Source organism: Methanobrevibacter woesei (genome assembly GCF_003111605.1).
GTDB lineage: Archaea > Methanobacteriota > Methanobacteria > Methanobacteriales > Methanobacteriaceae > Methanocatella > Methanocatella woesei.
The window spans coordinates 57672-173014 of record NZ_MZGU01000003.1; the positions used below are offsets into that span (position 1 = coordinate 57672).

Genomic DNA, 115343 nt, shown 5'->3' on the forward strand with positions numbered 1-115343 from the left:
CTTTTTTAGGTAATTCAATGTCCAATAAAACATAATCTCCAATTGCAGCAATATTCTCATAGGAAACTTCAACAGTCTCTTTAGAAAAGATTCCGCTTTTAAGAGAGATTACGATTTTATCAAAAGCTCCTTCTTCAGGGTCAAATTCCAAATCGTTGATTTCACCCACTTCAACAGCATTTTTATCTAAAACTGCTGCTCCTAAAAATTCTTTAATACGCATTATTTCACCTTATTTAAATTAATATCCCCTCTAAAGAATATTAACACCATAAACAGTAAATATTATAATGACTTTTATATATAAAATTAACTATTAAAAAATAAAATGGGTGAAATACATGGAAAAAGCTTGTCGAATACTGATTGAAGACATTAAAAGCGGAAAAATATCAACTAGAAGAGAGTTGGAAGTTGAAAAAAGACAGCTTTGTAGAGATTTAAAACTAACAAAATTTATGAGCAACTCCAATATTTTAGAATATGCTACACCTGAAGAAAAAGAGATTGTATCAGGCATTCTAAAGAAAAAGCCAACAAGAACACTTTCTGGAGTAGCTATAGTAGCTGTAATGTGTCATCCCCATAATTGTCCTCATGGAAGATGTTTTTACTGTCCAGCAAGTGATGTAGCTCCTCCAAGTTATACTGGTGAAGAACCTGCAGCTTTAAGAGGAAGAATGTTTGAGTTTCACCCATATGTTCAAACTTTTAACCGGTTAAAACAGCTAAAGAAAATTGGACACCCTATTGATAAAGTAGAATTAATTATAATGGGAGGAACCTTCCCTTCAAGAGATTTATGTTATCAAGAATGGTTTGTTTCACAATGCCTAAAAGCAATGGTTGATTTTGGATTAATTCTTGAAAAAGAAACTAATTCTGATTATGACATGGATCCAATTAAAATCAAAACCTATGAAGAAGGTATTTTAAAGACTTATGAACCTTCAAACTATGTTTTAATTGATGATGTTCAAAAAGCAAATGAAATATCCAAAGTAAGATGTGTTGGAATGACCTTTGAAACACGCCCCGACTTCTGTAAAGAAGAACATGTTAATAGAATGTTAAAAATGGGAGTTACAAGGGTGGAACTTGGTGTTCAAACCTTATACGATGATATTTACAAGAAAATCAAAAGAGGCCATACCTTACAAGATACAATTGATGCCAACAGAATTTTAAGGGATTCTGCAATTAAAGTAGCTATGCATATGATGCCTGGATTATTTTTAAGCCCTGAAGAAGATTTAAAAATGTTTAAAAAATTATTTAGTGATGATAATTTTAAACCAGACATGCTTAAAATATACCCTTGCCTTGTAACTAAAGGTAGTGAATTATATGATCTGTGGAAAGAAGGCAAATATGAACCATATAACGATGAAGAAGCCGTAGAATTAATTGTTAAAATTAAGGAAATTCTTCCAAAATGGGTTAGAACAATGCGTATTCAAAGAGATATTCCTTCAACCTTAATTGATGCAGGTGTTCAAAAATCAAATCTTGGAGAATTAGTTTACAACAGGTTAGATGAAGAAAATATTAATTGTAAATGTATCCGTTGTCGTGAAATAGGACATAAAAAAACAACTAACAATTACACAATTGATGATTATCAGCTATTTAAAGAATCATATAAAGCTTGTGAAGGTGAAGAAACCTTTATCTCAGTTGAAGATTACAACGAAGAAACAATCGCTGGATTTTTAAGATTAAGAATGCCTTCTTCTAAAGCACATCGTCCTGAAATTGACAAAACCAGTGCTCTTGTTCGTGAATTACATGTTTATGGTAATTTAATACAGATTGGTAAACAAGGCCCATCTGTAGGACAGCATACTGGATTTGGAGAGAAATTATTAAAAGAAGCTGAAAATATAGCTATTGACAATGGAAAAGAAGAAATATCTATAATTAGTGGAATTGGAACAAGAAATTACTACCGTAAATTTGGTTATGAAAGAAAAGGACCCTATATGAGCAAAAAATTAATATAATTAATTAAGAAAACTTTATATATAATTATTCGTATAATTACTAACAATACTTAGGGAACGTGAGTTATATGTATCAAATAAAAAATTCAAAAGAATTAGCAAATGTAATTGAATATACAAATTTAAACAATACTGCAACTGAAGCTGAAATGAAAGAATTTCTTGAAAGAGCAAAGGAATTTGACTTTCGTGCAGTTGTAATAAATCCTACATTTGTACCGCTTGCTAAAGAGGCATTAAAAGATACAAATATAAAAGTAGTTACTGTAATTGGTTTCCCATTAGGATTTGAAAGTACTGAATCAAAAATAGGAGAAGCAAAAGCTGCTATTGACAATGGTGCAGATGAATTAGACATGGTTGTTAATTTAAGCTATGTCAAAGATAAAAAATATGATAAAATCAAAGAAGAAGTCTCTAAAGTTAAGGAATTATTAGGAGACAAAATCTTAAAAGTAATTATTGAAACACAAGCTTTAGAAGACAGCGAAAAAGCAGAAGTTTCAAAAGCTATTGAAGAAGCTGGTGCTGATTATATTAAAACTTCAACAGGATTTGTAAGTGCACCAACAATCTATGAAACAGTAAATGACATCAATATTGTTCAAAGATATGCACCTTCAATTAAAATCAAAGTATCCAGCGGTGCAGACACTTATAAAATAGCTAATCAAATTTTAACAGCTGGTGCTGATACTATTGGAACAACAAATGGGTATCAAATTGTAAAAGATTACCGTAATTTAAGAGAAAATACCCAAGTAACTCCAAAACCAATAACTTTTAGTGATGATGAATAAAAGTTATTCTTCTTTTTTTCTTTTTATTTACCAATTTTAATTTCAATAAAACCTATTTTTATAAATAATCTCTTAATTTAAATCAAAAATAGCTATACAAAATAAATTCAAGAGAATAAATAATATAAAATTAATTTTTAAAAAAGAATCTAAAAAAGAGTATTAACAATGCCGTGGGCCGGACTTGAACCAGCGACATCTAGATCTTCAGTCTAGCGTTCTCCCAACTGAACTACCACGGCAAATGGACCGAACGAGATTCGAACTCGTGATCTCCTCCATGTCAAGGAGGAATCATACCCCTAGACCACCGGTCCTTCACAACAATTTATTATTTGTAAAAACATATATATAAATGTTTTTATTTATTGCCTCAGAACCAAAACTAGAGGAACTAAAAAAATAATAAAAATTGACCAAAAATGGCCAATAGAATTAAAACATACTGTAAAAAACTTATTTGATAGCTAATTTGATATCTTCAGCTTTTACAGTTTTTCTACCAGTGTGGCGTGCGAAATCTACAGCTTTTTTAGCGATTTCTTCACCTTTTTCTTCTAATGCTTCAGCTAATGCAATTTTTGCATCATCAGAAATTCTTTGTGCTCCAGCATTTTTTAAGATACGACCAACTGGTGCAATTGGTAATTCACTCATTTATTACACCTCCTAGTTAATTAATGGTCCAACATAGTATATAAACCTAACGGTTAAAACCCATTATCTGAGAGTTATAGATAATACATAAACCATATAATAACTGAACTTACCTATTAAAAAATATTAAAGATTATAATAAAAATTAAAGGAAAAAAAATTATTAAAAATATAAATAAAGAACCGTTAAAAAAATATCAAAAATTATATTTTAAAAAAAAGTTATGTATGACTAAATTTTAAAATAAAAAATAATTATCGAATGATAATGTTTTACATAACAACGGTGCCTTTTAAATAAGTAGCTGTTGTTTCTGAAATTTTTATATTAACAAAATCCCCTAAATTAACATCATCAACAACAATAGGCAAATAAGAATCAGATTTAGCTATAAATCCACCTTTTGAGCCTTTTTCAACAACCACTGCTTTTTGGATGGAACCCAACAATTCCTCATTCTCCTTTTTTGTAATTTCCACTTTAAAATCAGACAAGAATTTAGATCTTTTTTTCATGACCTCATGAGGAACTTCTTTAAGTGAAGAAGAAATTGCACCTTTCCTATGTTGATATTTAGATAAATGAATTAAACTAGGTTTGACCTCATTAAGCAAATCACAAGTTAATTTAAAATCATCATCAGTTTCTGTAGGATAACCAACAATAATATCAGTAGCTAATGTCAAATTAGGAATCGCCTGTTTAAATTTATTTACAATATCTTTGTACTCTTCTACAGTATGCAATCTATTCATTTCTTTTAAAACTTTATCACTACCACTTTGAACAGGTAAATGAATGAAATTAAATACCTTAGGATGTTTAAATGCATCAATTGTTCCATCAAGATCGCGTAAAAGATTTCTAGGATGCATCATTCCAACACGAACACGGAAATCTCCTTCTAAATTAGCCACTTCTTCAATTAAATCAGATAATTTTTCACCAGTGTCCAAACCAAATGAAGCAGTATCTTGAGCAGTTAATTGAATTTCAACTGCACCATTATCAATAGCTAATTGAGCTTCTTTTTTAATATCTTCAATAGGGTAGCTATTTAGGGAACCTCTTGCAAAACGAGTACAGCAGAAGGTGCATACACCAGTACAACCTTCGCAGATTTGGATAATATGAACATAAGGATTATTTTTAACTTTAGAAAGTCCTACCTTACTATCTTTTGTAAAACCATGTTCCCTTACAATATTTCCATTACATGCTCCTTTAACAACATCAGCAACATGATTTAATTTATGCGGACCAATCCAACAACAATCAGGACCAACTTTTTCAAGTTTTTCACCATCAATTTCTACCATGCAGCCCCCAACAATCACTTTCTTATCAGGAAACTCTTTTTGTAGTTTTTGAATCCTGTAGGTTACTTTATTCTCGGTTGGTAGTTTTACATAGCAAGTATTAACAATGATGGCATCAGCATCTTCTATATTATCTGTTAAATCAATACCATTATCCTTCAATAAACCTGCCATGATTTGAGAATCAGCCTGATTATAAGTACATCCATATGTTTCTATAAATACTTTCATATTATCTTAACTTTTCTTTACAATGTATTTAGTCAAATCATAATCATAGTTATTAAGTTTAATAGGCTTAGAGTAGACTCTTTTAATAACAGAAGCCTTTGCAAAACCAGAAGTAGTTTTTCTTTCATTAGTTTTAATAACATGAATTTTAACAATGCGATTATCTATTTTAACTATATCTTCAGTAGCTATTTCAAAATCCCTATCTAAATCAAGTTTATATGAATCAACTTTTCCATGTAAATCAACAGAAAAACCAATACGTGCCGGAATTTCAACAGATGAAGCCCAAATAGTTTTAATATCTTCAATTAATGCTTTTTCAACCCTTTTTGCATTAGTTTCAATACTGGTAACTTCAACCTGACCTAATTCAGAGATAAGAACATCCCCAACTTCTAATTCATCATTAGGTGATAAATCAATGGTTGATTTGATAGATTGATCTTGTTCACTAATAATAATTCTATATGGTTTAGGTTTTTTAGCTGAAAAAGTATCCCTAAACACATGTTGGCAGTCATTACATCTTAATAATAACTCTTCAGTAAATTTCTTTTTTGTAGATTTTTGTTTTGAATTTAAAATCTCAACATCATCAGAACCGCAAATAGGACATTCCATTTTCATTACGCCCCCATAAAAAAATTAACCCTTTTCTTTTAAATAATGGTTAACAACACCACCATCATTAAGAATATCAAGCATGAAATCCTTAAAAGGTTCAAAAGTTACAGACTCCCCAGTAGTTTCATTAACTAAACTACCTTCAGATAAATCGATACTTATAATATCTCCATCTTTTGCTTCAATATCACTAATAATTACTGGAAGGCCAATGTTAATTGCATTCCTATAAAAAATTCTACCAAAAGATTTAGCAACAATTGCATCTACACCTGCTGTTTTAATAGCTACAGGAGCCTGTTCTCTTGAAGACCCACAGCCAAAATTCTCATCAGCAACAATTATATCTCCCTTTTGAACATTCTTTGTAAAATCTGGACGTTCAGTTTCAAGAACATGTTTAGCAAGATCTTCAGGATTAAAAGTCCTTAAATATCTTCCAGGAATAATAACATCAGTATCAATATTTTTATCAAAAGTCCATGTTTTTCCTTTAATTTTATCCATAAATATCCCTTCACTAATAAAAATTATAAATCTATGATTTTGTGTTTAATTATTGAATCAAATGATATTAAACTCTAATTTTAAATCAATATTTATTTTTTCAGATTAAACCTAATATTTCCTATAACACAATAAAGAATACAATTAAAATTAATTATATTTGAATGTGACTTGAATTATTAGAGCATACAATCTAATTATATTCTATTTTCAATTATACCTATCAAACATCCCTAAAGATAGAATATCCATTTGATTCAACTTCGTTAATCATAGATTATTTGAATTTTAGTCTTTACTGCTTTTAAGAGGAGTTGAAAACATTTCTTCAACAGATTCTCTATACATTGAATTCATAGTACAGAATGGGATAATTCTTCCATCTGGAGTTGCATAATGAATAACACATTTTTTAACTCTATCTTCATCAAAGTTAAAGGCATCCATAAAGTGCATACATGAAATAAGCATTGCATCTTTAGAGAAATCTCCTAAAGCATCATAAGACCTTTTAGTGAAGACATTTAATAAAATTCTTGAAATGTTTAAGTCTTCAGGTTTTTCACTTTTATCGATTAATTTAGGGAAATCTTTTGCAGCTCTAGCTAATACCCTTTTACTAATTCCAAATCCACCATTTTCAATCCTATCTGAGTAATTATTTAATAATTCAAATAATTTTTCAACATCTAAGAAACGAGTAATTGGAATTAATTTATTTAAAGTATTTTCATCCCCATCCTCTTCAATAAATACATAAGTACCTACACCACAATGTTGATGACAATTTAAGGTTACACTTGGATCTTCCCCTTCCATTGCACCAATAAATCTAGAAACAGATTCAACAGCTGAAGGAGAATAAAAATCAGTTGTTTTTACATCCCCATAAGTTTGTTCTTCAACTAATTGGAGGAAATCAGGAATTGTAACTCTTTGTTCTTCCACTTGGTCAGTTGGAGTTCTTCCAGAGAAAGATACTGGTTGGAAGTTTACACCATAAATAATATCTCTATTATCAAATGCAAACTTGATAATATCTCCTACTTGATGGTCATTAATACCTTTAACTAATGTTGGTACAAGAACAACCCCTAATCCTGCTTTCCTACAGTTTTCAATAGCTTTTTTCTTTTGATCAAGTAAATCTTTACCTCTACTTGCAATATATGGTTCTGGTGTTACACCATCAAATGATAAATAAACAGTGTTAAGACCTGCTTCTTTTAATTGTTTAGGAAGTTCTTCTTTTCTAGCTAATCTTAAACCATTAGTAGCTATTTGAACATGAGTAAATCCTTCTTCTTTAGCCATTGCAACAAGTTCTACAAGATCTTTACGTACTGTAGGTTCACCACCAGCATATTGAATAGCTGGAGTTGGATGAGGTTTTAAATTTCTTAAATTTCTAAGCATGTCACGTATTTCATCTTGTGTTGGCTCATATAACCTACCAGATGCTGCAGCATTAGCAAAACAAATTGGACATTTTAAATTACATCTATTAGTAACATCAATTAATCCTAATACTGTAGAAGTCTCATGGTTTTCACAAAGTCCACAGTCATTTGGACAGCCAAAAGAACCTTGAACCATAGGATTTTCAACAGAACGAATTGATGGTTCATATTTATTTGCACGATTGTATAAATCAGCACTAGACCAATATGTATTTACAAACTCACCATGCTCATCACAAGTTTTTTTAATTAGAATTTTTCCATCTTCTTCATAAACTTCAGCATCAAGTGGTTTTGAACATACTGGACATAGGCTTTTAGTCATTTTAATACTCAAAAAATCACCTTAATTAAATCTGAAAAAATAAAATCAATAATAATATTATAATATTATTATATATCTTAATAATTTATTATTATAATTCATATTTATACTTTGTTAAAAAATAAAGTTGTTTAATACTATAAGTTTAATAATTATATTGTATATAATTAATATTAATTAGAAATTAAGAGGGAAAGAATGGTAGAGACAATTTATTTACCCATTGCAGTCTTAATTACAACACTTTACTTTTTATTACCTGCCTATTTATCCAATAGTAGCGGATTGATATTCGGTGGAGGCATTCCTGTTGATTTTGGAAAAACTGATAAAAATGGCGTTAGATTAATAGGCGATGGCTGTACCTGGAGAGGATTAATAGCAGGAGCAATTGTGGGAACTCTTGTTGGCGCCATTCAAGGATATTTCGGACCATATTTACTGGAAAACTTTGGAGAATATATTCTTACCCCTATCTGTAGTAACTTACATGAAGGAATACTTGTAGGATTCCTATTAGGTTTTGGAGCATTATTAGGTGATGCAATAGGAAGTTATATAAAAAGAAGAATTGGAATCCAACGTGGAAGACCTGCTCCGATTTTAGATCAATTAGATTTTATTATTATGGGATTAATCCTTGTATTGCCTATAATACATTTAAGCTTAGATTTTATAATCCTTTCATGTATTTTAACATTGATTATCCATTTACTAGCTAATACAATAGCTTATCTAATAGGAATAAAAGATGTATGGTATTAAAACCATAACAAAACTTTTTTTAATTTAAATATTTATTCATCATAACTGCAGTACCTACAGCAGGAGCTACAACACATTCTTCATCAGTTAAAATATCACCCATTGATTTAACTTCCAAACCAAGACTTTCTGCAGCTTTAGCATCTAAAATATCTTTTCCAAGCCCTGTTGTTATAACTAAATTCAATCCTTGTTTTTCAGATACCTGTTTAAGGCCATCAGCAATCTGTTTTACCTGTTCTTTATGAATAAACTTAGAAATTTCAACAACATCATCAGTAGAAATTGAATCTAAATCAGCACATAAAACTCTTGAAATTCTTCTCATACATTCAATTTTAGATTTACCTTCACCATCAAAGGTGTCACAAATATAATCTTTTTCATCAATTAAATCTAAAACTCTGTAAACATCAGCAGTCTGTGCAAATAACTCTGAAGCAACCCTATACTCTTTTCCATTTAATTCTACTTTATCTAAAAAACTAGCTAAGTTTGTTCTTAAAGTTCCGGTGTAGACAAGTTCACCAGTTGCAAGTCTTTCAAAATCAGAATTACCAATTGCACATTGTTTTCCATCTTTAATTGGAATAATATCAGTAGTTGTACTTCCAGTATCAATGAAAATACAATTTTCAGCTATTAAAGTAGCTATTTCACAGGTAGCAATCCAATTAGCAGCTGCTGCCTGAAGAGGATCTTTTTTTAAGTCCTCACTAGACAATACTCCTTTTAGAGTAATATAACCTACAGGACAATCAAAGAGCTCATCACATTTATTAACAACATCAAGAACCCCCTCTTTTTTAGTTACATATGCATCTACAAGTTCAGCTGTCATTGAGATACCAACAGCATCAATATCTTCAAAAGGACATATGTTTTCAATTAATTCCTTTAAAACACTAGCTAAATCATCATTATTGCTCCACATTGGAAGATATGCATAATCCACTTCAATATTTTTAATTTCACCATCTTCAAAATCAATAATAGCTAAATCAGTATTTGCTCCACCAATATCAAAACCTGCTACTTTCATTATAAATTACTCCTTATCAACATCAATTATTAAATTATTACCACTTTTTTTAAATACAACTGAACCTTCAAGAGAAATATCTTTTTCTATATCCCCAATAGCTATTTCACCATCTATTAATTTAATAATAGCTGATGCAATATTAAAATTAGTTATTTTTTGAATTCCCACATAAGGTGTTGTAAATCTAGAATTAATTTCAAGTAAATAAACTGGGAAATATCCATCATCACTTATACGTAAATCCACACCAACAAAACCTTTTAAACCATCAACATATTTTACAGCTTTAACTGCAGTATCAAATGCTTCTTTTTCAAATTCAGATTTAAAAGGAGACTGACCTCCAATATAAGTTCCCTTTTCATTTCTTATTTCAATAAATTGCTTATTTAGACATATTGGAATTACATTTTCCCCATCACAAATTAAACTAACACTTACATCAATCCCTTCAATATATTCCTGAACCAATATCCTGGAACCTGGCGGAAAAATCTTTTCTAAATCATAAGATAAATCATTAATATCTTCAATAATCTTTATATTTTCACAGTCAACACCAGTAACTGGTTTTATAATTATCTTAAGTTGGGTTAAGGGATCTTCAGCCTGCCATTTTTTATATAAATTAGTGAGGGCTCTTTTCCAATAACCTTTAGGATCGATTTTGAATTTAAATGTTCTTGGTTGAGGAACCACACCATACAACTCTTCAAAAAGCTCATATTTGTCAGAAGTTACATAACAAGCCTCAGCTGAAGAAGTGTAAAGTTTAACATTATTATCTTCAAGTATTTTAGTAAACTTATACAAATTGTTGTCATTTTCAGCAGCAATGAAAATAGCTCTTTTAAATTGTGCTGCATTTTCTAAAAGCCAATTTTCTAAAGGTTCATTGATTAAAATCGGAGATACATTTTCATAATCATTGACTAAATCTTTATAGGTTTCATTAATAACTAAATGAACTTCTTCATCTTTTAAATCATCCAATAAAGAAAAGATTAAAGCTTCTGCTTCAGAGATAATGCACTGATCTTTTTCACCAGAAGCTGTAAAATATTCAAATGCTAAAATAGGCTCACTGGAAGCAATCATAAGTAATCATCATGCCTTTTAAGTTTAATTCACTAGCTGGAAACTTCATAACTCCATTATCATATATCATATGAATTAATGATTGATTTTCTTTTTCAAAGTCTTCAACAGTAATATCTTCATCAATTAAAGCCATTTTTCTATTAAATGATGACATTATATCTTCTGGAGATTCTATTTTTAATAGTCCTTTATTATAGTAATCTTCAATAGCATCAAGAGTTAAAATAGAAGAGTTCCCATCACCATAAGGATTTTTAGCATTTCTCATATTATTTGCAAATTCTTCATCTTCAAGAATCTTACGTGCATTTTCCAGGATAACTTCTTTATCAGAACCTACCAAAATATTACCTCCAGCAGTAACAGTTTCTGGACGTTCTGTATTATATCTTAAAGTTAATGCAGGTACATTTAAAGTAATAGCTTCTTCTTGAAGACCTCCGGAATCAGTTAAGATTAAAGTAGACATTGAAGTTAATAATAAAAAGTCCAAATATCCTAAAGGCTTTATAATATGGACATGTTCTAAACTGTTTAACTTATCAAAGAGTCCAAAGTTTTCCAAAGTCTTTTTAGTTCTTGGATGGATAGGGAAAATAATATTCATATCATTTAGCTCTTCTAAAGCTCCAATAATTCCTTTTAACCTATGTTCATCATCTACATTTTCAGCCCTATGCATTGTTAAGGTTAAAATATTGTCCATATTTTCAATATCTAGATTAGCTAATGATTCTTCTTCAATTCCTCTTTTTTTAGCTATTTCTAAATGTCTGAAACATGCATCTACAACAGTATTTCCAGTTATAAATAATTTTTTATGAGAAATATTCTCTGCAAGCAAATTAATTGCTGATTCTTCTGTTGGAACAAAATACATTAATGAACAGACATCAGCAGCCATCCTATTAATTTCTTCAGGCATTGTCATGTCAAAAGAACGTAATCCTGCTTCAACATGTCCAACTGGAATATGTAATTTAGAAGCAACAAGAGCTCCTGCAAGTACTGCATTTGTATCTCCTTGAACAAGAACAATATCAGGTTTTTCATCAATCATAACTTCTTCAATACCCTGCATCATTAATCCAGTTTGTTTTCCATGAGATCCAGAACCCACATGAATATTATAATCTGGAGCAGGAATTTCCAAGTCTTTAAAGAAATTATCAGACATTTCCTTATCATAATGTTGACCAGTATGAAGAAGAACTAAGTCAATACCTCTTTTTCCAATTTCATCAATAATTGGCGCCATTTTAATAATTTCTGGCCTAGTTCCAAGTACAATAGCTATTTTCATTTTTATCACTAACTAAATATATTGTATAAATACCTTTTAAATTTTTATAAAAATTATTTCATTAGTAAAAATGGAATTTACACCTAAGCAATATTTTAAATAAATATTTTAAAAATAGGGAAAAAATAGAACTAGAAAAGTATTAATTTCCTTTTAAATCTTTCAAGCTTTTAATCATTGATTCACGAATTGCATACTTCTTTTGCAAGTCACATAAGCTGTCTGTTAAATCTCTTGTAAATCTCTCACAGGCATACTGATCATATTGGAATTTAACACCATCATATTCAACATTCATTAAAATTAAATAATCTGGTTCTAAAACTTTAATATTGGCTCTTGGTGCACCTTCAGGAGGATTTAAAAGTTTATTAACTTCTTCAATTTCCATTTTTCCAATAGCTACATCAACAAAAACTCTCATCATTTTACGAACCATATTCCATAAAAAGCTTTCACCATAAATATCTACAAAAATTGGAGTTAAAGGTTCATGTAAATTTGGAAAATCCTTTTTATGATAATCTTCGAGAGTAGGTTGACTTATTTTAATATCTGCTATTGTTCTAGTTGTTGTTTTTTGAAATCTTTTTGTAAAATTAGTAAAATTATGAGTTCCTTTAAATACTTCTGCAACTTCATTTAATTTATCAATATCTAAATCATCTCTAAATAATAAATAACGATATTGCCTCATTTCTGCATAACGTGGCTTGAAACCAAAACGAACAGGAGCTTTAGCTAAAATTTGGATATCATCAGGTAAACTATTATTAATTTCATTAACTCTTACTTCTTTTTCACTTTGAAAACTAATTACATTTCCTAAACTATGAACACCAGCATCAGTTCTTCCAGCTATTCTGAATCTAGATTTCTTTAAATCATCAATGTAGTCTAATTTACGTAGATGGTAGATTAATTCTTCCTCTACGGTTCTTAAATCTGGCTGTCTTTGAAATCCATGAAAATTAGTTCCAATATATCCAATTTTTAAAGCTGTTCTCTTCATATTACTTATATTATTAATTTCAGGATAAAAAGCTATTGTAAAAATCAAGCATAATGGGAACAACTATTAAATAATTTAAAATAAAAAATTATTTAGTCATACCTAAATTAAAGGTGAAATAATGAAGGATGAAATTATCAAAGACATGCTTGATTCATATTATTTTGGTGAAAAAGTAAAACTAAAAAAAGAAGATTTAAAAACAACCTACGAACTTTCTTTGAAAACAGGACATGGCACAATGACCTGTTATGATATATTTGAAGGCATTAGCTTAATTTATAATGATTTTCATGCATTTGATTGTGAAGAATTTTTATGCGAAAAAAAAGTATCCAACACATTAATTGAGATTAATCACTGTAATAAAGGAAGATTTGAATGCGAATTAGAACCAGGAATGTTAAATTATTTAGGAGAAGGTGACTTAGTAGCTAGTTTTGCATACCATCAAAAACAGATATCCTCATTTACATTGGGTTATTACGAGGGCTTAGAGTTACTAATTGACATTCCAAAGGCAGAAAAATCAATTAGCAACTTCCTTAATGAAGAAATAAAATTTAACTACCTGTATGAGTTAATTAAAGAAAATAATGGAATAGCCATCTTTAGATCAAATAAAGAAATAGACCACGTTATTAGCGAGCTATATAATGTTGATGAAAGGATAAAAATGAGCTATTTTAAATTAAAATGTGTCGAACTATTATTATTCCTTAAAATAACTAACTTAGAAAGAAATAAATCCATATCTAAAAATGGGTTTTCCTTAAAACATGTAAATACAATAAAGATGATAAAAGATGAATTAACAGAAAACTTGAATAAAGATTTAACATTAAATGAACTTTCAAAAAAATATAATATAAGTAAAACAACAATAAAAACATGCTTTAAAGCAATATATGGAAAACCTCTTTTTAAATGGAGAAAAGAGTATAGACTACAACATGCAGAAGAATTATTAAAAAATACTGATTTTAAAATTGCAGAAATAGCAAATAAGGTAGGATATAAAAATTCAAGTAAATTTACTGCAGCTTTTAAAGATTATTCAGGATTTACACCATCCGAATATAGAACCTTAAAAAAATATTGACTTTTTGGATTAATTTGCCTTTTTGGTTCGATTATATTTATATAGAGAGTATAATAAACAAAATTATTAGACAAAAGATTATATCTAACTTGTATAATTATTCTTTTTTCTTTTCTGATAAAATAAACAAATATTATTAGTTTTTTATTGAATTTAAAAAGAATGTCCTTTCTGCACATACATTAGATTTTTAGGTATGCCTAAATTATTAATTGAGAGAAAGATGACTTTAGATTAAAAAAAAGAGCAGAAAATAAAGATGCAATAATAGATACGATTTTTTATCTTATTTAAACCTAAAAAGGTGATATTAATGGAAATAAATAAAAATGAAAATAAATTTTTTACATTACTAAATTTTTCAGGTAGCTATAAAATATTTACAATAATTGGATGTATTTTATCAGCTATTAGTGCTATTTTTTTATTAATTCCTTTTATATACATTTGGAAATTCATTGAAGCATTATTCATCGTATTTCCAAATTTTTCTCAAGCACAAAATTTAGAATATTATGCATTTATGGCCATTCTATTTGCAGTTCTGGGAATAATAATTAATTTTATAGGTTTAATGTGCACTCATGTTTCTGCATTTAGAAATGAAAGAAATATGAAATATAAAACAATGAAACATATCTTAACTTTACCATTAGGATATTTTCAAAAGAATACAAGTGGAAGTTTAAGAAAAAGAATTGATTACAGTACATCAACAACAGAAGGATTTTTAGCTCATCAATTACCGGATTTAACAGGAGCTATTGTAACACCAATTGCATTTTTCATAATTTTATTTAGTTTCAACTGGATTTTAGCATTGGTTTCCTTAATTCCAATTATTATCTCATTTATACTTTTAATGACAATGATAAGTGGAGAATCACAAAAATTCATGGTTGACTATCAAAAATCTTTAGAAAAAATGAATAGTGAAGCAGTGGAATATGTTCGTGGAATTCCAGTTACAAAAACATTCCAACAAACCATTTATTCATATAAAAACTTCTACAAATCAATTAGAGATTATAGAAAATTTGTAAGCAGATACACATTTTCCTGGCAATTACCAATGAGTTCTTTTACTGTTTCTGTAAATGGATTCTTTGCTGTACTTATACCTGCAGGAATACTTTTAATTGGATCAATAGCTAACACTGATTTCTTATTAAGCTTCGTATTTTACGTTATTTTAACTCCATTTTGTAGTGTGATGCTAAATAAAGTAATGATGGTAAGTCAAGAATGGTTTATGGCCAGAGAAGCATTAAAAGAAATAGAAAACATTTTAGATGAAAAACCATTATCTGAACCAGTAAATCCACAATCCCCACAGGAATACTCAATAGAATTTGAGGAGGTTTATTTTGATTATGACAAAAGTGAAACTAATGAAAAACACACACTCAATAATATCAACCTTAAAATTAAAGAAGGTGAAACAGTTGCATTAGTTGGACCCTCAGGAGGAGGAAAAACAACAATAGCCTCATTAATACCTAGATTTTGGGATGTAGACAAAGGAAATATAACAATTGGGAATGTAAACATTAAAGATATCTCTCAAAAAGAGTTAATGGAAAAAATTTCCTTTGTATTTCAAGACACTCACTTATTAAAAGATAGTATTTACAACAACATTGCAATGTCTAAAGAAAATGCAACAAGAAAAGAAGTATTGAAAGCTCTTAAACTAGCCCAATGCGAAGATATATTAGAAAGACTTCCTGCAGGAATTAATACAATAATTGGAAAAGAAGGAACCTACTTTTCAGGAGGAGAACAACAACGTATTGCCCTTGCAAGAGCAATTCTCAAGGATGCTCCAATTATCATTTTAGATGAAGCTACAGCACTTGCAGATCCTGAAAATGAATTAAAAATTCAAAAAGCTATTAGTGAAATAACAAAAAATAAAACTGTTTTAATGATAGCTCATAGGTTATCCACTATTAAAAATGTAGATAAAATATTTGTAGTGAATGAAGGTGAAATAATTGAAGAAGGCTCACATTCACAATTAATTGAATCAAATGGAGTTTATGCAGATATGTGGAAGGAATTTAATGAATCTGTGGAATGGAAAGTTAAAAACACTTCAGATGAAAAAAATGGTGATAACAATGATTGATTATTTATCTAAAAAATTTGCATTAACAAGAAATGGTTCAAAAGAATTAATGAAAGGAATGATTTATACAGCTCTTTTAAACATAAGTATAATGATTCCTGTTGGATTATATGTTCTTGTTCTCTATTTATGGATGGAACCCTTAATTACAGGTAAATCATCTGAAATTAATTTATGGATATTTATCATTGCAATTCTCATTGTTCTAGCAGTTATTTTCTTATTTGCATGGAAACAATATCATGCAGTTTATAATACAACATATCGTGAAAGTGAAATTAGAAGAGTGAATCTTGCTGAAAGTCTACGTAAATTACCTTTATCATTTTTTGAAAATAGAGACTTATCAGATCTTACTACCACAATAATGGGAGATTGTACAGACTTAGAACACACTTTCTCACATGCAATTCCACAGCTATTTGGTTCTATTTTATCTGTAGTCATTGTAGCTATTTCTCTATTCTCTATTGATTATAGATTATCTATTGCTCTTTTATGGGTAGTTCCAGTTGCATTTATTATAATATACGCATCTAAAAGCCTACAACAAAAAGGAGGTAAAGACGTAATAGCTAAAACAAGAGCATGTAGTGATGGAATCCAAGAATGTATTGAAACAATGATTGATTTAAAGTCATATAATTATGAAAAAGAATATCTTTACACATTAGATAATAAAATTAAAAATGTGGAAAAATCAAGAATTAAAAGTGAATTAATGGGTGCTGCAGGAGTAGTAACCGGACATATGTTTTTAAAATTAGGGATGCTATCTGTTATGCTTATAGGAGCTTATTTAATAGTTGGCAATAGTGTTTCAATTTTTGCATTTCTATTATTTTTAATTGCATCAGCTATGATTTATACTCCAATTGAAAATTCGTTATTGTTCTTATCTGAGATATTTAACTCTGAAATTAAAATCAAAAGAATGAGAAACATTAATGACCAAGTAATGAAAGGTGGAACAACAGATTACAATCTAAATAGTTATGATTTGAAATTTAGTGATGTTGAATTTAATTATGATAGTTCTGACACTGTACTAAAAAATATTAATTTTACTGCCAAACAGGGAGAAGTTACAGCACTTGTTGGACCTTCAGGATGCGGAAAAAGTACAATTACCAAATTAGCTGCTAAATTTTGGAATCCTACAAAAGGTAAAGTGGAGTTAGGTGGTGTAAATTTATATGATGTAGATTCAGAAAAAATTCTTGAAAATTATGCTATTGTTTTCCAAGATGTAGTTCTATTTAATGACACTATCAAAGCAAATATCAAAATTGGATCAAGAGATGCAACTGATGAAGAAATAAAAGAAGTTGCGAAAATAGCTCGCTGCGATGAATTTATTGAAAAATTACCTGATGGTTATGACACTATTATTGGTGAAAATGGAGCATTACTTTCTGGAGGGCAAAGACAAAGAATTTCAATAGCTAGAGCATTACTTAAAGATGCACCAATCATCCTTTTAGATGAAGCCACTTCCTTTTTAGATGTTGAAAATGAATCTGAAATACAAAAAGCAATTTCTGCTTTAATTAAAAATAAGACTGTTATTGTAATAGCTCATAGAATGCGTACAATTGCAAATGCAGATAAAATAATTGTTTTGGATAAGGGAGCTATTATTGAAGAGGGTTCTCCTAATGAACTTTTAGAAAATAATGGTTTATTTGCTAAAATGGTCAATATTCAAAAGGAAAGTAGTAACTGGAATATTTAACTTTTCTTTTATTTTTTTTAAAATTTTTCAAAATGTAATATAAATTTTACATTATTTAATTAATTAAAAACAATGTTAACTTATTCAGATTTAATATCAATAAGTTAATTACACTATTTTTATGAAAATAACTAATTTAAATAAAAATATTAAAGATTAAACCCAAAATAGCTATTTATTTAAATAAAAACTAATCCAAAACATTTAAATATAATGTAATGTAATTTTTACATATGTAAGAAATAGTTTACATGAACTTATTGAAAGAGATGAGAAAAAATGACTGAATATGTAATTGAAACCTATGACCTTACAAAGAAATTCAAAAAAGAATATGGAGTAAACTCCATAAACATGAAAGTAGAAAGGGGGAAAATCTACGGATTACTTGGAAAAAATGGGGCTGGTAAAACCACAACCATGTCCATGCTTCTAAGTTTATCTAATCCAACATCTGGAGAAATCCACATATTTGGAAAAGATATTAAAAAACATCCAAAAGAGATTTACCCAAGGATTGGTTCTATTTTAGAAACTCCTGGTTTTTATGAAAACCTTACTGGAGAAGAAAACCTAAAAATCTTTACAAAGCTTAGAGGTGTTTACAACAAGAAAAATATAAAATCTGCACTTAAAATGGTTTCACTAGATGGTGAAAAAGATAAAATATTTAAAAAGTACTCTCTTGGAATGAAGCAACGCCTTGCAATAGCTGCATCTATTGTACATAACCCGGATTTATTAATTCTTGATGAACCTATTAATGGTCTTGATCCAATTGGAATAAAAGAAATGAGAAATCTATTTAAAAAATTAGTAGATGAATTCGGCATTACAATACTAATATCTAGCCATATCCTCTCTGAAATTGAACATATAGCTGATGTAATTGCAATAATGGACAATGGTGAATTAATTGAAGAAATAAACATCCAAGAACTTCACAATAAAGCTGATAAGTATATCAATCTTGAAACCTCCGATATAGAAAAATCTATTGAAATACTGGGTGAATGCGGATTGAAGGAAAATATAGATTTTGTAAGAAATTATGATAATCCTAACGCTATTAAATTATTATCTAACTTTGATAATAGAGCTGAAATTGTGAAAGTCTTAGTTTTAAACAAAATTTCTATATTTAGATTAGAATTAATTGAAGAAAGTCTTGAAGATTACTTCACAAATCTTTTAGACACACATGTTTATGTACAGTAGGTGATTAAATGATTACATTTATTGAAACTGAGTTTTTAAAACTAAAAAGATCAAAAATATTTTTTATAACCATCTTAGGAGCATTGTTTGTTCCATTTATGCTAAGTATGGGAATTGCATACCAATTATGGCAATCACCAGATTATATATTTTATTTTAAAGATGGATTCGAAGTAATGAAACAGTTCCTATTTATGTTACTTGGTGTGGAAGTATTTGCAATTGTTAGTGCATATTTATTCGGAAGAGAATATAGTGAAAGAACCTTAAAATCAATACTAACAACCCCTATATCAAAAATAAAATATCTATGCGGTAAATTCCTTATGTTTTTCATATGGACCATTCTCCTCGTATTAATTAGCTACTTTGGACTTATCCTCTTTGGTGAAGTCATAGGAATTAAAGGATTGACTTTCGGCATTTTCTCTGAAACCATAACTAGTTACCTCTACAATGGAGTTCTCCTATTTCTTACAATGACTCCATTTGCATTCTTTGCAATATGGATAAAAAGTTTAGTCCCATCAATGATAGCTGGAGGAGTTGTAACCGTGGGGAATATGATGATTTATGGAAGAGATCTCACCCCTCTTTTCCCTTGGACAGGTTCCTTTGTACTTGCCAATGGTGAATTAAGTCAATATGCATACAGTGAAGCAACAACCTTTGGAATTATTCTTGCAGTATTTATAATTGGCTTTGTATTAAGTTACATCTACCTCTATAAAACCGATACACCATTATAAAATTAAAAGGGTTGCCATAAACCCTTTCCTCTTTTTTTATTAAAATTTAAATTATTAATTTTTTACCTTATTTTAAAAATTATTAATATCTTAAAAAATTCTAAAGTTTTAATTATATTATAAAACATATTTTATTATAATAGAAAATTTTATGATAAAATTTAATATGGGGTTTAAATGTCATTTGAAGAAAATAAGATGTTAATAATGCCTGCTGTTGATATACGAAATGGAAAATGTGTTCAATTAGTTCAAGGAAAACCAGGAAGTGAACAAGTTGTCATTGACAATCCTGAAAAGGTTGCATTATCCTGGCAGGAACAAGGAGCTAAAACAGTTCACATAATTGATTTAGATGGGACAATTGATGGTAAAACTAGCTTACCTACAATTAAAAAAATTGTAAATGAACTATCAGTTCCAGTCCAGTTAGGTGGAGGTATTAGAAGCCTTGAATATGCTAAAGAACTATTGGATTTAGACATTGACAGAGTCATTATTGGAACAATGGGTATTAAACATCCCGAAGTTATCCACGAGTTATCTGAAGAATATGGTTCAGACAGAATAATGATTTCACTAGACAGTAAAGATTCCAAAGTTGTAATAAAAGGCTGGCAAGAAAAAATTGATAAAACCCCTGAAGAATTATCAAATGAATTTAAAGAACATGGTGCTGGAAGTATTCTTTTCACAAATGTAGATGTGGAAGGACTGTTAAATGGTTTTTACACAGAACCTGTCTTAAATCTTGTTAATTCTACTGATTTACCAGTAGTTTACTCTGGAGGAGTAACATCGACAGAAGATTTAGCAAAACTTAATAAAACTGGTGTTAAAGGAGTCGTTATTGGTTCAGCACTTTATAAAAATAAAATTAACTTAAAAGATGCTTTGAAATATGAAGAGGTAGTGGAATAATGAAAAAAGTTATGGCAACAGGAACCTTTGATTTATTGCATCCAGGTCATGGAATATACCTTGAATGTGCAAAACAGTTGGGTGGAGATGATGCTAAACTTTATGTTGTTGTAGCTCGCGATTCCACTGTTAAAAAAAGAAAAAGAGTCCCGATTGTAGATGAAAATCAAAGATTAAAGTTAATTCAAATGTTAAAACCTGTTGATGTTGCAGTTTTAGGAAATGAAAATGGAGATTTCTTTAAGATTGTGGAAGAAATTAACCCGGATATTATAGCTATTGGTCCTGATCAAAACCATGATGTTGAAAAACTTCAAGAAACTGTTAATAAAAGAGGTTTAAAAGCAAAAGTGGAACGTGTAACTTATTATCATCATGCAGAACTTGATAGTAGCTGCAAAATTATTAAAAAAATTAAAAGAACAGATTTTAAAGGTAAAATATTAGATAATTGCGAATAAGGAGGAAATATAATGTATAATATAGCTATTGTAGGAGCAAGCGGATATACAGGTGGAGAATTACTTAGAATGTTATTAAACCACCCGGAAGTTGAAATAACAGACATTACATCAAGACAATATGATGGAGTTGAAGCTCATAAAATACATCCACATATTAGAGACTCAGGACTTGTTTTTAAAGACAAAAAACCATCAGAATTAGATGCAGATGTAGTATTTACTGCAACACCTCATGGAGCATCAATGAAGATAGTTCCAGACTTATTAGAGACTGGTGCTAAAGTTATTGATTTAAGTGGAGATTACAGATACAGAGACACCGCAGTTTATGAAAAATGGTATGGAATTGAACATACAAGTGATGCAGAAGCAGTATATGGTCTTCCTGAAATTTATAGAGAAGAAATTAAAAAAGCAGATTTAGTAGCTAATCCAGGTTGTTTCCCAACTGGAGCTATATTATCCTCTTATCCTTTAGTTAAAAATGATTTAGTAGATAGAATAATTATAGATTCAAAAACAGGAGTTAGTGGAGCTGGTGTCAGTCCTTCTCAAACAACTCATTATCCAAATATTGCAGATAATGTTAATCCTTACAAAATTTCAAACCATAGACACATGTCTGAAATACAGCAAGAATTAAAAGGATTTGAAGGAGTTAAAGTTTCATTTACACCACATTTAGTTCCAGTTATTCGTGGAATTCAAACAACAAGCCACAGCTTCCTTAATAAAGAAAACGAAAATATTACTACTGAAGAATTAAGGAAAATATACAAAAAAGAATATGGTGGAGAATACTTTATTAAATTAATGGATGAAGGAGAAATACCTCATTTAAGTTCTGTTCGTGGTTCTAACTTCGCTCATATTGGAGGATTTGAAATTGATGAAACCGGAAGAGTTATTATGCTATCCACTATTGATAACCTTGTTAAAGGAGCATCTGGACAAGCTATTCACAATATGAATATTATGTTAGGATTAAAAGAATCAATGGGTTTAGAATTTTATGGTCTTCACCCTTAATCTTTATATAAAACATTAATATTATAATATGATAAAAGAAAAGGGGATTTTTCAGATGAAAACATTAATTATTTACTACTCACAAACCAAAAAAACAGCAACTGTTGCTGAAACATTAGCTTTAGAATTAGGTGCAGATTCTATTGAAATAGTAGATAATAAACCAAGGAGTGGATTTAAAAATAGATTAACTTCTTCTTTTGATGCTGTTAGAGAAATAAAAACAGATATAACACCAATGAGGGTCGATGTTAGTGATTATGATATTGTCTACTTTGGAACACCTGTCTGGGCAGGAAAACCAACCCCAGCAATTCTTACAATCATAGACAGATGCGACCTAAGGGCAAAGGATGTAGTTTTATTTGCTACAATGAACAGCAGTGGTGGAGCTGCAAGTGTTGAAAGAATGGCAGAAAAAGTAAAACTTCGTGGAGCACGCGTAATTGAAACTTTTACCTTAAAAACAAAAGGAAAAGATATGGAACAGTTAATGAATGAAACTGAAACCATCATTGAAATATTAGACCTCAATATGTACAGGTGAGGATAATGAGTGACGATAAAAAATCAGAATTAAAAATTAAAGCTATTGAAAATGGAACAGTAATTGATCACATTACAGCAAACAAATCATTGCATATTCTTAAAATCTTGGAACTTCCAAATGATGAAACAAAAAATGTTACAATAGCTATGAATGTATCTTCCTCTGAAATTGGTAGAAAAGATATATTAAAAATTGAAAACAGAGAATTGGATTCATCAGAATTAAATCAAATAGCTTTAATTGCACCTAAAGCTACTATTAACATTATTAGAGATTTTAAACCTGTTAAAAAAGATAAGATTATCCTTCCTAACGAGATAAAATCAATAATTAAATGTACCAATTCAAAATGTATTACAAATAATATTAATGAACCTATTACTCCAAAATTTAAAGTAATAACTAAAAATCCACCTCAAGTTAGGTGTCATTACTGTGAAAAATTAATAAAAACAGAAGATATTGAAAAACAATTTGAATAAATTCTGTTTTTACATTTCCCCTTTTAAATAATCGGCTAATCTTTTAGATAATGCTAATATAGTTAAACTTGGTGGTTTACCTGGAGATTGTGGAATAACACTTGCATCACAGACATATAAACCATCAATATCTGTTTTTAAATTTTTATCCACTACTTCTCCAATAGCTGCAGTTCCTCCAGGATGTGCTCCCCTATAAACTGTTGAAGCTATTGTTTTAGAATCAACTCCTGCTTCTTTTAAAATAAATCCTGCTACAGCAGTACCTTCAGCTAAATATCTAATATCATTTATTGTGTTAATTTTAACAACTTTTCCTTCGCTGTCAATATATCCTTGACATTCATCAGGAGTTTTAACCATTATACTTAAAATATCCTTATCATCAATTGAATCATCATCAATTTTTTCACGAATAAATGAAGAGAAGTGAGGTGATAAAATAAAGTTTTTAACTTCTACAAGTGCATTCATCTGTACTTCACTATTAAAACCAATATCTTTAATTACTCCACCAACAGTAACAAAAGGATCGAAAAATATCTTATTGCCTGCAGATAAACCTGTGTTTCTTAAAATCATTGCAGATGAAACTGCTCCTGCAGATAAAACAATAATATCATCCTCTAGAATGTAAGTTTCACCATCTTTAACATATTCAACTGCTTTAACATTACTATTTTCAGTTAATACTTTAGTAACTTCTGCATTTACAATTAATTCTGCACCTGCATCAACTGCTTTATCAATGAAATCTTTAGAAGACCACTTTGCATCCTTAGGACATCCCAATGCGCACCTACCACATTGAATACATTTTTCTTCTTCCACTGCCTTTGGCATTTTAATTGGATTTAGGCCAAGTTTTTCACTTGCATCTAAAAATAGCTGTGTTCCTCTACCAATATGAGAATCATCCATCTGATGAACATTGATCAAATCTTCAACATAATCAAACTCCGAAGAAATATCAATTCCATATTCTTTTAATTCTTCTTCAAGAGCCCTTACTGTATTTGCCATTGAGACAATTGTTGAACCACCAACACAAGTAGTTTTTAATAAATCAACACCCTCATCAGAGGCATCATAATAATTAAAAGCATTTTTAGAATCATCATAAGGTCCTTTTTCAAGTATAGTTACAGGAATTCCACTAGTAGCCAATTCCATAGCTAATAATCCTCCTCCTGCTCCAGAACCTACAATAACCACCATTTTATCACCTTCATTTCATTAGACATGACTATATTAAAAAATCTATATAAATATTTAGATGTAAATTTAAAAATAGATAAGTCTTTTTTTATAAGATTAATTATAAATATATTGTAAATAACTAAAAATTTTAATTATCATTCAAGGAAAGTGAAAAAATGGAAGAATATATTGACTTATGTGAAAAAGTTATTGAAAAAACTATTCCAAAAGTCGACTATGTTGATATTAGAGCTGGAAAAAGTAATAATTCTAGTATTATAATGAAAGATGGCTCTGTTGATGAAGTTAACACTGGAAACACCTTAGGATTTAGAATAAGGGTTTTAAATAATGGTGCATGGGGTTTTGCATACACAAACGATTATACTAAATTGGAAGAAATTGCAGAAACATCAATTACATTAGCAAATTCACTAAAAGGAGACATTGAATTAGCTCCAAGTGAAATCATTAAAGATAAAGTTGTTAGTGATGTTAAAATACCTTTTTCCGATGTAAGCATTGAAGAAAAAAAGGATATAATGGAAGAAGCAAATAAGGCAGCTAGTTTAGATAAAGTGAACAGTATTACAATTAGCTATTCAGATAGTGAAAATAAAGGTTTATTTATTAATAGTGAAGGTAGTTTAATCCAGACAGATGAAAGTCGTGTTGGAATGTTTTTAAATGCTGCTGCAACTAATGGAGAGGTTATCCAATTTGGACATGGAAGTATTGGTGGAGTTAAAGGATTTGAAGCTATTACAAATGTGGATATTGAAGAATTTTCCCGCAATATTGCACAGAAAGCTATTAGACTATTAGATGCAGAACCTGCCCCTTCTGGAAAATTCCCAATTATTGCAGATAATGAACTAACTGGAGTATTCATTCACGAAGCATTAGGACATGCAGTTGAAGGAGACTTAATATTACAAAATGATTCTATATTAAAAGGAAAAATGAACACCAAAATAGCTTCAGATATTGTAAATATCTACGATGATGCAAGTTTAAAAGATGGATTTGGACATTATGCTTATGATGTTGAAGGTGTTAAAACTAAGAAAAACCAACTTGTTAAAAATGGAGAACTTGTAAGCTTATTAAATTCCAGAGAAACTGCATCAAAACTAGGTATGAAATCATCAGGTAATGCAAGATCACCTTTAAGTGACCAGCCAATTGTAAGAATGAGTAACACTTACCTTGAACCTGGAGACATGAGTTTTGATGAATTAATTGAAGATATTAAAGATGGAATTTATCTCAAAGGTTCTAGAGGCGGACAAGTAGATACCGGAAAAGGAATATTCCAATTTAATGCTGCTGAAGGTTTTATAATTAAAAATGGTGAAGTAACAACACCATTACGAGATGTTTCTTTATCTGGAAACATACTTGAAACCTTAAAACATGTTGATGCAATTGGATCTGACTTTAAATTAAGTGTTGGATTCTGTGGTAAAGATGGTCAAACAGCCCCAGTAGGTGATGGTGGACCACATACAAGAATATTAGATGCATTAGTTGGTGGAAGTAGTTAAATAAGAGGGATTAAAATGATAACAAAAGAAAGTGGACAATATTTATTAGAAATAGCAAAAGAAGCTATTTTAACTTATCTTGATGAAGGAAGAAAAATTGGAATTCCTGAAGACTGTCCAGAAGAATTAAAAGAAAAACTTGGTGTTTTCGTTACACTAAATAAAAATGAAATGTTAAGAGGATGTATTGGATATCCAGAGCCTGTTGAAACAGCTATTCAAGCAACTATCAATGTAGCTATTTCTGCAGCATTTGAAGACCCTAGATTTAACCCTCTTATAAAAGAAGAGTATGATGACATTACACTTGAGGTAACTGTACTTACAAAACCAGAAATATTGGAAGTAGATGACCCTCAGGAGTATTTAGATAAAATAGAAATCGGAAAAGATGGACTAATAATTCAAAAAGGATTTAGCAGAGGTTTACTCCTACCACAAGTAGCAACTGAAAACAATATGAATGTTGAAGAATTTTTAGAGCACACTTGTATGAAAGCAGGAATCAGTTCTGATAGCTGGTTAGATGCAAGTTGTGATGTTTACACTTTCCAAGGCCAAATATTTAAGTAGATGATTAAAATGATGATTCCAACTATACCAACTCCTGATGAGTTACTAGATAAAGGATTTAGAAGAGGAAAAAAGGCAGCAGACCTAATGAGAACACAAAAAATACCAAAACATTTGAAAGGTAAAAAAATTGAAGAAACAAGAGTTGTTACATCTTGTCAAGTAATTAAGGATAAACTTAAATCAATTTTAGATAGTGTTCCTGAAATTGAAGAACTTCCTATGTTTTATCAGGATTATATAGATATTACCGTAGGTGTTGATGATATGAAACAGGCCCTTGGAGCTTTAAATTGGGCTTATGGTATTATTACACAACTTGAAAAAGAATATGGGGCTAAAATACGTAAAAACCCATCTGAAAGAGCTACTTCTTTTCAAAAACAAGCCTATGGCAGACTAGCTTCTGTTGTGAATAAAATTAAAAAAGATTTAGATTTCCTTGATTTTGCAAAAGCTAATTTAAGAAATATGCCAACTATTGATTTTGATGCAACTACCATTGTAATAGCTGGTTTTCCAAATGTAGGAAAATCAACCTTACTTAAACAGCTATCTGGAGCTGATCCTCAGGTAGCTAACTATCCATTTACAACAAAAGGAATTCAAATAGGGCATGTTGAAAGACACTGGAAACATATCCAAATTATAGACACTCCAGGGTTATTAGACAGGCCTGTTTTGGAAATGAATGATATTGAATTAAATGCTATGGTTGCACTTGAACATTTAGCAGATACAATTCTATTTATTTTTGATGCTTCCGAAACATGTGGATTTAGCCTAGAAAGTCAATATAACCTATTAAAACAGATTGAACAGGTATTTAGTGAAATACCAATCATATACCTTTTCAATAAAATGGATATTGTCAAAGATGTTGAAGATCAAGAATATATTAAACCATATGTTGATGAATTCGATGATGCTATCTTTATTTCAGCTATTGATGGTGAAGGAATAGAAAAAATCAGCAAGAAATTTGATACTATTAAAAAGATAGAACGTGAAAGTGAAGATGACTTTTACTAACATTTATATACTTTAATATCATAGTAACTAATACTTATTTCAAAGTGGGAAAAAACTATAAAATAAGAATAAAAAAATAAGGTGAAAAAAATGGCTGAAGAAGATATTATTGAAACAACTGCAAGAGAAAAACAAGCAGAAACTGAAGAAGAAGTAGAAAATGAAACCAGTGAAACTTCTGAAGAAGAAACTGTTAAAGATAAAGAACAAGAAAGAAGAGAAAGACTTGATGAAAAATTAAAACAAGGAAAAGAAATTACTGATAAAATAGCTGAAGACATAACAAGAACCGTAGACTCATTTATCGTAAATATGAAATCTATGCAAAAAAATGTTGACGGTAAAATCAATGATTACAAAAAAACAGCAGTTAACGGTCTTTATGCAGATTTAGTTGAAGATGAAGAAAAATACTACCTTAGAGTATGGGTACCTGGAATCCCTAAAAAAGATATTGAAATAGAAGCAAGTGATAATGAACTTGTTATTGAAGTAGAATTTGATTCATTAGCTGATTCTATTGAAAGTGAAGATAAAAAAGTTATTATTAACGGATTAAAAACTGGTAAATGCACTAAAACAATCCACTTTGAAGAAAACATTGATATTGAAACCATTGATGCTAAAGCAAACAAAGGTGTACTCAATATCATAGTTAACAAAATACAAGCACCAAAACAAAAAGTAAATGTAGAATAAATTAAATCTACATTTTCTTTTTAACTTTTTTTTAAATTTTTAAGATTATATATGAATATTGACTTATCTTCTGTTGGAATGGTGAAAGGCCAGCAATATGAAACAATAATTACCACTGCTGATTCTAATCAGAATAGAAACACTGCCCCCATTGGAGTTATCTGTAGAGGAAAAGACTCCATAATGTGTCGTATTTTTAAAGGAGGTAGAACTTTAGATAATATCATTAATCAGAAAGAATTTACTGTAAATTTAACCTCCAATCCACAGATGTTTACTTCTGCAATCATCAACAATATCCCAGAGGAATATTTAACTGAAAATAATTCCCTAGTAGGTGCAGACAGCTATTTTAAGTGTGAAGTAACTGATTTAATAGAGGCTGTTAAAAAAAGCGACCCGATTAGAAAAAGTGAAGCCATAGTTATTAAAGCTAAAGTTACTGATTTAAAAATAAATAATCCCTGTAAAAAAGCCATTAATCGTGGATTTTTTATGTTGATTGAAACTTTATCTGATTTTACAAGAATTGATTTAGTAGATGTTCCAACACAACAAAAGTATATAGCTAGATTCAAAGAGTGTATGCGAGTAATTAATAAAGTGGGATCTAAAGAAGATAAAAAAGCAATCCATATATTAAAAAATGAATTGATAAAAAAAGGATTTGAAATTTAATCAACAATTAAATCCTTAAAAGAAAATTCATCAACATCAAATAAACCTTTATTTGATATTTTTAATGAAGGAATAACAAGTAAAGCCATAAAAGACATTGTCATAAATGGAGAATCTAATTCACAGTTTAATTTTTTAGCTTCATCAAGTAACTCTTTATATAGTGCACTTACTTCTTCTGCTGATTTATTACTCATTAATCCAGCTACTGGAAGAGGTAATGATTTTTTAAGACCTTCATTAACAACAACCAATCCCCCCTCATTTTCTATGAGTAAATTAACAGCTTCTGCCATTTCAGTTGAGTTGGTTCCAATAACTATAATATTATGTGAATCATGGGAAATTGAAGATGCAATTGCACCATTAGATAAGTTAAATCCAGAAATAAATCCATTAGCTATTGAATTTCCCCCATATCTTTCAACAACAGCTATCTTTAATATATCTCTTTCTAAGTCAGGCTGAATTAGACTATTTTTAACATTTAATACTGCAGTATCATTTTCAGTGAGTAGTTCCCCATTAAAACATTTCACTACATTAACTTCAACACTTTCCCCCTCATAAGTTACATCAAAGTCTTCAGGTGATTTCCTAGAAAGGTCAAATGTATTTTTAAAATTATCTTCAGCTGCATCAAAAAGAACTTTGCCATTATCATAAACTAATTTACCACCAACATAAGTTCTTTTAATATTAAAATCATCAAAGTTGTCTATAACAACAAAATTAGCTTTTCTTCCTTCAGCTATTGCTCCAGAATTAAGATTGTAATGAGAAGCAGGATTAATAGTTACCATTTTAATAGCTTCAATAATATCAATTCCAAAACTAGCTGCTTTTTTAATATCTTCATTTAGATAGCCTTTAATAAGATCATCAGCATGCTTGTCATCACTTACAAGGAAATCAAATATTGGTTTTTTAAGATTCTCTTCAAGATTATCATTGCTTCCATGATTTTTCCAATAGCTAATTCTTTCATCTAAATCAAAAATAGCATCTAAATTCTTAGCAGATGAACCAGAACGCACCATTATTTTCATGCCTTTTTCTTTTTTTTCAATAGCTTCTTGAAAACTGCTGCATTCATGGTCAGTACTTATACCTGCACCAATATATTTATCTAAATCTTCACCAGAAAGTAATGGAGCATGACCATCAATAGGTTTGGATAACTCTTTAGATGCATTTAATTTAGCAAGTACACTTTCATCATCATTAAGAACACCTGGAAAATTCATCATTTCCCCTAATGCTACAAAATCATCTCTAACTAAAAGTTTTTTAATATCCTTTTCATCTAATATGGCTCCAGAAGTTTCAAAAGGAGTTGCTGGAACACAAGAAGGAGCAGTAAAATAAAAATCAAAAGGTGCTATTTTAGCATCATCTACAAAGAAATCAATTGCTTCAATACCACCAACATTTGCTATTTCATGAGGATCGCAAATAGCTGAAGTCGAACCATGCCTAACAGCTACTTTAGCAAATTGAGAAGGAGTAAGCATGGAACTTTCAATATGAATATGAGAATCAATAAAACCAGGAATGATAATGCCTTCAAGATTTTCATCATCAAGTGGTTTTATTTTCTCAAATAATCCATTTTTAACAGTTATTTCAGCAGGAAAAACTGAATTATTAAATACATCCAATATATTTCCTTTGATAATCATTTAATCATCTTCTAGGGCATTGTATAATAATGGCAAGAATGTACCAATATCAGTTACAATACTAAGTACCTGTGCACTTCCCCTGTCAGATAACTTAGTAACAGTGGATGGATTAATATCTACACAGACACTTTTTACTTTAGATGGTAATAAGTTACCCATAGCTATTGAATGTAACATTGTAGCAATCATAATAACCATATCAACATCTTGAGCATAATGCCTCATTAATTCCTGTGCTTCAACAGTGTTAGTTATTACATCAGGTAATGGACCATCATCACGAATAGAACCTGCTAGAACATAAGGCACATCATTTTTAACACACTCATACATAATTCCACCATTTAAGGTTCCATCTTCAACTGCTTCTTTAATGGAACCAGATTGGTTAATTCTGTTAATGGCCCTCATATGGTGAGTATGACCATGAGATACAATTTCTCCAGTTTCAACTTCAATACCTAATGATGTTCCAAAAAGATTGCTCTCAATATCGTGAGTTGCAAGTGCATTTCCAGCAAGTAAAACATCAATATAACCTTCCCTAATTAAAGAAGCGAGATATTTGCCTGATCCAGTGTGAACAATAGCTGGTCCTCCAACAATAGCTATTTTTCCACCTCTGCCTTTAATTTCTTTAATCTCGCTAGCAATACCCTTAATAAGATTCATTAAAGGTTTTTCAGAAGACACATCACTATTCATAAACTCAAAAATTTGCTGAGTGTCTCTTGATTTTTGAGGAGGTGTGATTCTAATACCTTCACGACCAACTGCAATCATATCCCCTGCTTTAATATCAGCAAGTGGTTTACAGTAAGCCTTTTTGGTTTCTTCATCAATGCAGATTGTACAGTCCATTTCAATATTTTCTACAACAATCCAGTTACCTTCATAGAGTACATGGGTTGTGTGATTTGAAGTTGAGTAAAAACCTTCAGGAGCAACTTTATCTTTGGTAGATGCAACTAATTCCACTTCTTTTAATTCAGAGATAGTAGCACCAAGCCTTGATAACTCATCTAAAATCATATTTAATTTTTCGGGTGTGTCAGCAGAGATTACCATTTTAGCAGTACTAATATCTGATTTCCTTTTACCAATTTCAAACTCCACTATATCAAAATCTCCACCTTTAGCCATTACAAGATCCATAGTTTTTGGAAGAGTTAATGAATCTATAATATGACCAGAAAGTTCAATAGTTCTAGTATTCATAATATTTGCTCCTATTTTTTAATAATAAATAATATTACTATTATCTAAAAGCTATTATTTAAATAATTCGATAAAAGAAAAAAATTAAAACGAGGTTTCAGATTATTGAAAAATAAAGCAATAAAAATTCTAATTTAAAATTTAAATAATAAAAATTAGAATAAATATAGTAAAGGTGAATATATGAAAATTGTTATTGCAATTGGTGGGTCAATCCTATTAAAAGAATATGATTATCAAAAATTCCAAGAGTACAGTGAAATTTTAAAGTCTTTATCAAATGAACATGAATTATTTGTTGTTGTAGGTGGAGGAAAACCTGCAAGAGACTATATTAGTGTTATTCGTGATTTAAACGGTGGAGAAGCTCAATGTGATGATATTGGTATTGAGGTAACTAGAATCAATGCAAAATTATTATTAACTGCATTAGGTGACTACGCTTACCAAAGAGTACCACATAACTTCCAAGAAGCTTTAGAATTTTCAGCTAGTGGAAAAATAATCGTAATGGGCGGAACTGAACCAGCACATAGTACTGATGCAGTTTCAGCTATTTTAGCAGAATACATTCATGCAGATAAACTTATTAACCTAACTTCAGTTGATGGAATGTACAATAAAGATCCAAATAAATATGATGATGCAGAATTAATCAAAGAGATTACTGCTTCTGAAATGATGGAATTTATTAGTGGAAAAGACACAAAAGCAGGAACTTATGAGTTTTTCGACATGACTGCAATCCAAATGATTAAAAGATCATCTATAGAAACTGTAATAGCTAATGGATACACTCCAGAAAACTTAACTAAAGTTATTAATGGAGAAGACATTGGAACTAAAATTATTAATGAATAGGTGATAAATTGGATGGTCTTATTGATATTGGACTTAACTTAATGCATTCTTCATTTAAAAAAGACAGGCAGGAAATAATTGAAGAAGCTGCAAAAGTTGGTGTTTCAAAATCAATTATTACTGGAACTAATGTGAATTCCAGTAAAATAGCTAGCGAATATGCATCTAAATATCCTGGAATTTTATATTCTACTTCAGGTGTCCATCCTCATGATGCTAAAACATGCAACGAGAAAACCCTTGAAATTCTTGAAAAAAATGCCAAAAAAGAATGTGTTGTAGCTATTGGAGAATGCGGTCTTGATTATAACAGAGATTTCTCTCCAAGAGATGTTCAAAGATATTGGTTTGAAAAACAGATTGAATTAGCTGAAAAGTTAAACATGCCTCTTTTTTTACATGAAAGAGATGCACATGAAGATTTATATGCAATTTTAGAAAGACATCCGAAAATAGCTAAAAAAGCAGTAGTTCATTGTTTTACAGGAACTAGCAAAGAAGCTGAAAATTATATTGACTTAGGATGTTATATTGGTGTTACTGGATGGATTTGTGATATGAAGAGAGGAAAATCCCTTCAGGAAGCAGTTAAAGTTATTCCTCCTGAAAGATTAATGATTGAAACTGATGCACCATTTCTAATACCTAAAAATTTTGATAAAAAACCTAAAAGAAATAGGAACGAACCAAAGTATTTACCTCATATTCTAAAAACAATTGCACATTACAAAGATGATTATGATGTTGAAAAACTAGCTAAAATAGTTACAATTAATACAGAAAAGTTTTTTAATATCTAAATTAAATAATTTTAAAAAAATAAAAGGTGAAAAATATGGCTGTAGAACCACATAAACATTGTCCAATTTGCGGGACTCCAATCCCATTAAACGAACTTGTATGCTCTCCAGACTGTCAAAAAATCTGGAATCAAAGATTAGCTCAACAAAAGAAAAGCAGATATGGATTATTAGCAGTAATTATCATATTCGTTATTGTATGGTATTTATTTAGCTTTGTTTTATAAGATTAAGATTTAAATGATATTATCATCTACAAATACATTAGAAAACAAAAAGATTGTTGCATACAAAGGTATTGTAACTGGAGAATCTTTAATTGGTTCTAATGTATATAAAGATTTATTTTCAGGAGTACGTGATGTTGTAGGTGGCCGTACTTCAAAATATGAAGAAGAAATCCAAAAAGCTAGAGAAGTTGCCCTAACAAGTATGAAAGAAAAAGCCCAAAGTTTAGATGCTAATGCAATAATAGGACTTAAAATATCCTATGATAACCTTGGCGGAACTATGGGTAACACAATACTTGTAACAGCTTATGGAACTGCTGTAAAATGTGAATAAATATGAAAATAAAACTTTCACAGGAAAAAAGAAAGTCCTTACTAGCTATTGGATCAATAGCTGTTGGTACTGCTACAGGATTAGCATCCTACTCTTTCTTTTTATATTTTAATATAGCTATTTTTGGATGGAACTTAGGACTCATTTTTGCACCATTAATTGCAGGATATATTGAAACAGAACTTGCAAATGAATACATTGGGGAAAGTATAGGTGCTGTAAGTGCTTTTATTTTATTTATAGTGACTGTAGTTTATGGTTTTATTATAAACAATCCTACATTAGGTGTAAATGTAATTACTGTTGGTTCTTTAATTGTAATAGCTCAGGCAGCAGTCCCTATTCTTATTAACTACATTTTAATACTTGTTTTCGGAGTTATATTTTATTATCTTGGAATATTCAAAAAGATTACTGATTTCATTTACTATCAACTGAAAAAAGCATATTACCACAAAATATTAAAAAAACCATTACCAGTTGTAGTTAAGAAATCTTACTTTTATAATGACATTAAAAGATGCCATCAATTAAATAGTTCTGATTTCGTTTTTTTAACAACCGCTGAGCCTTTTGATAGAAAAATTGAAGAATATATGGGTCCTTATGTTGGAACTGCAATATTTGAAATTGAAAATACAACTAACCTCAAAATGAGTGAAGAGGAAAGTAAAGAGCTGTTAAATAAGATAAAAAATGAAAAGGACAATGCAATTTTAAATCTTGCCAAAGCCATTGAAAAAGATGGAGGTCATGGCGTACTTGACTTAAGAATTGAAATTGAAGTTGTTGGAATGGGTTTTGATGAATACCAAATAACAGCATTGGGAATTGGTGTTAAATTCCAAAACCCTGCTTTTTTACTTAAGATGGAATAACACCAATCATTTTTAGTCCTATGGTAAATACTAAAACAGCAAATACTAACTTAAGATTTCTTTCAGGAAGTTTATGAGATACTTTAGCACCGAAATAAGCTAGTGGAACAGAAAATACTGAAATCACAACAAAATCTATAAGACTTACATAGCCAATTGAAAATGGAAGTGTGTTAACACCCATTCCAGTGATAATATAAGAAATAACTCCTCCAATAGCTGTAAGACAAATATAAACAGATGAAGTACCAATAGATTCCAACATTGAAAATCCAAAGAAGAATACAAGACAGACAATTAAAAATATTCCTCCGCCAATACCTAAAAGTCCAGATAAAAATCCTATAGCGGTACCAAAGACTGCATAAGAAAATATATTAAATTTTATTCTGGATTTTGGATCATCTTTATTAATAGTTATACAATTATAAACTGCAATAAATATCAACAAACATCCGAAAATAAACTTTAAAGTGTCTGATGGCAGTATTGAAGCAACACCCCCACCAATAAGTCCTCCAATTATTCCAAAAACCCCTAATTTTATTCCAGGTTCTATAACATTCTTTAAAGTTCTTGTATGTTTATATGCACTACTGCATGAAGTTGGAATAATAATAGCTAGACTTGTTCCAAGAGATACCAACATTGCTAAGCCAGGATCAACACCAACATGTTCTAAAAGGAAATATTGCAAAGGAACAATTAAAAATCCTCCACCTACCCCCAAAAGGCCAGATGCAAATCCTGCAACAATACCAATTAATGCTAAACCAATAAAAAATTCTAAAGTAAACATAAAATACTCCTTAATGTAGTAATATTTTTATTAATTTAACTATATAAAATAGAAACAATGATTTTTATAAAAAATAAGTACCTAATTAGTGGAGTTATACTCATATTGTTTGCAGGCATATTGTTTGTAACAGATATCTTCACACCTTACATTAGACCAATTACTTATATTTTCCTTATGGGATCATCAAAAGGTAAAGATATATTATTTTTCGCATTATTAGGCTTATTTTTAATTTTAACTCAACTACATAAGTTAAAAATCTTTAATAAACTTAATTCAACCAAAAAAATTATTCAGATTTTATTAATTTTAAGTGTAATTCTATTTATATCTGAAATAATACTTGAAATAAATCTTAGATGGCAATTAGGACTCGATTTAAGCACCACCTTTATTTCAATGCAACCTAGCATGTCTTCTACAAGTATTTTGCATACACACTTGCTTAAATCAATATTTGGTGGATTTTTAACTACTGTTATCGGCCCATTTATCCAAAGTGATATTAATACTGGAATCAGTTTATACAGCTATACACCACAAATAGCTAATTTATTGATGATTCTATTAATAGCAATCTTTATTTTGCAGGTTGTAGCCATTCAAAAAAGAGCAGCTGTCTCAAAAATAATGTTATGCTTCTTTTCTGTTTGTTTGCTAATTGGATTTTTAGACGGAGGTCTTTTTTCAACTCCTGCAGCAGTTGGTCTGTTGGGAACTTATTTAGTTTACAGAAATGGATATTACTTTGACTTTTATATTGGAAAATTACTTAAAAATGAAAAAATTATAAACGAAGCTAAAAAAAATCCTCCGTCATATAGAAACAAAGAATATTCTTACAAAAGATTTGTATTTAATAGATTAGCACCTTATATTGTAATATTCTTATTCCTTGCTCTTAGATTCTCAGTCAGTTTACTTGGAGCAAACCCTGAGTATTATGAAGTAAATATCGTAGATATCCAAGAAGATACTTTAAATTTAACCAATATTCCAATTGAAAGTGTCACAAAAGAAAATAACAATATCACCTATCATGTAAGTTCAGCTATGAATGAACAAGATGTTATTAATGAGTTAAAAATTCCACTGAAAGACAACTGCAAATATTACACTGTATCGTGGAATGTTTACTCATATTTATAATAACACTTAATAGTTAAACAAAACAAAGGTAATACCATATGATTCTTAGTATTATTATACCAACTTATAATGAAGAAGAATACCTTCCAGTCCTTTTAGAAAGTATTAAAGAACAAAATTTTAAGGATTACGAAATTATAGTAGCTGATGCTAATTCTGAAGATAAAACACGTGAAATAGCTGAAGAATATGGATGTACTGTGATTGACGGAGGTATGCCTGCAGTTGGTAGAAATAATGGTGCTAAAATAGCTAAAGGAGAATATCTGCTATTTTTAGATTCTGATTTGAAACTTACTGATGAATATTTGCAAAATGTAATTTATGAATTCAGAATGGAAAGACTGGGAATTGGAATTACCCAAATGGAACCATTATCTGAAAAAACACAAGATAAAATATTCCATGAACTAGCTAATAATTTTATGATAGCTGTTGAAAACATCAAGCCTCATGGAGCAGGATGTTATGGAATAATAGCTAAAAAAGAGTTACATGACAAATGTGGTGGATTTGACGAGGAATTAACTTTTGGTGAAGACACCGATTATATTGAGAGGTTAGCTAAAGAAGAAAGATTTAAAGTTCTTAGAAGAGCAAAAGTTGGAGTTTCAACTAGAAGAATTGAAGAAGAAGGTCTTGAACAAGTTTTAAGACAGTATGGTAAAAGTACACTTAACGATTTCTTAGGAAAAAGAACTGATGCCGAAGAACTAAATTATACTTTTGAACATAAACATAGTGATGCTCCTAAAAAAAATATCTTAGACAACATATCTCTTGAATCTGAACGTTTAATGGAACTTAAAGAAGCATATAATAAATCTAAAAAGAAAATTGAAATTTTAAGTCAGAACACAGATGACAAAAAAGAAGGTGAAAAAAAAGTAGTCTTCTATTGTGTCTGTGGAGAAGGCATGGGGCATGCAATACGTAGTGCTGTAATGATAAAAGCAATATCTGAAAGATACGATGTTTATGTTTTCTCAAGTGACCGTGCCTATGAATATTTACATGACAAATTTGAACACACCTACAAAATTGGAGGATTTAACACAGTCTATGAAGATAATCATGTGAAAAATGTTAAAACTTTCTATAAAGCTATAAAAGACAATCCTAAAAACCTGAAAAAAGGTTATCAGCAACTTTATAAAAAAGCAAGAGCTTTAAAACCAGCGGTTATTGTAAATGATTTTGAAATCTATGGAAATATCTTATCCAATATGTTAAGCATACCAATGATTACCTTAGATAATATCCATATGATTACACAAACAAAAATTGATTATCCATCCCATGAAACAAGAAATATCCTAAAAGCAAAAGGCGTTATAAAGGCTTATGTTTTCAAACCAAAAATACATATTTTAACCAGTTTCTTTTATCCAAAAATCAGATCCAAAAAGAAAGCTGTTCTATATCCACCAGTGCTTAGAGATGAAATTTTAGAACTTGAACCTACAATTGGAGATTACATTCTTGTTTATCAGACTAGTAAAGAAAGTATGTCTTTAATTGAAAAACTTAAAGTGCTTGATGAAAAATTCATCGTTTATGGATTTAACAAAGATGAAACTGACGAAAATTTAACATTCAGAACTTTTAATGAAGATCAGTTCTTTAAGGATTTAGCTGATGCCAAAGCTGTTGTCTGTAATGGTGGATTTACATTTATAAGTGAATCTATTGCATTGAAAAAACCAATATTCAGCATTCCCGCTCAAGGAAACTTTGAACAGTTATTAAATGGATTCTATGTTCAAAAATTGGGTTACGGAGAATATCACAACAGTATGAGTATTGCAAAACTATCTACTTTTCTAAAAAAACTTCCTAAATATCAGGAAAAACTAAATACTGTTAAAACACATGACAACAAAGGAATTATCAATGAATTAATCTATAGAATTGAAAAATATAGTAAAAAATAGAAAAATAGGTGACTTATAAAGTTACACCCATTTCAAGTTGTTCTGTTAATTCTTTATACCTGTTTCTTATTGTAACTTCAGTAACTCCAGCAATATCTGCAACATCTCTTTGAGTTTTTCTTTCACCAAGTAAAACAGAAGCAATGTATAATGCAGCTGCAGCTACTCCAGTTGGTCCTCTACCTGAAGTTAATCCTTTTTCCATAGCCTTTTCAATAATTTCAATAGCTCTAGATTGAACTTCACCAGATAAACCTAATTCACTAGCAAATCTAGGAACATAATCCACAGGAGAAGTTGGAGGTAATTTAATATTTAATTCTCTTGTTAAGAACCTGTAAGTTCTCCCTACTTCTTTTTTAGTAACTCTAGATACTTCAGCAATTTCATCTAAAGTACGAGGCACATTACAACGTCTACATGCTGCATATAATGAAGCAGCCACTACACCCTCAATACTTCTTCCACGAATAAGCTTATTATCTACAGCACTCCTATATACAACAGAAGCAGCCTCTCTTACACTTCTTGGTAAACCTAATCTTGAAGAATCCCTATCTAATTCACTTAATGCAAATGCTAAGTTACGTTCAGTAGCACCGGAAATCCTAATTTTCCTTTGCCATTTCCTTAATCTGTACCATTGAGCCCTATTTCTAGCAGGAATATCACGACCATAGATATCTTTGTTTCTCCAATCAATCATGGTACTTAAACCTTTATCGTGAATAGTGTATGTAATTGGAGCACCGACCCTTGTACGTTTATCTCTTTGTTCATGGTCGAAAGCTCTCCATTCAGGACCCATATCCACAAGGTTTTCATCAATAACTAAACCACAATTAGCACAAACAACTTCAGCTCTTTCATAATCCCCAATAAGTTCATCAGAACCACATTCAGGACATACGGTTTGTTTATCTTTATCATAAACATCCCCTCTCATAATTTCTTTTTCTGTTTTAACATGTCCATCATGTTGAGGAACTTCGTTTACTTTTTGTTTCGTGGTCTCCTCCTCCTTTTTCTAGATTTTTGATTTGGTTTTGATACAAATAACTTCTCACCATAATTTTTCTGGATTCTATCAATATTTGCTGATCTGAATAGACTAATAGAAATATAAGGTTTTTTAGTAGGCCCAAAAACATAACTTACTTTACCTATCTTATTTTTATTACTGTCAAAAACAAGACCCCCTGGAGTGGGAGTTTTATCAGATTTGGCAATTAACTTTCCAGAGTTTGAAATATGCAAACTGTTTCCTAAAATTTTCATATTAATTCATCTAAAATAAACCGTTTTTGTACCAACAATATATAGTTGTACAACAATCATATATAAAAGTATCGGAATATTTATATATAAAAATCTGTTTTATTTAAATAATTTACTGTTTAATTTTTGTAATCTCAGATAAAGATTTCCCTTCTTTTAACATATTTATTATAGTTTCCTCTTTTAACTTAACAGCTAATGTTTGAACCATAACTTCATTAAATAACCTTTGAGGAATTATAACGACCCCTGTTTCATCTCCAAAGAAGAAATCTCCTGGATAAATAACCATATCTTCAATATTTAATTTAATATTAACTTCTCCAAGACCTAATGGAGTTCCTGCATTTGAAACAAATGAACATGCAAAAATAGGATAGTCTCCATGTTTTAAAGCATCTAAATCTCTAACAGATCCATAAACTGCTGTTGCAACAATACCATTTTCACGAGCATTAGTTGAAGCCAATTCTCCCCAGATAGCATTATCATTGTCACTACTTTCAATAAATAATATATCACCGTTAGATCCTTCATCAATAGCTAATGTTGAAGTTCCCCAATCATCAGAATTAGTATATGCAGTTACAATTCTCCCATAAGCCTTTTTATCATTAATTGGTTTTAAATTAGATAAAACACCACTTCTTCTAAAAGCATTATTAAAAGCATCGGAAATTTGACAAGAAGAAACATTTTCTAATAGATTCTTTAAATTAATAAACTCAGTATAATTAGATTTATCCTTTTTTAAGATAACATCATCTACAGTAACACCATCTAAGTTTATATTTTTAATTTCTATATGTTTATTAGAATCTTTTTTATTTAGTTTAGCTTTATCAAGTATCATTATTTATCCCCTATTTTAAAACCACTATTATTATATTTTAGATATGTTTTTTATTATAGTTAAAACTAGTTTTTTCATGTGAAAAAACTGAACCATTTAAAAATAAAAATTCAAATATACACGTTTATATATAAGTTTATTCAAAAATAAATAATGTAGAATTAAAGATACTTATATTTACTTTAATAGAGTTTAAATTATTAATTATTCTTATTTAATTATCATTCATAAAAAAATAAAGGAGCTAAGAAGTAAAAACAAGAAAATAAATAATATGAATTTGATTTAGAGATTTTAAATAAATATATAAGATTTAGATAAAATTAACTGAAATAAATTGAAATAACCATCTTAGCAATGAAATTTTTATGAATAAAATAACTCTTTTTAGTCTATATTAGTATTTATTATATTAATTATCGTATAATTTATGCAATTATTATTTTATTATTGCCTAAAAATAACAATAAAGTGATTTTTAGAAAAATAAATTATCCCGAAAACAATTAAGCTCAGGAGGCTTAAAAAATGGGAAAAGGAGAAGAATTAACAACTACAAAATATTTAATTCATGCACAAATTAATGCTAATGGTATAGTAGAAAAACCTGATGTTGTCGGTGCTGTATTTGGACAAACTGAAGGTTTATTAAGTAATGATTTAGATTTAAGAGAACTTCAAAGAACTGGAAGAATTGGTAGAATTCAAGTTATGATTCACTCCAACAGCGGAAGAGCAAAAGGAGAAATCGTAATTCCATCTAGTTTAGATAGAGTAGAAACTGCCATTCTTGCAGCATCTTTAGAAACAATTAACCGTGTAGGACCTTGTGAAGCTGAAATTCATACGATTAAGGTTGAAGATGTAAGAGCTGTAAAAAGAGAACAAGTTGTAAATCGTGCAAAAGAAATCTACAAAAGCATGATTGAAAGCGTTGGACCAGCTAGTATGAAAATGATTGAAGAAGTAAGAGAGGCTATGAGAATTCATGAAATCTCTGAATATGGTGAAGACAGATTACCTGCAGGTCCTAGCATCCACACATCTGATGCAATTATTGTAGTAGAAGGACGTTCAGATGTTTTAAACTTATTAAAATATGGTATTAAAAATACTGTAGCAGTAGAAGGAGTTAGTGTACCTCACTCTATTGGAGAATTAAGTAAAAAAAGAACCACCACTGCATTTGTTGATGGAGATCGTGGCGGAGAATTAATCTTAAAAGAGCTTCTTCAAATAGGTGATGTTGACTACATTACCCGTGCACCAAAAGGAAAAGAAGTTGAAGATTTAGAAAAAGATGAAGTCTTAATAGCTTTAAGAGATAAAGTTCCAACTGAACAGTTCTTAGCTACCCATAACATTCTTCAAAACAGAGGAAAAAAATCCAATAAACAACATCATCACCATCACAGACATGATGAAGTTGAAAAACCTATTATAGAAGAAGAAATTGAAGTTCCTATTGAAGATGATGAAACTACTTTAATGAAAGATATGCTTAAAGAAATTGAAGGTGAAGGTACTGGAGCTATTTTAGATGAAGCTCTAAATGTGACAAAAGAAGTTAAAGTAGAAGAAATCTATGAAGAACTTAAAAATATAGATGAACCTGCAAAAACTGTTATCTTTGATGGAGTTATAAGTCAAAGATTAGTTGATGTATGTTCTCTCAAAGGTATTGAAAACCTTGTTGCTTTCAAATCAATGAATATTGTTAAAAAGCCAGATAATGTAAAAATAATAACAATGGATTAATCATATCCATTAACCTTCTTTTTTTATTTTAAATTAGCATTATTGGTGTTACTGATGGATAATTACCTAAGAACAAGACCCAATACATCAAACCAAGAATATAATTTAAAAAAACATATAACCAATGAACATGGTGAAAAAGTTCCTATTTTAGACATCTATGATTTTGATGAAATGATTGAAGATTATCTAGTGGAATTAGAAATCAGGAACTACTCTCAAAATACATTAAAAACATACACTTCAGTCATACGTACTTTTTATGAATATTTACAAAAAGAAAAAAATCTATATACTGAAAGAGAATTTCTTAGATCTTTTAAACGCTATATTCAACATTTAAAAAGAGATAAACAGGTAAGTCAAAATTACATTTATCTAGTGACTGTTGTAATTAAAAAATTCTTAGAATTTAATCAGATTTACTTTTTAGAGGAAGTTGGAACTCCTAAAAGAACAAAATCTCTTCCAAAATCATTAAACGAAAAAGAAGTTCATGATTTAATAGAATCTATTCAATGGGAAGAAGAAGATAATGAAAATAGAAAACTTACAAAACTAAGAGATAAGTTAATATTAACTGTTTTATATTCCTCTGGATTGAGGATTTCAGAACTCACAAAATTAGCTATTAAAGATATTGATTTTGATGAAAGAACAATGTTAATTAGAGGAAAAGGGGACAAAGATAGAATTGCACTATTTGATAATAATGCAAAAGATATGATGATGAAATATTTAGAAAAAAGACCTCAAACAAGCGAATATTTAATAGTTAACAGAAAAGGAGAACCTTTAACTCCACGTTATATCCAGAATATGATTAAAAAATATGGGAATGAAGCAGGAATAAAGAAAAAAGTAACTCCTCATGTATTGCGCCATTCCTATGCAACTCATTTACTAAAACATGGTGTGGATATTAGAGTTATCCAACAATTATTAGGCCATGCAAGCCTATCAACCACACAGATTTATACCAGCGTAGATATGGAAACTGTTAAAAAAGTTTACGACCAAGCTAGAATGTAAAGAAACACAATCAAATCTGACAAATATCAAATAAAATTTATAAAAAAATTAAAAAACTGAATGTATAAAAAACTATTTTTAATTAATTAAAGATACATTCATTACATTTATTTAAAAGTAAAAATATAAATAGCTTGAATTATAAAATGAAGTAAATATTTTAGATTTTTATTAAAAAAAAAGATTAACTAATAAAATAATTACAATTTATTATATTTTTTAAATTATTTTATATGAAAATAATAAATTATAAACCATAAAAATAAACATAAGATATAAACAATTAACCAATATTAATACTATAACGTGAAAACATGAAAAGATTATCAATACTTGCAGGTAAACTAGGATATAACCTAGCAAGATTAAAAGGAGAAAATGGAACTGCATTACCTGGAAAGATTGCATTATCCATTGACAAAAATATTTTGGAGAAATTAGGAAAGAACTGTGAGAAAATTGTTTTTATCACAGGAACAAATGGAAAAACAACAACCAATAACATATCCAATCAAATTTTTGATGAACCTTACCCAGTTATTTCTAATTTAACTGGATCCAATATGATACAAGGAGTAGCTACTCCATTAATATTAAATTCAAGGAAAAACTTCCAATATGGTATTTTTGAAGTTGATGAAGGTTCTGTTCCAGAAGTATCTGAAAATTTAACACCAGATTACTTAATCATTACAAACTTCTTCAGAGATCAGCTTGACAGATATGGTGAAGTTGAAAATACCATCATGTTAGTTCATGATTCAATAACTGACCCTGAAACAAAGCTTATTTTAAATGCTGATGACCCTTCAAGCATGTATTTCAATGACTTGCCTAATGAAAAGATTTATTACAGTCAGAATAAAACAAAAATCTCTCAAGACAGCATAAATGTTGAAGAATCAGTTTTCTGTCCAAAATGTGGAAAACGTTTAAACTATGAATACATCAATTATGGAAATATCGGTAAATTTTACTGTGAAAACTGTGATGTAAAAAGCCCTGAAGCTAGATATGTAATTTCTGATATTGAAGTTGACAATGAGGGTTATGACTTTGTAGTTAATGGTGAAAAAATCAGATTGAACATTTTAGGTCTTTACAATCTTTACAATGCATTATCTTCAATTGCTCTTGCTCGTGAGGAAGGAATTGACTGGAATATCATTAAAAATGAAATTGGGAAAATGGAATATAAAAGAGGAAGAATGGAAAACTTCCAGTATGGTGAAAAAGATGTTGTATTGGGATTATCCAAAAATCCTATTGGACTAACAGAAGTTTTCCATACAATCAGTTACAATGACAAAAGTAAAGAAGTTATGTTCATATTAAATGATTATGCTCCAGATGGAAGAGATATTTCCTGGATATGGGATGCTGACTTTAATGAAGTTCTTAATATTCCAAATTTAAATAAATTTTATTGCGTTGGAACTAGAGCAGAAGAAGTGGCTTTAAGACTAAAATATGAAGGTTTTCCAGAAGAAAAATTAGTGATATCTCATTCAGAAGATGAAACAGATATTGAAAAACCAATTGATGATATTTTAAGTGAAGAAAGTCCGCAAAAATATATAATTGGAACATTTACAGCTATGCCAGAAGCTAGAAAAATATTAGTAAGTAAAACAGGGGGCAAATAGCTATGGAACTTCATATTATTGATATGTACTCCGATATTCTTAATGTATATGGAGATATTGGAAATTTACAAACATTGAAACAGAGATGTGAATGGAGAGACATAAACACCAATATTACAAGATTTACAAAAGATAAAGATATTAATCTTGATGTTGAAAATACAGACATTATCTTAATTGGTGGAGGATCTGATTACGGTCAAAGTATTGTTTCACAGCATCTCTTAAATCAAAGAAATGAACTTCAAGAGTTTATTGATGATAATGGAGTAATATTAACTATTTGTGGAAGCTATCAAATGTTTGGAAACCTCTATTTAGATGCCAATAAAAATAAAATTCCTTGTCTTGAATTATTAGATATTGAAACAATCAGTGAAAAAGACAGATTTATTAGCAATATTGTCCTTGAAAACAACCTTGGCTTAAACCCTGAAACAATCGTAGGATTTGAAAACCATGGTGGACGTACCTATCATGACTATGACACCTTAGGAGAGGTAAAAGTAGGTTTTGGAAACAACAATGAAGATGGAAAAGAAGGATTAGTTTATAAAAATTTTATTGGAACCTACCTACATGGCCCATTATTACCTAAAAATCCCCATATTACTGATAAACTTATTTCTGAAGCTCTAAAAAGAAAATATGACATAGACACTCTCAAACCACTTGATGATACCATTGAACTTAATGCTCATAAAAAAATAGTTAATCGCCTACTTGAAAATAAATAAATAGCCTTTAATTAACAATAAAAGTAAATATTTTATAATATTAACAACAAATAAATTAAAGCTATTATAATTATGGAGGAGGCAAATATGAACATTAATTTTAATGATTATTATATAGCAAGAAAAAATGTATTTGAAAGAATACAAAATACAAATACTGCTACTAAAATTTTAATGTCATTATTAATGGCTTGTTTTACAGGAATAATGGCTCAGATAATAATTCCACTTCCTTGGACTCCAGTACCAGTAACTGCTCAAACTTTCGCGGTTTTAACAGCAGGATTAGTACTTGGTAAAAAATACGGAGTTTTAAGCCAATTATTATATATCATTCTTGGTGTTGCATTTATCCCATGGTTTGGTGGTATGACTGGAGGTCTTGAAGCTCTTTTAGGATCTACTGGTGGATATCTAATTGGATTCTTAATTGCATCATACTTTATTGGATATATAAGTGAAAAATATGCAGATGCACGTAATTTTAGAAAAATGAGTGTAGTTATTGGAATAGCTAACTTTGCATTAATTTACATTCCAGGATTAGCTGGATTAGCTATTTGGTCTTATGTAACTCAAGGTGCATTATTAGGAATTCCTGAATTATTAATAATGGGATTTGTTCCATTTATTATAGGAGATATAGTAAAAGTATTAGGCGCTTCTGCTGTATCTAAAGTATTTTTACCAAAAGAATAATTATTATTCTTTATTTTACTTTTTTTGATTAATATGAAACTTAAATTAAGAGGTCATCATTTACTATGCTTACAGGGTTTTCAAGGATATGGCTATGATGAAGACTTTGTTGAAAATATGTGTGAAATTAATAGACTAAGAAAATTGGAAGATACTTACATTAAAGTTGTAAACTCTCCAGATGACATATGTAAAGCATGTCCAAACTTAGTTGATAACAAATGCATTGATGATAAAAACAATGACAAAATAATAGCTATGGATAATGTTGTTTTATCAAAAATAGACTCAGATAAAACTTATAATTCAGTGGATCTATTTAATGAAATTTCACAAATTTTTAATACATTGGAATCTGTGGAAGAATCCTGCCTAAATTGTTCCTGGTGGGAGCAATGTCTTTTTGTTAAAAAATTAGAAAATAATCGATAAATATAAATATAAGATAATAAAGATATATAGAATGTTGTACTGCAAAAGTGACAACACATCAGATAGTCCCGTAGGGTAGTGGCAATCCTTCTAGGCTTTGGACCCGGAGACGGCGGTTCGACTCCGCTCGGGACTACTTTTATTACTATTTTTAATTTATTATTTCTATTAACATCCTTTTGTAGCTGATTTTATGGATAAATTATTACTTATAGGGATAAATACTCGTAGCATGGTAAATTCAGCTCTAAAACTTAATTACGAAGTTTTTTCAACAAGCTATTTTTCAACATCTGATTTTCCAACAATTAAAAATTCAAAATCTATTTTACATGAAACTGAAAATGAGTCAACTGGAGAATTTGATAAAGAGTACAATCCATTAAAACTGTTAGAGGAATCTGAAGAATATCTGGATATTGTAGACTATATAATTCCAATTTCAGGTGTTTTAGCTAGTGATTTTACAGGAAAATATCAGAAGTACCAAAAAAAGATTTTAGGAAATTTAGATATTGAAAAAGTTGAAAACAAATACAAGTTTTACAAAGAAATAAAAGAGGAATTTTTAACTCCTGAAACTTTTTATGTGAAAGATATAGATGAAGCTATTAAAATTCAAAAAAGTTCACAAGATAAACAATATATTATAAAACCCAACATAGGATCTGGAGGGTATGATACAAATCTTTTAGATAATGAATTGAATTTTGAAGAAAACAGTAGTGATTGTGATTGGATAGTTCAAGAATATGTTGATGGTGTAACTTTAAGCTCATCCGTTTTAGGAATAAAAAATAAAGCAAAAAATATAATCAACAGCAGATTATTAACCTCAAGAGACTTTGGAGAAAATAACTTCAAGTATGTGGGAAACATATTGCCTTTAGATGAAAAATCAATCTTAACAAAAATTAATAAACCAATTAATGAATTATTAAATGAAATGAAAGAAATCTCTGAAGAGTTAATAAGAAAGTTCAGATTAATTGGATCCAATGGTATTGATTTTATCTTAAATGATAAAGGATTATATGTAATTGAAGTAAATCCAAGGCTACAAGGAACCTATGAATGCTGCCAGCAGGCACTTGGAATAAATATGCTTGAAGCACATATCAAAGCATGCCAAAATGAATTAATAGAAATAGGAAAAGCAGAATATTATAGCTATAAAAAAATAATTTATGCTCCAACAGCTATTAAATATAAAAAACTAGAATTAAACAATATCTACGATACTCCATATGTTGGAACCATAACAGAAAAAGAAGAACCTCTTTTAACAATAATAGAAAAAGATAAAGATTTTGATAAATTAAATGAAAAAATTAAAAAGACTAATGAAATAATTGATAAACTCAATTAAAATACGCCAAGTAAGTGTATAATAAACAAAATAAAACCAATTGTTATCATAAAGGTTACAACAATCATAGCTTTTGTAATCCAAACAAATAATCTTGCTTTATTATCAGGATCTTTCATAAATTCATCTATAGGATTACGACGCATTTTTAAACTCCCTAATTTTATATTAAATAAATAATAATTGATTACAGTAAATAGTTAATCTCATTCTAGTAAAAGAAAAATAATATTCCAGTAACTAAAAAAATAACACTATTTTTAAATAAAACATTCTAATTTTAAGTTAATTAAAAAAATAAAAATTAAAAATCTTTCATTATAGAAAAGATTTTCAATAGAGATACTTCAAAGAGAATTAAAATGAAAATGAAAGTTGAGAAAAAGAAGAGAGATTAGTTACTGTCAACTTCAGCAACTTCATTTTCAGCTTCTTTATTTTTCTCAATAGTAGATCTAATCATTTTCAATCTTACAAAGTTTTCTCTTTCCATTTCTTGAAGTCTCATATCAATGTATTTTTCAGTGTTTTCAAATCTTGGAATCATAATATGCTCTAAAGCATTTACTCTACGTTTAGTAGACTCAATTTCCTCAGCTAGTAAGAAAATAGTTTTTTCTACTTCACCAAGTTCAATTAAGAATTTTACTGATTCTTCGAATTTTTTTGCAGCTTCATCTAATTGTATTGTGGTATCTGTGAAACCGTAACCTCTGTCAATAATAGTTCTTTCTTCTACTTTAACATCAGTAATAGGTACAGTTACACCCATAATACTTCTTGAAGTAATATCTACATCAATAGATTCTTTAACTGCTAAAGATGCTTTCCTTACAGCTAAGTCACCCATAGCAATTTGAGCTTCGACTAAAGCTTCGTTTGCTTCTCTTAAGCTCCTTTCTGCATTTTCACGAATACCTTTAACACGATCTAAGATATCAAAAAACTCTTTAATTAAAGCATCTCTTTTTTCTTTAAGTAAACCATGTCCTTTAATTGCAAGTTTAGTTCTATCTTTAAGATTGAGTAATTCCATCCTTGTTGGATTTACTCCATCTAATATGTCTTGTGCCATTTAATCACCTTCATTACATGTAATGAAATTACACTTAAAGATATTCTTCAATAAATTCATCTTTAACACGTTTAAGTTCAGTCTTAGGTAAGATTTTAAGTAAGTCCCAACCAATAGTTAAAGTCTCAAAAATGGATCTATTTTCATCTTTACTTTGAGTAATGAATTGGTTTTCAAATGCTTCAGCAAATTCTAAGAATTTTTGGTCCCTTTCGGTAAGAGCTTCTTCCCCTACTACAGCAACTAAATCTCTTAATTCACGACCTTCAGCATATGCTGAGTAAAGTTGGTCAGATACACCACTGTGGTCTTCACGAGTTTTACCTTCACCAATACCACCACTCATTAAACGAGATAATGATGGAAGTACATCTACAGGTGGGTAGATACCTTTCCTGTGGATATCTTTACTTAATACAATTTGTCCTTCAGTAATATATCCGGTTAAGTCAGGAATTGGGTGAGTAATATCGTCTTGAGGCATAACTAAGATAGGCATTTGAGTAATTGAACCTTCTTTACCTTCAATACGTCCTGCACGTTCATAAATACCTGCAAGGTCAGTATACATGTATCCAGGGTAACCTCTTCTACCAGGTACTTCGTCCCTAGCTGCGGAAATTTCCCTTAATGCTTCACAGTAGTTAGTCATATCAGTTAAGATAACTAATACTTGCATACCTAAGGTGAATGCAAAGTATTCAGCAGTAGTTAAAGCCATTTTAGGAGTTAAAATCCTTTCAATAGCTGGGTCATCTGCTAAGTTCATGAATACAGTTACTTTTTCAAGAGCTCCAGTTCTTTCGAAATCTCTCATAAAGAAGTTTGCTTCTTCGTGAGTAATACCCATAGCAGCAAAGATTACTGCAAATTCAGAGTCATCACCAAGCACTTTAGCTTGTCTAGCAATTTGAGCAGCTAAATCGTTGTGAGGTAAACCAGATCCTGAGAAAATAGGAAGTTTTTGTCCCCTTACTAAAGTGTTCATTCCGTCAATGGTAGAGATACCAGTTTGAATAAATTCTTCAGGGAATTCACGAGAAGCTGGGTTCATTGGACTTCCGTTAATATCTAATTCTTCATCTGCAATGATTTCAGGTCCACCGTCAATAGGTTTACCAATACCATTAAACATACGTCCCATCATGTCTCTAGATACACCGATTTTAGCAGTTTCACCGGTAAATCTAGCTTTGGTGTTTTTAGTGTTTAAGTCACTGGTTCCTTCGAATACTTGAATAACTGCAATATCTTTGGTTACTTCAAGAACTTGTCCACTTCTTTTTTCACCATCAGGAGTTTCGATATCTACAATTTCATTGTACCCAACACCTTCTACACCTTCAACAACCATTAAAGGACCTGAGACTTCAGAAACTGTAGTATATTCTTTAGTTTTAATATTTGTGTTCATTTTTAAGCCTCACTGCATTGTTTAATAATATCTGCTTGGATGGATTCAACTTTAGCGTCAAATTCATCTTGTGGTACAAATTTCATTTTACCAATTTCTTCTTTAACAGGTAAAGAAGTTAAGTTTTGAATTGGAGTTCCTTTTGCAATAGCTGCTTGAGCTTCTTTTTGGAATAAAAGAATGGTTTTTAACATTTTATATTGTTTCAATGGTGCACAATAAGTATCAATGTCATCAAATGCATTTTGTTGTAAGAAATCTTCTCTTAACATACGAGTAGTTTCTAAAGTAGCTTGATCAGTTTCTGGTAATGCATCTGGACCAACTAATTGTACAATTTCTTGAAGTTCTGATTCTTTTTGTAATAAAACCATTGCTTCATCACGAACAGCTCTCCAATCTTCTGCAATGTTTTCATGCCACCAGCCTTCAATACTATCAATGTATAATGAATAACTTTGTAACCAATCAATTGAAGGGAAGTGACGTTTATCTGCAAGTGATGCATCTAATGCCCAGAACACTTTACAAATACGTAAGGTGTTTTGAGTAACTGGTTCAGATAAGTCCCCACCAGGAGGTGATACAGCACCGACTACAGTAATTGAAGCAACTTTAGGGTCAGTTCCAATAGTGTCTACTCTTCCAGCTCTTTCGTAGAATTGAGCTAATCTAGATGCTAAGTAAGCAGGATAACCTTCTTCCCCTGGCATCTCTTCGAGCCTACCGGAAATCTCCCTCATAGCTTCAGCCCATCTGGAAGTTGAATCTGCCATAAGTGCTACATCGTAACCTTGGTCACGGTAGAACTCTGCAATAGTAATTCCAGTGTATACACATGCTTCACGAGCAGCTACTGGCATGTTGGAAGTGTTTGCAATAAGAACAGTCCTATCCATTAAAGGATTACCAGTTTTTGGGTCTTCAAGGTATGGGAATTCAGTAAGTACTTCAGTCATTTCGTTACCACGTTCACCACATCCAATGTAGATAACAATATCTGCATCTGCCCATTTAGCTAATTGTTGTTGGGTAACAGTTTTACCGGATCCGAAAGGACCAGGAATAGCTGCTGCTCCTCCTTTAGCTACTGAGAAGAAAGTATCTTGTGCTCTTTGACCAGTGACTAATGGTACATCTAGGTCTAATTTTTGAGCATAAGGACGTGCTTTCCTTACAGGCCATTTTTGGAGCATTTGAACTTTTTCATCTCCTTTTTCAGTTTCGATTTCAGCAATATCTTCAACGATAGTATATTCGCCTTCAGAAACTAAACTTTTTAAAGTACCTTCCATGGTAGGTGGTACTAAGATTTTTTGTACTACAGAAGAGGTTTCTTGTACTTCACCAAGAACGTCTCCACCTTTAACAACTTGACCAACTTTTGCTACTGGTTTGAAAGCCCATTTTTTCTCTTTATCTACAGAAGGTGCATCTACACCTCTTGCAATGAAGTCACCAGATTGTGCTCTGATTAACTCTAAAGGTCTTTGAATACCATCGAAAATGGATCCCATTACACCAGGACCAAGTTCTACGGATAATGGACCACCAGTACTTTCAACTATCTCACCTGGTTGAATACCAGCTGTTTCTTCATAAACTTGAATGGTTGCAGTGTCACCTTCGAGCTCAATAATTTCTCCAATGAGCTGGTCGTCACCTACTTTAACCATTTCGTGCATCTGGGTTCCTCTCATACCATCTGCGATAATAACAGGCCCAGCAATTTTAATAATTTTTCCTTCAATAATCATTTAACCATCTCTACCCCAATAACTCTTTTAATAAGATCTGCCATTTGATCAGATGATCCTTCAGAGGACCCGTCTTTATCAGGTATTTCAATTATCATTGGCAATACATTAGAACCTATTTTTCTATTAATATGTTCTCTAATTTCATTAGCTAATACTTGAGTAATTATAATAATAGAAACTTCTTCATCTAAAAGTTTGTCAAAAGCAATAGTAGTTTCTTCAGCTGATTTAACAACTTCAGTTCTTTTGACTCCACCAAGTCTAAAACCGGTAACGGTATCAATATCTCCAATAACAGCTACTGAACTCATATTAACATCTCCATGATTTTAGAAGTAGGGAATCCCATTTCTCTTTTTGCTCTTGCAATAATTTTTAAATTTTTAATTTCAGTTTCTTTTTGACTTAAATATCCAATAATTGGACCTACACCTAATGGTTTTTTGTTAGCTAAGGTTTTAGCATGTTCTGCTAAGTAAATATCTAAAGTTCTTTCGAAAATAGCTACAGAGCCATCATCATTGTATTGTGAAAGTGCATCCACTAAAACTTCAGCATATTTAGTACCTTCTAAACCAGATATTACACCTGCAACATCATTAGATTCCATTAAGTCTTTGAGTTTCCAATCACGTAATTGATATCCTTTTTCTAAGATATAAGGACTAATTGCTTCGTAATTTAATCCATCTTCTTTAGCCCTAATAATTAATTTTAAATTAGCTACATCTACTTTAGTTCCAACATAGGAATAGATGATTTGTCTATTTTCATCAGCTGGAACATCTGAAGAGCCTAACAAACGATCTAAATAGTAGTTATCTAATGCTGCTTCAAATGGAAGAATCATACCAGTATCTTCATATTTTGGAAGAGCATCTTCTAAAGCAGAAGCATATTCTGTGGTGTCTAAACCTGCAACAATATCAGTGATGTTGTCTGAATCAGCTAAAGAATTAATTGTTTCATATAAAGATCCATAAGGGATTAATAAATCTCTAGTTTCATCAACACCTAAACCCATATCCTTAGCAATAATAAGACTTTTAATGTTGTTAATATCAGTTTTTTTAGCCATTACAACAAAAGAGTCTTTTACTTCTTTAGGAGCGAGTCTTGCAACGAAGTCGTAGGTTTCTGCACCTTTAACATCTAAAGCTTTATCTAATGGATAATCTTCTAAAGCATCTGCATAGTCAGGGGAACCTTTAAGATAGTTTTCAACTTCAACAATATCATTGGAGTCAACAAGTTCTCCAATTTGTTTTTCATCGAAAAGTCTTCCCTTTCTTGCTCTTACTCTAGCACTAGGATTAAGATAAGGATAAATGTCCAATATTGGTCTTGATGTAATGATTACAACAATCGCACCTACAATAATAACTGCCATAATACAAAGAACAATAACGGCTTCAGTAGGAAGTCCAATTGAACTTATAAGTGCAGCAATTTCATCAGCCATAATTTATCCTCCCTATTAGTTAAATAACACATTAGCAACTTCACTACGTAATACTTTTTTGAATCTATCTAATCTAGCTTCAATGGTATTATTAATTTCAATATCTCCACTTTGAGTTTTGAGTATAGCTCCACCTATGGTGTTAATAGAATCACCCATAGCTAATGTGGTACTTATACCAGTTGCACTAGCAATATCTGCAGCTACTGAACTTATTTTACCTTGAACTTTAGCAATATCTTCTTCTTTCATTTGTACGATAAGGTCTCCACCGCCCATTTCACATGCAGCTTCTTTTATCATACCAAGTAAAGAGTCAACATATTGTTTGTCATCAGAGGAAGCTTTTTCAGTTAATTCTTCAGTTGCTTTTTCGAAAGCAAGATCAATAACTTCTTCTTTAGCTTCTAATTCTGCCCTACGAGCATTCATCTTAGCTTCGGAAATAATTTGCTGATATCTCATATCAGATTGTTTTTTACCATTATCTAAAATTTTATTTTTTTCAGATTCTGCATCTTTTGTAGCTTTATCATTAATTTGATTTACTTCTACTTGTGCATCTTGAATGATACTATCAGCTTTCTCCTGGGCTTCAGACATAATGCTTGATATAATTTTATCAGTGCCTGAGCTCATAGAATGCCTCCTAAGCTAATATTCCACCGAATACCATAAGTAAGATAGCAATCAAGAAACCGTAAATAGCCTGAGTCTCTGGTAATGCAGAGAAAATAATACCTCTAGCAAACATATCTTTGTCTTCTACAATTGCACCTACAGATGAAGAAGCTACGATACCTTGTCCCATACCGGAACCTAAACCAGCGAAACCGATGGATGCACCTACACCAATAGCTACAACACCAGCGGTTGTGGAAAGACCTTCGCCTCCACCTAATAAACCAGAGAATACTAATAATAAGATCGCAATCAAGAAACCGTAAATAGCCTGAGTTTCTGTTAATGCGGAGAAAATAATACCTCTAGCAAACATGTCATTATCTTCAGCAACAGCTCCTACTGCACCAGCTGCTGCCATACCTTGACCTAAACCAGAACCTAATCCAGCGAAACCAATTGCTACTCCAGCACCAATAGCTGCTAAAGCAGTACCTAAAGCAATTTCTACCATATTTAATTCACCTTTTTTGAATAAATGTTAATTTTAATTAATTTGATTTAAATATCTGAAAAATTTTTAATGTTTAATTTTTGTGAAAATTCTACTTGCTTTGAAAGCTTCGAATTTTTTAGATCCACCCATAAAGAATTGTCCAAAGAACTCAACATAATGTAAACGTAAAGAGTTAATAAATGAACCTAATACGTTGAACATCATATTTACAATATGACCGAATATGAATACAATTACTGCTAAGACAATACCAATAAATGGAATCATGTCATAACATAATTCTGCTAAGATGTTTACAGTCATAGCAATACCACCAGTAGCTAAACATAATGCTAAAAGACGTGCATATGATAAAATGTTACCTAAGTAACCAAATACGTCCATAACACCATAGAAACCATTAGCATAAATGAGCATTCCGAGACATGCTATAATTAAAACTGCACCAATAACCATTCCGATCATACCAACAGATGGCATTAAGAATCCTAAAGCTAATAAAACAATACCAGCTTCAAGTACAAACCAACAAAGTTGAGATCCAATAGCATCTTTTACATTTCCATATCTGATGTTGTCAATTGCACCAATAAGGAAACCAATGTTTTCGTATATAACACCAATAGCAAGAGCTAATATTAAAATGTTTTCAGGGTGAACGAAGGATTCGATAAGTGGAACAACAGTTGGTAAACGGTAATCTATAAATCTTTCTGTAAAGTCTCCAATGAAACCATTGGTAGCAAGACCCAGAATAATTGTCCATATACCACAGGCTACAAGAATATAACCCATTGAATGCATAGTTTTACTGGTTTTACCTAATCCTCTAATTAAAACAATACCTACAAGTGATACAATAATTCCATAAAATGCATCAGTTAAACAGTAACCGAAGAAGAATGGGAACATTATTGCTACTAAAATAGTAGGGTCAATCTCATGATATCTAACTGGAGCATACATACCTACGAGGAATTCGTATGGTTTTGCATAACCAGGGTTAGTTTGTAAAATAGGTACATCTTCATCGTCGTAATCATCTTCAACATCGATTACTTCAATTACATAATGTCCTTCTGAGGCTTTTTCCATTACTTGTTCTACTTTTTCAACATCTTTTACAGGCACCCAAGCCTCAAGAATATAAGTGTCATCAGTTTGAACAAAAGTGGAGAAAATCTCATTTTTCTCTTTTTCGTTTTCTAATTGCTCTTTGAGAATAAGAATCTCATCATCCCATTGTTCTGCAACTACTCTTAAATCAGATTTAACTGTAGCACGTTCAGATTCAATGGATTGTAATCTAGAATCAGCCTTAGAGATAATTTCATGAGGTTTACCTTCTACATTACCTATTTCAAATTTCTCAAAGTTGAAGTCACGAAGTGTGTTTTGAACATCTTCTGTAAATTCTTTTAATGTAATAACAACGATAATTGCAGTTGCCTTTTCTTCAGGGACCACAAATACGTCTAATTCGTCAGTCAAATTACCTAATTTATTTTTGATTTCTGAAGCAGATTCAGCATCAATCCTTCCTACTGTAACAGAAGTGTATTTTGAATCTTTTAAAAGCGCTAAATCCATGTCAAAATTATTTAAATTATTAGCTAAACTTTTATTAGATTTGAGTTCACTAACTTCTGAGTCCAATGCAGCAAGTTTACCTTCAATAACACTAGTTTTAGCTTCCACTTTATTTAAGGTCTCTTCAGCTTTTTCAAGGAAAGCTTCAGTTTCCAAATCTTCTACTTCTCTTGGAGTTGGAATATCTGGACTTATGAAAGACATTAACTTGTCTTTTAACCCATGGCCTTCTGATAAAGAATTTCCGAATAAATCAGATATTCCATTAGCTTTCATTAAGAGAGAAGAGATTTTACCTGTGAGTGGAGTAGCTTTTGAAGGTGTAACCATTTCTGCTAATTCAGGATCTTGCTGAATGCTTTCAGTCATGTCACTAATTTGTATTAATCCTTGTTCGTGGAAAGCACGGACTGTAGGAGCGACATACTTATCAAGTGTCATGATTTTAATCTTACGCATTCTAGCTGTCTTGAACATATAAACTCACACTATAAAATATTTTTGACAATAATTGAAGCAGCATCATCTACATTTGCCATTGCCTTATTTTTTAATGTAGCAACATTAGTTTCAGCATCAGCAACAATAGATTTTGCATCATTTTTCGCTTTTTCTTCTGCATCAAAAACAGTCTTTTTAGCTTCTTCTGTAGCTGCATCTTTAGCTTCTTTAATAGTTTCTTCAGCTTTTACTTTTGATTCAGAGATCATCTCTTTAGATTGAAGCTCAGAATCAAGAACAAGTTGATCAGCATCAGTTTCAGCTTTTTTTATCATTGCGATAGCTTCTGATATCTCTGCCATAATTAATCACCATGGTAAAGATATTTTTAACTAGCTTAATATATATCTTTTACTATTTAATTTATCTAAGCTTTAAAAATAAGAATATAGTTACAAAAATTTATTAAAAAAATAAAGGGATAAAAAGAATTGTTGAAATTTAAATAAAAGCTATCTGTAAAAGAATTTAAGTAATGATTTAGGCAATTTCATCAAATATGCTAAAATAGCTATTATAAGAATAATAAGACCTACAATACCAAGTCCAATGTTATATGGATAAGATAAAAGCATATATCCAGAAACACCAATAATTATCCCTTCAAAGAACAAAACAGCTTTCGCCCATTGAGGTTTAGCTAAAATTATAAGATAAGCCACAGCTATTAAAACTAAAATTATTAAGGTAGCTATAGTGTCCAATGTTATTGTTTCGCCTTCAATAAATGGTGAAACACCTATATAGATTAATAGAATAGCTAATATTACTCCTAAAACTTGTATATTTCTAACAGTTATCATAAAAAATAACACCTAACTTTAATATTATTTATCATAGTATATAATAATATATATAATAAATTAATTACGTGATTGCAGTGGATAGAGCAGTTTGGACAATACATAATAAAAATTTTCAGATAATCCTTGATGGAGAAATAAAAGAAAGTAAAGTCAACGATAAAAAATTCAGTCCTGGCGGAGATATTTGGACTGGTGAAATTCCAATGCTTAGATTTAAGGAAGAATCTTACCAGGAAGAGTATAATTCATTTAATTCAGATTTGATGATGTTATTCAGTGATCCATTATTTGATAAAATCTTTATTGATGCAAAAATTGGTGAAGAATCAGAATATGGTTCAAATATATTGAAAACACCCTTAATTATAAGAAAAATAGAAGAGTATACAGTAGATGAAATTATAGAACAGCATTAGCTTTTTCTAAAACTTCTTCAATTGTATTGTACTCTAAATTATTTCCTTCAGCATCTTTCTTTTCTGTGGTTATTAAAACATTTGGAGAGTTCCATAATAAGCTATATGTAAAATAAACCACATTAACAAGGATTAGTGGATAAAAAAAGAACAAAGCAAAGAATAAACATCCCAACTGGATTACAGTATTCCCATATCTTTTTTTCCTCATTAAAATAAATTTATTATCACTTTGAAGTACTTTGAACTTATTTTCTTGAAGGTCTGATGCAATTGATTCCATATTTTTAGAATCAACTGCCTTTAAAATAAATAATTTTTTCATTTAAATCGCTTAAATGTAGGTTACAAACTCATCAATAGCTTTTCTTGGAGTATCCCTAGGTTCTGCATTTCCATAACCTAAAGGAGTGAATAATACTGGAACTTCATTTTCGTCTTCAATAGCTAATAATTCTCTAGCTTTATCTTCTTTAAAAGCACCAATATAACAAGTTCCAAGACCAACATCAGTAGCTGCTAAAATAATATGGTCCATAACAATAGTTGCATCAATTTCATAGATATTGTGACCATCCCAAGGTCTTACCCATGCTTCATCTTTTTTAGCGGTTACACATAAAACTAAAGGAGCTTCAACAAACCATTCAGCACCATAAACTTCACTTAATTGATCTTTGTTCTTTTTTGTGTCAATTACATATACATTAAATGGTTGATTATTGACACCTGTTGGAGCTATTGTAGCGGCTTCTAAAACATAATCCAATTTTTCCTTTTCAACTTCTTTATCTAAATATCCTCTAACACTATATCTTTTATTAATAACATCACTAAATTCCATAAATATTACCTTCCAACACCTTCATATATGATATCTTCAATATCACAGAATCTTCTAAATTCATCTTCTTCCATATTTTCTTCATTAATATGAGCAATCAAACCAGGAATTCTACCAATAATAAAAACACCCAAACCTAATGCAGGTGTAAAACCTAAATCAGATAATAAAGCAGCATTAGCACCATCAATATTTAACCTGATATTTTTTCTATCATGCACCAAATCCTCAATAGCTAATGCAAGTTTTGTATGGTTTCCAATCATTCCTTCCTCAATAGCCAGTTCAATAACCTTTTGAGCCCTTGGATCCACAGTATGATACCTATGCCCAAATCCGGGAATTTTTTCACCTTTACTTGTATAATCAGTGAAAATATCAATAGCTAAACTGGCAATCTGAGTATTGTCTAAATCTGCATCTCCAGTTAAGTTAAGAGAATCAATACTTGACTGATATAATTCCATTGTTTTTTCAATAGCTCCTGCATGTTTATGACCAAATGAAAGTAATGCACCTGCAACAGCAGCATTTAAAGGAGATCCAGATGAAGAAATCAGTCTGGCAGTCTGAGTACTTGGCGGAGTTGCCCCATGATCACAAAAAGAAACTAAAATGTGATTAAATAGCTTTCCTTCAGCTAATGTAGGTAATTTGCCTTTAAGAAGTAAATAAACCATATCACTATATCTAATTTTTTCAATTAAATCTCTCTGGTTATATCCTCTTGTTACAATTTTATTAGGTTCAACCTTTGAAATAGCTGTTTTTAAGGAATGTTCATTAACTTTAAAACTATTTTCTTTCATATTACGAATCCTTAATTTATATTATAATATTACTTACTATTGATTATTATATAAAATTAATTATAATGAAACTGTTGCAACTCTTGGCTCAACAAAACATGCTGGCCTAATAGATACAATACGAACACCACTGGCTCTTTGGTTTCCAATATTAATAAAAGAACCTAAAACAGTTGTTTTTCCTCCAAGACCTAAAGGTCCGATGTTTAGCTTATTTAATTCACCAGAAACATAATTTTCAATTTCAGACTGATTATCTAAGTTTCCATATGCAACAGATTTAAGAAGTAAAGATGATGCTTCATAGTGTGTTCTACCTATACCAATTGATGGAATTGAAGGTGTGCATCCCAATTTTTCCAAAGATTCAGAAAGCCATTGAATTGCAGTATCTAAAACATTAATGTAAGATCTTTTATGAAAAACCCTGTAAGTTTTACCACGGATTTCAGGTCCTCCCCCTTCTAAAATGAAATGGAGATTTAAAGTATCTGGATTTATTTCCCTTTGATAAGTGGATAAGTCCTTGCCAGTATCAATAATAAATGGTGCAGGAGCCATTTTTCCAGCATCATCAAAAAGCCCTGCACTTTGAGATACCCTTTCATTGTCACTTCCCTTAACAGCCATAGGCCTTGCAGGAAGATTTCTAAGACCTTCAGCTATTCCCTCATAAATATTGCTTATTAGCTGACCAGATAGCTCTCTTTCAGAGCCCATTTCAACAATTACATGAGGAATTCCAGTATCATCACATAAAGGAAGTTTCTTTTCACTGGCTACTTCATAGTTTTCATAAATCTGTTTTAAAACCCATTTTGAGTTTTTATCTTCTTCATTTCCAATAGCTTTCTTAAGAGCTCTTTTTCTATCCTCTGGAAAAGAAGTGCTGGCTTTTATAATAGAATTAGAAATTTCATTAATAATATCCATAATAATCAGTAATCTGGTATTGCTAAGTCTTTAGATGCTTTTGGTGAAGGTATTGCATCTGGATAATATCTTTCAATCATTTTATTTACTAATGCGACTTGTTTTATACGTGCAATAGCTTCTTTTTCTGTAGTATCCCAATTATGAGTTCCAGCTACTGAACCACCAGTCTTAAGATACACTGGTGCTGCAACCTTTATTATTTCAGGAACTTCATAGTGACGGATAAAACCACCAGTTGATTTTGGATTTTCAGTATGCAGATCAATTGGAATATCAATAGCTTTCCTAATAGCTGCAATCATAGGAATCTGTAAATCTCTTACTGGATTTAAAGAGTCCAAACCATTTTCTTCCAATAATTTGGCAGAAGCCGGATTTCCATGCCCAGTATGTGCAGACATCTTAAAATGAACATCTTTTGGTATTAATGATTTCTCCCTCATCTTATTTAAAGCCCATAAAAGACCCTCATCATAAAGTAAAATTCCACGAACACCAAGGTTAACTGCTCTTTTTACATCCTCTATTGCATAAACAAGGTTGTCAATACCTCTTAACCTATATCCTATTCTGCTTCCTTCTTTGGTATGGACAGTTGCGCTTGTATCATAGGTTGCTCTTGGACCTACAGATAAAAATAGTTCAACTTCATATCTCCTGGCCAACTCCACCATTTCTTTAATATCATTATCCTCTAAAAGCATTATCCCTTTAGTTTGAGTAACTCTATGTAGAGTTATATCTCTTTTTATAGCTTCTAGAAGTAACGCTTTCATTACTTTAGGAGATTGGATTCCTGGAACTTCTAAACGATACTGACCACCATCATTAAATCTTTTATTAGATGCAAATGATTCAGAGGTCTTAGTTATCCCAATTTTTTCTAAAAATTTATAGGTATCCTCCATTATAATCCTCCATTTAGAGTTTCTATAACCTTTATCATAGACTGTTCTTTTTCAAGGTTATCAATTATAACTAAATTATTTACATCAAAATCAGGATTTAATACTCTGAATTTTTCAAGAAGTTCTTTTAGCTCAAAAGGATTTTCATAATCTCCTTTAGGAATAAGAGTTATATTCTGAAATATTCCATTTCTAAAGGATTTATCTAATTTAATAACAATATTAGATGGCCTTTTATCAGGGTATAAATTGTTTAATTTTTCATCTAAAACTAATACAACACGACTAGCTAAACTTTTAATGTGTTTAACAATAGTTACTTCAGAATGTGCATCTAATAAACCATATTTAATTAGCTCATCAATTTTATCAACAGTAACTTCACCACAAACTAAAGAAATAGCTACTGCATAGGGTAAACTTTGTTTTAGCTGTTCTATGTTTTTAGGAGAATAATTGTTATGTTCGGTAGCTGTTTTATAAGTTTTAACAGTTATGCTTTCAATATGTAAATATTCATCCCCAATTGTTGAACGTAGCTTCAAGGTTGTATCAATAGCTGAATGTAAGTGGCGGCAAAATGGATATTTTTTAAAGTAAATATCTCTAAATTTAATCTCTTTAAGCTCTTTTAGGGATTTTTCAAGATTATGATTATTTTTGGTTAATGAATTATTTGTATAAACCATTGTGTTTAAAAATCCTTCATTACCTTCAATAATTGATTCACTTCCAATAAAATCATTTTTAGCTAAGAATGCTGAAAGTATACCATTATATACTGCTTTTCCAGCATGCAAAACTTTACCCATACTTCCACTATGGTCAGATTCTAGAAGTCCTGCAGCTTGAGTTCCGCATAATCCTAAAACATTTATAATCTGGTCAGTATCAAGTTTCAATAATTTAGATGCAACAGCTCCTGCAACAAATGTACCTATAGTTCCAGTTGAATGAAAACCTCTATCCCTATGCTGAGGATTTGCAATTTGACCTAACATGATCCCAATTTCATAACCAATAATCACAGCTTCTAGAAACTCTTCACCAGACAAATCATAAGCTTCTGCAATTGCAATAGCTGTTGGAAAAACAATTGCTCCCAAATGCATTTGAGCAGTTCTATGGCCATCATCTAGCTCCAAACTATGTGCTGAAATACCATTAATAAGACCCGCAGTTAATACATCAGTTTTATTGTCAGATTTTCCAATAATTGATGCTTCTAAATCAAAATTAAGATTTCCCTGAAATATTTCACCCATAGTCATTAAAGCATATTGTGATGGTTTTTCTTTAAATCCTCTAAGAGTAACACCTATAAAATCTAAAAAAGCAGCCTTAGCAACAATTAATGTTTCATCTGATGCCTGACCATACTGATAAGCCGAAATAAACTTAGAAATATTATTTAAAAACATTACATCCCTTCAATTGATAGATTATTAAATAATATATATTTTTTTATATTTAAATAAAAGTTTTAAAGTAAGTAATTTTATTTTTTGACAATTTCTTTTAGTACTTCTATTATTTCTTCATTTTGACGAATCAATAATTCATTTTGCATTAAAAGAAGATTAAACTTAGTCATAATCATGTTGTAGGTAGTATCAACAGACTGAAGCTTATTATACTTATCTAAATCCTCATAAATACTTTCCAATAACTCCTCTTTAGAACAATCCTTATTAAAAGTTACTTCACTTTCATTATTTGAAAAAATACCCATAATATCACCTAACATTATTTAATTAAAAATCCATACGACATAATGGTTTAGCAAGATGTCTTCTTGCAGATACTGGAGTTTCATAGAATTTATTAACTTCAAGAGCACGTGGTATCTCAACAGGAACTTTTTCACTGGATTTTATTTTACGGCCACATTTTTTACATTTAAAACCTTTATTTTTACCTGCCGAAGTCATTCTTTTACCGCATTCACAAATAGGATTTTCATATTTAATATTATTTAAATCAAGAACCTGAAATTTCTCAATGTTAAATGTATTTTGCTCTCCAATACCACCATATAATTTTAATACATCACCTGGCCTTAAATTGGAAACAGTTTTTCTAAAGTTTTTAGTAGGCTCATAAGCACCACATTCAATCTCACCAGATTCATCATAAACATAAAAGAACATATGTCCACCATCAATGATTTTAGGTGTGTTTTTAACTGTTCCAACTACTTCATAGCACCCATACTGTTTCATTGAAGCAATACTCTCTGTTTTTTGAATGTGCATATCAGTATGCTGATTAGTTTTATAAATACAATAGCTATGCATAGGTTCCAGTACTTTGACCATTTCCTTTGCCCTTTTAAGTGAATCTAAGCTATTGGATCTGATTCCATATAAAACAGGACATGGTGTTTTAGGCTCAATGGCAATGTAGCCTTCATTATAATCAATATTTTCAAAAGTGTCTGGAAATGTTTCCTTATCCATTTCATAAACTGAATCATAATCAATATTTCTTGGTGTTCCATAGTTTTCAGCCATTCTATAGGCTAAAAGTTCATAGGTAAAATCTTCAAGTGGAAGAGCAATAGCTGCAAGTGATCCAATAATTCCCCTTCCCTTTTTGAACTTGTGTACTTCAGCCCCAATACTTTCTGCAAAACTTTCTGCTTCATCTATAGTTATAAAAGAGTAAATTGCCCTAAATGAATAATCAACCATTTCATGAGTTATTTCACCATCATAGAAAATAACTCCAGGGTTAGTATTATCACAGTCAAACATAGCTAGTCTTTCCACTTCATCAAGAATAATCTTTTTAGCTAAATCTGTTTTTTCATCCAAGGGGATTTTAAAACTGACAGCACCATTTCCTCTTGTTTTATGTCTTGCAAAGGGATTAAGTCTTATTAAACGAGGAAGATCAATTAATTCAATGCCATTATCTTTTAATTTGCTGATAATTTCACTAGCTAGAAAAGTAGTGCACATACCATCTGGAGAATCAGTATCATCTATACCTACATAAAGAATATTAATTATAATCACCTTTTTATTGATATGAATTTTATAATATTTAATTTAAATTAAAAAAAATTATATAAAATAAGTTGTTCTATTAATATAATAATAAAAGATATTAATATAGAGGTTGGTTCAATGCGCAACAGAAATAATATGATTCAAGAATTAGAGAGTTTTTTAAAATCAGAAGGTTTTGAAACATCTAATATTTATGATCACGGTTCATTTGACATTGTAGCCAGAAAAAAACTTCTAATTCTACTTTTAAAAACATTTAAAAATATTGATAGTGTTAATGAAAAAAATGCGGAAGAAATGAAACAGTTAGCTAATATTTTCTTAGCATCTCCTTTAATAATTGGTGAAAAATCCAGAAATGGAAAATTAGAAGAAGGAGTAATCTATGAGAGATATGATATTCCAACAATTGGAATTGAAACTCTTAAAAACATAATTAGATATAAAGAATTTCCAGAAATTATTGCAGACAGAGGAGGATACTTTGTAAAAATTGATGGAAATGTTTTAAGACAGTACAGAGATGAATATTCACTATCTCTAAAAGATTTAGCTGATTTAGCACATGTATCAAGAGCAACAATGTATAAATATGAAAATGGTATTGTAAAAGCAAATACTGAAACTGCAATGCTTCTTGAAGAGATTTTAAATACAAAAATTACCATTGACATAGATATTTTAAAACCTCCTGAAAATGATGATACAATAAAATACAATAAAAGTGGAGAGGAAACAGACTATCTCTCTAAATTAGGTTACAATGTTGTTCCTACAAATAAAAGTCCTTTTGATGCAGCTGCTAAAATTGAAGAAAGTAAAAAGAATTCTCCATTAATAGCTAACATTGAAAAAAATAGAAATGAAAAACTATTAACAAAGATGGCAGTTCCCCTAAAAGATTTATCATTAATAACATCTTCCGAACCTGTATTTATCATAAACAATGAGAAGATAAGTGAATCTCTTGGAGATATTCCTGTAATTAAATCATGGGAACTTAAAGAATTTGAAAAATCCTCAGAATTATTAAAATTAATCAAAGAAAGAAAAGAAAACTAAGTGATATTATGGTTGAAGATTTAAAAATTGAAGGTTTGAAAGATTATCCTCTTAAATGGATTTGTAACTTTAGAGGTCAAAAAGCTATTGGTGTTTGCGGATACAGCCAAAAAATAGCTATGTTTGCACCAGATGACCGTGTTCCTGAATTTATGACAGAGATTGTGATTGGAACTGATGAAAATGCAGAAGGTTATGGCTGTGAAGAACAGGACAGATGCTGTAACTTTGAATGTGAATACTGTAAAATTACTCCACGCCAATATTTACAGCTTACAGGTAAAAAACCTTCAAATAAAAACATTAAAGATCTTGAAGAAGGACTTGAAAGTTTAAATGCAGAATTTGAACACTTGAACTATGTTCCTTTTGATGAATATGAAGTGATAAAATAAAAACACTTCTTGTTTCTTTTTTTATAATACAAAATACAAACTCCCAATGAAATGTGATTAAATGGGCATCTTTTCATTTAGAAAAAAGAATAAAAGTAAAAAAAGGTTAAAAGAGTTAACTGGCGGATTTACATTATCATTTGAATTTATGGATTATATACAATCAGTTAATCTAACCATTAGTGATGGAGTATCACTAAAAGACCAGTTAAATGAGGAAATTGATGAATACAGACTTTCCCCCGAAGAAGTTGAAACAAGACTACATGAACTAGTATACATTTACATGAAAGATTCCCAGAAAAAGGAGTTATCAAAAAGCGAATTGTTGAAACTGGTAGATGATAAAAGAACATACAACAATCTATACAATATGGCATTTTTATTGGGGATTGAAGAATACTGGCCAGACATTAGGAGAAATTTGGTAAATTCTATTCATAACAATTCAGTAGGTAGCTATTTTACTTTGCTTACAATGTTTGAATCATCAGTACTGTCTCTTTCAGATGAATCAATTGATTTTTCAAAAATATGTCAATCTGGAATAATTGTTTCTATTTTAAAAAGTTATACTGAAGAGCTAAATAAAGATGCTGAATTAGACCCTCAAAAGTGGCGTGATTTATCAGAAAAATTCTTAAAAAAACAAAGAGGAAAAAAATTCTCCCTTAAAGATACTATAAGACTATTAAAAGACATTATAAAATGGGACTTTGTAGAAAAAATTGTATTTTCCCCTTTAGATGACGACTTTGATTTTAGAGACTTTGATAAATCTTTTGTTGTTTTTAAAGATGAAAAATTAGCTAAAAGTTATTCTTATATCAACAAAAAGGAATCTGATGTTCCAAATTCTTTACTGACCTATTCATTTATAACTCATGAACTAGGAATAGGCATCTGTGTCATAGCTACTGCCCGCATAGATGATAGTTTTAAGATTTTTGAGCGGGACAACTTTGATACACATTTAATATCATCAATAAAAGAGTATTTCAAAGTACCTTATGGAGTTTATAGTGGAAGCATAGATATACCTTTTGTTGAGGAATATGTATCTAACATCAAAACAGATGCCCCTCAGGACCTGAAAGAATTCAGATCAATAACTGAAATTGATGATATCCGACTTAACTATTTTCCTGATGACATTCAAGTGTTATTTTTAAATGAAAATGGTACTAATGAAGTTATGTGGGTTCGTGCTGAATATCTGAAAGACAATAATTTTTATGGAACCCTATTAAACACCCCTTATGCAGACTTTGGTGTTGAATCTGGAGACATTGTTAAAATTGAATTATTTGAACTCGAAAAGGGAAAAGTTAGAGCCATAGCAGATTTATCTGATGAAACCCCAAAAGATTCAACCAATTATTCAATTGACGACTTTAATAAGATAATGACAGAAATTGTTGATAGTTTAACTGGAAATCCATTAGTGGATAAAAAATTATTAGTTAAATACATTCACACCTATAAAAAACATCCATTATCCACAGAACTTATAAGAGAAATAGCTAAATTACTTTATGCTACATTAAGCGAAATAGAACAAAAGAGCTATGAAAAAGCATGTGATGAAGAAAACCCCCTAAAAGATGGTTTAGATGAAATTAAAAAGATTTTAGATAAAAAAGATTATAAAACCGCCATGAATAAAGCAGAACAACTACACCAAAGTACATACCTGGAGTTTAAAGACGACCAAATTCATGAATACCATTACTTTGGAAATGTCATTGAAGAAACAATTTTTAAAAAAAAATTCACTCATGAAAAGCAATTAGTAATGATTCCAGACTACACTGACTTATTATCATTTTATTACATCTATGGATTCCTTTTAAACCATGTTGGAAGACACAGTGATGCAAAAAGGATTTTAGAAATAGCTTTAGACTACAATCCTGTTTCATTACCTGTCCTATTAGAATTATGTGAAGTTTATAAATTAAGAGAGGATTTTGGCTATTTAAAACGGACCATCACAGAGGCTTTCAAATATGTTTATCTAAAAAAGGACATTGCTAAATTATATAGGGATTTAGGTTATTACTATGGAAAAACCAACAGATATGAATTATCATTCGCAGCTTATACACTTTCTTTAGAATTTGAATGGAATACCTCTACAAATGCAGAATTAACAGCATTATCTAGAAAAACAAATAAGATTGACTTAATTAAATCTATAAATCTACTTAGACAGGAAAATATTCCAATAAGTTTCAATAGCGAAGTTATTTCCATTGTTAAAAATTTAGCTGAAGAAGCGAAAAACAATAATCTTCCAGAGATAAGCAGTTATCTATTTAATATTTATAATGAGATGACATTAAACAATAAAGAAAAAAAGAGTTCTAATGATTCAACCAAAAATAACCTCTTTGATAAAGAATTGCTAAGTTTTGCACATGAAAATACATTAGATTTACCTATTGAAAGAAAAAAAGTTTCAAAATCTAAAAAAACTCAAAATAACATAATTGATGATTATCTTGGAGGAAATGTTCTTAATGATAATTTTATAAATTTATTAGATTCAGTTGAATTAAGTGTAGATGCAGGATTGGAAATTAAGAAAGATCTTAAAAGCATCTTTGGCAATTACAAATCAGATATGAAAGAATTTGAAAAGGAATTTATTTTTTTAATAAACAGATATATTTTAATAAATAACTCTGAAAAGGACAGTAAACAATTAACCAAAGAAGAACTAAAAGAAAAATTAAATGAATGCTATTATAAATTATTATACTTCTCTAAAGAAGATGAATGGAAAACTATTGAATCTAATTTAAGTAAAAAAATAGAAAATGACGAAATCAAAAGTTTTAACATCTTAACAAGAGAATTCCACAATTTAAAACATTTAAATCCAAATAAAACAATGAAATTCAATGTAATTTACAAACAGATTTTAATTATAATGAACAAATATCCACCCGTTGATAATGAGGATAAAATTATTAAAGACTTAATAATATTCTCTAGAGATAAAACAATATTCGATTTTAAACTATTGGAAATCCAATTTAACAGTTTAATTTACATTTGAATTAACTTTCAACTAATTAACATTATAATACTTTTTTTACTGAGAGATGCCTTTTTTAAATTAAAAAAAAAGAAGGAATTTATTCCAAAACACAAACTTCTGCCTTGCAGTCAAATGGATTAGTACGTATAGCTAATGAAATCATATACGGATAGAATTTATTTAAATATCTTAAGTAATAAACCCATTCATAAACTAAATGACCATATACTCTTCCAATATCTCCCATTAAATGGTTAAAGTCAGTATCGCAGATATTTGATAAATCTTTCCTTCTTGAAAGTTCTTCATCTAAATGAAGTAAAGCCAAGAGCAAACCTGAAAACTCATCTTTTTCAAGTAAATTAGGATTATCAATTAAATTAATGAGAAAATCCTGATTTTTATGGACAATATCATAGACCTCATTTAAAAATTCAGCTCTTTCCTCACCTTTAAGACTTATTTTAAACTCAGCAGAGTGTTTTTTCAATTCTTTTAATTTATGTTTATAGTCCTTATCATCCCAATCCCTAAGAGATTCAAAATCTTTAGTATCATGTTTATACTCATTTTTTTGACTGATAATATAAATTAAATCATTTCCCATTTTAGTGAAAAAAGTACCCATAATCATATCAATTTTTTCTAAAATAGCTTCATGTTCCTTTTTGCTCATAATACTGTCAATTAAAAATGCTACAATAATTATATTAATAGGAATAAAACCAATTTGCTTCCAAAGATAAGAAATAACTTCTTCAGGATCTCCAGACACTACAATTCTTGAAGCAAAAAATAGGACAGCTATAATTAACATGACAACTGCAAATTTAACTTTCCAACTCCAACCATTATCTGAAATCATTAATCTCACTAGAAAAAATATTTTATAACTAGTTAAAATTTGTTTTATTAAATTAATATACTTTATCTGTTAAATTAAAAAGATTATTAAAACGTATTTGAAAAACTACAAATAGAAAGTTATCCCTAAGAACTATCACTCTTTCATTTATTAGTTGATTCAATGTACAATTTTTACAGAGTTTAATAACCGTAAGTTATAACATACCCATTTTCATCACATATTCTAAAGTATCCATCATCATAATCAATCCTATAGGTCCCATCTTCATATTGAGTTCTTGAAACCTCATGTTCTCTTGGATTCCACCCATCAGGAGTTATTTCACTTTCATGAAGTGGATTATAACCTTTATAATTAGGATCATTTACAGGTCTGTTTTCATCAATAGGATTTTCACTAGATTGCTGAGTTTGATTGTTAATTTCTTGGGCTACTGCAGTTGTATTATTCTCTAAAGAGTCTTCTTGAGGATTATTAAAATTAAATGCAACATAAATCCCCACAATTGCAATAATAACTATTAAAATTATTAAAACACTAAACAGTAATTTGTTTTTCTCCATTATACCACATTACCTTTAAATCATGAAAAAATCGAAAAAAAATACAATTATTAAACAACAATATTATTTATAATAAATCACTATATTTAAATCTGTGTATAAAATGTATTTATAGTGGATATTACAATTAAAAAAAAAAACATGAAAAATAGTTATATAATGCATTATTATCTTTTAAATAAAGAAAAATAGAAGTTAAAACAGGATAACACTTAAATTGAAAGTAATTTTTTTATTTTTATAAAATAAAAAAGTGAAATAGCATGATAGCTATCTCATAATCTATTTTTTAAATCTTCTAACAAATGGCAAAGCCAATAAAACCAATAATAACAATAAAATTGGATTACCAGTTTTTTCAAGAGATGAATAGTTCTTATTTAAATTCAAACTGTAATCATTATAAAATCCATTGTTATCATTAATTTCATCAAATTGAATATTATCATCAGATTGATTACTATCATCTGTATCTACATCAGTACTGTTAGAATCTGTTTTGTTATCCTGAACCTCAATAGACACTGAAGAAGACTTGTTAAAATCAGTGCCATTTACAAAAATAACAAATTCCTCATTATTAATTCCAACGTTAATAGCTTCCAAAGTTAAAATCAAATAAACAGACTCACCACTGTTTAACGGTCCAATATACCAAAGACCAGAATCTGAATCAAATGAACCTTTAGAAGCATCAACAGAAATTACTCTAAAAGAATCACCAAGCTTGCCATTTAAATATGCAATAACCTTATCACCATTATTCTTAACAACAACAGTGACTGTGACACTATCCCCTTTAGTAACAGTCTCTTTATCAACAGAAACAGAAATATCCAAATCAATATCACCATAAGAAACAGTTAAACTAGAATTAACAACCACAGGAGCATACACATCATTTCCAGCAAATTCAACAGATACAGGATACTCACCAGGAGTTATATCAGCATCAACAGTAAAAGAACCTTTACCATCAACAAGTTCAACTTCAAAAGTTTTACCATTAAACTCAACAGACACAGTACCATTAATAGGCACATCAGTTACAATATCAACTTCTCCACCAACACCATAAATAAAATCAGTATCATTTACAGTAATAGTTAAATTCTTCTTGTTTACAGTTAATACACCATTGTTAACAGTTACATTGCTTCCTTTTGAATAGTTACCAGATAAAACAAATGATCCAGTAGCTTTAGGAATGTATGTTACTTCATAAAATCCATCTGCAAAAGTGGTATTAACCAACATATTATCAACATTAAAGTCCAAACCACTACCAGAATATATAACATTACCAGCATCGTCAGTTAAACTAGCTTTAAGAGTGACTTCTTCATTTATACTAGTACTGGAATTATGATAAGTTAAAATGACTTCAGAATTAATGACACCATTGTTAAGAATATCATAGGATTCTTTAGAATCCATTGAATTGTTAAATAGGCTAACAGCACCATCATTTTCTAAAGAAATGTCATTTGATATAATCTTATTATTTTTCATTATAAGATTAGCTGCATTTGCATTATAAATAATATTACCAGTTCCAATAGTATTTTCAAATGTAGAATCAATAATTGTCATTGTTCCTTTCTTATTTCCATTATCATTCATAATAACATTATTGCCATCAGAAGCAACATTGTTTTTAAAAATGGAATTACTGATTAATACATCCCCTATGTTATATATTGCACCATTGGTATCAGCAGTATTATTTTCAAAAATAGAATCTTTGATTGTTAAATTACCAGTGTTAACTATTACAGAAGCCATATTTCCGCCCCACATTGCTTTATTATTATAAAAGCTTGAGTTAGAAATAGTCATTTTAGTAACTGTATTATAAATCACTCCACCCCAAAATCCAATATTATCTGAGAATGTGGAATCTGTGATATTTATTACACCATTATAAGTATAAATTACTCCACCGTAGTAATATCCAGTGTTGTGGGAAAATACAGAATTTATAATGTCAATATTTCCATAATAGTTGTAAACAGCTCCACCGTCTTGGGCCGCATAGTTTCCATCAAATATACAGTTTTTAATAATGGAATTTGCTCTACTGTTGTAAATAGCACCACCATAAGATAATGCAGTGTTATTTAAGAATTTTGTTGCTTCAACAAATAGATTCCCATAAGTTACATAAATTCCAGCACCATCACTCATTCCAGTTTTTCCAAAGGAAAAAGTAGAATTTAAAACAGTCAAATCAGAATGATCACTGTTAATGGCAGCGGCATGGTAATTTCCCATGTTTTCAGAAAAAATAGTATTGCTAATCCATGCAGTAGAATCATCTAATGAAATAGCACCACCTTGTCTTCCCTTATTATTGTCAAATTGAGAATCTGTAATGTTTAAATTACCATTACTAACATAAATAGCACCACCATACCCTTTTCCATCTAAATCAACAGAATTATTAGAAAAACGAGAATCAGATATGATTATATTTCCGCCATCAGTATAGATAGCTCCGCCTTGCCTTACATCATTGCCCCCATCTAAAGAAACATGAGCATTGGCCAAGGTAATATTAATCAAGGTTAAGGTAAAACTAGAATTTAAAAAGAATATACGTCCATCATTATTTGCATTTATTGTAAAACCATTACCAATAATTGTAATATCCTTATTGATAACAATTCCATCTTTATATTTATCAAATTCAGAGGAATCTTTAGTAACATCCGAATTTAGAATCAAAGTTCCATTACTTTGAGAAATTGCTGTTTCCAATTCTTCAAAATTTGTAATTGGATTATTACTTTTACTTTCCCCTGCATTATCATTAGTTAAGCTATTATCTTCTAATCCATTAGATGTGATTATATCACTATCAGAAGAAGAATAACCATAGTTTTCAATAGTTAATGCATCAGTTTGCAATTCTTCTGCTGAAACACATCCAACACAAATAAAAATAGAAAATAATGCACTAAGTATCACTATTTTATTCATATCTTAACTCCTTTTAAATATAATTTAAAAATAACAAAGACACAAAAAGAATTTCTTTGTTAAAGACTAAATTTGGCTTTAATATAATATAAACATTGCTAAAAATACCCTATTTTTTATAAAAGAAAGTTAAAAAATACATTAAATTGAAAATAATCAATATATAAATAATCATAGTGAAAAATATCAAGACAAAACCACAATTCCTGAAAAAAAATTATGATTTTAAATTAAATACTAAAAAATTTTTAGTTAAAAGAATAAAAGATAATGAATCATATGACCAATAGAGATACAATACTCTAAACAAGCAAGTGTTTTACAATAAATGACATAATCACATATTCAGAAAATTTTGAAAAAAGTTATATATTACATACTATAAAATTAGTTTACAAGTATACCATATAGTTTAAAAGTATACTATTTTTATAGAAGGTGAATAAAAATGAGTATAAAAAAAGTCGTTGTAGCAGGAGGAGGAGTACTTGGAAGTCAAATTGCACTACAATCTGCATACTGTGGATTTGACACTACTATTTGGCTTAGAAGTGAAGGATCAATAGAAAGAACAGAAGCAAAACTTGAAAAATTCAAAAATGCATATCTTGAAGATCTTGAAGCAATGAAAACTGATGAAAGTGCATATTGCAGAGGACTGATTAAAAAAGAAGACATTTCTGATGAAAAAATTGAAGAACTAAAAGAACAAGTAATAAATGCATATGAGAGCATAACTTTAACAACAAGTTATGAAGAAGCAGCAAAAGATGCTGATTTAATAATTGAAGCAATAGCTGAAATTCCTGAAGAAAAAATAGCATTTTACCAGGAATTAGCTAAATATATGCCTGAAAAAACAATACTTGTTACAAATTCATCAACCTTGCTTCCATCAACATTTGCAGAATATACAGGAAGGCCTGAAAAATACCTCTGTTTACATTTTGCAAATTCCATTTGGAAAAACAATACTGCAGAAGTTATGGGGCATGCTGGAACTGAACAGAAATACTTTGATGAAGTAGTTAAATTTGCTGAAGATATTAACATGATCCCGCTAGAAGTTAAAAAAGAACAACCAGGTTATATCTTAAATTCACTTTTAGTTCCATTTTTAGAAGCAGCAACTCATCTATGGGCAAATGAAGTAGCTGATCCTGAAACAATTGATAAAACATGGATGTTAGCAACTGGTGCTCCAGCAGGACCATTCCACATAATTGATATTGTTGGCCTTACAACATTATACAATATTGCTTCAATGGCGCCAGAAGCAAAAGACCCTGATTCAATACAGGCTAAAAAACTTAAATTAATTAAAGAAAAAATTGACAAAGGCGAACTTGGAATTAGTGCAGGAAAAGGATTTTACGAATATTAAATCCTTTCCTTAACTTTTTTTGATAAAAAATGATTCATGACAGCTGAAGTGACCTTTGGATTATGTATTACAAGGAAAATATGAAAGTTAAGTATTAACTTTTGATAATACATCAATTTTTTAAAATAATAAGTACAAAGTTAACACTGGTGTTTAAATGAGTTCTGAGGATATTAATTTATATAACCCTAACAGATTAGGTGATTTATTATTTATTTTCCATACAAATCATAAAAAATATCTAAATAATCTATTATCAGAATATGATTTGAATTTAGTTCATGTTTTATGTTTATCAAGATTATATGAAGAGGACAAATTATCTCAAAAAGATTTATCTGATGGATTCTATTTAACCAAAGGCGCAATAACAAAAGCAGTTAAAAAACTAGAAAAAAATGGATTAATTAAACGTGAAAAATCAGATAATGATAAAAGACAGTATGAATTAACATTAACATCCAAAGGAAAGGAAATAATCCCTGTAATTGAAAAAATAAATTCAAAATGGGAAGAAATAATGGGATTAGATAATGTATCTGATGAATTTTATGAGGAATTTACTAAATTAACCTTTAAATCTGTGGAATTAAATAAAAAATTAAAGTAACTACTATTCTAAAAAACTATTTTAAAATCTATAAAAAAAAACAAAATTATATTATCTAAACTCAGATACATACTCAAATTAATTTGTAGTGATTTCATAATATTAATTGAATTTCCTATCTAATGAAGTTACTCTGCTTATGGATTAGCACACAAGTTAATTACTTTTACTTTTTTTAATTTAAAAAGAAATAATGTCTTTATAGGTTATAAAGGCTATTTTTAATTACATTTTCACGAAATATTCACTGGAAGGGGGGAATTTAAATATTATAAAATAGGATATATATATAACTACATTTTTAATGGTGATAATATGGCCAGAAAATCTTTCAATGAAAAATTACAAGACTCTAAAGATATGCCTAAAATTGTTGAAGTAACTGATGAAAAATCAGTTAAAAGATATGGTGGAACTCAAATGCTAATAGCTCCACCATTAGAATATAATGAACTTATGTCTAAAGTCCCTAAAGGAAAAATAATCACTATTAAAGAAATTAGGGAATTTTTAGCTAAAAAACATGGGGCTGAATTTACATGTCCAATGACTGCAGGAATATTTATTAGTTTGTCAGCCAGGGCTAGCTGTGAAAGACTTGATGATAGGATACCCTTTTGGAGAACTCTTAAAGCGGATGGTGAATTAAATCCAAAATATCCTGGAGGAATTGAATATCAAAAAGAGAAACTATCCTCTGAAGGCCATACTTTTAAAACAAAAGGTCGTAAGAACATCAGATATTTTGTTGAAGACTATGAAGATAAATTATATGATTTAACAATTTAATAAAACTAAAATTTATCAATATCACGGTTGTGAATCCATTCACGATGTTTGCCAATAGCTACTCTAGTTTTTTATAGGTTATAAAAGGCTATTTTTATTACACATAAGTTCAGCTATTTTTTTTCTGAACTTTACTTTTTTTTTATTTTTTATTTAGTTATTGATGTTTTTTTTGAAAAGACATTATAAATTTCTTCCCATTTTTCAACATAATCTGTATACTTATAATATTTTATCCTATCAACACTTGCATTTTGTTTTTTATGAGGTTTGCTATTCGTTTCATAAACAGCAAACTCTTCAAAATCAGTTAAGATAGATAAAGGTAACTTTGCATTCCATGCATATCTTCGTGCTTGGAATGCAGGATGTTTATCCTTATCTAATTTAACACTTGGTTTTTTAGCTTCAACAAAGAATATTTTTTGACCGCCAAGTCTAAATGAATAATCAGGAGCTTTAACTTTACCATTAATTTTAACAGTATCTTCAAAAACAACTTCTTTATATTGGGGAGCTTTTTCTTTTTTGTTATGAACATCCCATCCTAGAGCTTCAAAAAAAGGATTTATAAATTCAATTTTTGTATTTTCTTCATCAAAATCAGAACTTGTATAAATATGTTCATTATCCTTAAATTTTTTAACTAATTTTACAATACTTTCTGGAGCAGAAATAGCCATATCAACCACCATTCATAAATATTTTTCTAGTTATTTGTTATAAAATATGTTGTTATTAGGGGTTTCTTTTCAAAAAAAAACATCAATAACTAAATAAAAAATAAAAAAAAAGTAAAGTTCAGAAAAAAAATAGCTGAACTTATGTGTAATAAAAATAGCCTTTTATAACCTATAAAAAACAGACATTATCATACAAGTGCTAATTTAGTTCGTGATGTTGCATTAGGCGCTTTAATTGTAAAAGAAATTATCAAAAAATAATTATTTATTATTTTTTTGAGTTTTATTTATTTTTAATCATTTTTTTATTTTTTAACAAATTTTAGGTTATTTTGAAATGTTGAATATTATCCCCATTTAGATAATTATGGGCAGCATTTAGTTTTAGGCGATGATTTTTTTCAAAAATTAAATTTGAATATTAAAATCAAATTTAGGCGTACCTAAAAATATTTATATTATTTTAATGTAATATAAAATCATGACTGAAAAACATTTGCCAATATTTGGTGTGGGTCCATATTTAATTTCCTCCATAGCATTTATAACATTATTCGCACTGGCATTAGATTATTTGAAAATAATACCGCCATATAGTATAAATCCAATAAAACCTATTTTTGTTATTCTTGGCACCATATTAATTATTATTGGTATTGTTTTTTGGTTATTGGCAGTGATTAAATCAAGAATAGACAAATCAATTAGAAATAATGATTTAATTACAACTGGAATTTATGGATGTGTAAGACATCCGATATATGCAGCCTTTTTGTATATATTAACCGGGATGATAGTAATATATAGGAATATATTATTATTTATCCTCCCTCTTATCTTTTGGGCATTTTTAACAATTACAATGAAAAAAACGGAAGAGGCCTGGCTAATAAATTTATATGGTGATGATTATATCAACTACTCAAAAAAAGTCAATGGATTTATTCCGAAGGTGATATGAATGGGATTTTTTGACAATATGCGCAAGCCACAGGGAAAACTAGGAAACATACAACTGAAATCAATGAACAAGGAACACACCCCAGTCTCGTTATGGGGATTGAAACATCTAAACATCAACCCCGATGATGTCATATTGGATGTTGGCTGTGGTGGCGGAATAAACATTAACCGAATGGCTAAAGATGCCAAAAAGGTCTATGGTATCGATTATAGTATAGAAAGTGTGAAACTATCCAGAGAAGTCAATGAAAAATTAATTGATAATGGACAAGTTGAAATTCATGAAGGCAACGTTAAAGACCTGCCATTTGAGGATAATACATTTGACATTGTAACTGCTTTTGAAACCGTTTATTTCTGGCCGGATATTGAAAAATGCTTTGGTGAAGTCAAAAGGGTCCTAAAACCAGGAGGAACATTTCTGATTGGAATGGAATCAAACGGATCAGATAATTTCATCATGAAATTCTGGAAGCATTTCATAGACATGGAATTATACACAGACAAAGAAATTACCTCGTTTTTACAAAATAATGATTTTAGTGAAATCACCTCTTATATACGGGACGGGAGAAAAAAACAGGAAATTATTAAAATCAACGGGAAAGAAACTAGAGTAAATGATGATTATAGTAAAGTATCCTTTTCAGACAAGTTTGTCGACTGGGTAACCGTTGTTGCAAAAAAGTGATAATATAAGCGATTATGAAGGCGTTGAAGACACATTGTTCATTCCTCTAACAGCAAGGGTTAACATTTCCAAAATGTTTCCGGAGTATTTCCATGACAAGAAAGCTTTGGAATTGGAAAATCTGGTTAAATATAACCGGATTGGGAAAAAATCCTCCCAATATACAATGATGGCCTCAGTTGCCAGATCTTACAATCTAGATCAAATGGCTCAGGAATACATTGACAAACACGATAAATGCAATATTGTTAATTTGGGTGTCGGGCTTGAAACCTCCTATTTTAGAATAAATAGAAAAAATTCACATTATTTCGAAGTTGACTACCTGAAGTGATTGAACTTAGGAAAGATTGCATTGGCATTGGAGAAAATGAAAAGCTCATCAAAGGAGATTTATTCAAACTTGATTGGTGCAGTGAATTAGACACCACTCTTCCAACATTAATGATAGTTTCTGGAGTGTTCCAATACTTCCATGAAAAAGAGATTCTTGAATTTATAAAGAATGCCAAAGACATCTTTGAAAATGCAGAACTTATATTTGATGCAACCAACAAATTTGGAATCCGATATTCAAATATCTATGTTAAACGGACAGGAAATAAGTCAGCACTGATACATTTCTATATTGAAAACCCAAAAGAATTTGCAAAAAAAGCAGAATGTCAATTAATCGAATGCAGGGGATTTTATAAAGATGCTCTTGAAATGTTGTCTAAAAAATTAAGTTTATATACAAAGATTTCAATGAAAATCGCCGATAAGAGAAATAATGCAATGATTCTGCATTTGAAATTATAAAAAATTTTTCTTTTTTTTACAATGCCTTAACTATAGTTAGCGTATTCGGCTGAAAGTCAATGCAATTTTTTAATTTCCCTCAATAGTTTTTTACGGGTAGTCAGCAAATGCAGGCCTAAAAATATTAGGCTGAGATCGAAGAGGATTTATGAATATGTGAAATTTTATGCCTGCCCATTGTCATGCTTTTCAATGACTTTCGGCTAGAACAGATGCAGGAAATGATTGTTATTATCAAAACACTCCCATATTTATATTCCTTTTTTCCATTATTTATATTTTTAGGCATACCTAAATATTATGATAATTTAAATATTAGATTACCCTACAAAATAGTTAATGAATTTTCCAAATAGTTTTTCAAAGAGTATACACAAGATGTAAAGTCAATATAGTAAAAAAAAAAATATTAATATAAAATCAAGATTTATGAAACATAAATTAAATTTTTAAATTAAAAACTAAAAAATTTTTAATTAATATTGTGTAATTTAAAGTGCATTTTATTACCTATAAAAAACATATAGAAAAAAAACTTTTAGAGGATTTGTTCGCTTTATGATATTAATTCTACTATGAAGTTTAATATTACAACTATTAATAATACCCACCATAGTTTTTTAGTGTCTTTATTTTTGTTTTGTGCATATATTATACCCAATAGAATAATTAATTCTATTATTACTATAAGTAACATCCATTGTTCCTCCTATTCTTTTTTTAGGAAATATTTTTATATAGTATTAGAAATAATAAATATGATATGGTGGAGGGATTTTTTCAATCCCTCTTTGCGACCCATATCATTATTATCCAAGTTATTACTTGGAGTATTATTTCTATTATTTCAATTTTTTTCACCTGTGTAATTAAAAATAGCCTTTATAACCTATAAAAAACTCTATGCAGATATGAAAGAACTTAAAAAAGTAGGACTCTCTGAGAGGAACTGTTTTGTTACAGGATACGCATGGAGATTTTACACTGATTTATATAAGAAGTATCCTTTGATTCAAAGATATTCTGAAGATTTTGCAGAGTCCGTTACTGCATTTTTTATGAATTCAAAAGAATTTAAAAAAGCTTTTCCTAAGAAATATAAATTCATTAAACAGTTATTTAGTAATTCTTCTGATATGATGGGGCTTAAAAAGAGGATTAATAGTTTATTTAAGGATAAATATGCTTTATCTTCTGCACAATCTAATCGTAGAACTTTTTTAAAAACTAAACAATTATTTGGGCCATTATCATATAGTGAGCGTAAGGAATTGTCTTTATTAGAAGCTCAACATGAATTTAATATATTGCATAATAAAAGATTATCAGAATTAAGTTTAAATCGTGAAGATAGGCAGAGATATATTCGTTTATTAAAATGGTTAAATAAAGAATCGGATTTAAATTTAAATATTGGATGGGACAGTACTTTATTTTTAAAAGGATAAATTTATTCTATTAATCTTTTTAAATAGTATTATATGCAATGAGGAACAAATATAATATTAGAGGAGGTTATTTTTTTATGCGATTTAGAGAACCTAAAGGGTCTAAGTACCAGATTATTAATTTTCCTAATGGAATGAGAATTATAATAGATTATGATCGTGCACCCATAGAAGAAGTGAAAAACAGTCCTGCAAATAAAGATCCTAATATGATTTGGAAAAATGGTTGTAGATGTGATGATAATATTCAAAGAGTTAGGTTATATGATAAAAAAGGAAAACTTTTAACTACATCTATTGAAGAAATTACATGGGACCGTGGAGGATATCCAGACGCTGTAGCACTTGACAGAGAAATTCTTTATCTGAAAAAAGAAATCCTCAAGTTAAAAAACCAGTTAAATGAAAATGGTATTCATTGCGATTACTAAAAAAATAAGGTGGTGCAATGAAAAAGATGAAACTACCATCTAAAGACTGTATTGATGATATAATTGAGAAACAAGTCGCAGGAAAAGGATATCCTTACTATTTTAGCAGCATACTCAAAAGGGAAATGAGTCCTTCAAAGATAGAAGAAATTAGAAGAGAAGTAGATAGACTTCACAACATAAAATCAGTTATTACAGATTTATATCTTCAGGCAAATCGTACAGAAGAAGAAGCAGAATTAGCATTTTCTGATTGTCTTGAAGGAGATTTTAGAAGAATTCAAGAGTTAGGAGTTTCTCCAAGAACACTTGTTGCTAATGGATGGGATGGAAATATCTATAATTTGCCACTTCTTTGTTCAGCATTAGAAAAGCAGTTAAAAGAAATTTCAGACAAAGTATTTTTTCATTAGCTCTATCTACTGTCTTTGATTGGTTCAATTACTAATTTTCTATTTTCCCACAACACACTCTTTGCTTGCTGCTGCTTCAACAAAGGATTTTCCATGCAGCCACAACACCATTTTCCAATATAACTCCCAGTAGAGAAGATATTTTCTTTATTTCTCTCCTGTTTTGTCTTGTTTTTTCCATAAAAAGTATTACTCAGTAATACGTGTAATTAAAAATAGCCTTTATAACCTATAAAAAACCCTTAATAATTTTTCTTATTTTGTTAATTTGAATAGCTAATCTAACTCCTATAAAAAGTATTATTAGGAAACATGTTTTTTATTACTTTTTCCCAGAGGGTTTCCTAATTTCAAAAAAAGATTTAAAGTTCATTTAAGATAGAAAAATCATCACTAGCTTCTTTTTCACTAGCTACTCCAAATGTGATTCCACTAACATAGTTTAAACTATTAATAAATTCAAAAGCTTCTTTAGGCTGTAGGATACCAGTTGCAAATATTCTTGAAGCTATTATTATTTTATCCAAACTTTCTAATGTTTCTTTAAGTTTTATTCTATGTTCCTCTAATAAATCTGGACAATCCATCATATAAGCCACTTTATTAATTGGAACCATATATAAATCAAATAGAGAAGTATCTAAATTATCTTTAAGTTCTTTTGTTGTTCTAAATGGAAATGCTGTGATTATACCCGATACTGCTCCTGTTTCATTTATTTTTGAAAGGATTTCACTTGTCAAATCCCAGTCATAGCCATCCACTATAAATTCATCAACTAACATAGCTGAAGTGTCATATTTTTGGAATAATTCAATATCTTCTTCCCAGTCTACTTCTTTTGCTACTTCATAGTTAGGCATTCTATAGTCAACATCAGATTTACCAATAGTAGCTATTACTTTCATATCACAGCCCTTTTCAATAGCTATATCAAACCCTTTAAGAAGATTTTCATCATTTACCAAATTTATGGCACGGGCTCCATTATTATAGGCTTCAATAATAACTTTAGATATATTTTCAGGATTTCTAGATAAATCAAGTTCATATAATCTTGATCTATGACCAAAATGAGCTTCAGCTATTAATGGTGCATAACCCAAAATAGTTTGAGGAATTATTTTATCTTTAATAGTTATATTTTCATTGAAAATTGAAAACACCTTAATTCATTCTATTTTTTCAGCTACAACTGCAGTTCCATAAACTAAAATTTCCTGCATTTCACCAGAAATCTCATTAGAATCATAACGGGCAGCAATTACTGCATTTGCACCTAATTCACGTGCATGCTGCATCATGTTATCTAATGCATCGCTTCTGGTTTTTTCCATCATAGAGACATATTCTTTGATTTCACCGCCAACAAGAGAACGTAAACCAGCAGCCACTTGTCCACCAAATCCTCTACTTCTAACAGTTAATCCATATACAAATCCTTTTGTTTCAATTATTCTGAAACCTGGAATATCATTTGCAGTTGAAATTGGAAATTCATCAACAGAAACCATAGAAATTACTCCTATAAATTTTCATATATTTTAAATATAAAGAAATATATATCTTTAACTAATATCTCTTTATTAATTTTTAATATTAGTGTAGTTAATTAAATAGTTTTCTACACTTGGAAAAAAGGATTATAAAGAGAAATTATCGTAAAATGGTGAAATAATGAAAGTACTTATTGCAGATGCAATCAATGAAAAAGGTATTGAAAATTTAAAGGAATATGCAGATGTTGTAGTTAATACTGACATCAGTCCTGAAGAATTATTAGAAACAATACATGAATACGAAGGAATTATTGTAAGAAGTAGAACAAAAGTCACAAGAGAAGTAATTGAAAAAGCTGACAACTTAAAAATAATTGCAAGAGCAGGTGTAGGTGTAGATAACATTGATTTAGATGCAGCTACTGAAAAAGGAATTATGGTTGTTAACTCACCAGAATCCACTTCAATTACTGTAGCAGAACATACCATGGGGCTTTTATTAACTTTAGCTCGTAAATTATCAATAGCTGATAAATCTGTTAAAGAAGGTAAATGGGAAAAGAAAAAATTCATGGGTGTTGAATTAAGGAAAAAAACTCTTGGTGTAATTGGAATGGGAAGAATTGGATCCCAAGTAATTAACAGATGTAAAGCATTTGAAATGGATACAATAGCTTACGACCCATACCTTCCAGAAGGAGTAGCCGCACAAATGGGTGTTGAATTAACTGATTTAGAAAGTGTATTAAAAAGATCTGACTTTATTACAATACATGTACCTCTCACTCCAGAAACTAAACATTTAATTTCTACTGATGAGTTTGAAATGATGAAAGATACTGCATTTATTGCAAACTGTGCTCGTGGAGGAATTATTGACGAAGAAGCATTATACAATGCATTAGTTAATAATAAAATTGGTGGAGCCGCTTTAGATGTATATGAAGAAGAACCACCAGCAGAAAACAGTAAATTATTCGAATTAGATAATATTGTTTTAACTCCACATATTGCAGCATCTACCAAAGAAGCACAAAGAGATGCAGCTATCATAGTAGCAGATGAAATTATTGAATTAATTAACGGTTCAACTCCACAAAATGTTTTAAACATGCCTCGTATGGACTCAAACACCTATGCAGAATTAGCTCCATATGTTGATTTATGTGAAAAATTAGGTAGTTTTATTTCTCAAGCTGTAAACGGTAAAATCAAAGAAATTGAAATCATCTACGGTGGAAACTTATCTGAAATTGAAAATGTTGAAATGTTAACCAGAACTGTTTTAAAAGGAGTATTAAACCCAATCTTAGGAAGTCCAGTTAATGCAGTTAACGCACAATTAGTGGCTAAAAGCAGAGGCATTGTTGTAACTGAAGGCAGAAGAGATGATGGTAAAGGATATGACTCCTTAATTAAAGTAACTGGAAAAACTGAAAACGATAAATTCTCTGCTGAAGGAACCAAATTACATGACAGCAAAATCTTAAAAGTAAATGACTATTGGGTAGATGTAAAACCTGAAGGCCATATGTTTATTGCTAAATATGAAGATGTTCCAGGCAGCATTGGTAAAATCGGCACCAAATTAGGAGAACATAACGTAAATATTGGAGTTATGCAAGTTGGAAGAGACGAAAAAGGCGGCGAAGCTATTATGATTCTAACTTTAGATAAAGAAATTCCAAAAGATGTTATTAAAGAAATCCAAGCATTAGATAATGTATTTGATGCTGTTGGACTTGAATTATAATAAAAAACAATAAATTATTTCACCAAAACAAAAAAGATATTGTTTTTTATTTTTTTTATTTTCTTTTTTTAAAATCAGTAATTTTTAAATTACCATTTTCATCAATTTCTACATTGATTTTAACCACATTTTGAGGTTCTCTTTTTTCATCAAAATCAGGAAGAATTACAGACCCCATTTTAGGATTTGTTTCTTCAATACTGTTAAATTCACGATTAAACTCTTCTTCATCATCAAAGAATCCAGGTTTAAGTTCTTCACCATCATCAAGAACATCATCTTCATAGAAATATTCATCAAGATCTTCATTATCTTTTAAATAACTATAATCTCCAACTTCAAACTCCATTAGTTCTCCATGTTTGTTATAGCCAATAAAGGTTTCCTGAGAATATGGGAGACATAAAATTAAATGAAAAACACCCTGTTTTGAAAATGTGGCTAAGTCTGCATCAGATGGTCTTGCACTAGGTCCTGGATGACAGTGTGCTGTTCCCCAGTACTTCAAAGTTGGAGGAATCATATAATCATGTAAAACTGCACCAGTATCACATGTTTCACCAGGTAAAAAGATTAAACCAAGAACATATAATGTATTATCCACAATTTTACCCTCTAAAAGAGATAGGAACTCTCTAGGGTATGCTTCTTTTGAATAATAAATCATTGAGTCAATAACTTCACGGTCAACCTTTACATTATCAAAAGTTTCTGGTTTATTTCCAAATATTTTTGAAAAAAAGCCCATCTAAAATCACCAACTCTAAATTATACTGTTATCCTTAAAAAAAGTATCGCTGAAAATTGGAATGTTTAAATCTTTATAAATTTTACCCTGTTTTTTATAGATAGCTATTCCCCTTTTTTTCCAGACATCTACATCATTAAGGTTAATGCCTTCTTTAAATAGCATTTCATGAATTTCATGATTTTTTAATCCATGAATCTTTTCATTAGCTGTTTTAGGTGAATATTTTTTCTTTAAAGCCCATATTCCATAACCATTAACACAGTTTCTCCATGCCTCATCCTGCCTCCATTTAAAATATTTAGGCAAGTCATTATCATTGACTGGAATGATGCGGCTGTCAAAAGATATTGGACGGTTAATGGAATCAAAGTAGCTATTTAAATGTAGATGAAAAGAAGCTGATGTGAAACTTGCAAGTACTGAGTTTATTTTCTCAACACGACAATTAAATGGAACCTCATCTAAAACAAGACTAATTTCATCAGAAAAAGTGTATATGAATAATGGTGAAAACTCTTTAAAAAGGTCTTCACATATATCAGCCATTAATTTTGAAAAGTTTAAATCATAGGGTTTTTCCAGGTTTAAATCCTTAGCTAGTTTATGAAAAGTTCTACCATCTAACCTTACAATAATATTTGAACCAACAGGGGTTTTTAAATCAGAATAAATTTCATATTCCTTCATTTTAAAATCCAACTGAAATAGTTTCATTAAAGCTTCTAAGTAAGTTAATTGCAGATAATGCAGCCAACATACTGGTTTTTGGATTTGCAGCACATGGATAATTCATAGTAGTTGTCTTAAATTCACCAAAGTCTCCAATAGCTGAAATTTCATGAACATTTCTGTCAACATTTGGATCTACAATTATTTTAACATTAATATCCATATTACAAGCTAAACTTATAGTGGCTGCCACATTTATGTTATATGGAAATTCTTTAACTGCATCAGATGCTTTTCCTTCAAATAAAACTTCTTCTTTATCTATTTCACGACCTAAAGATTTAGGGGATTTTCGTGTTACAAGATTAACTTCATGTAGATTAAAGTTAGATACTGCCTTAAGACCATCTAATCCAACAACAGCACCTGAAGGCAAGTGCACTCTGGAATTATTATCCTTAGCTATTTTGCTAATGGAAGTATAGAATTCCTTATCCATTAAAGCCCCAATACTCATAATAATCATGTCTCTTCCACTAGACAATACTTTTGGAGCATATTCAACAACAGAACTTGGAGAAGCACATTCTAAAACCAAGTCAACTTCCCTGACCATCTTATCAAAGTCAATAACAGCTATTCCATTAGCAATAGATGCTAAATTCTCTGCTCTTTCAACATCATTATCAAAGAAATGAGTAATCTCAATATTTTCATCATCAAGTGTGCTTGTTACAATTATATTAGCAATAGCTCCACAGCCAATAAGTCCAACTTTCATTGTTAATCACAAAATAAATTTAATCGGTATAATAAAGAAAAATGAAAAGTAAAAAAAGAAATAAAAAACAGTTTATTTAACTAAAATTTTTTTTGTTCAGAAACTTTAGTTTCTTTTTCTGGTTGCTCTTGGGTAGGTTGAGGTACAACAGCCTCAGGGATTTGTGGTTCCTGTTTTACTTTTCTAATATCCCTATTGTTAACTAACATAATATCCCCAATAGCTTGAACTTTATCAAAATCAATAGTTAATAAATCATTTTTAAATGTCCTTACAGAGTCATCATTTTCAGGACCCATATTAAAACCGCCTCTAAGTGCATCAATGAATCCTACTTGTTTTTTTTCATGTTCAATAGCTCTAACTTGTAATTTAGAGATAGTTCCTAATCTAATATTAAGAACAACATCAGCAACTCTACCCACATAATGTCCAGTAACTGTATAAATATCTAAATCATATAAACTTGAAACTTTAACCATTTTTACACCACACAGGGCATTAATCCCCTTTAATGAAATAAAATAAATCCATTACTTTATTTTAAATAGTTATATATAATTTTAATTAGTTTAATATAAATAGTTTATGTATTAAAAAATTATAATAATTGAAATTAACAAATATTTACTTAAATTGAATAAAAAAAAGGAGCCAATAAATTGTGGGATACTAGTAAAGATTATAGAATTTTAGTAGCTAATGAAGCAAGAGAAGTATATTTAAATTTAATTCCAACAGCATCTTTTAGAGGAAACTGGAATAAAAAAATGGCCATTGAAATGGGAAAAACAATGAACAGTGATTTTCAATCATTACTTTATTCATATCTTGAAGGAAATGACTTACCAAACTCTCCAGATGTTGCTGCATTAACTGAAAAAGCTGAAAAAATTATTGAATATCTTGGAGGTCCTGACTGGAATAAAACATTCTTAAATGGTGCTCCTAAAGAAGATAGAGACAAAACAATAGAAAATATAGCTAAAGTAAGATTCTTCATTGATTCAATTTTGGGTCTTAAAGATAGGCTTGCTTTAGGTCCCATAAATGATCCAATTATGGGTATCGATATTAAAGTTGGAGAAATAATGAGTGTAATGAAACACCCAAAAGCAGATTCACTTATGATTTGTAATGTGAATCTTGGAAAAAGAGCTATTACTGTAGTAACAAATGATTTAAATGTAAAAGAAGGAAACAGAGTTGGAGTATCCCTCCTACCACCACAGACCTTTATGGATACAACTAGTGAAGGAATGTTTTTAGGTATGAATGGAAGCATTTTAAAAGAAGTTGATGGTGAACTTGGTGAAATGCCTAAAGGAATTCCTATGGACTCTCTTAATGAAACACGTAATTTAGTTGAAGCATTTTTAAAGAAATAACCTAACAATTTCCTTATTTAAGTTTAACATTGTATAAAAATCAAAAAAATTATAATGAATAAGTAATAAACATGAATTATACATTTTATATACAAATCTTTTTAAAAGAAAAATACGGTGCATTCAATGTTAAGCAAAAAAATGTATAAAATCATTTTAGGAATTATTATAGTTTTAATAATAATCGTTGCAGGTTATATCATAAATGAAGAAATGAAAGGGATTAACGTAGAATTAGAAGATGCAGGATATTATCGTGAATCCCCCAATTTTATAGCAAGTATGTATTACAGGGCTTTTAATCTTATGGCGACTGGAGAACCTGGAGAGCCTCTTACTGAAGATTACCATTGGGTTTCATCATATAATATTGATAGTGGAAATGTTATTAAAAATAATATCGAATACCATGTTATTGCAGAATTGATTAATGATGGAAGCCATGTGGGCAATCTTGAAAACACAGTTAATGGAACAGACTTAAAAGGCAAAATATTGATATTAGACTCTGTAAATCTTGAGTATGATGCAGTTAACATCATAATTAAAGATGGGAACACTACAATATTTAATAAAAACATAACTCTTGGAGATATGGAATATAAAAATATCCAAGAAAGTTATGATAAAGAAAAATTAAAAAAAACAGTAGATTTATATAAACCACAATAGCTGTAATTTAACTTACAGCTATCTTAAATTTAAACCAATCAATTTTGATTTTGTCATCTCTTCTACTGCATATTTAATACCTTCTTTTCCAGTACCACTATTTTTAAAGCCACCAAATGGCATATTGTCAGTTCTGAAAGTAGGCTGTTTATTTACAAATACTGTACCTGCTTCAATTTCATTAGCACATCTTAAACCATTTCTAAAGCTTTCTGTATAAACTCCTGCATTAAGACCATAATCAGTATTGTTAGCTTCTTTTATAGCCTCATCAACTGAATTTACTCTAATTATTGGAGCTATTGGACCAAAAGTTTCATTTACAACTAAATCCATATCTGAAGTTACATTGTCAAGGACTGTTGGTTTGTAAAATGTTCCATCCCTTTGAGCACCACATAACACTTCGGCACCATCTTTGATCGCATTGCTAACAGCTTCTTCAACCATAATAGCTGCACTTTCATGTATTAAAGGGCCAACATCTGTACTTTCATCTAAAGGATTTCCAATTTTAAGTTTAGATGTTTGCTTAACTAATTTTTCTGCAAATTCATCAGCTATTGAATTATCTACAATAACCCTTTTAACTCCCATACATACCTGACCTGCATTGAGATATGCTCCTCTCATTACACCTAACACTGCTTCATCAACATTGGCATCGTCAAGAACAACTAATGGATCATTTCCACCTAATTCCAAAGTAACCTTTTTCATTCCTGCCCTATTTGCAATTGACAGACCAGTTGCAACACTTCCAGTAAATGAGATTTTATCAACATCAGGAGAAGTAACTAATGCATCTCCAACCTCGGTTCCATAGCCTGAAACTGTATTTATTACACCTGCTGGAAATACTTCATCTACAAGCTCTGCAAACTTCATTATTGTTAAAGGTGCATCAAGGGGTGGTTTAATAACTACTGTATTTTTTGCAGCTATTGCTGGAGCCAGTTTATGGATTGACAGATTGAGTGGATAGTTAAAAGGAGTTATGGCTCCAACAACACCTAATGGCACTTTTTGAGTGAAAGCAAAGAATCCTTTTCCATTAATACCTGCATCCAATGGTACTGTTTCACCATAAATACGCTTTGCTTCTTCTGCAGATAGCTTTAGTGTTTCAATTGAACGGTCAAGTTCAACCAATGATTCTTTTATTGGCTTACCAACTTCCAAAGTCAATAGTTTTGCTAATTCTTTTTTATTTTCTTTTAATTTTTCATAGACTTCATATAATTTATTTGAAACTTTAAAGGCAGACATTTCAGCAATTGCTTTTTTAGCTTTAACTGCAGATTCAATAGCTAAATCAACATCCTGCAAGTGTGCAATAGGTACAGTGTCTACCACATCACCATTATATGGATTTTTTACTTCAAATAAATCATCACCAGCTATTTTATTCCCATTAATTAGCATGTCCACATTATCACCTTATTTTTCAATTATATTTCAATTCTATTTAAAATATTCCATCATTCCATTTATTGCATTATCTAAATTTTGCATCTCTGTTGAGTTAATTTCACCAGACAAATCATTTAGATAATTTTTATAGGCAATTAATAGCACCATAACGATTACAATAATCCCGCCAATTATTAATATAAATTCTGCTGCTGCCTGAGCTTTATTATCCATTCTATCACATACCAAATAATATTGATGATCCAAAACTTGAAATTACAAAATAGATTCCATAAGAGACAAAAACAAGAGGTATTGCAAATTTTATTCCTTTTTTAAACTCACCATACATTACAAGACTCATTATAATACCTATTAAAAAGGAATGAATAACCAGATAACATTGTCCTGCAATTGGAGCATAGGTGATGACTTCTGAAGTTTTTCCAAAGCTTTCCATAAATCCCCCATAAACCGAAACCATTCCTAAAGAAAATGGGCTGGCTATTATAGCTGCAATTATTAAAAACATCACAGCCATCATTACAGAGGATTTTCTCTCTCTTTTAAGTGCCAAAATATCTCTTAAATCATTTGAGATATCCATTATTACATCTGCTAAACTGGAACCGCTTTTTCTACCATCTAAAATTATGGTAAACACTCTTTCAAGCTCTTTTGAGTTTAGGCGATTACTCATTGAAATCCATGCTTCATCAAAGTTTCTTCCAATTTTTATTTCAAGAAGCGTTCTTCTCATTTCATCATAAAGTGGACCTTCACCATATTTTGAAATATCATCCATAGCACTTTCAAAACTTAATCCAACCTGAAGCATTGAAGCCAGTTGTCTTAAAAAGTCTGGAGCTGAGCGTTCTACATCTGCTGCTCTTTTTTCTTGTTTCATAAAACAATATATCATGAAAGCAGGAATAATGAAAAAAGGAATAGCTAATACAAAAGTAGGAACATTCAGAATAAAAATAGTTAAAATAAAAGCAATTTCTAAAAGTAAAATTAAAAAAGTTAAAATAGCTAAAATTTCATATGCTTCTGTAAAAATTCCTGAAACAAATAAAAATTCTTGAATTTTAGATAAATGTTTTTCAGATATTTTATTTTGGTAAAATTCTGAAAATAAAGAAATTAATTTGATTTTCATAAGAATAAATAAGAAAACAAATAATATAAACTCTCAGTTATCTGGAAAATCAAAAATACATGACTATTCAATTATTGCTGGAAGGTTACCTAAAATCCTTGCTTTATTATCAATAGCTACAGTATCTTCAAGCCTTACACCAAAATCCCCTTCAAGATAAATTCCAGGCTCGACAGTTATAACCATTCCTTTTTCAATTATGGTTTCATCTTTAGTTGAAAATGAAGGAGTTTCATGAATATCCAAACCTAAACTATGTCCAGTTGAGTGAATATACTTATCACCATAACCATATTCAGAGATTATGTCACGAGCCACCTTGTCAATTTCGCAGCATTTGATTCCAGGTTTTATTGCTTTAATTGCATTATCATGAGATTCTTTTACAATGTCAAATATTTCCTGTTGTTTTTCTGAATAAACCATTGTTCTTGTATTGTCAGAGCAATATCCATCATATTTAGCCCCCCAGTCAACCAAAATTATATCATCAATTGCTTTTGGCTTGGGAACTGCATGAGGCAAGCTAGTGGCTGAACCACTAACTAGAATTGTGTCAAAAGATTCACCTTCACCACCATATTCCCTCATTAATCCTCCAAGCTCATATGCAGAAGTATTTTCAAAGGATTTTGACTCTCTTAAAGATAAAATATCCAAGTCTACAAATGCCTTTTGTGCAATCTCTGTAGCCTTATCGATTTTAGCTATTTCATCAGAAGTTTTTATTGCTCTTTGTTTATTTATAAAAATTTCACTAGCTATCTTAAAATCATCACTAAACTTCTCATATGTACTGTATTCTAAAGAAGGTTCGATAGCTAAATTCTTAATTTCCCCTTTAAGTTCAGCTATCATTTCACTGAAGGATTCAAATTCTTTAACTTCAATTGTTGATGTTTTATTAGCTATTTCCATATCCATTTTAGAAGCATAAATTACTGGATTTTCTTTAAGAACACAAAATGCAAAACTTGTAGGCATATAATTAGAAATATACTTTATATTTGAGAAGTCTGCTAATAAATATCCTTGATAATCTTTATCAGACATTTCCTTTAAAATATTATTAATATGAAAGTCATTTATTTCTTTATTCATGATAAAACACAACCTATAATTATATAAAACAGATTAATTATTTAAAATTTAAGGAAAAAATTTTATATGTAAAACAAGATAAGATTTATTCATGTTTAAATTTACAAGTAATGAAATAAGAGATTTAATTATATCTTTTTTTGTTATCTCACTTTCTTTTACAATATTATATGTTGGAAGAAATTTAAATGGAATTTGGTTCTTCCTGCCAATGGTAATGGTCGGAGTGGGTCTTGGTTTTATTCTTCATGAATTAGGCCATAAATTTGCATCAATGAGATATGGATACTGGGCAGAATATAAATTATGGCCAGTAGGACTTGTTATTGCATTAATAAGTTCATTTGTTGGATTTGTATTTGCAGCCCCTGGTGCAGTATACACTTATGGAAATTATATAGATTATGAAAAAAATGGTAAAATTTCCATTGCAGGACCAGTAGTTAACATAATTCTTGCTTTAATCTTTTTAGCAGTAGCTACTATTATTTATCCATTTTTAAATCCAATTGATTTAACTTCACAAATCATATTCCTAACCTGTTCTTTAGGTTTTTCAATTAACAGTTATTTGGCTGTATTTAACATGATCCCAATATGGAATTTAGATGGATCTAAAGTTTTAAGATGGAATGGAGTTATCTGGTTTGTTACAATAGCTATTGCTGGAGCAATGACCTACTTATCCATGACAATGGGAGTAGAAACTATAGTTAGAATAATTTTAGGGTTTTAAACAATGTTAAATGATAATGAAATTAAATTTTTCAATGGTACACATAGGATTATCCCACCTGAAAAAACACTTGAAAACAATGAAAAGAAACTTAAAATAGCCGGAATAACACGTATGACCGATATCACAGATTTAGATAGAATTGGAATACCTGTTTTTTCAGCTATCCGTCCAACAGCACAGGATGGAGGGGTTAGTGTTTATGCAGGTAAAGGTATTGGAAAAAGTCAGGCAAGAGCTTCTGCAATGATGGAAGGTTTTGAGAGATATTCTGCTGAAAAACAGGATGATGAAAACATTACAGAAGGAACAATAGATGAAATCAGTCAAAAAGGAGAATTCATCAATCCTGAAGAATTAAACCTGCCGAATAATCTTGATACTGATAGGCTAAATGAAATGAAACTTGAATGGAATCTTGCCTATGATTTAATCAGTGAAAAGGAATATTATGTTCCCTCAAATGCAATATTCCACCCTTATATCCCATCAGCCAATACCCAAGCATTATTTAAAGGAAATACAAATGGTCTCGCCTCTGGAAATGTTTTAGAGGAAGCTATTCTTCATGGAGCTTTTGAAGTTATTGAAAGAGATGCATGGAGCATTTTTGAACTAACCAAAAAGAATTCCAAAGAAATTGACCAATCCACCATTGAAAGTGAAACAATTAACAACATTCTGGCTAAATTTAAAGAAAATGACATTAATATCAAATTAATGGATTTAACAGCAGATGTTAAAGTACCAACAATAGCTGCATCAAGTGATGACACACTTCTAAAGGATCCAGGACTATTAACTTTAGGTGTTGGAACTCATTTAAATCCAGAAATAGCTGTTTTAAGAGCATTAACTGAAGTGGCTCAAAGTAGGGCAACACAGATTCATGGAGCTCGTGAAGACACTGTTAGAGCAGATTTTATGCGTAAAGCAGGCTATGAAAGAATGAAAAGAATAAACCATCATTACTTTGATGAAGAGGAAGATAAGCTTAACTTCTCAGATATTGAAGATAAAAGTACCAAATCAATAACTGAAGATATCCAAATTACAAAAGAGGAACTGGAAAAAAGAGATATTAAAAACTTCCTTTATTACAATTTAACACGTCCAGAAATTGGAGTCAATGTAGTTCGGGTAGTTATTCCTACAATGGAACTTTATTCTATTGACAGCACCAGAGCAGGAACAAGATTTTTAAATGTGTGATATACCATGAAAAAGATAATTATCTATACTGGTCTCTCTTTACCCTTTGAAGAAGCCAAAAAGATTTTAAACACAACTGAAGATGCTGAAATTATCTACAAAAGACCAATTCAAAGAGGAGACATTGGTGAGGCTTTAAAAGAAAATCCAGACATAATAGCTATTGTTGATGGCGTTTTTCAGCAAGCATCACCAGTTGCACATAAAGAAATTTTACAGGCCATTAACAGTGGCGTGGAAGTCCTTGGATCATCAAGTATGGGTGCTTTAAGAGCTTCAGAACTGGACAGTCTTGGAATGAAAGGAATTGGATATGTATATAATGCCTATGCAACTGGAAAAATAGCTTCAGATGATGATGTTGCTGTTGTAATGGACAGTGAAACCTTAGAACCATTGTCTGTTCCTTTAGTAAATATGGATTATGTATTTGCCAATGCGGTTAATGAAAATGTAATTTCTGAAGATGAAAAAAATGAGTTAATTAAAATAGCTAAAGAAACTTTTTATCCTAAAAGGAATTATACCCAATTATTTAAAGAATGTAGCTTAAAAGAGGATAAAAAAGATGAATTAATTGATTTTGTAAACTCTTCTCCAGATATTAAAAAAGAAGATGCAAAAGAACTTTTAAACTACATTAAAGATGAATTGATTTAAATGAATCTTCAAGAAAAAATCAGCAATGTTAAAAACTTTATTAAAGATAAAAAAATAGCTATTTCTTTTTCTGGCGGTGCAGACAGTACTTTAATTGCATATTTGGCAGCGCAGGTATCTGACAATCCAATTGCAATTACTGTTGATAACAAAATAATGCCTGAAGGTTTTGTTGAAAATGCTAAAGAAATAGCTGGTGAATTTGGATTAAAGCACATAATCATAGATATTGATTTTTTCAAAAGTGACATTATTCTAAACAACCCTAACCGCTGTTTTTTATGTAGGAAATCAATGTATGAAGAAATCAAAAAGGTAGCCTCTGAAAATGGCTGTGAATTTATTGTGGATGGAACCAATTTAAGTGATTTAATTCAAGATCGCCCAGGAATACTAATAAATTATGAAAATAATATTCAAAGCCCCTTTGTTAAAGCCCAGTTGACTTCAGAAGAAATCCACAACTACTTAGATGAAAACAACATCCCCTACTCTAAGTCTACAACATGCATGGCAACTAGATTACCCTTTAAAACAGAAGTAACTAAGGAAGAAATATCTAAAATTGACAGCTATGAAAAATTCATAAAAGAGGTTAGTGGATGTGATGTTGTTAAAGTTAGAAAATATTATGATTCCTATGTGTGTGAAGTTGATGATTTAGATAAAATAACTGGCACCAATACATTAAAACAGATTTATGATAAATTAAATGAAAGAAGTAACAATAAAGTACTTTTAAATTTATCCTCTATTAAAGATAATGAAAGAATAATCCTTGAGTACAATGAAGGTGCATTCCAATATAAATTACCATACAACATAAACCTTGAAAATACAAAAAAAGAACTGGAAAAGGATAATATAAATACAAAATTAGAAATCAAAAAAAATGGAATAGTGAAAGGTAATAATTTTAATAGCTATAACCAAGCCATTAATGAATTCATAAAGATATTACCTTACATTAGAAGAACTATTTAATAATTCCTTTTATTAAATTACTCTTTTTTATTTTTAAGTTCTTCATATTTTTTTAAAACAATATCAGGAGTTTCAATATTTTTTTCAAAAGTTTTTTCAAAAGGAACTCTTCCTTCTTCATTCTCAACACTTTTGAAACCGGATAATAAAAGCTGTTTCCCATCAATCTTAAATCCTACATCATCTGCCATTACTTCATCAAGATTAATTTCAAGCATTGATGCATCCTCAAGATTGGAATCCGCCTTAACGGAATACTTCAAATATAAATTTTTATGAGGCATAAGTTCATTAATTGTTCTTTTGACAACAGAATCAAAAAGTTCTAAAAACTTAACAACTGGTGGCAATTCATTAGCCCAATAATAAGCAAGAACTGAATTTAAAACAATTTCATGTTCAACAAAATCATCTTTAAGTCTTGCTCTAACACCAATTGTAGAATTTTCAACAGTTTTTATTACAAGAATTGGATTAAGCCCCATTTTATCACAGAAATTAAATTAATGCTTTAATTAAGTCACTAGCCCTTACAAGACCTACTAATTCCCCATCTACACCAGTAACTGGAATTTGTTCAATATGTAAAGATTTCATTTTTTTAGCACAATCTGTAACTTTTGTTTTTGTATTAGCTGTTTCCACTTTATCTACAGCTACATCTTTAACTAATTTGTCAGCGAAAATTAATAAATTCTTTTCAATGTATAACACAGAAGTTGAATCCCAAGACCATTTATCTCCTTCAGTTCCAACAGTAGAACTGTGTTCAGAACGATGGGATTTAATTTCACTTTCAGCAATAAAATCAGTTTCAGTTAAAATACCGGCTAATTTTGCTTGATCATTTAATGCTAAAACAGATTTAAGACCAAATTGATTCATTGTTTCAAATGCTACATTTAGGGGAGTTCCAGTCCAAGTAGTTGGTACAGTAGTAATCATATAATCTTCAACAGGACTTGAAATATCTAAATTAGCTAATGCTTGAGATACCAAATCAAAAGAAGTGATAATACCTACTAATTCTTCATCATCATTTACTACAGGAACTCTTCTAACCTGATTATCAATCATTCTTCTAGCAGCTTCTTCAATATCATCATCAGGACTTACAGTAACTAAGTCTCTAGACATTAACATAGCAATTTGATCTTCATCAGGATTACCAATTAAATCAGAACGAGCTAATAAACCAACTAATTTATTAGTGCCTTCTTTAATAACAGGAAGTACAGACCTGTTTTCTTGTCTCATTAAAGTCAATGCTTTTTCCCTGTTTCCCGGAACCGAAACACTAACAACATTTTTTGACATTGCTCTTTTTACTTTCATAATTACACCTTAATCTAAGTTTATAAAAAAATAAAAGAAGTATATAAATTAAAAAATTTAATGTACAACTAAAACAGAACATTTAGCAGATTTACTGACTTTATCAGCAACACTACCCATTAAAAATCTGTCAAATCCAGATTTACCTGAACTACCAATAATAATAAGATCCACATCTTCTTCTTCAGCAGTTTCAAGGATTGCATTAGCTGGAGTACCTTCTTTAATAATGGAACGAACACTTACAGAACTAGCTTTTTCATGAACTAATTCTTCAAATTTGTCAACATTATTTTTTGTGTTCTCTTTTAGTAAATTATTAAGTTCATATACTTCATCATTTAATGGAAGTCCATTAACAAAATTATTTTCAACGGTACTTAAACCAATTAATTCAGCACCTGTTTTTTCAGCAATATAAATTGCTTCTTCTTCTGCTCTTACAGCATGTTCAGATCCATCAGTAGGAACTAAAATTTTATTATACATAATATATCCTCTCCATGAATATTATCTTAACCTATACATCCATAACTATTATAATGTATTTATATTGAAAGGGTATTTTATATGTTTCGTTTCAGTACGATTAATAATACTCAAGTAAGGGTTTTTAGAAAATTGTTTCACCATAAAAAATTGTGCAGGATTATTTTCAGCAATTAATGGTTTTTTAATAATTTCATTAATATCAGATGAACAAACATTTACAGTTGCACATTTTAAAAGATTTTTAGGGTTTAAAATAGTATCTGAACAAATAGCCATTAATTTAAGTGAAAATTCCATCTCTCTAAGCATATTAGGAGAATTTAACATTACATTATCACTACCAATTAAAGGTGAAATACCTAAATTAATGATTTCATTTAAAGGTGAAATACCCACCCCCAAGGTTGCATTTGCCCTTGGACATAAAACAACATTAACATTTGAGTTAGATAAAAGTTCCAAATCATAATCCATAGGGTTTGTGCAATGTACAATTTGGGCAAAATTAGAATCTAAAGCACGTTTAATCTCAGTTCTTTCAGTTTTATTAATAGAATTTAACTGAGCTTCTTTTGATTCTGCAGTATGTATAGATGCAATCTTAGACTTTTTCCTGCATTCCTCAACAATCAGATGAGCTACTTCATCAGTAATTTCACCAAAACCACTAGGTGCAATACCATCTGCAACTTTCAAAAGTTTATTAATAGCTATTTTGACTTTGTGTAAATCAGGGTCATCTCCATAAAAGCTATCGTCACGGCCAAGAATAATTGGAGTTATAGGAATGTCCTCAGCTGCTTTTTTAAGTAATTTAACACCTTTAACCCCACCTTCCCTATAATCAATAAAATGTGAAGTTCCAGATGAAACCATATCCCACATAGACACTTTCATTGAATCAATAATATCCCCATCACTGGCTTTTGAAAGTGCTTTATGTTTTACACCATTAGGAGGTTTAACCATCTCATCAATAGTTAATCCATAACCTTCATCTTTAATTATACTGTCTCCAATATGAGTATGAGCATTTAAAAATGTTGGACAAACAATAAAACCTTCAGCATCAATTATTTCCCCTTTTAAAACATCTTTAGCAATTTCAACAATGACTCCCTCTTCAACAACAATATTTTCATGAACTGGATGAAGATTATTTCCTTTTAATACAGTCCCATTAGCTATAGTATACATCAAGAAATGTTATTTAAATCATATTATTTAAAATTAAAGAAGAACTGTTTCTAAAAAAATATTAAAAAAATAAAATCCTCCTAGAAGGAGGATAAAAAAAACTTAATTTTCTTTTACTGAAATGATGTTTGAAGTAACTGCAGTTCCATGAGACGCAGTTATTATATATTTACCTGGAAGTAGGTCAATATTTAAACTAGCTATTCCATTAGCATTTGTAATTTTAGAATATAACACTCCATTAACATTCATAGTAACAGTTTCACCTTTCAGAGAACTTGAAGACTCAAAAGTGGGAGACACTCCATTAACATTCATAGTAACAGTTTCACCGACTAATGGACAACCAATATTCTTTAGGAAATATTAAAATCTTTATTAAATTTATAAAATTTTTAAAAATTTATATTAAATTCAAAAATCAAACATATACTAATCATAATCTTGGAGATGACTTCTATTAATTCACAAGAAATAAGATACTTTTATCGAAATATTGTAAAAAATGGTAATGTATACCGTATAAAATACAATAATAAAGACTATGGTGAATTTAAAAAATTATCTGAAGCATTATATGAACGTGATTGTCTTTTTTACTGCAATTTTGATTATGATTTACTTGTTGAATGTGATTTAGAAAATAAGTATGAACATATGGAATTACCCCCATTCCCAAAAAAAAGACCAAAAGGGAGGATAAAAGGCCTCAAAATTAATAAAAAAGAAAGAGAAGGAGAAATTCTTTTCAACCATAAGAAAAACAAATTTTACATTCAAAAAGAAGATGAAATATACGGTGAATATGAAACAATGACTGAAGCATATTATGTTAAAAAAACTCTTATGGATAACAACTGGGATAAAGAGTGTTTAAAAAACACCATTACAAAAAGAAAACAATTAAATAAATAAAAAAGGATGAAGATTTTATTCTCCATCGATATGTGCATTTAAAGATTTAACTTTAATTTTATTATTTTGAACTGCTTCAATAGCATTTAATGCAGCTCTTGCACCTGCTAAAGTAGTTACATAAGGAATACCTAATTCAATAGCTAAACGTCTAATTATATAACCATCTTTTGCAGATTGTTTACCTTCAGAAGTGTTAATGATTAAATCAATCTCCTTATTTAAAATTGCATCCCTAATATTTGGAGATCCTTGTGAGATTTTCTTAATTTTTTCAACATCAACACCACAGGCAGCATCAGCAGTTCCACTAGTAGCTACAAGATCAAATCCTAAACTAGCTGCTTTTTCTGCAATAGGAGTAATTTTCTTTTTATCTTGTTCTTTAACACTGATAAATATTTTACCTTTTTTAGGTAAATCCATACCTGCAGCTAATTGAGATTTATAAAATGCCATTCCAAATGTTTCATCAATACCAATACTTTCACCAGTAGATTTCATTTCGGGTCCGAGAATAGTATCAGATTCAGGGAGTTTTAAGAATGGGAATACAGATTCTTTTACAGCCACATGGTTTATTTTAATCTCTTTATTAAGTCCAAAGTCTGCTAATTTAGAACCAGTCATAATCCAAGTTGCTATTTTTGCAAGTGGAATTCCAATAGCTTTACTTACAAATGGAACAGTTCTACTTGCACGTGGATTTGCTTCAATAATGTAAACCATTTCTTCATCAAGTTTTACAGCATATTGAATATTCATTAAACCTTTAACATCTAATTCTAAAGCTAATTTTCTACTGTTTTCACGAATAGTATCTAAAATATGCTCAGGAATAGTTTGTGGTGGAATTACACATGCTGAATCACCAGAGTGAACACCTGCTTCCTCAATATGTTCCATAATTCCAGCTATAAATACTTCTTCACCATCACATAAAATATCTACATCGAGTTCAACAGCATCCTCTAAGAACTTATCAACAAGAATTGGATGTTCAGGAGAGACTTTTACAGCTTCTTTCATATATTCTTCAAGCTCATTGTTGTCGTAAACAATTTCCATTGCTCTTCCACCAATAACATAAGATGGACGTACAAGAACTGGGAAAGATATTTTTTCAGCTACTTTTTTAGCTTCTTCAAAGGAATTAGCTGTTCCATAAGGAGCTTGACGTATATGTAATTTATTTAATAATTCTGCAAATAATTCTCTGTCTTCAACTCTATCAATACTTTCATATGGAGTTCCTAAAATTTTAACTCCTGCATTTGCAAGAGGTACTGCTAAGTTAATTGATGTTTGACCACCAAATTGAACAATGACTCCTTCAGGATTTTCTTGTTCAATAATACCCATTACATCTTCAAAAGTTAAAGGTTCGAAGAACAATTTATCTGAAATGTCATAATCAGTACTTACAGTTTCAGGGTTGTTGTTGATTAAGATTGTTTCAATTCCTTCATCTTTCAAAGCAAGAGAAGAATGTACACAACAGTAATCAAATTCAATACCTTGTCCTATTCTAATAGGCCCTGCACCTAAAATTACAATTTTTTTCTTATTGTTAGAAACCAATTCATTACCGAAATCATAAGTACTGTAATAATAAGGTGTTTTTGCTTCAAATTCAGCAGCACATGTATCTACTAACTTATAGGACTGTTTAATATTATGTCTTTTAAGCAAGTTTCTAATATATTCAGTTGTTTGGTTAGTTAGACTAGCTAATTTATTATTAGAGAATCCTAATTGCTTTGCTTTTCTTAGGAAATCAGGATCATCAAGTTTTTCTTCAGATATTTCATTTTCAAAATCAACAATATTTTTAATTTTGTATAAGAAGAATGAATCCATATTAGTTAATTCTTGAATTTTATCAATATCCATTCCATCTTTAATAGCTGAATATAATTGGAATAATCTTTCATCAGTAGGATTTGCTAAGTCCTCTTCAGTATATTTAACATATTCAAATCCATCATGACCCATATCAAGAGATCTAATAGCTTTTTGGAATGCTTCTTCTAAAGTTCTCCCAATAGCCATTACTTCCCCAGTTGCTTTCATTTGAACACCAATTTGGCGATTGATTCCTCTGAATTTATCAAATGGCCATCTTGGGATTTTTACAACTACATAATCAATAGAAGGTTCAAAAGAAGCAGGTGTTTCTTTAGTAATATCATTTTTAATTTCATCTAAAGTTAATCCTAAAGCTATTTTTGAAGATATTTTAGCAATTGGATAACCAGTAGCTTTTGATGCAAGTGCACTACTTCTACTTACCCTTGGGTTTACTTCAATTACTTTATATTCACTAGTTTCAGGATTCACAGCGAATTGAATATTACATCCACCTTGAATTCCAAGTTCACGAATGATTTTAATAGATGCATCTCTTAAAGCTTGAGATTCATCATTGTTTAAATTTTGAGCAGGAGCTACAACAACACTTTCCCCAGTATGGATTCCCATTGGATCAATATTTTCCATGTTACATACAATAATACAAGTGTCTTCTTTATCCCTCATTACCTCATACTCATATTCTTTCCAACCTAAAACAGATTCATCAATGAGAACTTGATTAATAAAACTCATATCCAAACCATGTCTAGTAATTTCGATTAATTCCTCTTCATTATGAGCTACTCCCCCACCAGTACCCCCTAAGGTAAATGCTGGTCTTACGATTACGGGATAACCAATATCTTTTACAGCCTCAATAGCTTCTTCAATACTTTCTACAGCATGGCTTTTAGGAATTGGTTCATTAAGTCTATTCATGAAATTACTGAATAATTCCCTGTCTTCTACATCCTTAATAGTTTGAACATCAGAACCAAGAACTTTAATACCATCTAAAAGTCCTAAATCCCCAAGACCAGTAGCAATATTTAAACCAGTTTGTCCACCCATTGTTGGTAAAATTGCATCAACATTTTCCTTTTTAATAATATCAGCTACAATTTCGGGGGTTAAAGGTTCAGTATAAACAGTATCAGCCATATCCATATCAGTTTGAATAGTAGCAGGATTACTATTTACAAGAACTGTTTCAATTCCTTCCTCTCTAAGTGATTTACATGCTTGTGAACCAGAATAATCGAATTCTGCAGCCTGACCAATTTGAATAGGTCCAGAACCGATTATTAATACTTTTTTAATATCCTTATCAATAGGCATTTTAATCCTCTTAAATTTGTTATTATAAATGGTAATTTTAATTAATATTCATCCATCATTTGAATAAACTCATCAAATATAAATCCAGTATCATTAGGGCCAGGGCCTGCTTCAGGATGGTACTGAATTGTTTTTAAAGGCAATTCTTTATGTTTAAGTCCTTCAGGAGTTCCATCATTTAAGTTAACTTGAGTTAAAACTAAATCAGTTTCATCAAGTGACTCTTTATCAATTGTAAAACCATGATTTTGAGAAGTTATAACTACTTTTCCAGTTTCTAAATCTTTAACTGGTTGATTTGCTCCCCTATGACCAAATTTCATTTTATATGATTTTGCACCAAAAGACCTTGCAATTAGCTGTTGACCCATACAAATACCACAGATAGGTAATCTATTAGCTAATTTTTGCATTGTATCAATTACTTCAACTACTCTTTCAGGATTACCTGGACCAGAAGTAATCATTAATCCATCAGGTTCATAATCTAAAATAGTTTTATAATCAGTATCATAAGGATATAAAATTACACCAACATCCCTATTTAAAAATCCATTAAGAATATTCTTTTTAACACCACAATCAATTAAAGCAACTTTCTTTTCTGCATCTTCATTGAAAATTTTAATTTCATCTGTAGAAACTAAAGGAACTAAATCTCTATCAACAATACTTGGTTGTTCTCTTGCAAGTTTTAATAATTCCTCATCAGAAATGTCTTCAGTTGAAATAGCTCCTTTCATAGAACCTTCTTCACGTATTTTAAGTGTTAAATGTCTTGTATCAATACCACTAATTCCAGGAATCTCAAATTCTTTTAAGAAGTCATCTAAAGTTTTTTGAGATGAAAAGTTAGATACATTTCTACAAACTTCTCTTACAATATAACCATCAGCTTGAATTTTATCAGACTGATACCATTCTTCTTTAACACCATAATTCCCTTCTAAAGGATAAGTAGACATTAAAATTTGACCTTTGAAAGAAGGATCAGTTAATGATTCAACATAACCAACCATACCAGTTGAAAATACAACTTCACCTGTTTTAGTTGTCTCATAACCAAAAGCTTCTCCTTTCAAGATTGTTCCATCTTCTAAAGCTAGTTTAGCCACTTTTACCATTAAATCACCATTTTATAAAAAAATAAATCTTATCTTTAATATTTATGAAATTAATAATTATTAAACTTTCTTAATATCTGAACCAAAATCTTAGCTTACTTATAAAGAGTCACACCTTTTCAAATCTAGGCCAAAATTCAAACTTCTTGTTGAATGAGTTAAAGCACCAGAAGAAATTATATCAACCCCAGCTTCAGCAAACTCACAAATAGTTTCATGATTAATACCACCTGAAACCTCAATTAAAGAATTATTTCTAATTCCCAATTTATTTAATTGATTTAAAACTTCTTTAACCTCCGATGGATCCATATTATCCAACATTACAATATCTGCTTTGTTTTCAACACATTGAATTGCATCTTCTAAAGTTTCAACCTCAATTTCAATCTTTTTAGAGAAGCTTACATTATTTTGAGCTTTTTTAAGAGCATCTAAAGGAGTTCCAACAGCCATTATATGATTATCTTTAATTAAAACCATATCATCAAGTGAAAATCTATGAGTATCAGCACCACCAACAGCAAGTGCATATTTATCAAATTTAGCAATAGCTGGAGCAGTTTTTCTAGTTCCTGCCACAATAACATCATAATCTTTAACTAAATTAACATAATGATTAGCTGCAGTAGCAACCCCGCTCATTCTCATTAATAAATTAAGAACTGTTCTCTCTAACAGAAGAATATCACGAGTATTCCCAACAACATGAATTAACAAATCACCCTTAGAAATTTCAGTTCCATCATTTAAATTAAAGATTACAGTTATATCTCTTGATTCAAAGATTTCACGTGCAATATCAATACCTGCAAGAATTCCATCCTCTTTAGAAAAAATTTGGCCAACAGAAACATCATCCTTATCAATTAAAGCATTTGATGTTACATCACCAAACCCCTCATCTTCTTCAAGCATGTATCTAACTATCTTATCCAAAAAACCACCTTATGTTATAATTATTTAATTTATAAAATATAAAAATTCACTTAAAATTATATGATAATTAGTTGAATATCATTTTTGAACTAACAATTCAACATTTAAATGAAGTAAAAATTACAATTTCATTAACAAATAATATATAAATAAAAAATTTAAAAAAATATAAACAAACTAATTTTTTCGTGATAATATGGAAATTATATTTTTAGGAACTTCATCAGCTGTACATTCATATGACCGAAGCCATCCTGCAATTGTATTAAAGGCTTTTGGAGAAGTGATGCTATTTGATTGTGGTGAAGCTACTCAAAAACAGTTGATTTTTGCTAAAGTTAGTCCTATGAAAATTTCTAAAATATTCATTACACATTATCATGGAGATCATATTTTAGGGCTTCCAGGACTCTTGCAATCTATGAATTTCAGAGGGCGTGAAACACCTTTAACAATTTATGGGCCTAAAGGACTTTTAAAGCTTAAAGATGCTATTTACAATTTAGGTTTCTGTAAAATTGACTTCCCTATTGAATTTATTGAAATAGATGATGGAACCCTAATTGAAACTGAGGAATATATTATCAAAGCTAGAAAAGTTAGACACAATGTAATCAATATGGCATATTCAATAGAAGAGATTAAAAAACCTCGTTTCTTAAGAGAAAAAGCTATTGAACTTGGCGTTCCTGTTGGACCATTATTTGGAAAATTACATAAAGGATTTGAAGTGGAAGTTAATGGAAAAATAATTAAACCAGAACAAGTCCTTGGAGAGGAAAGAAAGGGCATAAAAGTAACTTATTCTGGAGATACTACCCCTTGTGAAGAATTAATTGATTTTGCAAGAGATAGTGATATTTTAATCCATGAATCAACTTATAAAAATGAAGATAAAGATAAAGCTGAGCAGAACTTTCATTCAACAGCACAGGATGCTGCTAAAGTAGCTAAAGAATCAAATTCCAAAAAGTTAATATTAACCCATATTAGTACACGTTATACTGACTGTGAAGAACTGCTTAATGAAGCTAAAGATGTCTTTGAAAGTACAGAACTAGCTCATGATTTAAAAGTTATAACAATTTAGTGATTTAAATGAATATTATAGAGACTTTAACTCCATTTATACAAATTATATTAACTCTAATAGTGCTTGCTTTAGTTTATGTTAGTATAAAAATCGCAAAATATGTTATAAATCACATGAAACGTTTTGAATATAATTTAACATTCACTTATCTTCTTTCAGATTTAATAAAATATACAATTTACATTATTGGAATTATCATCATATTTGATATTTTCAGTATTGATTTAAAGGGAATATTTGTAAGTCTTGGAATTGCAGGAATAGCTGCAGGTTTTGCTGCAAAAGACATTATTTCAAGCGTGCTTGCAGGGTTTTTCATACTCCTTGATCAAAGTCTGAAAGTGGGAGATGTAATGGAAGTTAATGGTACTAAAGGAATCATACAGAAAATTGGTTTTAGAAACACAACAGTTATGAGAGATGATGGCACAACCGTGTTTATACCAAATTCAGCATTATCCAAAACATCATACATAAGATTTAAAGATAAAGAAGATGTTAAGATAAGATTGCAAGCTTGCATTCCATTTGAAATTGATTTAACACTTTTTGAAAAAGAGATTATAGAAAATATAAATAAAAATCCATGGGTTTTAAAAACACCCCCTTCAAAAATAAATTCTAAAGAAATTATTGAAGAAGGAACAGTACTTAAAATATTTGTATGGATAGAAGATTATAATAAAAAGGAAGAATATAAGTTAATAATTACAAACCAAATTCATGAATATATTGGTAAAAAACTAGGTGAGTAAAAATGAATTCATTAATAGAGGATATAAACAAGTTGAAAGAAGAGAAAAATGCAATTATTTTAGCTCATAATTATCAACCAAAAGAAGTTCAAAATATTGCAGATTTCTTAGGAGATTCATTGGAATTATGTATAAAAGCTTCTGAAATTGAAGATAAAGATTTAGTAATCTTCTGTGGTGTAGATTTCATGGCTGAAACAGCATTTATCTTAAACCCTGATAAAAAAATCATTATACCAGATATAGAAGCTGATTGTCAAATGGCAAATATGTTACATGAAGAAGAGCTATTAAAAGCAAAAGAAGAACATCCTGATGCAAGTGTTGTGTTATATGTAAACAGCATAGCTGAAGCAAAACAACATGCAGATACCCTTTGTACATCTGCAAATGCTGTAAAAGTTGTAAATAGTTTAGATAGCGATAAAGTAATCTTTGGACCAGACAGCAATCTAGGACAGCATGTTGCAAAAAGAACTGATAAAGAAATCATCACCGTTCCTGCTGATGGACACTGTTATGTTCACAATAAATTTACTAAAGAAGACGTAATAGCTAAAAAGGCAGAATATCCAAATGCTGAAGTTATCTGCCATCCAGAATGTGTTGATGAAGTTCAAGAAGCATGTGATAAAATTCTTTCAACTGGAGGAATGCTCACCTATATCTCCCAAAGCGATAAAGAAGAATTTATCATAGGTACTGAAATTGATATGATTACACGTTTAAATGAAGAAATTCCAAATAAAAAGTTATATCCTTTACGTGAAGATGCAATTTGTGAAACAATGAAGTTCCACACTTTAGAAAAAATTAAAGAGGCTTTAGAAAAAGAAGAACCTCAAATTAAACTTGATAACAGCGTAGCTGAAAAATCATTAAAAGCTGTTAAACACATGTTAAATGCATCTAAATAGATAAATCTTCTAAAAAACTAGATAAGAATAAATTCATCTCATATTCTTCTCTAGTTTTATAATCTTCTTTTTTAAATTTAGATTCCTCTGTGTGAAATGGATATAATTCTTTAGTAAAATCCATTCTTATTTTCAAATAATTATTTTCATGACTGTATTCTAATTTTTCATCTAAATTATTTTCTAAAAACTTAAATTGCTTCTCTGTTAATCCAGTAATTTTATAATCAACAAAATAATTATTAGAAATTTCACCGCAGTCAACTATCTCTACATTCAAAAACATTACCTCTTTACAATGAATCCATAAATTCTTTAATTTCTTTTTCTATTTTATATATTTCATTTGAGCCTACATGTCCCAACTCTGAATCAAATCTAATTAAAGTTGAATTTTCAATCATTTTAGACATTGGTATGCCATCAAGCTCCGGCGGAAAATATTGATCTTGATTAATAGCTATTATAAGTGTTTTGGCTTTAATATCTCCTAATTTATCCTCAATATCATAATGTAAAACTGCATCATTTTCAAATTTAACATCATAAATGTCATCAAATAAGGATTCATCTCCAAATTCATCAAAAGACACATCTAAACTATGATTATCTTGTTTTCTATAAAATTCTTTGGAAAATCCATAATTAAAGTAAATTAAAGAAGCCATTTTTAGAGTTACATTAAGAGAAGCATCAAATTTTTCACAACCATATTTTGGATTAGCTACTATAATTTCATCCATAAGTTTTGATAAGATATAATTATGACCTGCTGTTTTATAGCTGCTTACCATTGAAACAACAAAATCCAAAGTGTCAGGATATAATGCAGCCCAACTAAGAGCAACATAACCTCCTTTTGAGTTTCCAATTACTCCTTTAACCTTTTCAATAGAAAATTTTTCTTTTAAAAACTCCCTATGGAAATTTACCATATCTTCAACTTCATAATGTGGGAATTCCTGGAATAATTTTGTTGTTGAAGGAGAACATGACCCTGGTTTGCCTAAACATGTCAAAGATATGAAAAAATATTTATCTTTATCAAAAGGACCATCTTGACCAACCAAATCCTTTAATTTATATAATGATGCAAAATTACCGCTAGAACCATGACAATATATAATTGCATTAGAAATATTGCCCTCATCATCATATTGAGGAGTTCCAACAGAGATATACTCTACATCCACATCCTTAAGTTCTTGCCCATCTGAAAATTTAAAATTGTTTAATTTGAAATATTGTGCTTGCTCTAAAAAGAAATTTTCACACATTTCATTCCCTCAGTAGATTTAATTATTAACCTATACTATTTCAACTATTTTATTCAAGTTTATTAAATTATTTTCTATCAATATCAAAAAAATTTATAAAAGTAAATTTTGAAATTATAGTAGTAATGAAATATAAAACTCTAGAAAACCCAGAATATGATGAAGCTTATGAATTAATAACTGAAGCATTGCGTAAAAAAGCAACAATAGTGATGTATACAAACTGTAAAGTGCTATATGAGGGACGTGCATTAAGTGAATTAGACTGGGGAGAAAGAATAATCCTAATAAAGCCAGATGGTTCCTTTTTAATACATCAAGACAAAAAAGTAGAACCTGTTAATTGGCAACCTCCAAAATCAAAAACACGTGCTTTTATTAAAAATCAGCAGCTATTTTTAGAAAGTCATAGAAGAACACCAAAAGAGTTGTTAACTGTAGAATTAGACAATATTCAGTTTATAAATTATGCATTGATTGAAGATTATGAAGAACTTGAACAGGCAGGTTATGAAAAAGATATGGGAGACATGATAATGGAAAATCCCCATATTATTGAAGAAGGTTTTAAACCAACCTACAGAGAGTACAGTGTTGAACATGGTTTTATTGATATTTTAGGAAAAGATCACGAGAACAATTTAATGATTCTAGAATTAAAAAGCCGTAAAGCTGGAGTAAGTGCAGTTAAACAACTTAAAAGATATATCTCTGACTTTGACGAAAGTGATAATGAAGAATTACATCAATGTAAATCCGAAAAAAAGAAAATAAGAGGACTTCTTGTAGCACCAACTATTGATGAAGATGCTAAAGAACTAATTGAAGAAGAAGGAATTGAATTTGTATCTGTAAATCCTCCAAAAGAGTTAAAAAGAGATAAAAAAATTACATTAGATGCATTTAATTAAATGAATCTTCAATTTTTTGCATTTCTTCAACATAATGTTTTAAAGCAAAACCATTAGCTGGAGTGGACTTAATTACATGACAATCTTTTTGGAGTTTATAAATTAAATAATCCCAATTTTCAAGTTCTATTGATTCGTCGTCATCCAATAACTCCAAATTATCTAATTCTTCAAGAATTAAGTTAAATTCTTTTTTCTCTAACTCGCAAGCTTCTTTTAAATCCATTTCTTGAACTTTAGGATTTAATTGAATTGCAATAGCAACAAAACCATTAACTTTTAAGTCATCAATTTCAAATGTGGAATTCCTAATTTCATCCATTGAGTGTTTTACATGCTCTACAGTATTTTTAGTTACAGGAATTTCATCAGATAAACCAATCTGATTTATTTCATAGCTATTTTTCCATTGCCCTAATTTATAAACAGCATAATTAATATCATTCATTTTTATAATTTTTGTTTCTGTTTCAGCCATAATATCTCCTTTTAAAGTAAATATTAAATTCAATTTTATAAAAAGTTTTCCAAAACCCAAATAACATTAATTTAAATAATATAATTAATAAAAAAATAGACTAATAGGAGGTTTAGTTGTGAAAAAATGTCCTGAATGTGGAAATCCTAGTTATGATGGTGCTCCTGTTTGTGGAAACTGTGGATATAAATTCCCACCTCAAAGACCTAAAAATTTAAAAACTACAAGCATATTTGATGAAACCCAAAAAAGAAGACCTAAAACTCTTAAACGTAGAACTGAACCAAGTACAATTGAGATTATTAGGGAAAATAAATTAATTATTGGGATTATTGTACTTATAACAATTATTGCAATTTGTGGAATTGTCATAACAGGAACATCTAACCAAAGTACAAGCACAACAAGTGCAAGTGGTGCTGAATTAGCTACCTACGACGAATATGGATTTAGTTTCCAATATCCGACAACATGGAATCAGACAGATGGTTTAGATGAATACCATGAAACTGCAATATTCTTTAATGCTGAAAATAATACAGTAGTGGAATATTATAATATTACTAGTGATTCTACATCTTTAAGAGATATAAATCAAGAGAGAATAAGTGTTGCAATGAACGATGGAGACTATGTTGATACTGTTAGAACCATTACTTTAGATGGTAGAAATGCATCTGATATCATCCTTGAAAACGCTGATGGAGACTATACTAGATATGTTTCATTATTTACTGATGGCGAATTATTCGTGTACAAAATTACTGGTGATTCCATTAATTCAGTAAACTCAACAACAATTAACGATGTAATTGCAACTTCCCATATTGGATAGAATTTTTGTATGAATTCAATTCATACCTCTTTTTTTATTTTAAGTGATTTTATGAATACTATTAAAATTGCTCTTTGTCAGATGAAGGTAATTGATAATAAAGAAGAAAATCTTAAAAAAGCAATATCTATGATTAAAACTGCATCTAAAATGGATGCTAACCTTATTATTTTACCAGAAATGTTTAACTGTCCCTATGAAAATGAAAAATTTATTGAATACAGTGAAGAGGCTGAAAATAGTTATACATTAAATTTAATATCAAAAATAGCTAGTGAAGAGAAAAAATATATCCTTGCCGGATCCATTCCTGAAAAAGAAACAACTTCAACTAGTGAGAAAATTTACAACACTTCTTTTATGTTTAATCCAAAGGGAAAAATAATAGCTAAACATAGAAAAATGCATTTATTTGACATTGATGTTAAAGGAAAAATCTATTTTAAAGAATCTGACACATTAAATGCAGGAAACCAAATTACAATTGCTGAAACTAGCTTTGGAAAAATTGGAATTGGAATCTGTTATGATATCCGTTTTCCAGAATTAGCCAGATTAATGGCACTTGAAGGAGCAGATATTTTATGTTATCCTGGTGCATTTAATCTTACAACTGGCCCTGCACATTGGGAAATGTTATTTAAAGCTAGAGCCTGCGATAACCAAGTATTTACAATTGGTGTTGCACCGGCACTTGATAAAAATGCAAATTATAACTCATATGGGCATTCCCTAATCGTTAATCCATGGGGAGAAATCATAAGCTCAGCTAGTTTTGAAGAAGAATTAATAATAGCTGAAATTGACTTAAATGAAATAAAAAAAGTTAGGGAAGAACTTCCCCTTTTAAAAAATAGGCGAAAAGACATTTATAATCTTGAAAAAAAGTAGTTTAAATTAATTAAACTAACTTTTCTCTTCTTTTTTGGAAAAATTTCTCTTTTCCAGGTTTTTTCTCAGATAAAACTTCAATAGCCCTATCAATTACGCGCAACTCATTTTCTAAATCATTGCTTTTTCTATAAAGAATACATAATCTTTTATATGGAGTGTCTTTATCCTGACCTTCATCCAAATATTTCTCATACTCCTTAATAGCTTTTTGAGGATTAGTTTTTTCAAATCCTTTAATTGTGCTTAAAGGCATTACTTTAGATATTACTTTTCCCTCTTTTTTAGCATCAGCAACTTTTTTAGCTTTTTTTAATGCCTTATTACATGAAGATTTGAACCTTTTCTCATCATTAGTACTTCTTGCTTTTTTAATTAAATCAATAGCTTCAGGAGTAGCTAAATCACTTAATGCATGAATAGCTGCAAGACAGACACCATAATCTTCGTCTTCAAGACATTTGGAAATTACCTCTAACTCATTTTCAGCTTGAAGTTCACCTAATGCCCTTACAGACATTTTACGAACTCCAAAGTCTTCATCATCAATTGCATCTACAAAATATGGAATTGCATTAGAATTTCCCATTTCTTTTAAAGCATAAGCAAGAAAACGTTTATCTTTTCCTTCTGCATTCTTAAATCTATCAGTTAATTTATCAAAAGCAGCATCACCAAAATTACCCAATATTCCTGCTGCTTTAAATCTAACTTGAGTATTATCATCAGTTGTTGCTTCAATTAATGGATCAATAGCTATTTCATCATTAACATTCATTAAATATTCAAGACTATCCATTTTAATATTTACATCATCATCATTAAGTCCATTAATAGCATCATCTATTGTTGTTTGGGCCATAAAATCACTCTCTCTAATTAATTTAAAAATAGATATAGTATATAATTATTAGTGAAAACAACATATATAATTTTTACATAACTGCGAGATATTAAAAATGATTAGCGAACAGACAAAGACTTACTCTAAAAAGGCAATTTATAAAAAACTTCATCCTTGGGTTAGACAGTGGTTTGATGAAAATTTTGATGATTTTACACCTGCTCAAAAGCAAGCCATTGTTGAAATTCACAATAAAAAGAATATATTAATATCTTCACCAACAGGGTCTGGAAAAACATTAACTGCTTTTTTATCCATCATAAGTGAACTTGTAACTCTTTCACAAAAAGAAGAATTAACAGACAATGTTTACTGCATTTATATTTCTCCTTTAAAAGCTCTAGACAATGATATTGAAAAAAATCTAGAAGAACCCCTTAAAGGCATTGAAAAAATTGCAGGCCATGAATTAGGAATTAGAAAAGCAGTTAGAACTGGTGATACAAGCCAATATCAAAGACAGAAAATGCTTAAAAAACCACCACACATCCTAATTACAACTCCAGAAACATTATCAATTTTACTTGTGGCACCTAAGTTTAGA

At 29.8% G+C, this 115343-nt stretch carries 123 protein-coding genes and 3 tRNA genes (2 of these 126 cut by a window edge); 62 read left to right on the forward strand and 64 right to left on the reverse strand.

Annotation, left to right across the window (positions count from 1 at the left end; genetic code table 11):
• Positions 1 to 223, reverse strand: the 5' portion of a protein-coding gene (locus MBBWO_RS01695; RefSeq protein ID WP_116669163.1) for a PRC-barrel domain-containing protein. It extends 11 nt beyond the left edge of the window; the window shows 223 of its 234 coding nt (coding positions 1-223); it begins with the start codon at positions 221 to 223; the stop codon falls past the left edge of the window.
• A 118-nt stretch (positions 224 to 341) separates the two neighbouring features.
• Between MBBWO_RS01695 and MBBWO_RS01700 the strand changes: the two genes are divergently transcribed.
• Together MBBWO_RS01700 and deoC are read left to right on the forward strand one after the other, a co-directional pair.
• On the forward strand, positions 342 to 2003 hold the full coding sequence (locus tag MBBWO_RS01700; protein WP_116669164.1) for a tRNA uridine(34) 5-carboxymethylaminomethyl modification radical SAM/GNAT enzyme Elp3: 1662 nt from the start codon (positions 342 to 344) through the stop codon (positions 2001 to 2003).
• A gap of 68 nt (positions 2004 to 2071) precedes the next feature.
• Positions 2072 to 2803: a deoxyribose-phosphate aldolase gene (gene deoC, locus MBBWO_RS01705; RefSeq protein ID WP_116669165.1), complete on the forward strand. Its 732-nt coding sequence runs from the start codon at positions 2072 to 2074 to the stop codon at positions 2801 to 2803.
• Between the two features lie 169 nt (positions 2804 to 2972).
• On the opposite strand, the gene MBBWO_RS01710 is transcribed toward deoC, so the two are convergent.
• The 7 genes from MBBWO_RS01710 to tes all read right to left on the reverse strand — a co-directional run bounded on the left by MBBWO_RS01710 (position 2973) and on the right by tes (position 7930).
• A tRNA-Phe gene (locus MBBWO_RS01710) sits at positions 2973 to 3045 on the reverse strand.
• A gap of 3 nt (positions 3046 to 3048) precedes the next feature.
• Positions 3049 to 3120 (reverse strand) — tRNA-Val (locus MBBWO_RS01715).
• Positions 3121 to 3259: 139 nt separating this feature from the next.
• The gene (locus tag MBBWO_RS01720; RefSeq protein WP_116669166.1) at positions 3260 to 3460 is read right to left on the reverse strand and encodes a histone family protein; all 201 of its coding nucleotides are present in this window, start codon (positions 3458 to 3460) and stop codon (positions 3260 to 3262) included.
• Positions 3461 to 3733: 273 nt separating this feature from the next.
• Complete coding sequence (locus MBBWO_RS01725) at positions 3734 to 5011, reverse strand: tRNA (N(6)-L-threonylcarbamoyladenosine(37)-C(2))-methylthiotransferase (RefSeq protein ID WP_116669167.1); 1278 nt, start codon at positions 5009 to 5011, stop codon at positions 3734 to 3736.
• A gap of 6 nt (positions 5012 to 5017) precedes the next feature.
• Positions 5018 to 5635 (reverse strand): HVO_0476 family zinc finger protein, encoded by a 618-nt coding sequence (locus MBBWO_RS01730; protein WP_116669289.1) that lies wholly within the window; start codon positions 5633 to 5635, stop codon positions 5018 to 5020.
• Positions 5636 to 5659: 24 nt separating this feature from the next.
• Positions 5660 to 6145, reverse strand: coding sequence for a homoaconitase small subunit (gene hacB / locus MBBWO_RS01735; protein WP_116669168.1), 486 nt, complete (start codon positions 6143 to 6145; stop codon positions 5660 to 5662).
• A gap of 288 nt (positions 6146 to 6433) precedes the next feature.
• Complete coding sequence (tes, locus tag MBBWO_RS01740) at positions 6434 to 7930, reverse strand: tetraether lipid synthase Tes (RefSeq protein ID WP_116669290.1); 1497 nt, start codon at positions 7928 to 7930, stop codon at positions 6434 to 6436.
• A gap of 198 nt (positions 7931 to 8128) precedes the next feature.
• Here tes and MBBWO_RS01745 point away from each other — a divergent pair, with 198 nt between their 5' ends.
• A complete protein-coding gene (locus MBBWO_RS01745) occupies positions 8129 to 8695 on the forward strand; it encodes a CDP-2,3-bis-(O-geranylgeranyl)-sn-glycerol synthase (RefSeq protein WP_116669169.1) in 567 nt (188 codons plus the stop codon).
• A gap of 19 nt (positions 8696 to 8714) precedes the next feature.
• Here the strand turns inward: MBBWO_RS01745 and MBBWO_RS01750 are convergent, their stop codons facing one another.
• The 4 genes from MBBWO_RS01750 to truA all read right to left on the reverse strand — a co-directional run bounded on the left by MBBWO_RS01750 (position 8715) and on the right by truA (position 13156).
• Positions 8715 to 9737 (reverse strand): hydantoinase/oxoprolinase family protein, encoded by a 1023-nt coding sequence (locus MBBWO_RS01750; RefSeq protein ID WP_116669170.1) that lies wholly within the window; start codon positions 9735 to 9737, stop codon positions 8715 to 8717.
• Positions 9738 to 9743: 6 nt separating this feature from the next.
• The gene (locus MBBWO_RS01755) at positions 9744 to 10838 is read right to left on the reverse strand and encodes an ATP-grasp domain-containing protein (protein WP_116669171.1); all 1095 of its coding nucleotides are present in this window, start codon (positions 10836 to 10838) and stop codon (positions 9744 to 9746) included.
• Positions 10822 to 12144: a non-hydrolyzing UDP-N-acetylglucosamine 2-epimerase gene (wecB, locus tag MBBWO_RS01760; RefSeq protein ID WP_116669172.1), complete on the reverse strand. Its 1323-nt coding sequence runs from the start codon at positions 12142 to 12144 to the stop codon at positions 10822 to 10824. The genes MBBWO_RS01755 and wecB overlap by 17 nt, the downstream gene beginning before the upstream one ends.
• Before the next feature lie 142 nt (positions 12145 to 12286).
• Complete coding sequence (truA, locus tag MBBWO_RS01765; protein WP_116669291.1) at positions 12287 to 13156, reverse strand: tRNA pseudouridine(38-40) synthase TruA; 870 nt, start codon at positions 13154 to 13156, stop codon at positions 12287 to 12289.
• A gap of 121 nt (positions 13157 to 13277) precedes the next feature.
• Here truA and MBBWO_RS01770 point away from each other — a divergent pair, with 121 nt between their 5' ends.
• The 10 genes from MBBWO_RS01770 (at position 13278) to pyrI (ending at position 23537) form a co-directional block, all read left to right on the forward strand.
• Positions 13278 to 14258, forward strand: coding sequence for a helix-turn-helix domain-containing protein (locus tag MBBWO_RS01770; protein ID WP_116669173.1), 981 nt, complete (start codon positions 13278 to 13280; stop codon positions 14256 to 14258).
• Positions 14259 to 14571: 313 nt separating this feature from the next.
• Entirely contained in the window at positions 14572 to 16389 is a 1818-nt protein-coding gene (locus MBBWO_RS01775) for an ABC transporter ATP-binding protein (RefSeq protein WP_116669174.1), read from the forward strand.
• On the forward strand, positions 16382 to 18124 hold the full coding sequence (locus MBBWO_RS01780; RefSeq protein ID WP_116669175.1) for an ABC transporter ATP-binding protein: 1743 nt from the start codon (positions 16382 to 16384) through the stop codon (positions 18122 to 18124). The genes MBBWO_RS01775 and MBBWO_RS01780 overlap by 8 nt, the downstream gene beginning before the upstream one ends.
• A gap of 279 nt (positions 18125 to 18403) precedes the next feature.
• On the forward strand, positions 18404 to 19342 hold the full coding sequence (locus tag MBBWO_RS01785) for an ABC transporter ATP-binding protein (protein WP_116669176.1): 939 nt from the start codon (positions 18404 to 18406) through the stop codon (positions 19340 to 19342).
• A gap of 8 nt (positions 19343 to 19350) precedes the next feature.
• A complete protein-coding gene (locus tag MBBWO_RS01790; RefSeq protein WP_116669177.1) occupies positions 19351 to 20091 on the forward strand; it encodes an ABC transporter permease in 741 nt (246 codons plus the stop codon).
• Positions 20092 to 20268: 177 nt separating this feature from the next.
• The gene (hisA, locus tag MBBWO_RS01795; RefSeq protein ID WP_116669178.1) at positions 20269 to 21012 is read left to right on the forward strand and encodes a 1-(5-phosphoribosyl)-5-[(5-phosphoribosylamino)methylideneamino]imidazole-4-carboxamide isomerase; all 744 of its coding nucleotides are present in this window, start codon (positions 20269 to 20271) and stop codon (positions 21010 to 21012) included.
• Positions 21012 to 21473, forward strand: a complete 462-nt coding sequence (locus tag MBBWO_RS01800; protein ID WP_116669179.1) for an adenylyltransferase/cytidyltransferase family protein — start codon at positions 21012 to 21014, stop codon at positions 21471 to 21473. Before hisA ends, MBBWO_RS01800 begins: the two co-directional genes overlap by 1 nt.
• A 12-nt stretch (positions 21474 to 21485) precedes the next feature.
• The gene (argC, locus tag MBBWO_RS01805; RefSeq protein WP_116669180.1) at positions 21486 to 22505 is read left to right on the forward strand and encodes an N-acetyl-gamma-glutamyl-phosphate reductase; all 1020 of its coding nucleotides are present in this window, start codon (positions 21486 to 21488) and stop codon (positions 22503 to 22505) included.
• 55 nt (positions 22506 to 22560) lie between these two features.
• Entirely contained in the window at positions 22561 to 23052 is a 492-nt protein-coding gene (locus MBBWO_RS01810) for a flavodoxin family protein (RefSeq protein WP_116669181.1), read from the forward strand.
• 5 nt (positions 23053 to 23057) lie between these two features.
• Entirely contained in the window at positions 23058 to 23537 is a 480-nt protein-coding gene (gene pyrI, locus MBBWO_RS01815) for an aspartate carbamoyltransferase regulatory subunit (RefSeq protein ID WP_116669182.1), read from the forward strand.
• Between the two features lie 9 nt (positions 23538 to 23546).
• Here the strand turns inward: pyrI and MBBWO_RS01820 are convergent, their stop codons facing one another.
• On the reverse strand, positions 23547 to 24755 hold the full coding sequence (locus MBBWO_RS01820; RefSeq protein WP_116669183.1) for a GMC family oxidoreductase N-terminal domain-containing protein: 1209 nt from the start codon (positions 24753 to 24755) through the stop codon (positions 23547 to 23549).
• A 158-nt stretch (positions 24756 to 24913) separates the two neighbouring features.
• Here MBBWO_RS01820 and MBBWO_RS01825 point away from each other — a divergent pair, with 158 nt between their 5' ends.
• The 5 genes from MBBWO_RS01825 (at position 24914) to MBBWO_RS01845 (ending at position 29266) form a co-directional block, all read left to right on the forward strand.
• Positions 24914 to 26284 (forward strand): TldD/PmbA family protein, encoded by a 1371-nt coding sequence (locus MBBWO_RS01825; RefSeq protein ID WP_116669184.1) that lies wholly within the window; start codon positions 24914 to 24916, stop codon positions 26282 to 26284.
• 15 nt (positions 26285 to 26299) lie between these two features.
• Positions 26300 to 26857, forward strand: coding sequence for a TIGR00296 family protein (locus tag MBBWO_RS01830; RefSeq protein WP_116669185.1), 558 nt, complete (start codon positions 26300 to 26302; stop codon positions 26855 to 26857).
• 9 nt (positions 26858 to 26866) lie between these two features.
• Positions 26867 to 27889, forward strand: coding sequence for an NOG1 family protein (locus MBBWO_RS01835; RefSeq protein ID WP_116669292.1), 1023 nt, complete (start codon positions 26867 to 26869; stop codon positions 27887 to 27889).
• A gap of 90 nt (positions 27890 to 27979) precedes the next feature.
• Positions 27980 to 28588, forward strand: coding sequence for an Hsp20/alpha crystallin family protein (locus tag MBBWO_RS01840; protein ID WP_116669186.1), 609 nt, complete (start codon positions 27980 to 27982; stop codon positions 28586 to 28588).
• A gap of 51 nt (positions 28589 to 28639) precedes the next feature.
• Positions 28640 to 29266, forward strand: a complete 627-nt coding sequence (locus MBBWO_RS01845; RefSeq protein WP_116669187.1) for a DUF447 domain-containing protein — start codon at positions 28640 to 28642, stop codon at positions 29264 to 29266.
• Here the strand turns inward: MBBWO_RS01845 and ade are convergent.
• The gene (ade, locus tag MBBWO_RS01850; protein ID WP_116669188.1) at positions 29263 to 30948 is read right to left on the reverse strand and encodes an adenine deaminase; all 1686 of its coding nucleotides are present in this window, start codon (positions 30946 to 30948) and stop codon (positions 29263 to 29265) included. The two genes, MBBWO_RS01845 and ade, sit on opposite strands and share 4 nt — an antisense overlap.
• Positions 30949 to 32169 carry an ornithine cyclodeaminase, nickel-pincer nucleotide-dependent gene (locus tag MBBWO_RS01855; RefSeq protein ID WP_116669189.1) on the reverse strand — a complete coding sequence of 407 codons (1221 nt, stop codon included), beginning with the start codon at positions 32167 to 32169 and terminating at the stop codon, positions 30949 to 30951.
• A 183-nt stretch (positions 32170 to 32352) separates the two neighbouring features.
• Here MBBWO_RS01855 and pyrH point away from each other — a divergent pair, with 183 nt between their 5' ends.
• From pyrH to MBBWO_RS01880, 5 genes are read left to right on the forward strand one after another with little or no spacing between them, the layout of a single operon-like run.
• Positions 32353 to 33030, forward strand: a complete 678-nt coding sequence (gene pyrH, locus MBBWO_RS01860; protein WP_116669190.1) for a UMP kinase — start codon at positions 32353 to 32355, stop codon at positions 33028 to 33030.
• An 8-nt stretch (positions 33031 to 33038) separates the two neighbouring features.
• Positions 33039 to 33830 carry a TatD family hydrolase gene (locus MBBWO_RS01865; protein ID WP_116669191.1) on the forward strand — a complete coding sequence of 264 codons (792 nt, stop codon included), beginning with the start codon at positions 33039 to 33041 and terminating at the stop codon, positions 33828 to 33830.
• Between the two features lie 35 nt (positions 33831 to 33865).
• The gene (locus tag MBBWO_RS01870) at positions 33866 to 34057 is read left to right on the forward strand and encodes a DUF2116 family Zn-ribbon domain-containing protein (protein ID WP_116669192.1); all 192 of its coding nucleotides are present in this window, start codon (positions 33866 to 33868) and stop codon (positions 34055 to 34057) included.
• 13 nt (positions 34058 to 34070) lie between these two features.
• Entirely contained in the window at positions 34071 to 34394 is a 324-nt protein-coding gene (locus MBBWO_RS01875) for a YbjQ family protein (RefSeq protein WP_116669193.1), read from the forward strand.
• 2 nt (positions 34395 to 34396) lie between these two features.
• On the forward strand, positions 34397 to 35272 hold the full coding sequence (locus MBBWO_RS01880) for a hypothetical protein (RefSeq protein WP_207771568.1): 876 nt from the start codon (positions 34397 to 34399) through the stop codon (positions 35270 to 35272).
• Here MBBWO_RS01880 and MBBWO_RS01885 read toward each other — a convergent pair.
• The gene (locus MBBWO_RS01885) at positions 35259 to 36071 is read right to left on the reverse strand and encodes a sulfite exporter TauE/SafE family protein (protein WP_116669194.1); all 813 of its coding nucleotides are present in this window, start codon (positions 36069 to 36071) and stop codon (positions 35259 to 35261) included. The genes MBBWO_RS01880 and MBBWO_RS01885 overlap by 14 nt on opposite strands.
• Positions 36072 to 36128: 57 nt before the next feature.
• Between MBBWO_RS01885 and MBBWO_RS01890 the strand changes: the two genes are divergently transcribed.
• Entirely contained in the window at positions 36129 to 37223 is a 1095-nt protein-coding gene (locus tag MBBWO_RS01890) for a hypothetical protein (RefSeq protein WP_243408451.1), read from the forward strand.
• Positions 37224 to 37261: 38 nt separating this feature from the next.
• Positions 37262 to 39157 carry an MJ1255/VC2487 family glycosyltransferase gene (locus MBBWO_RS01895; protein WP_116669195.1) on the forward strand — a complete coding sequence of 632 codons (1896 nt, stop codon included), beginning with the start codon at positions 37262 to 37264 and terminating at the stop codon, positions 39155 to 39157.
• A 13-nt stretch (positions 39158 to 39170) separates the two neighbouring features.
• Here the strand turns inward: MBBWO_RS01895 and MBBWO_RS01900 are convergent, their stop codons facing one another.
• From MBBWO_RS01900 to MBBWO_RS01910, 3 genes are all read right to left on the reverse strand, one after another.
• Entirely contained in the window at positions 39171 to 40103 is a 933-nt protein-coding gene (locus MBBWO_RS01900) for a transcription initiation factor IIB (RefSeq protein ID WP_116669196.1), read from the reverse strand.
• Positions 40104 to 40150: 47 nt separating this feature from the next.
• Positions 40151 to 40435, reverse strand: a complete 285-nt coding sequence (locus tag MBBWO_RS01905; protein ID WP_116669197.1) for a Gar1/Naf1 family protein — start codon at positions 40433 to 40435, stop codon at positions 40151 to 40153.
• Positions 40436 to 40547: 112 nt separating this feature from the next.
• Positions 40548 to 41288 (reverse strand): RraA family protein, encoded by a 741-nt coding sequence (locus tag MBBWO_RS01910; RefSeq protein ID WP_116669198.1) that lies wholly within the window; start codon positions 41286 to 41288, stop codon positions 40548 to 40550.
• 528 nt (positions 41289 to 41816) lie between these two features.
• Between MBBWO_RS01910 and dnaG the strand changes: the two genes are divergently transcribed.
• The 8 genes from dnaG (at position 41817) to MBBWO_RS01950 (ending at position 48961) form a co-directional block, all read left to right on the forward strand.
• Positions 41817 to 43046 (forward strand): DNA primase DnaG, encoded by a 1230-nt coding sequence (gene dnaG / locus MBBWO_RS01915; RefSeq protein ID WP_116669199.1) that lies wholly within the window; start codon positions 41817 to 41819, stop codon positions 43044 to 43046.
• A 54-nt stretch (positions 43047 to 43100) separates the two neighbouring features.
• Positions 43101 to 44078, forward strand: a complete 978-nt coding sequence (gene xerA, locus MBBWO_RS01920) for a site-specific tyrosine recombinase/integron integrase (protein ID WP_116669200.1) — start codon at positions 43101 to 43103, stop codon at positions 44076 to 44078.
• Between the two features lie 314 nt (positions 44079 to 44392).
• On the forward strand, positions 44393 to 45724 hold the full coding sequence (locus MBBWO_RS01925; RefSeq protein ID WP_116669201.1) for a Mur ligase family protein: 1332 nt from the start codon (positions 44393 to 44395) through the stop codon (positions 45722 to 45724).
• Entirely contained in the window at positions 45721 to 46461 is a 741-nt protein-coding gene (locus tag MBBWO_RS01930; RefSeq protein ID WP_207771572.1) for a type 1 glutamine amidotransferase, read from the forward strand. Before MBBWO_RS01925 ends, MBBWO_RS01930 begins: the two co-directional genes overlap by 4 nt.
• A gap of 93 nt (positions 46462 to 46554) precedes the next feature.
• A complete protein-coding gene (locus tag MBBWO_RS01935; protein ID WP_116669294.1) occupies positions 46555 to 47160 on the forward strand; it encodes a biotin transporter BioY in 606 nt (201 codons plus the stop codon).
• A gap of 33 nt (positions 47161 to 47193) precedes the next feature.
• Entirely contained in the window at positions 47194 to 47592 is a 399-nt protein-coding gene (locus MBBWO_RS01940; RefSeq protein WP_116669203.1) for a DUF1284 domain-containing protein, read from the forward strand.
• Between the two features lie 64 nt (positions 47593 to 47656).
• Positions 47657 to 47728: transfer RNA gene (locus tag MBBWO_RS01945), tRNA-Gln, on the forward strand.
• A 57-nt stretch (positions 47729 to 47785) separates the two neighbouring features.
• Entirely contained in the window at positions 47786 to 48961 is a 1176-nt protein-coding gene (locus MBBWO_RS01950; protein WP_116669204.1) for an ATP-grasp domain-containing protein, read from the forward strand.
• On the opposite strand, the gene MBBWO_RS08095 is transcribed toward MBBWO_RS01950, so the two are convergent.
• From MBBWO_RS08095 to MBBWO_RS02000, 11 genes are all read right to left on the reverse strand, one after another.
• Complete coding sequence (locus tag MBBWO_RS08095) at positions 48958 to 49107, reverse strand: hypothetical protein (RefSeq protein ID WP_165807913.1); 150 nt, start codon at positions 49105 to 49107, stop codon at positions 48958 to 48960. The genes MBBWO_RS01950 and MBBWO_RS08095 overlap by 4 nt on opposite strands.
• Positions 49108 to 49355: 248 nt before the next feature.
• Positions 49356 to 50036, reverse strand: coding sequence for a V-type ATP synthase subunit D (locus tag MBBWO_RS01955; protein WP_116669205.1), 681 nt, complete (start codon positions 50034 to 50036; stop codon positions 49356 to 49358).
• 34 nt (positions 50037 to 50070) lie between these two features.
• Positions 50071 to 51450 (reverse strand): V-type ATP synthase subunit B, encoded by a 1380-nt coding sequence (locus tag MBBWO_RS01960; protein WP_116669206.1) that lies wholly within the window; start codon positions 51448 to 51450, stop codon positions 50071 to 50073.
• A gap of 2 nt (positions 51451 to 51452) precedes the next feature.
• Entirely contained in the window at positions 51453 to 53207 is a 1755-nt protein-coding gene (locus tag MBBWO_RS01965) for an ATP synthase subunit A (RefSeq protein ID WP_116669207.1), read from the reverse strand.
• Positions 53204 to 53521 carry a V-type ATP synthase subunit F gene (locus MBBWO_RS01970; protein ID WP_116669208.1) on the reverse strand — a complete coding sequence of 106 codons (318 nt, stop codon included), beginning with the start codon at positions 53519 to 53521 and terminating at the stop codon, positions 53204 to 53206. The genes MBBWO_RS01965 and MBBWO_RS01970 overlap by 4 nt, the downstream gene beginning before the upstream one ends.
• Entirely contained in the window at positions 53518 to 54672 is a 1155-nt protein-coding gene (locus MBBWO_RS01975; RefSeq protein WP_116669209.1) for a V-type ATP synthase subunit C, read from the reverse strand. The genes MBBWO_RS01970 and MBBWO_RS01975 overlap by 4 nt, the downstream gene beginning before the upstream one ends.
• 15 nt (positions 54673 to 54687) lie before the next feature.
• On the reverse strand, positions 54688 to 55311 hold the full coding sequence (locus MBBWO_RS01980) for a V-type proton ATPase subunit E (protein ID WP_116669210.1): 624 nt from the start codon (positions 55309 to 55311) through the stop codon (positions 54688 to 54690).
• 10 nt (positions 55312 to 55321) lie between these two features.
• Entirely contained in the window at positions 55322 to 55807 is a 486-nt protein-coding gene (locus tag MBBWO_RS01985) for a V-type ATP synthase subunit K (RefSeq protein ID WP_116669211.1), read from the reverse strand.
• 66 nt (positions 55808 to 55873) lie between these two features.
• On the reverse strand, positions 55874 to 57877 hold the full coding sequence (locus MBBWO_RS01990) for a V-type ATP synthase subunit I (RefSeq protein WP_116669212.1): 2004 nt from the start codon (positions 57875 to 57877) through the stop codon (positions 55874 to 55876).
• Between the two features lie 11 nt (positions 57878 to 57888).
• Entirely contained in the window at positions 57889 to 58203 is a 315-nt protein-coding gene (locus MBBWO_RS01995; RefSeq protein WP_116669213.1) for a V-type ATP synthase subunit H, read from the reverse strand.
• A gap of 150 nt (positions 58204 to 58353) precedes the next feature.
• Entirely contained in the window at positions 58354 to 58704 is a 351-nt protein-coding gene (locus MBBWO_RS02000; RefSeq protein ID WP_116669214.1) for a hypothetical protein, read from the reverse strand.
• A gap of 77 nt (positions 58705 to 58781) precedes the next feature.
• On the opposite strand from MBBWO_RS02000, the gene MBBWO_RS02005 reads away from it, so the two are divergent.
• Positions 58782 to 59123 carry a hypothetical protein gene (locus MBBWO_RS02005; RefSeq protein WP_116669215.1) on the forward strand — a complete coding sequence of 114 codons (342 nt, stop codon included), beginning with the start codon at positions 58782 to 58784 and terminating at the stop codon, positions 59121 to 59123.
• On the opposite strand, the gene MBBWO_RS02010 is transcribed toward MBBWO_RS02005, so the two are convergent.
• The 8 genes from MBBWO_RS02010 to MBBWO_RS02045 all read right to left on the reverse strand — a co-directional run bounded on the left by MBBWO_RS02010 (position 59107) and on the right by MBBWO_RS02045 (position 65640).
• The gene (locus MBBWO_RS02010) at positions 59107 to 59448 is read right to left on the reverse strand and encodes a hypothetical protein (protein WP_116669216.1); all 342 of its coding nucleotides are present in this window, start codon (positions 59446 to 59448) and stop codon (positions 59107 to 59109) included. The two genes, MBBWO_RS02005 and MBBWO_RS02010, sit on opposite strands and share 17 nt — an antisense overlap.
• 9 nt (positions 59449 to 59457) lie before the next feature.
• A complete protein-coding gene (locus tag MBBWO_RS02015) occupies positions 59458 to 59967 on the reverse strand; it encodes a nitroreductase family protein (RefSeq protein WP_116669217.1) in 510 nt (169 codons plus the stop codon).
• 5 nt (positions 59968 to 59972) lie between these two features.
• Positions 59973 to 60776, reverse strand: coding sequence for a citryl-CoA lyase (locus tag MBBWO_RS02020; RefSeq protein WP_116669218.1), 804 nt, complete (start codon positions 60774 to 60776; stop codon positions 59973 to 59975).
• A gap of 60 nt (positions 60777 to 60836) precedes the next feature.
• Entirely contained in the window at positions 60837 to 61709 is an 873-nt protein-coding gene (locus MBBWO_RS02025) for a fumarate hydratase (RefSeq protein WP_116669219.1), read from the reverse strand.
• Between the two features lie 5 nt (positions 61710 to 61714).
• Positions 61715 to 62620, reverse strand: coding sequence for a peptidase (locus MBBWO_RS02030; RefSeq protein WP_116669220.1), 906 nt, complete (start codon positions 62618 to 62620; stop codon positions 61715 to 61717).
• Positions 62620 to 64041: an MmgE/PrpD family protein gene (locus tag MBBWO_RS02035; protein ID WP_116669221.1), complete on the reverse strand. Its 1422-nt coding sequence runs from the start codon at positions 64039 to 64041 to the stop codon at positions 62620 to 62622. The genes MBBWO_RS02030 and MBBWO_RS02035 overlap by 1 nt, the downstream gene beginning before the upstream one ends.
• A gap of 77 nt (positions 64042 to 64118) precedes the next feature.
• Positions 64119 to 64352, reverse strand: coding sequence for a hypothetical protein (locus MBBWO_RS02040; RefSeq protein WP_116669222.1), 234 nt, complete (start codon positions 64350 to 64352; stop codon positions 64119 to 64121).
• A 22-nt stretch (positions 64353 to 64374) separates the two neighbouring features.
• Positions 64375 to 65640 carry a tRNA(Ile)(2)-agmatinylcytidine synthase gene (locus tag MBBWO_RS02045; RefSeq protein WP_116669223.1) on the reverse strand — a complete coding sequence of 422 codons (1266 nt, stop codon included), beginning with the start codon at positions 65638 to 65640 and terminating at the stop codon, positions 64375 to 64377.
• Positions 65641 to 65751: 111 nt separating this feature from the next.
• Here MBBWO_RS02045 and MBBWO_RS02050 point away from each other — a divergent pair, with 111 nt between their 5' ends.
• The 3 genes from MBBWO_RS02050 to MBBWO_RS02060 all read left to right on the forward strand — a co-directional run bounded on the left by MBBWO_RS02050 (position 65752) and on the right by MBBWO_RS02060 (position 70155).
• On the forward strand, positions 65752 to 66696 hold the full coding sequence (locus MBBWO_RS02050) for a transcriptional regulator (protein WP_116669224.1): 945 nt from the start codon (positions 65752 to 65754) through the stop codon (positions 66694 to 66696).
• A gap of 8 nt (positions 66697 to 66704) precedes the next feature.
• The gene (locus tag MBBWO_RS02055; protein ID WP_116669225.1) at positions 66705 to 67091 is read left to right on the forward strand and encodes a hypothetical protein; all 387 of its coding nucleotides are present in this window, start codon (positions 66705 to 66707) and stop codon (positions 67089 to 67091) included.
• Positions 67092 to 67152: 61 nt separating this feature from the next.
• Entirely contained in the window at positions 67153 to 70155 is a 3003-nt protein-coding gene (locus MBBWO_RS02060; protein WP_116669226.1) for a hypothetical protein, read from the forward strand.
• Positions 70156 to 70234: 79 nt separating this feature from the next.
• On the opposite strand, the gene MBBWO_RS02065 is transcribed toward MBBWO_RS02060, so the two are convergent.
• The 3 genes from MBBWO_RS02065 to MBBWO_RS02075 all read right to left on the reverse strand — a co-directional run bounded on the left by MBBWO_RS02065 (position 70235) and on the right by MBBWO_RS02075 (position 74550).
• A complete protein-coding gene (locus MBBWO_RS02065) occupies positions 70235 to 71002 on the reverse strand; it encodes a hypothetical protein (RefSeq protein ID WP_116669227.1) in 768 nt (255 codons plus the stop codon).
• A gap of 182 nt (positions 71003 to 71184) precedes the next feature.
• On the reverse strand, positions 71185 to 71568 hold the full coding sequence (locus tag MBBWO_RS02070) for a hypothetical protein (protein ID WP_116669228.1): 384 nt from the start codon (positions 71566 to 71568) through the stop codon (positions 71185 to 71187).
• Between the two features lie 282 nt (positions 71569 to 71850).
• Complete coding sequence (locus tag MBBWO_RS02075; RefSeq protein ID WP_116669229.1) at positions 71851 to 74550, reverse strand: DUF11 domain-containing protein; 2700 nt, start codon at positions 74548 to 74550, stop codon at positions 71851 to 71853.
• A gap of 448 nt (positions 74551 to 74998) precedes the next feature.
• On the opposite strand from MBBWO_RS02075, the gene MBBWO_RS02080 reads away from it, so the two are divergent.
• From MBBWO_RS02080 to MBBWO_RS02090, 3 genes are all read left to right on the forward strand, one after another.
• On the forward strand, positions 74999 to 75934 hold the full coding sequence (locus MBBWO_RS02080; protein WP_116669230.1) for a 3-hydroxyacyl-CoA dehydrogenase: 936 nt from the start codon (positions 74999 to 75001) through the stop codon (positions 75932 to 75934).
• 157 nt (positions 75935 to 76091) lie between these two features.
• A complete protein-coding gene (locus tag MBBWO_RS02085) occupies positions 76092 to 76544 on the forward strand; it encodes a MarR family winged helix-turn-helix transcriptional regulator (RefSeq protein ID WP_116669231.1) in 453 nt (150 codons plus the stop codon).
• Positions 76545 to 76859: 315 nt separating this feature from the next.
• Positions 76860 to 77333, forward strand: coding sequence for an MGMT family protein (locus MBBWO_RS02090; protein ID WP_116669232.1), 474 nt, complete (start codon positions 76860 to 76862; stop codon positions 77331 to 77333).
• A gap of 149 nt (positions 77334 to 77482) precedes the next feature.
• Here the strand turns inward: MBBWO_RS02090 and MBBWO_RS02095 are convergent, their stop codons facing one another.
• Positions 77483 to 78016 (reverse strand): type I restriction endonuclease, encoded by a 534-nt coding sequence (locus MBBWO_RS02095; protein ID WP_165807914.1) that lies wholly within the window; start codon positions 78014 to 78016, stop codon positions 77483 to 77485.
• Between the two features lie 481 nt (positions 78017 to 78497).
• Between MBBWO_RS02095 and MBBWO_RS02100 the strand changes: the two genes are divergently transcribed.
• The 7 genes from MBBWO_RS02100 (at position 78498) to MBBWO_RS02125 (ending at position 82763) form a co-directional block, all read left to right on the forward strand.
• Positions 78498 to 78977, forward strand: coding sequence for a methyltransferase family protein (locus MBBWO_RS02100; RefSeq protein WP_116669234.1), 480 nt, complete (start codon positions 78498 to 78500; stop codon positions 78975 to 78977).
• A 63-nt stretch (positions 78978 to 79040) separates the two neighbouring features.
• Positions 79041 to 79670: a class I SAM-dependent methyltransferase gene (locus MBBWO_RS02105; protein ID WP_243408456.1), complete on the forward strand. Its 630-nt coding sequence runs from the start codon at positions 79041 to 79043 to the stop codon at positions 79668 to 79670.
• Positions 79657 to 80004: a class I SAM-dependent methyltransferase gene (locus MBBWO_RS08185; RefSeq protein WP_207771569.1), complete on the forward strand. Its 348-nt coding sequence runs from the start codon at positions 79657 to 79659 to the stop codon at positions 80002 to 80004. Before MBBWO_RS02105 ends, MBBWO_RS08185 begins: the two co-directional genes overlap by 14 nt.
• Positions 80001 to 80471, forward strand: a complete 471-nt coding sequence (locus MBBWO_RS08190; protein ID WP_207771570.1) for a hypothetical protein — start codon at positions 80001 to 80003, stop codon at positions 80469 to 80471. Before MBBWO_RS08185 ends, MBBWO_RS08190 begins: the two co-directional genes overlap by 4 nt.
• A 911-nt stretch (positions 80472 to 81382) precedes the next feature.
• Positions 81383 to 81919 carry a hypothetical protein gene (locus tag MBBWO_RS02115; protein WP_116669236.1) on the forward strand — a complete coding sequence of 179 codons (537 nt, stop codon included), beginning with the start codon at positions 81383 to 81385 and terminating at the stop codon, positions 81917 to 81919.
• 77 nt (positions 81920 to 81996) lie between these two features.
• The gene (locus tag MBBWO_RS02120; protein ID WP_116669237.1) at positions 81997 to 82350 is read left to right on the forward strand and encodes a hypothetical protein; all 354 of its coding nucleotides are present in this window, start codon (positions 81997 to 81999) and stop codon (positions 82348 to 82350) included.
• A 17-nt stretch (positions 82351 to 82367) separates the two neighbouring features.
• On the forward strand, positions 82368 to 82763 hold the full coding sequence (locus MBBWO_RS02125; protein WP_116669238.1) for a hypothetical protein: 396 nt from the start codon (positions 82368 to 82370) through the stop codon (positions 82761 to 82763).
• A gap of 362 nt (positions 82764 to 83125) precedes the next feature.
• Here MBBWO_RS02125 and MBBWO_RS02130 read toward each other — a convergent pair whose 3' ends face one another.
• Positions 83126 to 83872 (reverse strand): aldo-keto reductase family protein, encoded by a 747-nt coding sequence (locus MBBWO_RS02130; protein WP_116669295.1) that lies wholly within the window; start codon positions 83870 to 83872, stop codon positions 83126 to 83128.
• Between the two features lie 63 nt (positions 83873 to 83935).
• The gene (locus MBBWO_RS02135; protein WP_116669239.1) at positions 83936 to 84277 is read right to left on the reverse strand and encodes a heavy metal-binding domain-containing protein; all 342 of its coding nucleotides are present in this window, start codon (positions 84275 to 84277) and stop codon (positions 83936 to 83938) included.
• Between the two features lie 163 nt (positions 84278 to 84440).
• Between MBBWO_RS02135 and serA the strand changes: the two genes are divergently transcribed.
• On the forward strand, positions 84441 to 86015 hold the full coding sequence (gene serA / locus MBBWO_RS02140; RefSeq protein ID WP_116669240.1) for a phosphoglycerate dehydrogenase: 1575 nt from the start codon (positions 84441 to 84443) through the stop codon (positions 86013 to 86015).
• Positions 86016 to 86070: 55 nt separating this feature from the next.
• On the opposite strand, the gene MBBWO_RS02145 is transcribed toward serA, so the two are convergent.
• The 4 genes from MBBWO_RS02145 to MBBWO_RS02160 all read right to left on the reverse strand — a co-directional run bounded on the left by MBBWO_RS02145 (position 86071) and on the right by MBBWO_RS02160 (position 88698).
• Positions 86071 to 86763 (reverse strand): Mov34/MPN/PAD-1 family protein, encoded by a 693-nt coding sequence (locus tag MBBWO_RS02145; protein WP_116669241.1) that lies wholly within the window; start codon positions 86761 to 86763, stop codon positions 86071 to 86073.
• Between the two features lie 15 nt (positions 86764 to 86778).
• Positions 86779 to 87453 (reverse strand): tRNA(His) guanylyltransferase Thg1 family protein, encoded by a 675-nt coding sequence (locus MBBWO_RS02150; RefSeq protein WP_116669296.1) that lies wholly within the window; start codon positions 87451 to 87453, stop codon positions 86779 to 86781.
• A gap of 1 nt (position 87454) precedes the next feature.
• Complete coding sequence (locus tag MBBWO_RS02155) at positions 87455 to 88216, reverse strand: aspartate dehydrogenase (protein WP_116669242.1); 762 nt, start codon at positions 88214 to 88216, stop codon at positions 87455 to 87457.
• An 80-nt stretch (positions 88217 to 88296) separates the two neighbouring features.
• A complete protein-coding gene (locus tag MBBWO_RS02160; protein WP_116669243.1) occupies positions 88297 to 88698 on the reverse strand; it encodes a PRC-barrel domain-containing protein in 402 nt (133 codons plus the stop codon).
• 180 nt (positions 88699 to 88878) lie between these two features.
• Between MBBWO_RS02160 and MBBWO_RS02165 the strand changes: the two genes are divergently transcribed.
• Together MBBWO_RS02165 and MBBWO_RS02170 are read left to right on the forward strand one after the other, a co-directional pair.
• Complete coding sequence (locus MBBWO_RS02165; protein ID WP_116669244.1) at positions 88879 to 89604, forward strand: tRNA-binding protein; 726 nt, start codon at positions 88879 to 88881, stop codon at positions 89602 to 89604.
• Between the two features lie 126 nt (positions 89605 to 89730).
• On the forward strand, positions 89731 to 90276 hold the full coding sequence (locus MBBWO_RS02170; RefSeq protein WP_116669245.1) for a hypothetical protein: 546 nt from the start codon (positions 89731 to 89733) through the stop codon (positions 90274 to 90276).
• Between the two features lie 18 nt (positions 90277 to 90294).
• Here MBBWO_RS02170 and MBBWO_RS02175 read toward each other — a convergent pair whose 3' ends face one another.
• The 4 genes from MBBWO_RS02175 to MBBWO_RS02190 all read right to left on the reverse strand — a co-directional run bounded on the left by MBBWO_RS02175 (position 90295) and on the right by MBBWO_RS02190 (position 93952).
• Positions 90295 to 91707, reverse strand: a complete 1413-nt coding sequence (locus MBBWO_RS02175) for a lactaldehyde dehydrogenase (RefSeq protein WP_116669246.1) — start codon at positions 91705 to 91707, stop codon at positions 90295 to 90297.
• A 33-nt stretch (positions 91708 to 91740) separates the two neighbouring features.
• Entirely contained in the window at positions 91741 to 91923 is a 183-nt protein-coding gene (locus MBBWO_RS02180) for a class III signal peptide-containing protein (RefSeq protein WP_116669247.1), read from the reverse strand.
• A gap of 4 nt (positions 91924 to 91927) precedes the next feature.
• Positions 91928 to 92851 (reverse strand): type II secretion system F family protein, encoded by a 924-nt coding sequence (locus tag MBBWO_RS02185; RefSeq protein ID WP_116669248.1) that lies wholly within the window; start codon positions 92849 to 92851, stop codon positions 91928 to 91930.
• A 63-nt stretch (positions 92852 to 92914) separates the two neighbouring features.
• Positions 92915 to 93952, reverse strand: a complete 1038-nt coding sequence (locus tag MBBWO_RS02190; protein WP_116669249.1) for a M24 family metallopeptidase — start codon at positions 93950 to 93952, stop codon at positions 92915 to 92917.
• 91 nt (positions 93953 to 94043) lie between these two features.
• Here MBBWO_RS02190 and MBBWO_RS02195 point away from each other — a divergent pair, with 91 nt between their 5' ends.
• Genes MBBWO_RS02195 through larE form a run of 4 tightly spaced genes read left to right on the forward strand, consistent with a single transcriptional unit; the run spans position 94044 to position 97544 of the window.
• Entirely contained in the window at positions 94044 to 94688 is a 645-nt protein-coding gene (locus MBBWO_RS02195) for a site-2 protease family protein (RefSeq protein ID WP_116669250.1), read from the forward strand.
• 3 nt (positions 94689 to 94691) lie between these two features.
• Positions 94692 to 95900 (forward strand): YcaO-related McrA-glycine thioamidation protein, encoded by a 1209-nt coding sequence (locus tag MBBWO_RS02200; RefSeq protein WP_116669251.1) that lies wholly within the window; start codon positions 94692 to 94694, stop codon positions 95898 to 95900.
• A 6-nt stretch (positions 95901 to 95906) separates the two neighbouring features.
• Positions 95907 to 96560 (forward strand): TfuA-related McrA-glycine thioamidation protein, encoded by a 654-nt coding sequence (locus MBBWO_RS02205; protein ID WP_116669252.1) that lies wholly within the window; start codon positions 95907 to 95909, stop codon positions 96558 to 96560.
• Positions 96561 to 97544 (forward strand): ATP-dependent sacrificial sulfur transferase LarE, encoded by a 984-nt coding sequence (gene larE, locus MBBWO_RS02210; protein WP_116669253.1) that lies wholly within the window; start codon positions 96561 to 96563, stop codon positions 97542 to 97544.
• A 17-nt stretch (positions 97545 to 97561) separates the two neighbouring features.
• On the opposite strand, the gene MBBWO_RS02215 is transcribed toward larE, so the two are convergent.
• From MBBWO_RS02215 to MBBWO_RS02235, 5 genes are all read right to left on the reverse strand, one after another.
• Positions 97562 to 98029, reverse strand: a complete 468-nt coding sequence (locus MBBWO_RS02215; protein ID WP_116669254.1) for a hypothetical protein — start codon at positions 98027 to 98029, stop codon at positions 97562 to 97564.
• A 13-nt stretch (positions 98030 to 98042) separates the two neighbouring features.
• Positions 98043 to 98879: a CBS domain-containing protein gene (locus MBBWO_RS02220; RefSeq protein WP_116669255.1), complete on the reverse strand. Its 837-nt coding sequence runs from the start codon at positions 98877 to 98879 to the stop codon at positions 98043 to 98045.
• 57 nt (positions 98880 to 98936) lie between these two features.
• On the reverse strand, positions 98937 to 99368 hold the full coding sequence (locus tag MBBWO_RS02225; RefSeq protein ID WP_116669256.1) for a universal stress protein: 432 nt from the start codon (positions 99366 to 99368) through the stop codon (positions 98937 to 98939).
• 48 nt (positions 99369 to 99416) lie between these two features.
• The gene (locus MBBWO_RS02230) at positions 99417 to 100568 is read right to left on the reverse strand and encodes an amidohydrolase family protein (RefSeq protein WP_116669257.1); all 1152 of its coding nucleotides are present in this window, start codon (positions 100566 to 100568) and stop codon (positions 99417 to 99419) included.
• 102 nt (positions 100569 to 100670) lie between these two features.
• On the reverse strand, positions 100671 to 100886 hold the full coding sequence (locus tag MBBWO_RS02235) for a hypothetical protein (protein ID WP_116669258.1): 216 nt from the start codon (positions 100884 to 100886) through the stop codon (positions 100671 to 100673).
• 132 nt (positions 100887 to 101018) lie between these two features.
• On the opposite strand from MBBWO_RS02235, the gene MBBWO_RS02240 reads away from it, so the two are divergent.
• The gene (locus tag MBBWO_RS02240; protein WP_243408453.1) at positions 101019 to 101483 is read left to right on the forward strand and encodes a zinc ribbon domain-containing protein; all 465 of its coding nucleotides are present in this window, start codon (positions 101019 to 101021) and stop codon (positions 101481 to 101483) included.
• 15 nt (positions 101484 to 101498) lie between these two features.
• Here the strand turns inward: MBBWO_RS02240 and carB are convergent, their stop codons facing one another.
• The 3 genes from carB to nadC form a co-directional block, all read right to left on the reverse strand.
• Positions 101499 to 104675 (reverse strand): carbamoyl-phosphate synthase large subunit, encoded by a 3177-nt coding sequence (gene carB, locus MBBWO_RS02245; RefSeq protein WP_116669259.1) that lies wholly within the window; start codon positions 104673 to 104675, stop codon positions 101499 to 101501.
• Between the two features lie 41 nt (positions 104676 to 104716).
• Positions 104717 to 105799, reverse strand: a complete 1083-nt coding sequence (gene carA, locus MBBWO_RS02250; RefSeq protein WP_116669260.1) for a glutamine-hydrolyzing carbamoyl-phosphate synthase small subunit — start codon at positions 105797 to 105799, stop codon at positions 104717 to 104719.
• Positions 105800 to 105898: 99 nt separating this feature from the next.
• On the reverse strand, positions 105899 to 106738 hold the full coding sequence (nadC, locus tag MBBWO_RS02255; RefSeq protein ID WP_116669261.1) for a carboxylating nicotinate-nucleotide diphosphorylase: 840 nt from the start codon (positions 106736 to 106738) through the stop codon (positions 105899 to 105901).
• Between the two features lie 196 nt (positions 106739 to 106934).
• On the opposite strand from nadC, the gene rnz reads away from it, so the two are divergent.
• The 3 genes from rnz to nadA are packed head-to-tail and all read left to right on the forward strand — an operon-like array spanning position 106935 to position 109503.
• Entirely contained in the window at positions 106935 to 107828 is an 894-nt protein-coding gene (gene rnz / locus MBBWO_RS02260; RefSeq protein ID WP_116669262.1) for a ribonuclease Z, read from the forward strand.
• A gap of 8 nt (positions 107829 to 107836) precedes the next feature.
• Positions 107837 to 108586 (forward strand): mechanosensitive ion channel domain-containing protein, encoded by a 750-nt coding sequence (locus tag MBBWO_RS02265; protein WP_116669263.1) that lies wholly within the window; start codon positions 107837 to 107839, stop codon positions 108584 to 108586.
• Between the two features lie 2 nt (positions 108587 to 108588).
• Positions 108589 to 109503 (forward strand): quinolinate synthase NadA, encoded by a 915-nt coding sequence (gene nadA, locus MBBWO_RS02270; protein ID WP_116669264.1) that lies wholly within the window; start codon positions 108589 to 108591, stop codon positions 109501 to 109503.
• On the opposite strand, the gene MBBWO_RS02275 is transcribed toward nadA, so the two are convergent.
• Entirely contained in the window at positions 109496 to 109783 is a 288-nt protein-coding gene (locus MBBWO_RS02275; protein WP_116669265.1) for a DUF5750 family protein, read from the reverse strand. The two genes, nadA and MBBWO_RS02275, sit on opposite strands and share 8 nt — an antisense overlap.
• Before the next feature lie 13 nt (positions 109784 to 109796).
• Positions 109797 to 110780 (reverse strand): alpha/beta fold hydrolase, encoded by a 984-nt coding sequence (locus tag MBBWO_RS02280; protein ID WP_116669266.1) that lies wholly within the window; start codon positions 110778 to 110780, stop codon positions 109797 to 109799.
• A 125-nt stretch (positions 110781 to 110905) separates the two neighbouring features.
• Between MBBWO_RS02280 and nucS the strand changes: the two genes are divergently transcribed.
• Entirely contained in the window at positions 110906 to 111691 is a 786-nt protein-coding gene (gene nucS / locus MBBWO_RS02285; RefSeq protein ID WP_116669267.1) for an endonuclease NucS, read from the forward strand.
• On the opposite strand, the gene MBBWO_RS02290 is transcribed toward nucS, so the two are convergent.
• Positions 111684 to 112169 carry a hypothetical protein gene (locus MBBWO_RS02290; protein WP_116669268.1) on the reverse strand — a complete coding sequence of 162 codons (486 nt, stop codon included), beginning with the start codon at positions 112167 to 112169 and terminating at the stop codon, positions 111684 to 111686. The two genes, nucS and MBBWO_RS02290, sit on opposite strands and share 8 nt — an antisense overlap.
• Before the next feature lie 118 nt (positions 112170 to 112287).
• Between MBBWO_RS02290 and MBBWO_RS02295 the strand changes: the two genes are divergently transcribed.
• Together MBBWO_RS02295 and MBBWO_RS02300 are read left to right on the forward strand one after the other, a co-directional pair.
• The gene (locus MBBWO_RS02295; RefSeq protein WP_116669269.1) at positions 112288 to 113004 is read left to right on the forward strand and encodes a zinc ribbon domain-containing protein; all 717 of its coding nucleotides are present in this window, start codon (positions 112288 to 112290) and stop codon (positions 113002 to 113004) included.
• 51 nt (positions 113005 to 113055) lie between these two features.
• The gene (locus tag MBBWO_RS02300) at positions 113056 to 113895 is read left to right on the forward strand and encodes a carbon-nitrogen hydrolase family protein (RefSeq protein ID WP_116669270.1); all 840 of its coding nucleotides are present in this window, start codon (positions 113056 to 113058) and stop codon (positions 113893 to 113895) included.
• Positions 113896 to 113905: 10 nt separating this feature from the next.
• Here MBBWO_RS02300 and MBBWO_RS02305 read toward each other — a convergent pair whose 3' ends face one another.
• On the reverse strand, positions 113906 to 114757 hold the full coding sequence (locus tag MBBWO_RS02305) for a HEAT repeat domain-containing protein (RefSeq protein ID WP_116669271.1): 852 nt from the start codon (positions 114755 to 114757) through the stop codon (positions 113906 to 113908).
• A 97-nt stretch (positions 114758 to 114854) separates the two neighbouring features.
• On the opposite strand from MBBWO_RS02305, the gene MBBWO_RS02310 reads away from it, so the two are divergent.
• Positions 114855 to 115343, forward strand: the start of a protein-coding gene (locus MBBWO_RS02310) for an ATP-dependent helicase (protein ID WP_116669272.1). Its footprint extends 2112 nt past the window's final position; only the first 489 of its 2601 coding nucleotides appear in the window; its start codon is at positions 114855 to 114857; the stop codon falls past the right edge of the window.

Coding starts and splice junctions, on each gene's coding strand:
- MBBWO_RS01925 (WP_116669201.1), top strand. CDS start 44,393: ATGAAAAGATTATCAATACTTGCAGGTAAACTAGGATATAACCTAGCA.
- MBBWO_RS02145 (WP_116669241.1), bottom strand. CDS start 86,763: ATGGGCTTTTTTTCAAAAATATTTGGAAATAAACCAGAAACTTTTGAT.
- MBBWO_RS01780 (WP_116669175.1), top strand. CDS start 16,382: ATGATTGATTATTTATCTAAAAAATTTGCATTAACAAGAAATGGTTCA.
- MBBWO_RS02150 (WP_116669296.1), bottom strand. CDS start 87,453: ATGAAGGAATATGAAATTTATTCTGATTTAAAAACCCCTGTTGGTTCA.
- MBBWO_RS01810 (WP_116669181.1), top strand. CDS start 22,561: ATGAAAACATTAATTATTTACTACTCACAAACCAAAAAAACAGCAACT.
- MBBWO_RS02100 (WP_116669234.1), top strand. CDS start 78,498: ATGACTGAAAAACATTTGCCAATATTTGGTGTGGGTCCATATTTAATT.
- MBBWO_RS01900 (WP_116669196.1), bottom strand. CDS start 40,103: ATGAGAGGGGATGTTTATGATAAAGATAAACAAACCGTATGTCCTGAA.
- wecB (WP_116669172.1), bottom strand. CDS start 12,144: ATGAAAATAGCTATTGTACTTGGAACTAGGCCAGAAATTATTAAAATG.
- MBBWO_RS01975 (WP_116669209.1), bottom strand. CDS start 54,672: ATGGCTGATGAAATTGCTGCACTTATAAGTTCAATTGGACTTCCTACT.
- MBBWO_RS02180 (WP_116669247.1), bottom strand. CDS start 91,923: ATGGATAATAAAGCTCAGGCAGCAGCAGAATTTATATTAATAATTGGC.
- nadA (WP_116669264.1), top strand. CDS start 108,589: ATGAATTCATTAATAGAGGATATAAACAAGTTGAAAGAAGAGAAAAAT.
- MBBWO_RS01825 (WP_116669184.1), top strand. CDS start 24,914: ATGGAAGAATATATTGACTTATGTGAAAAAGTTATTGAAAAAACTATT.
- MBBWO_RS01855 (WP_116669189.1), bottom strand. CDS start 32,169: ATGAATACTAGAACTATTGAACTTTCTGGTCATATTATAGATTCATTA.
- MBBWO_RS02280 (WP_116669266.1), bottom strand. CDS start 110,780: ATGTGTGAAAATTTCTTTTTAGAGCAAGCACAATATTTCAAATTAAAC.
- MBBWO_RS01910 (WP_116669198.1), bottom strand. CDS start 41,288: ATGATACTTGATAAAGCTAAACTAAATAAAAAAGATTCTAATAAACAT.
- deoC (WP_116669165.1), top strand. CDS start 2,072: ATGTATCAAATAAAAAATTCAAAAGAATTAGCAAATGTAATTGAATAT.
- MBBWO_RS02080 (WP_116669230.1), top strand. CDS start 74,999: ATGAGTATAAAAAAAGTCGTTGTAGCAGGAGGAGGAGTACTTGGAAGT.
- tes (WP_116669290.1), bottom strand. CDS start 7,930: ATGACTAAAAGCCTATGTCCAGTATGTTCAAAACCACTTGATGCTGAA.
- MBBWO_RS02125 (WP_116669238.1), top strand. CDS start 82,368: ATGAAAAAGATGAAACTACCATCTAAAGACTGTATTGATGATATAATT.
- MBBWO_RS02200 (WP_116669251.1), top strand. CDS start 94,692: ATGTTAAATGATAATGAAATTAAATTTTTCAATGGTACACATAGGATT.
- MBBWO_RS02070 (WP_116669228.1), bottom strand. CDS start 71,568: ATGGAGAAAAACAAATTACTGTTTAGTGTTTTAATAATTTTAATAGTT.
- MBBWO_RS02120 (WP_116669237.1), top strand. CDS start 81,997: ATGCGATTTAGAGAACCTAAAGGGTCTAAGTACCAGATTATTAATTTT.
- MBBWO_RS02215 (WP_116669254.1), bottom strand. CDS start 98,029: ATGGGGCTTAATCCAATTCTTGTAATAAAAACTGTTGAAAATTCTACA.
- MBBWO_RS02095 (WP_165807914.1), bottom strand. CDS start 78,016: ATGGCTATTTCTGCTCCAGAAAGTATTGTAAAATTAGTTAAAAAATTT.
- MBBWO_RS02305 (WP_116669271.1), bottom strand. CDS start 114,757: ATGGCCCAAACAACAATAGATGATGCTATTAATGGACTTAATGATGAT.
- xerA (WP_116669200.1), top strand. CDS start 43,101: ATGGATAATTACCTAAGAACAAGACCCAATACATCAAACCAAGAATAT.
- MBBWO_RS02205 (WP_116669252.1), top strand. CDS start 95,907: ATGAAAAAGATAATTATCTATACTGGTCTCTCTTTACCCTTTGAAGAA.
- MBBWO_RS02220 (WP_116669255.1), bottom strand. CDS start 98,879: ATGAAAGTAAAAAGAGCAATGTCAAAAAATGTTGTTAGTGTTTCGGTT.
- MBBWO_RS01960 (WP_116669206.1), bottom strand. CDS start 51,450: ATGAACACAAATATTAAAACTAAAGAATATACTACAGTTTCTGAAGTC.
- MBBWO_RS01905 (WP_116669197.1), bottom strand. CDS start 40,435: ATGAAAATTTTAGGAAACAGTTTGCATATTTCAAACTCTGGAAAGTTA.
- MBBWO_RS02190 (WP_116669249.1), bottom strand. CDS start 93,952: ATGAATAAAGAAATAAATGACTTTCATATTAATAATATTTTAAAGGAA.
- MBBWO_RS01770 (WP_116669173.1), top strand. CDS start 13,278: ATGAAGGATGAAATTATCAAAGACATGCTTGATTCATATTATTTTGGT.
- MBBWO_RS02235 (WP_116669258.1), bottom strand. CDS start 100,886: ATGAATGTTAATGGAGTGTCTCCCACTTTTGAGTCTTCAAGTTCTCTG.
- MBBWO_RS02035 (WP_116669221.1), bottom strand. CDS start 64,041: ATGTTTTTAAATAATATTTCTAAGTTTATTTCGGCTTATCAGTATGGT.
- MBBWO_RS02290 (WP_116669268.1), bottom strand. CDS start 112,169: ATGGCTGAAACAGAAACAAAAATTATAAAAATGAATGATATTAATTAT.
- MBBWO_RS02160 (WP_116669243.1), bottom strand. CDS start 88,698: ATGGTTAAAGTTTCAAGTTTATATGATTTAGATATTTATACAGTTACT.
- MBBWO_RS01995 (WP_116669213.1), bottom strand. CDS start 58,203: ATGGCAGAGATATCAGAAGCTATCGCAATGATAAAAAAAGCTGAAACT.
- pyrH (WP_116669190.1), top strand. CDS start 32,353: ATGAAAATTGTTATTGCAATTGGTGGGTCAATCCTATTAAAAGAATAT.
- MBBWO_RS02155 (WP_116669242.1), bottom strand. CDS start 88,216: ATGAAAGTTGGACTTATTGGCTGTGGAGCTATTGCTAATATAATTGTA.
- MBBWO_RS01885 (WP_116669194.1), bottom strand. CDS start 36,071: ATGTTTACTTTAGAATTTTTTATTGGTTTAGCATTAATTGGTATTGTT.
- MBBWO_RS01940 (WP_116669203.1), top strand. CDS start 47,194: ATGAAACTTAAATTAAGAGGTCATCATTTACTATGCTTACAGGGTTTT.
- MBBWO_RS01970 (WP_116669208.1), bottom strand. CDS start 53,521: ATGAGTTCAGTAGCTGTTATTGGAGATATTGATACCGTTACCGGTTTT.
- MBBWO_RS01990 (WP_116669212.1), bottom strand. CDS start 57,877: ATGTTCAAGACAGCTAGAATGCGTAAGATTAAAATCATGACACTTGAT.
- MBBWO_RS02225 (WP_116669256.1), bottom strand. CDS start 99,368: ATGTATAATAAAATTTTAGTTCCTACTGATGGATCTGAACATGCTGTA.
- MBBWO_RS02020 (WP_116669218.1), bottom strand. CDS start 60,776: ATGAAAGAAAATAGTTTTAAAGTTAATGAACATTCCTTAAAAACAGCT.
- MBBWO_RS02065 (WP_116669227.1), bottom strand. CDS start 71,002: ATGATTTCAGATAATGGTTGGAGTTGGAAAGTTAAATTTGCAGTTGTC.
- argC (WP_116669180.1), top strand. CDS start 21,486: ATGTATAATATAGCTATTGTAGGAGCAAGCGGATATACAGGTGGAGAA.
- MBBWO_RS01985 (WP_116669211.1), bottom strand. CDS start 55,807: ATGGTAGAAATTGCTTTAGGTACTGCTTTAGCAGCTATTGGTGCTGGA.
- carB (WP_116669259.1), bottom strand. CDS start 104,675: ATGCCTATTGATAAGGATATTAAAAAAGTATTAATAATCGGTTCTGGA.
- MBBWO_RS02185 (WP_116669248.1), bottom strand. CDS start 92,851: ATGAAAATCAAATTAATTTCTTTATTTTCAGAATTTTACCAAAATAAA.
- rnz (WP_116669262.1), top strand. CDS start 106,935: ATGGAAATTATATTTTTAGGAACTTCATCAGCTGTACATTCATATGAC.
- MBBWO_RS01965 (WP_116669207.1), bottom strand. CDS start 53,207: ATGATTATTGAAGGAAAAATTATTAAAATTGCTGGGCCTGTTATTATC.
- MBBWO_RS01845 (WP_116669187.1), top strand. CDS start 28,640: ATGAATATTGACTTATCTTCTGTTGGAATGGTGAAAGGCCAGCAATAT.
- MBBWO_RS01720 (WP_116669166.1), bottom strand. CDS start 3,460: ATGAGTGAATTACCAATTGCACCAGTTGGTCGTATCTTAAAAAATGCT.
- MBBWO_RS01700 (WP_116669164.1), top strand. CDS start 342: ATGGAAAAAGCTTGTCGAATACTGATTGAAGACATTAAAAGCGGAAAA.
- MBBWO_RS02230 (WP_116669257.1), bottom strand. CDS start 100,568: ATGTATACTATAGCTAATGGGACTGTATTAAAAGGAAATAATCTTCAT.
- carA (WP_116669260.1), bottom strand. CDS start 105,799: ATGGTAAAAGTGGCTAAACTAGCTTTAGAAGATGGAACAATCTTGAAA.
- MBBWO_RS02050 (WP_116669224.1), top strand. CDS start 65,752: ATGCGCAACAGAAATAATATGATTCAAGAATTAGAGAGTTTTTTAAAA.
- MBBWO_RS01980 (WP_116669210.1), bottom strand. CDS start 55,311: ATGAGCTCAGGCACTGATAAAATTATATCAAGCATTATGTCTGAAGCC.
- dnaG (WP_116669199.1), top strand. CDS start 41,817: ATGGGAAAAGGAGAAGAATTAACAACTACAAAATATTTAATTCATGCA.
- hisA (WP_116669178.1), top strand. CDS start 20,269: ATGTCATTTGAAGAAAATAAGATGTTAATAATGCCTGCTGTTGATATA.
- MBBWO_RS01835 (WP_116669292.1), top strand. CDS start 26,867: ATGATGATTCCAACTATACCAACTCCTGATGAGTTACTAGATAAAGGA.
- MBBWO_RS02265 (WP_116669263.1), top strand. CDS start 107,837: ATGAATATTATAGAGACTTTAACTCCATTTATACAAATTATATTAACT.
- MBBWO_RS01830 (WP_116669185.1), top strand. CDS start 26,300: ATGATAACAAAAGAAAGTGGACAATATTTATTAGAAATAGCAAAAGAA.
- MBBWO_RS02170 (WP_116669245.1), top strand. CDS start 89,731: ATGTTAAGCAAAAAAATGTATAAAATCATTTTAGGAATTATTATAGTT.
- MBBWO_RS01745 (WP_116669169.1), top strand. CDS start 8,129: ATGGTAGAGACAATTTATTTACCCATTGCAGTCTTAATTACAACACTT.
- MBBWO_RS02300 (WP_116669270.1), top strand. CDS start 113,056: ATGAATACTATTAAAATTGCTCTTTGTCAGATGAAGGTAATTGATAAT.
- nucS (WP_116669267.1), top strand. CDS start 110,906: ATGAAATATAAAACTCTAGAAAACCCAGAATATGATGAAGCTTATGAA.
- MBBWO_RS01840 (WP_116669186.1), top strand. CDS start 27,980: ATGGCTGAAGAAGATATTATTGAAACAACTGCAAGAGAAAAACAAGCA.
- MBBWO_RS01870 (WP_116669192.1), top strand. CDS start 33,866: ATGGCTGTAGAACCACATAAACATTGTCCAATTTGCGGGACTCCAATC.
- MBBWO_RS02060 (WP_116669226.1), top strand. CDS start 67,153: ATGGGCATCTTTTCATTTAGAAAAAAGAATAAAAGTAAAAAAAGGTTA.
- serA (WP_116669240.1), top strand. CDS start 84,441: ATGAAAGTACTTATTGCAGATGCAATCAATGAAAAAGGTATTGAAAAT.
- MBBWO_RS01790 (WP_116669177.1), top strand. CDS start 19,351: ATGATTACATTTATTGAAACTGAGTTTTTAAAACTAAAAAGATCAAAA.
- pyrI (WP_116669182.1), top strand. CDS start 23,058: ATGAGTGACGATAAAAAATCAGAATTAAAAATTAAAGCTATTGAAAAT.
- MBBWO_RS01875 (WP_116669193.1), top strand. CDS start 34,071: ATGATATTATCATCTACAAATACATTAGAAAACAAAAAGATTGTTGCA.
- MBBWO_RS01800 (WP_116669179.1), top strand. CDS start 21,012: ATGAAAAAAGTTATGGCAACAGGAACCTTTGATTTATTGCATCCAGGT.
- MBBWO_RS01820 (WP_116669183.1), bottom strand. CDS start 24,755: ATGGTGGTTATTGTAGGTTCTGGAGCAGGAGGAGGATTATTAGCTATG.
- MBBWO_RS01955 (WP_116669205.1), bottom strand. CDS start 50,036: ATGGCACAAGACATATTAGATGGAGTAAATCCAACAAGGATGGAATTA.
- MBBWO_RS02090 (WP_116669232.1), top strand. CDS start 76,860: ATGGCCAGAAAATCTTTCAATGAAAAATTACAAGACTCTAAAGATATG.
- ade (WP_116669188.1), bottom strand. CDS start 30,948: ATGATTATCAAAGGAAATATATTGGATGTATTTAATAATTCAGTTTTT.
- MBBWO_RS01880 (WP_207771568.1), top strand. CDS start 34,397: ATGAAAATAAAACTTTCACAGGAAAAAAGAAAGTCCTTACTAGCTATT.
- MBBWO_RS01785 (WP_116669176.1), top strand. CDS start 18,404: ATGACTGAATATGTAATTGAAACCTATGACCTTACAAAGAAATTCAAA.
- MBBWO_RS02040 (WP_116669222.1), bottom strand. CDS start 64,352: ATGGGTATTTTTTCAAATAATGAAAGTGAAGTAACTTTTAATAAGGAT.
- MBBWO_RS08095 (WP_165807913.1), bottom strand. CDS start 49,107: ATGCGTCGTAATCCTATAGATGAATTTATGAAAGATCCTGATAATAAA.
- MBBWO_RS01890 (WP_243408451.1), top strand. CDS start 36,129: ATGATTTTTATAAAAAATAAGTACCTAATTAGTGGAGTTATACTCATA.
- MBBWO_RS01950 (WP_116669204.1), top strand. CDS start 47,786: ATGGATAAATTATTACTTATAGGGATAAATACTCGTAGCATGGTAAAT.
- MBBWO_RS02025 (WP_116669219.1), bottom strand. CDS start 61,709: ATGGATATTATTAATGAAATTTCTAATTCTATTATAAAAGCCAGCACT.
- MBBWO_RS02085 (WP_116669231.1), top strand. CDS start 76,092: ATGAGTTCTGAGGATATTAATTTATATAACCCTAACAGATTAGGTGAT.
- larE (WP_116669253.1), top strand. CDS start 96,561: ATGAATCTTCAAGAAAAAATCAGCAATGTTAAAAACTTTATTAAAGAT.
- MBBWO_RS02010 (WP_116669216.1), bottom strand. CDS start 59,448: ATGAAAAAATTATTTATTTTAAAGGCAGTTGATTCTAAAAATATGGAA.
- MBBWO_RS02105 (WP_243408456.1), top strand. CDS start 79,041: ATGAACAAGGAACACACCCCAGTCTCGTTATGGGGATTGAAACATCTA.
- MBBWO_RS01725 (WP_116669167.1), bottom strand. CDS start 5,011: ATGAAAGTATTTATAGAAACATATGGATGTACTTATAATCAGGCTGAT.
- MBBWO_RS02240 (WP_243408453.1), top strand. CDS start 101,019: ATGACTTCTATTAATTCACAAGAAATAAGATACTTTTATCGAAATATT.
- MBBWO_RS01895 (WP_116669195.1), top strand. CDS start 37,262: ATGATTCTTAGTATTATTATACCAACTTATAATGAAGAAGAATACCTT.
- MBBWO_RS02115 (WP_116669236.1), top strand. CDS start 81,383: ATGAAAGAACTTAAAAAAGTAGGACTCTCTGAGAGGAACTGTTTTGTT.
- MBBWO_RS01775 (WP_116669174.1), top strand. CDS start 14,572: ATGGAAATAAATAAAAATGAAAATAAATTTTTTACATTACTAAATTTT.
- MBBWO_RS01755 (WP_116669171.1), bottom strand. CDS start 10,838: ATGATTGCTTCCAGTGAGCCTATTTTAGCATTTGAATATTTTACAGCT.
- MBBWO_RS02075 (WP_116669229.1), bottom strand. CDS start 74,550: ATGAATAAAATAGTGATACTTAGTGCATTATTTTCTATTTTTATTTGT.
- MBBWO_RS01750 (WP_116669170.1), bottom strand. CDS start 9,737: ATGAAAGTAGCAGGTTTTGATATTGGTGGAGCAAATACTGATTTAGCT.
- MBBWO_RS01730 (WP_116669289.1), bottom strand. CDS start 5,635: ATGGAATGTCCTATTTGCGGTTCTGATGATGTTGAGATTTTAAATTCA.
- truA (WP_116669291.1), bottom strand. CDS start 13,156: ATGAAGAGAACAGCTTTAAAAATTGGATATATTGGAACTAATTTTCAT.
- MBBWO_RS02055 (WP_116669225.1), top strand. CDS start 66,705: ATGGTTGAAGATTTAAAAATTGAAGGTTTGAAAGATTATCCTCTTAAA.
- MBBWO_RS02030 (WP_116669220.1), bottom strand. CDS start 62,620: ATGGAGGATACCTATAAATTTTTAGAAAAAATTGGGATAACTAAGACC.
- MBBWO_RS02135 (WP_116669239.1), bottom strand. CDS start 84,277: ATGGTTTCTGTTGATGAATTTCCAATTTCAACTGCAAATGATATTCCA.
- MBBWO_RS02195 (WP_116669250.1), top strand. CDS start 94,044: ATGTTTAAATTTACAAGTAATGAAATAAGAGATTTAATTATATCTTTT.
- MBBWO_RS02000 (WP_116669214.1), bottom strand. CDS start 58,704: ATGATAACTGTTAGAAATATACAAGTTTTAGGAGTAATATTAGCTATT.
- MBBWO_RS02015 (WP_116669217.1), bottom strand. CDS start 59,967: ATGGAATTTAGTGATGTTATTAATAAAAGATATAGTGTTAGAGGATAT.
- hacB (WP_116669168.1), bottom strand. CDS start 6,145: ATGGATAAAATTAAAGGAAAAACATGGACTTTTGATAAAAATATTGAT.